Genomic DNA, 115343 nt, shown 5'->3' on the forward strand with positions numbered 1-115343 from the left:
AAAACACCGTACGGTATAATTAACTCAGATCCTAATAAGAAGGATAGTGACGGAGATGGATTAACCGATGGGCAAGAAATGGGGCAATTAAAATCATTAACGGTAGAAATTTTTGGAGTTGAAATTCATTTTGAAGGTTTCTTTCCAACCAGTTTCCCTGACCGAAAAGATAGTGACGGAGATGGAAAGTTTGATAATGAGGATTTGAGACCGTTGTACTCTGATTTTACCGATACAGAAATTTATCAATCAGATAGACCAGAAGGCTATGATGAAAATGGAAATGTAGCGAATGATATGAAAACAAATGATTATACAGAAGATGAAATAAAAGACATTAGCTGGATGTTCAGGTTCCAATTACTTGAATCTTATTTCCCAAGTATTCTCTTTTATGAGTTCGAGGATATGACAACAAGCTTGTTTTCCATGGGAGATATGGAAGATGTTATTTTAGATATGATTAATCATTTTAAAGAGGGAACTGGTAAAGAGTACAAAAACCAAACTTTAACTAAAGAAGCGAGTGAGCATGAAACAACAAAAGCCTATGTTGAATTTGTCAAAAATGCCTTAGTTGATGAGCTAAAGAAAAATGGAGGTAATTTGGCAGCACTTAAGTTGGATAAAAGTACAAAGAATACAAATGAATTTTATAATTTGATACAGAGAAATGCTAGTTATCCGACGTTTAGCACTTGGAGTGATCGAGTAGGTGGTCTTACAATTACAGTAAATGATACTTGGGGGAATACGGTATCCGTAAAAGATTTTTCTGTAGAGAATAATCATTTTAAAGGAGTCATGCGTGTTCGTTTATATGATCATTTTGGGTTGGATCGGCCAGATGTTGAGAAGGAGTATGTCAACTTAGCAGGATTCCGTTCCTGGTTTGTCTTACAGCATTATGATGAATATAATGGCAAATATAAGCCCTTTGTTACTGTAATGGAAATGGATGTACCATTTGAGGGGAAATTGAGTGATTAAAGTTAATTTAAAAATTATAGTTTTAATGATTTGTATATTCTTAATTCCATTAAACTTAATTGGATGTAAAAAGAATGAGGAATCAAGTGGGGAAACAAAGATTTTCGAAATTGAAAATACAGAAGAGATCTTTGGTAAAAAGGATGAAGAAGATGTGACTGTTAAAAAGCATTATATGATTCTAAATCCACCAAAAGATTTAATTGAATTGAAAGAAATAGTAGAAAAATACAGTAAGGAACATTCGGTTGAAGAAGAAATGAAAGTAATAGAAGGAAAAAACAGGATTTTTGATATATCCTTTTATAGGGAAAGTGAAGATTTGCCAAGAGACTGGCAGCTTGATGAAAGTTACATGAATACAGATCGGCTAGAACATCATAAGAATGATCTAATTGCATATATCATTTGGTCAGATGCTGAAACACAAAAAGAATACAATGTTTATGATAAAAATAAGGAAGGAAAGGTTATCAAGAGTAAGCATTTTATTGAGGATCAGCTTGTTGAGTGATACTCTATCCATACCCTGGAAAGTAATAAAATGGAAATTGCCTTTCTAAATGAACTAATGGTTGGCTTTATCTGAAGATCGGAGCTGTCTTTAAGGCAGCTCTTATCTTATGCAACTAAAGGAAGAAGGATTTAATACAGTTTCATACTTAGATAATGTATTTTAAAAAAAGAGGCGGAATGGAAGGGCTTATTTATGCACTCAGAATTACAATATTAAGGGGTCCGGATAGCTTAGCCGGAATAGTACGCATTATTCCTCAAAACAGTATGGTTATTTATAGATTTACAAAAATACATTATGAATTAAAAACAAAGGTGCCTCTACTGAGTGCACCTTTGTTTTTAATTTCTCTGGTATTGGGGTAACGTTTGTCTTAATTAATCAACTTGCTCTCCAAACTTCCTCCCGAATTCTTCCATCAAATCAATAATAGGAATGAATTCCTCTCCTTTTGTGGTCAATGAATATTCAACTCGAGGAGGAACCTCTGGATATATCTTGCGATTAATTAAGCCATCTGTTTCTAGTTCTCGAAGTTGCTTTTTATGAGAACATTGGGGAATATCGCCTAAAAAAGCTTTAATTTCACTATAACGACGCTCTTTAGACTTTATAAACCAAAGAATAAGATATTTCCAACGGCCGGTTGGTATAGCTATTTCAGTTATTATACCAACGATCGGAGTTCTTTTAGTTTCAGCTCTTTTGGTCTTGCCAGCTGCATTTGCGATAAGAAAAGAATCACAAATAAATATTTGATTATTTTGAAAATTCGTGATAGTATTTACAAATAAAAGAATCAATCGGCAATGGCGCCTGTTTCAATAGCTAATAACGAGCTATTGGGCAGGCGTCTTTTGCATTTTTCAGGGGGGATAATATGAATAATAGAACCAAATTAAAGGCTTTATTTGGCATGATCGTTATTTGCTTGTTTTTGTCTGCTTCCTTAGGAGCGGCTGCAAGCGGAAAAGCAGTTTCGACTCCGCAAAAAAGGGAGGGCCATTGTATTCAAGTGTTGGATAAAGGAAAATGGGCTCCTGACACCTATAAGTCTGTTCAAAACCTAATTGATAAGCATGGTGCTGGAAGTACAGGATACGATCCAAAACGAAAACCTTATGTTGTTTTTGATTGGGATCATACGAGCATCATGAATGATACGGAGGAGGCCCTCTTTCTTTATCAAATTGATCACTTGGCATATAACATGCAACCGGAAGAGTTTTATGAAGTGATCAAAAAGAATGTGCCGAATGGACCCTTTTCACACGAGTTTAAAAACCTTCAAGGAGATGCAGTCACTCTCAAGCAAATCGCCGAGGATCTGAAGCGCGATTACGAATTTCTTTATTCCAACTATAATGGGATGAATGGAAAAGAGCGGTTAGAAACGCTACATTCAACTGATCAATTTAAAGATTTTAAAGCGAAAATGTACTTTCTGTATGAAGCCATTGGGGAAACATACGGTGTTGAAATCGGATATCCATGGGTGCTTTATTTATTTGCCAACATGTCGACCGAAGAAGTTCAGCAGCTTGCAGAGGCTTCAAATGATTATAATTTAGGGGCGCAAATGGCATCGGTGACGCTTATAAGTCCTGCGTCCATGTTAGGAAAAGCCGGTACTGTTGAAGTTACCTATACAACAGGACTGCGTCTGGCCTCGGAAATCGCAAACTTAATGCATACTTTTATGGAGAATGGGATTGACGTTTATGTTATTTCGGCTTCGATGGAAGAGGTGGTGGAGGTATTTTCGTCAAATCCAAAATACGGCTACAACCTTCCAAAGGAAAATGTCTTTGGGATGAGATTAAAAAAGAAGGAAGGAATTATTCAAGCAGAATATGAAGACAATTGGCCTATCACTGCTCGAGAAGGTAAGGTGGAAGTGATCGAACAGGCCATCTCCAAAAAGCGGGGCGGATACGGTCCGATATTCGTAGCTGGAGACAGCAGTACAGATTATGAAATGCTGACAATTAACAGTTTGAAACTAGGTTTAATTATCAACCGCCTCAAAACAGGTGATATCGGCAAGCTTGCGAAAGCAGCTGCAGAACGTATGGGCAAAAACAACACGAAATATGTTCTCCAAGGAAGAAATGAGAATACAGGCTTATGGATATCGACTGAATACACGATCAAGCTTGGGTCAAATGAAGAAAAATTGTTGGCGAATCCATAAAAAGATTCGTCCCAGTAGATTCAGTCAAACTCGGAGAATAAAATAAAGATTGATGATGACATCTTAGCTCGCTTTTATACATTCAAGTTTCCGAAACATATCCAAAATCAGTGTAAATCATGCACCCTATTCCTATTAAGCCATATTAAATGAAGATAAATCTTCTACTCTCATTTCGTAAACATAAAGTATTTTTGGTTTTACATCTTGAAGAATTTAATCAAATTCGGTAGCAAACAAGCGTATTTATATAAAAGTAATTGAACAAGAAAAGGGCGCTTTCCTGTATGAAGGATCGCGCTCATTTTTACATTTAAGGGCCATTTAATGGAATAAAACTTACAAACAAAACTGGATATTTATATTAATAGTGGTGTGAGAATGTGTTTAGTTTATTGAGGGAGGTTAGTGTAATAGCTGCTTATTTATAATGGAAATCAGAAGTGGAATACTAAAAGAAATTTGATTTTTGAGATGAACTCTTTATGTTGAAGAAAACCACATTTTTATTAATCCCTTCAAGAGTATGTGCTACTTTAAAGCTTTTTAGAAAGGCTGATTTTTATCCAAGAAAGCTTGGACTTGACTTTTCCCTTTTGAAATATCCAGACCAACGACTGTATTCATTCTAAATATCCTCCTAATCTAGTGGATTGCCGGTTACCCTATTTCTCCTTGTAGTGTCACAGCTTCGCTAGTTATATGAGATCTACGTCCCAACCAGCCTAGTCATTCCCACGATGGCGGTGTCTAAACGGTTTATTCGTTTAAGTTCTTTGATCGAACTTAGAAATTTGTAAACCCCTCATCGTTATTTTCAAAGGTTAGAGGATGACCGACCAAAATTCCTCGATAGTTAACAGCTCGAGCAACGTGAAATTGTTGTGCAATATCAATTCCTACAACAAGATGATGATTCGTGATTCTTTCAATTAGTTGATTTTGTTTGTTTTGCATTTTAAAATTCATAGAGCTTTCTCCTTAAGATGAGTTTTTGTTTGTGTGTACTCTCATCATACTGAGGGGCTTTGTTTTTTTCAAAGCCGATATTTAACGCTCTACAGGAATGCTAACGGTTGATTTAGAACTAAAATGATCACTAGTAATCAAACTACTATTAAAAATTGTATACTAAATCTCTAGAAAATAACCCTTTTTGATCAATCTCTATTCATAATGGATTGTATTTATATATAAGGGCTTTTAGGGGCCATAATTAACTGTGTTCAATCCAACTAAGATAATTGTAGTTTCTTTTCCAAATATTTGATTAATGTATATCCAATTTTGTTAGCTTTTCTCAAAAATTTAGGTTACTACATCTAAACAGTGAAAAGTATTGAACCACACATTTAATATTGTACAATTTGTATATACTCCGATTCACCCAAATTCGAAGTTTTTACCTATTAACCTTCTAATATTTAGGCGGACTTTTTCATCTCCCTGAAATCCTCTTCACCGAAGATAAGCAATCATTTCATGCTTTCTACTATCAGTTCAGTAAAAACGAAGTCATATCTAGCCGATTGTGATAATTAAGGTATAATGATAGGGGAAAGATATTTTGTAACGGATTAGGTGAAGATGATCATGAAGCTAATCATTGCGGAGAAACCAGATCAAGGTTCAACGCTAGCGGCTCAATTTAAAACGAAAAAACAGCAAGGCTATATAGAAATCATGCCGAATGAACTTTTCCCCGATGGAGCTTATGTAACTTGGGCCGTCGGACATTTATGTCAACTTGTTTCGCCGGAAACCTATCATTCAAAATGGAAAAAATGGTCGATGGAAACGTTGCCGATGATTCCTGAGAAATTTCAATATGAAGTGACACGGCAAAAGGCAAAGCAATTCAATGTTGTGAAGACTTTGCTTAGGAAAACGGAAGTCGATGAAATCATTCATGCAGGTGATGCCGGGCGTGAAGGAGAATTGATTGTACGCAACATCGTTAACTTATGCAATGTCAATAAACCGATGAAACGTTTATGGATATCCTCTTTGACCCCGAAAGCGATTTATGAGGGATTTCAAAATCTGAAGAGCGAAGAAAAAACCAGGCCGCTTTATTATGAAGCGTATACGAGAGCTTGTGCGGACTGGGTTGTGGGAATGAATGCCTCGCGAGCGTATAGTATTTTATTGAAACAAAGGGGTGTTTCGGATGTGTTTTCAGCTGGAAGGGTTCAGACACCGACTCTTGCTTTGATAGTAAAGCGGGAAATGGAAATTGAGCAATTCAAGTCTGAACCGTTCTGGGAAGTGTTCGCAGATTTCAAGATGGACGGTAAGAAATATCAGGGTAAATGGCAGCTGAATAATGATCCGAGAATCAAGACAAAAGAAATGGCTGATAAAATTGCCGCTTTTTGTAAGGGTAAGGAAGCTGAAATAGCGGAAATGGATACTGAAAGGAAAGAATTTCAGCCGCCTTTGTTATTTAATCTATCGTCATTGCAAGCGACAGTGAACAAGATTTATAAATATTCACCGAAACAGACGCTTGATATAGTACAAAGTTTATATCAAAAAGGGATCGTTTCTTATCCACGTTCAGATTCCAATTACGTGACGGAAGGGGAAGCCGAAACATTTCCCGATATCTTGCAAAAACTAAGCGGATTTTCAGAATATGAATCCCTGTTTCCTTTGCCACAACCGAACATCATGAATAATAAAAGGTTTGTAAATGAAAAAAAAGTGACTGATCACTATGCAATTATCCCGACGGAGCAGGTAACCGACCCGAAGCGGCTTTCCGCCGAAGAACGGAATATTTATGACTTGGTGGTACGCCGGTTGATTGCGGCCCATTATGAGAAAGCGATTTTCGATTACACCACCATTAAAACGCTCGTTGATAAGCGTGCGGAATTCATTTCTAAAGGCAAGCAGCAGATTCAAGAGGGATGGCGCAAAGTGATTTTCCAAGATGACAAGGATGATGATATCATTTTACCGTCCGTTTCCAAAGGGGATACTGGAAATGTCGCCAATATAAAGGTGAAAGAAGGAAAAACCCAGCCCCCTAAGCGCTATACAGAAGGTCAGCTGATCACTTTGATGAAAACAGCCGGAAAGCATCTGGATAATGAAGAGTTAGAAAAAGTACTGATGAAAACCGAGGGCCTCGGAACCGAAGCAACTCGGGCTGGCATCATTACCATGCTCAAGGACCGTAAATACATCAATGTCAAAAAAAATCAGGTGTTTGCGACAGATAAAGGGAAAGTGCTGATTACGGCCATCGGGGAGAAAATCCTGGCTTCACCCGAGATGACAGCCAAATGGGAACAGCGTTTAAGGGAAATTGGTGAAGGAAAGGCTTCAGCTGGCGGCTTTATGGAGGCTGTTAAAAAGATGTCGGCAAAAATCATCAGTGATGCCATGGAATCATCGGAAAACTGGGATTTTCAAGGGCTGGATACCGAGTCGATTCAACGGAGCGGCTCTAAAAAAAGAAGCTCGGCATCTGTGGGCAGCTGTAAACTATGCGGTTCTAAGATTGTCGATAAAGGGGAATTCTATGGATGTGTAAGTTATCAAAAAACAAAGTGTAACTTCACCATCTCCAAAAAAATCCTTAATAAGAAAATCAGTCAAGCAAATATAAAAAAGCTGTTGGCGAGCGGTGAAACGGATCTGATAAGCGGTTTTAAAAAAGGGGAAAAGACCTTTGATGCCATTCTATCGTGGTCCGATGCTGAAAAGAAGATCAGTTTTACATTCCCAACAGAACAAAACATCAAGCAAACTTGAGATGAAACATCATTAAAGGCGCCCTGAGACTTATATCTTCTTGTTTCGGGGCCGTTAATATAGTAAAATTTTTAGATATGCGTTTGAATGGGAGGATTCCGAATGCCTACACCGAGCATGGAGGATTACATAGAACAAATTTATTTACTTATTGAAGAAAAAGGATATGCAAGAGTTTCCGATATTGCCGAAAATCTTTCCGTCCACCCATCTTCTGTTACAAAAATGGTACAAAAACTGGATCAGGAAAAATATTTGATATATGAAAAGTACCGGGGTCTCGTTTTAACCGCAAATGGGAAAAAAGTTGGTAAAAGGCTCGTATATCGTCATGAACTTTTAGAACAGATGCTAAGGTTGATTGGGGTCAAGGAAGAAAATATTTATCAAGATGTAGAGGGGATTGAACACCACCTTAGTTGGAATGCCATCGATAGGATTGGAGACCTGGTTGAATTCTTTGAAGAATCTTCTGACCGTGTCGAGGATTTACGTAAGATACAAAAAAGAAATGAAGAAAATTCAAAATAAGCTGCCGCTGGCAGTTTTTTTTATGTATTAATATCATCTCTCTTCTTGAATCGGGCATGGTTATTTTACAAATAAGGTGTAAAGGGGAGTGACGTTTTAAAAGAGGATTTTTTGATTATGAACAGAATAGCTATAAAGAGGCCCCGGTATTTTGATTCGGGAAAACGAAGTGATTTTGTGTTTTTCAGCAACTTATTGATTAGGGGTTAAATGGGAGGGTGAATTTCTTATGAATATACATACATGGCATAAAGAGTCGGAAAAGGAATGGGATGTTTTTGCACCTATGTGGGTGAAGAATTCGCAAGAAATGTGGGAAACGGGGAGTCGGAAAAACATCATTCCCTTCTTTTCTGAATATGTACCTTCGGGAGTGAAGGTGGCTGACATAGGCTGTGGAGATGGAGTTGGCTCCTTGAAATTGGCCGAAGCGGGATTTAGAGTAACTGGAGTTGATTTATCCAATGTGATGATTGAATTTGCAAAGGGGAAAACCGCTCAACAACCAGGACTTTCTTTCCTGCAAGGGGATTTTTATAACCTTCCCTTCGAAGATGAAGAAATGGATGCGGCAATGGTCATTAATTCTTTGGAATATACGGGTGAACCCTTAACGGTGTTGAAGGAAATCCAACGGGTAATAAAGCCTGGAGGTTATGTCTGTTTTGGAATACTTGGTCCAACAGCTGAGCCGCGAAAAAAATTCAGCTTCCACCGGTTATTGGGAGATGAAGTCATCATGAATACCATGCAGCCGTGGGAATTTGAAAAAATGGCTTTAGAAACGGGATGGAAGGCAGTGGCTGATACCGGCGTAGCAAAGAGAGGGGTGGACTATACAAAGCTCGGACATTTTTCAAAGGAATTAAAGCAAGCTGTATCGTTCATGTGGCTTTTCCTCTTTCAAAAAGAGGTGGGGCAGTGATGGAGAAGTATCAAATCGATCAATTCGTTGAAAAGACGAAACAGCAGGATAAGGGTCAAGGTTTATTTGAACTTGAAACGGAACGAATCCTGGAGATTAATTTGGAAAAGCAGATTTGGGCAAAAATGGGAACGATGGTTTCTTATCGCGGCCAAATTAAATTCGAGCGGGAAGGTATTTTGGAGCATGGTTTTGGTAAACTCTTTAAAAAAGCCTTAACCGGTGAGGGTGCATCCCTGATGAAAGCGACCGGAAGCGGCAAGCTATACGTCGCGGATCAAGGGAAGAAGATTTCCATTTTACAGTTAAATGGTGAATCGATCTGTGTTAACGGAAATGATTTACTCGCATTTGAGCCGGGGATTTCATGGGATATAAAAATGATGCGGCGCATTGCCGGGTTATTGGCGGGCGGATTGTTCAACGTAAGGCTCGAGGGGAGAGGCATGGTCGCATTCACTTCCCATTATGAGCCTCTTACTTTAATGGTGGAACCTGGGAATCCAGTTTATACCGACCCGAATGCCACAGTAGCATGGTCAGGGGAATTGCAGCCTGAATTCGTAACGGATGTTTCATTGAAGTCGTTTTTTGGAAGGGGAAGCGGCGAATCCGTTCAAATGAAATTCGAAGGACAAGGATTTGTGGTCGTCCAACCTTTTGAAGAGGTATATTTCGGTAATAAGGAATCATGAAACAAACAACCTGAGTCAGCTACTCAGGTTGTTTCCCATGATGATCGGATGTGTCTGCCATAAAAAAGCGATTCATTTCAAAGTGAAAGCTTCTTTTTTCTTACCCTTTCAATCCCACTCATAAGGGGTTGATTGGTAGACATAATAATTCAGCCAATTCGAGAACATCAGGCTGCAATGGCTCTTCCAGCGGTGAAGAGGTATCCTGGTCGGATCGTTATCAGGAAAGTAATTTTCAGGGAGTTGCGTATTGATCCCGCGTTCCCTATCGCGCTTGTATTCTTCACCAAGGGTATCGGCATCATACTCGAAATGGCCGGTAACCATAATTCTTTTTCCATCAACTGAAGCAGCCATCAATACACCAGCTTGATCGGACTGTGCGAGAACCTTCAATTCAGGATGGTTAACTAATTTTTGATAGTCAATATCCGTATAGCGTGAATGAGGGGCCATAAAATAATCATCGAATCCGCGGACTAGATTTTCATTCGGTTCAAGGACCTCATGAGTGTATACCCCGAAGCATTTCTCTGGAAGTTCGTACTTGCCTATTCCATAATGATGGTACAGGGCAGCTTGTGCCCCCCAACAGATATGTAGGGTGGATGTGACATTTTCACTTGACCAGTTCATGATGCTCTGCAGTTCTTCCCAATAATTAACGTCTGAAAACTCCAGCTTTTCCACTGGAGCGCCTGTAATGATCAAGCCGTCATATTTCTTTGTGCGAATATCATTGAATGATTTGTAAAACTGATCTAAATGAAATTTACTTGTGTTCTTTGATTCATGTGTGCTTAAGCGCAGGAATGATATATTTACTTGAATGGGAGTATTGCCAAGAAAGCGCAGTAACTGGGCCTCCGTTTTTTCTTTTTCTGGCATTAGGTTTAAAATTAATATATTCAATGGACGGATTTCCTGATTGGTAGCTCTTTGCTCATCCATTACGAAGATATTTTCCTGTTCTAAAATTTCCCTTGCTGGCAGTTGTTCCGGAATTCTAATTGGCATGATTAGCCTCCTTCTTCAAAAATCATAATATTTTAATTATATAGAAAATTATTGAATAGAAAAGCTATTTTAATAATTTCTTGTAAATCCCGAAGGAAATGGCCTGGGAATGGTAAAATGGGAAGATCGGAATACATTAACTATGAAGTTGGAGAGGTGTTTGGAGATTGTTTGATCCTACAGCATTTGAAAACATGAAAGTGGTATTGGAGGGAGCGGTTTACGATCGTGACTTCATTGGGGATATATTGGTCATAAACCGTGATGATATAGTGAATCTCTCAACCATGTCCAGATCATATAAGATCGAGATGGAATTGAAAAAAACAAACGCGCCCATTTCGATTAGCGGTGCCATTGAGCTACACGCTTCCCTACATAACCTAAGTTCGGAGTTACTCGATGCAGCTATTGATGATACGCATTCAGGCTGCACGGTCAATATATTCATTTCTTTTCCTAAAAAGCTTGATGAAGTGAATGCTGAACAATTGATGAGTGACCTGGAAAAAATCTGGGGAGATCAGAGAATCATATCAGTGACGACCAGCGAAACGGTCAGTAAAAAAGTGCAACCCATTACTTCTTCTATATATAAAATTTCATTTGGAAGGCTTGTAAGAGAAGAGCAAATGGATGATTTGGAAGACATGGTAGAGTATTTGATTCAATCCATTCAAGCAGTGAAGATTCCTGGATGATAGGAAAAGGATTAAAGTTGGTAAACCTACCTTTAAATACGGTAAAATGAATCATCATACTAAAGGGAGAGATCATTCATGTCCATTTACGAATTTGAAGTCAATAAAATCAATGGCGAAACAATCTCGCTTGAGGAATATAAAGGGAAAGTGATGATTATAGTGAATACCGCAAGCAAATGCGGTTTTTCGCCACAGTATGATGATTTGCAAAGTCTGTATGTGCAATATAAAGAGGATGGGGTAGTCGTGCTTGGTTTTCCATGTAATCAGTTTTTGAATCAGGAGCCTGGTGATGATCTGGAAATCGATTCATACTGCAAATTGAATCATGGTGTAACCTTCCCGATGTTCGCAAAAGTGAATGTCAAAGGAAAGGAAGCCCATCCCTTATTCAGATATCTGACTGAAAATGCTCCTGGAGTGATGGGGTCCAAATCGATAAAATGGAATTTTACAAAGTTCTTGATTGATCGTAATGGAAATATCGTCAGCCGGTTTGCACCTAAAACAAAACCTCTGGAAATGGAAGAAGATATAAAAAAATTAATATGAAGTATGAAATCGAGTCCAACGGAAAGTTTCTGTTGGGCTCTTTTCTTGAGGGAAGATATTTATTGCATGCATCCGTTTTTAAAAGGGGACAGATGGTTGGGATATTGAATATAATAGAAGACACAAATGAGGGGGGAAACCATGGAACGAATTGCATGGGTAACAGATAGTACGGGAACTTTAGATGAAGAATTATCATTGAATGAACATGTATACATCGTTCCGATGGTCGTCATCATCGATGGGAAGGAATATGAAGATGGCGTCGACCTATTACCTGAGGAATTATATCGGCGGATGAGTGAGGAAAAAATCACGGCCACCACGTCACAGCCCTCGGTCGGCCGATTCCAGGAATTATATAAGGAGCTTGAAAAACGCTATGATCGAATCATAGCCGTACATCTTTCCAGTGAATTGAGCGGGACGGTTTCTGCGAGCAGGCAAGCTGCACAAATGGTTACGATCCCTGTTGACGTTTTTGATACTTTACTTATTTCCTTTCCAATGCTATTAATCTTGAAACGGCTCATGCATTGTATTGAGAATGGCGATTCCATCAATGAAGCATTCGTCAAAACGAGAATGTATGCGGATAACCATGAGACCTATGTAATGATAGGCTCTTTAGATCAGCTGCATCGGAGCGGCAGGTTAACAAACGCACAGTATATTCTAGGAAGCCTGCTGAGCTTTAAACCCATCATTTCAATTGAAAATGGTGTGCTCCATACTAAATCTAAACCTCGGAACCTTAAAAAAGCGGAAAAACAGATCTTCACTGATTTTCGCAGATCAGTCGAAGCGGGAACAGTAAAGGAATGCACCATATTATATGGTGGAGTGTCGGAGCAGGCACAAAAATGGAAAAAGATGATTTCCGAAGAATTCCCTCATGTGTTGATCCATGTATCCCCACTGGGGAGCGCCATCGGGGTGCATACCGGTGAACAGACGATTGGGCTCAGTTGGTTCAATGAAGATTAAAGCACACCATTATTGAGAACCATGGTAAAATAGAAAGGACATGGAGTGGTGAAATGAAACAAACGATGATTGAGTTAACGGAGAAGTATGTATATGACCGATTGAATTCTGATGCCAGCGGCCATGATAGGTTCCATATCGATCGTGTTCGTAAGCTGGCTTTACATATTGCAAAAGAAGAACGAGTAGGAAATGAGTTCATCATTGAAATGGCGGCTCTGCTTCATGATATCCCTGATGATAAACTAAACCAGGAGGCCGATGGGGGCTGGAAAAAGCTTGATGCTTGGTTTGATCAAATAAAGTTGGATATTGATAGTGTTGATGCCATCAAACAGATCATCAATACAATTTCATTTAGTGCAGGGCAGATGAGGCTACCTTCGATAGAGGCTGAAATTGTTCAGGATGCGGACCGCTTGGATGCAATTGGTGCCATAGGCATAGCCAGGACATTTGCATTTGGCGGAAAGAAGGGACAGCTTATGTATGATCCTTCATTGCCCATTAGGGAAAACATGACCAAGAAGGAATACAGGAATGGCAAAAGCTCTTCCATTCATCACTTTCATGAAAAATTATTGCGCTTGCAAGACATGCTTAATACTTGTACAGCCAAGAAGATTGCTAGTGAAAGGCATGAGTATATGGTAGGATTTTTAGAGGAATTTAATAAGGAATGGGATGTACGATTATGAAAGTTTTTAGCATGGAACATGTAATGAAAACCCAAGGGGAAAAGCTGCTTTTTAAAGATGTCTCTTTTTCCATTACCGAAGGGGAAAAAATCGGGATCGTTGGGATAAACGGCACCGGTAAATCGACATTATTGAATATCATCGCAGGGCTGGAAGACAGTGATTTAGGAACGAAGGATCATCCGAATGATTATACGATTTCCTATCTGTCCCAAGATCCGCATTTTGATGAGAAATTGACGATCATGGAATATATGTATGAAAGTTCAACTCCTGTATTTTCGTTGATTAAAGAGTATGAAAAGACGCTCATTCAACTTCAAGTAGACCCGCAGAATAGCGCAATACAGGACCGTTTGTTAAAACAGCAGCAGGATATGGACACGCTAGGCGCCTGGGATACAAGTGCCAATGCCAGAACGATACTGACCAAGCTTGGACTTCCTGATCATTCAAGGAGACTGGGGGAACTGTCAGGCGGCCAAAAAAAACGTGCGGCCCTTGCAAAAACCTTGATTGAGACCCCTGATTTATTGATTTTGGATGAGCCTACGAACCATCTAGATTTTGAAAGCATCACTTGGCTTGAAGAATATTTAGGTAAATATCAAAAATCCGTTTTATTTGTAACCCATGATCGATATTTCCTTGATCGTGTGTCCAATAAGATTTGGGAAATTGCCCAGACCCAGCTTTTCGAATACAAAGGAAACTATGCGGATTATTTAGAATCAAAGGCCATTCGTGAAGAGAATGAATCGGCTGAAAGAACGAAAAAGGAAAGTCTATTCAAAAAAGAACTGGCCTGGATCCGTAAGGGTGCAAAGGCCCGGACAACGAAACAAAAGGCCAGGATCCAACGCTTCGAAACATTGGAATCAGGTGTAAAGGATAAGCAGAAAACCGAGAACCTGGAAATGGAATTAAGCGGTGCCCGTCTTGGGAAAAAAGTACTTGAGATGCAGGATGTATCTAAATCCTTCGGTGATCGAACCATCATCAACCATTTTTCCTTCCTCTTCAAACCAGGTGATCGAATTGGGATCGTCGGTAATAATGGCAGCGGAAAGTCAACCTTGTTGAATATCCTGGCAGGAAGGGAATCCATAGATGAAGGAAACCTGGAAAAAGGGCAAACCGTGAAAATAGGGTACTATACGCAAGAAAGTGTCGATATGGATGAGAATTTGCGCATGATAGAGTATATTCGGGAAACGGCGGATTCAATCGCCCTTAAAGATGGTAGTTTCATATCGGCTGCGCAGATGCTTGAAAGGTTCTTATTTCCAATGGGATCGCATGGGACACCAATTCGTAAGCTGTCCGGTGGGGAGAAAAGGCGATTATATCTCCTTAACATATTGATGTCGGCACCCAATGTCCTGCTTTTGGATGAACCGACGAATGATCTGGACACGCAAACCTTGACCGTTCTTGAGGATTATTTAGAAACGTTTTCAGGGGTAGTCATTACTGTCTCACATGATAGGTATTTCTTGGATAAAACGTGCCACCAGCTTCTTGTTTTCAAGAATAAAGGTGACATTGACTTTTATTACGGCTCATATTCAGAGTTCTTGGAAGACAAGACGGAAGAGGCTGTGCCAGTAAAAGCACCAGAGCCACAGATGAACCGGACCGAAAAGAAAAAGAAAAAACTGACCTATGCGGAAAGTAAGGAATGGGAAGAGATAGAAGGGAACATGGAGCGGGCCGAGCTGCGCTTGAAAGACATAACATCAGAAATGTCAGCAGCGGGAAGCGATTTTGAAAAAGTCCGCCTGCTTCTTGAAGAAGAAAAGGAACTAACGGATAAATTAGACCATTTGATGGAAAGATGGGCGTATTTAGCGGAAAAATTGGAAGAAGAATGAGCGTGGTGACTGGTCCAAGGAAGTAAACTTGGATCAGTCTTTTTTTTTGCCAATCTCAATTGCATGAGAATCTGTTGCCGATGTGATAATATCTAGTACATGAAAACGTCTTGTCAAAGGAGAGAAATGCATTGAAAATTAAGTCGATAGAACCTACACCAAGTCCGAATACAATGAAAATCAATTTAACAGAAGAGCTATTAGCTGGTAAAAGCAATAATTATAAGAAAGATCAAGCTGACCAAGCACCCAAGCTGATAAGGGATTTATTTACGATCGAGGGAGTGAAAGGGGTATATCATGTTGCGGACTTCTTAGCCGTTGAGCGAAACGCGAAATATGATTGGAAAGATATCTTGGTCCAAATCCGTCAGGTCTTTGGTGAAAAAACCGAGGAACAAAATCAACAAAGGGCATTAAATGAACATTACGGTGAAGTAACTGTTGCCATTCAACAATTCAAGGGCATTCCGATGCAAATTAAAGCAAGTGATAGTCAACACGAAAAACGTTTTGCCTTACCGGATTATTTCATAAAGGGCATTGCTGCTGCCCAAAAAGAAGATGATAATGTAGTCCTGCTTCGAAAATGGAAGGATTATGGCGTAAGATATGGTGATATGGAAGATATCGTGAAGGAAGTATCGGATGAACTGATTGCAGCTTATCCGGAAGATCGAATTAATCGGCTAGTTGCAGCTGCAAAAGAAATGGTCGATACGAAGGAAGCAATTTTGAAACGTCCAAAAATTAAACTGACCGCAGAAATGCTGAATGATGAAAGCTGGGAAAAGCGTTATCAGGCTTTAGAACAAATGGAAGATCCTACGGTTGATGATATTCCAGTATTGGATATGGCACTCTCCGACAGTAAAGTCTCCATTCGAAGGCTCGCGGTAGTATACTTGGGTATGATTGAAGATAGAAAAGTGCTTCCGAGCTTGTATAAAGCCTTGAAAGATAAAAGCGCGGCCGTAAGACGTACTGCTGGTGATTGTTTATCAGATCTTGGCTTTGAAGAAGCGATGGGAGAAATGTCTCAATCACTTTCGGATAAAAATAAATTGGTTAGATGGCGTGCCGCGATGTTTTTATACGAAGTGGGAAATGAAACGACCCTCCCTTATCTTAAACAAGCGGAACAGGATCCTGAATTCGAAGTGGCCCTGCAGGTCAAGATGGCTATAGACCGAATAGAAAATGGCGAAGAAGCAAAAGGTTCGGTTTGGAAGCAAATGACGGAATCAAGACAAGCGAATGACAAGTGATTTGAATTGACCCGGAAAAGGGCATGCGGCTGATATAATCCGCATGCCTTTTTATTTTTTTAGGATCATTTCCAATCGTTTGAAAGGGGTTCCCCTGAGGTCGAATCTATAAATTGGAACTCTATTATTTTAGTAAAATGATTTTTGTAGATATTTAGTGAAGAATGGTTGCATTTGTCTATAAATATGTTAGAATTTTTAGAGTATACTAAAAATTATATTATTCTGAATCATTAAACATTTAGCGGAAATTGGGGGTACAACAAATGTCTACATCAAATATGAGAAGTGACATGATTACAAAAGGGGTCGATCGAGCTCCACATAGAAGTCTGTTGCGGGCAGCAGGGGTTAAAGAAGAAGATTTCGGTAAACCGTTCATCGCGGTTTGTAATTCATACATCGATATCGTTCCAGGTCATGTCCACCTTCAGGAATTCGGAAAAATAGTGAAGGAAGCGATTCGCGAAGCGGGCGGTGTTCCTTTCGAATTTAATACGATCGGGGTAGACGATGGAATTGCAATGGGTCATATTGGTATGCGCTATTCCTTGCCAAGCCGTGAAATCATCGCAGATTCCGTGGAAACTGTTGTATCGGCACATTGGTTTGACGGTATGGTGTGCATTCCAAACTGTGACAAGATAACGCCGGGAATGATGATGGGAGCACTTCGTGTCAATATTCCTACAATATTCGTAAGCGGCGGACCCATGAAAGCAGGTAAAGATAAAAATGGTAAATCTCTTTCATTAACATCCGTTTTTGAAGGGGTGGGTGCTTATCAAGCAGGTAATATCAATGAAGAGGATTTGCAGGAGATCGAGCAAGTTGCATGCCCTACTTGCGGTTCTTGTTCAGGAATGTTCACAGCAAACTCCATGAACTGCCTGGCTGAAGGATTGGGACTTGCGCTACCGGGAAATGGAACGATTTTGGCAGTAGCCGAAGAACGTAAGGAATTCGTTAAGAAATCAGCTAAACAGTTGATGGAGATAATCAAACAGGATATCAAGCCTCGTGACATCGTGACGATTGATGCAATTGATAACGCTTTTGCCTTGGATATGGCGATGGGCGGTTCGACGAACACCGTGCTTCATACGCTTGCATTGGCACATGAAGCAGGTTTTGAATATCCGATGGAACGCATAAATGAAATAGCTAACCGCGTACCGCATCTAGCGAAAATTGCACCGGCATCCGATTACCATATTGAAGATGTACATAATGCCGGTGGTGTAAGTGCCGTCATTAATGAGTTACTCAAAAAACCAGGTGCGTTTAATGGAGATTGCCTTTCTGTCTCAGGTAAGACGCTCCGCGAAAATGTTGCCGGTTGTGAAATATTGGACAAGGATGTAATCCATCCATTGGATAATCCCCATTCTGAGCGTGGCGGGCTTGCGGTATTGTTCGGTAACCTTGCTCCTCAAGGCTCCATCGTAAAAGTGGGCGCCGTTGACGCATCAGTTGGTGGCTATCACAGGGGTCCGGCCATTTGTTTCGATTCCCAGGAAGATGCACTTTCCGGAATCATTACCGGAAAGGTTAAAGAAGGGGATGTAGTGGTCATTCGTTACGAAGGGCCTAAAGGTGGACCGGGAATGCCGGAAATGTTGGCACCCACTTCCCAAATCGTCGGGAGGGGACTTGGAGCGAAAGTCGGTTTGATCACTGATGGCCGCTTTTCAGGAGCATCGCGAGGCATCAGCATTGGACATATATCCCCCGAAGCAGCTGAGGGAGGCCCGATCGCCTTTGTTGAAGATGGAGATATCATCGAATTGGATTTGAATAATCGTAAAATCCAATTGGAAATTTCCGATGAAGAATTCGAAAAACGCAAAGCCAATTGGAAAGGCTTCGAGTCAAAAGTCAGGACAGGCTATTTAGCGCGTTATTCCAAACTTGTGACGAATGCCAGCTCAGGCGGAGTGATGAAAGTTTAAGTTTAAAGGGAAGACTAAAACATGGTGGCAGAATGAAACTGGATTCTGTCACCATGTTTCTTTGTGAAGAACAATGAAATTTTACAAAGCTTTAAGCGTCATTTTTGCATATGCACTGAAGAATATAGTATCATTATACTAATTGAAGAATTGTAACCAAGGAGGTTTTTTTATGTCGATGGCATATGATGAATATATGAAACAAATGGTGAAACCAATGCGTGCGGAACTGGTGCAGGCAGGTTTTGATGAGTTGGAATCCGCTGAAGCGGTTGAAAACTTTATGGAATCGGTGGAAGGTACGACACTTGTGGTCGTGAATTCAGTTTGCGGCTGTGCTGCCGGGTTAGCCCGTCCAGCTGCTACTCAAGCCGTACTCCAAGCGGACAATAAGCCAGATCATTTGGTAACTGTATTCGCAGGCCAAGATAAGGAAGCGACAGCTAAAATGCGCGAATACTTCGATGGAATAGAACCTTCTTCACCATCCATGGCTCTTTTAAAGGGCAAAGAGGTCGTACATTTCATTCCGCGCCATGATATAGAAGGACAGCCAATGGAAGCCATCATGGAAAATTTATTGGCAGCGTTCAGTAAGTAAATAAGTGATTAAGCGGAATGTCCTGGAAACAGGGCATTCTTTTCAAATTTTAAGAGAGTATGAAGGGGTAGGATTCATGTTTGTCACAACAGTAGGAAGAGCCGATAAAGAAACGATGATATTAGCCAAAAGGTTAGCTGAAGAATTGCAAATCCCCTTTATAGCAAGAAGAAAACGATCGGTGAGAGATATCCAAGCGGAACATAATGAAGATGATTGCCTTGTTTTTGGTAAAAAGAGGATGGAGTTATTTCGATACCAGGAAAAAGAACCATTCTTTTTTCATCCGAACCTGGCGATGATCCGTATAAAAAGAATAATGCGCGGAGAGAGTGATCCATTTCTCATTGCCGGAGATATAAATGAAGGGAACGCTGTGCTTGATTGTACCTTGGGATTGGGCTCTGATGCGATTGTCGCAAGTTTCGCGGTGGGTGAACATGGACGGGTTGTCGGATTGGAAGGAAATCAATATTTGGCCTTGCTCGTGGACCGTGGAATGAAAACATGGGAGGATGCAGAAGAAAAAATGATTTCTGCGATGAGAAGAATAGAGGTCAGGCAGGGTGACCATTACGAAATATTGAAAACATTGCCGGATAATCATTTTGATGTCGTATATTTCGATCCCATGTTTGAAGAAACGATTCAGGAATCGAATGGTATCAGGGGACTGACTCATTTTGCGGATGGTAAGGATCTATCGGTTGAAATAATGAAAGAAGCCAAGCGGGTTGCGCGCAAGAGAGTCGTGTTGAAAGACCATTACCGCAGCTCCCGCTTTGAGGAATTTGGATTTGAGGTACTAAAAAGAAAAACATCCAAATTCCATTTTGGCTTCATTTCCATCCAGTGATCACGATTTATAATCTGTTTCGTCCAGACCCATGGCACAGCCTTCCCGGCTTGAATCGGCAGCACCATAGTTCGAGCCATCAGGGTTGATTTGAATCGCTTGGACATTCCCTATTGAGTGGGGAACTTCATTAAAGGCGAAGCCCATTGCTTCCAAGTGGCCTTTGCTAGTCATATCCATTCCAGGCTCCCATTCAATATGAGGCCCCATCGGAGTGAAAATTCTAGGTTCTTCGATGGCTGCTTTCAAATCCATTTTTAAATCGAGTACATTAATGATCGTTTGGACGACTGAACTGATGATGGTTGGTCCTCCTGGTGACCCTAAAGTCAAGATCGGCTCGCCGTCTTTAAAGATGATGGTCGGGCTTTTACAGCTGACTGGGCGTTTATTGGGCTGCACTTCATTCATGCCGCCAGGAATGGAATCAAAATCAGTCAGTTCGTTATTCAGCATGAAACCATAGTCGGAAACCATGATGCCTGATCCGAATGGATGTTCCACTGTAGAAGTGCATGCTGCGATATTACCCCATCTGTCACGGACAGTGAAGTGCGTCGTTTCACTGATCTCTTCTTCATTAGGTTGCGGAATGACTTCCCTTTGTTGCACGGAATCATAAATCCAAGGGTTTCCGAAGTCAATGGCATTATTTCTTGACTTGAAATTAATGAATGAGCGGCGTTTAGCTATATACTCATCATGCATGAGACCTGCCAATGGCAATTCGGCAAATTCGGGATCAGCGAGAAATGCTTTTTTATCTGTAAATGCCAGACGCATCGCTTCTGCGATTAAATAATATTTTTCCCAGGAACGGGCGTCATATTGTTCGATTTGGAAGCTTTCCAAAATTTTCAGGATTTGAATGACCGTGAATCCGCCGGCACTTGGCGCATTTGATGAAGCAATTAAATAATCCTTATAAGTCCCATACATTGGTTCATCGATAGTAGCTTTATAGCCCTTTAAATCAGAAAGCTCCATGAACCCTCCAAGTTCTTGTATGCAGGAAATGATGCCCTCTCCGATTTCACCTTCATAAAAAGCGGAAATTCCTTCACGTTGTAATATCCGATAGGTATTCGCCAATTTTTCTTTAATCAGCAAATCGCCATCCTGATAGGGTTTTCCGTTTGGTATGAAGAACTTACGCGCTTCATCGCCCAATCGATATTCAAAGTTTTTAAGAGCATCGCATAGAACCCAATTGACGGGAACTCCTTTTTCAGCAAATTCAATGGATGGCTCGATAAGTTCTGCCAATGGCTTGCTGCCATTTTCGGCGAGTGCTTCATCCATAGCTTTCAGTATTCCAGGAATGCCAACCGCTGTTGCTTTGATGGATCTCTCTTTAAAAGGGATGACTTCCCCTTTTTCATCAAGAAACATGTTTCGATGTGCGGCTTTAGGTGCCCTTACATGGCCGTCGTATATTTTCGTTTCCTTATCTTTTGCATTATATACCATAAGAAAACCGCTTCCGCCGATACCAGTCATCATTGGTTCAACAACATTTAGGGCAAATTGGATGGCGACGGCCGCATCGACAGCATTTCCACCTTCACGTAATATTTTTTCCCCTATGGAAGTTGCGACAGGGTGAGCTGTAACGACCATTCCGGAGCTCCCTTTCGCAGTTTCCCTTTTGTAATCCTTATCTTTTATCTTCTCATTGTTGTTTTCCAAAATGATTCCTCCATTATTCAGTCCTTTTATCTGCCAAAAAGGTAAACTTATGTTTGGGTGAAAAGAAAACCTTGTCATTGTAGAAAAATGACAAGGAGATTTTTCGTAGGTATTCATTTATTCTTAATCAGCAAATGATAAATATACGAAAAATGCTAATGTTACAAGACATAAAGCCACCATGGCAGTCGAAGCCATATAAGACCCCTCCTTAAAAAGACTTGAATCTAATTAATTTCTCCAAAAATCGTCAAAATCCTTCATTTAAATGTAAATTTATTGATATTTATTAAAAAGTTCGAGTTCATTAAACTTTATATAGGTATTTATCCTTTTTTTTGATTTTTAAAACATGGGTAACTATATATTCGTAATTACCAAAAAATAAAAGTATACTAAATATAAAGACAATACAAAAAAGGAGGGGGAGTGTGAGTTGAAAGCAGCGGTATGGTTCAGGAAAAGTCTCGTCATTTTAGTATCCGTTTTGACGTTTGGTCTTGTTACTCCTTCAGATCTGGCGTGGTTAGCGGAAGCCGATTCGTTAAAGGATACTAAAAAAGGCTTAATGGAAGAAGAGGGATTAGCTTATCTTCCTTCGCAGGATTCGAATGAACTTGAAGAGGAATTCAACCGGGAGGAGTTTTTATCGGACATCCTGAATAAGGCAGAGGAAAACGCATTTATGAAATTTGGCGATAAGATCAATCCAAAAATTGGCGATGAATTCAAAATGGTCATAATACCAAAAATGGAAGAAGCCATTACAGAAATGGCTGCACAATTTCCGGATGAAAAATTACAGCAATTAACAATCACTGAGCAGCCGAGTGCCGGCAGGGCCGAGAAAATATTCCATATTTATGATTCAAACAGCGGCAAGGATATCATCAGATTCCATGTAAGGCAGGAAAATCCCCCATTGGAAGGACATTGGTTCGATTTTCACTATCATACCCATCATGATTCATTTGCCACCCATTATAATATAGGGAAAATATATTGGGATAAAAATACGCCGCCAGAGTGGACGAGTAAACAAAAGCTCTCATAGTGGTGGGTTTCGTTGATTTTATTTAAGTGGAAGAGTATGATGAAATGAAACTTAATAAACATCGAATGATACGTTGTCCTGCAACGTATTTATTTTGTGTTTAAACTTAAAGTAAAGTTTTTATCATAACTGGGAACAATGTTATTTTAAAAGGTTTTTTAAATTAGCTGTTATAGGAACAGAGGAGTCTTTATCATGTCAGAGTTGTTAAATAACATCGTGCAAACGTATGCTCAATTTTTTGACTGGCATATGTGGGTGGAGGTTTTATCCGATCCGGTTAGCTGGGGATTGATTGGAACGCTCGTCTTAATGGAAGGATTACTATCAGCGGATAATGCTCTGGTATTAGCTATAATGGTTAGGCACCTTCCTGAAAAACAACGGAAAAAAGCATTATTTTACGGTTTGTTAGGTGCTTATGCTTTTAGATTTATAGCGATTGGAATCGGTGTTTTCCTTATAAAGCTTTGGTGGGTGAAGGTGATTGGAGCTGCCTACCTTGGTTGGCTCTCGTTTAAATACTTTAGGGATAAAAGAAAAAAACAAGCTGGGATTGACGAAGAAATCAAGGGAATGAGTAAAAACAGCATACTGATCCGAATGTTTGGTACTTTATGGGGAACGGTTGCGGCAGTGGAATTGATGGATATAGCATTTTCCGTCGATAGTGTCTTGGCCGCTTTCGGAGTGAGTGAAAAAGTCTGGGTCCTTTTGACAGGCGGAATGATTGGTGTCTTGATGATGCGGGGAGTGGCCGGAGTATTTCTAAAATTGATAGATAAGGTTCCAGAATTGGAAACTGCCGCTTATGTCCTTATCGGATTCATTGCAATAAAAATGTTAATGGCAGTTGCAGGGATCGAAATCCCGCCTGCGATCTTTTTTGTCTTTATATTACTGATTTTCGGCACTACAATCGTGTATCATTTGAAGAAAGGGAAAAAGGTCAAGGAACATGGCTGAGCGTCATTTAAAAAGCTGTCATCAAAATATAGTAGAAAATTGTCTTTTCAAGACAGATGTTACTTATAAAGAGTTAAGATTATTATCCTTTAATAAATGAATACATTGGAACTACGGGGGCGGAAAATTGAATATAGAAGTTGGCTATTTCCCGAAGAGATATTTTGACTCAAATCCTGATGCTGGAGGTTTTTTCCCGTTTGCAATAGAAGGCACTACACCATATGTTTTCTCAATGGATGGCTTTTATCTACCAGAATGTAATCAAAATTTCCTGCCATTATGGATGAGAAATATTAAAGCATTTCCACTTTATTTTTGTGCTGAGGTTTCTTCTTATTGCAAAGATGAGTTTGAACATAATTGCAAGGAATTCAATATCAGTTATAGATACTTAACTAACCGATACGTTGTTACTGAAATCCAGAATGAAAAGCAGTTTCAGGAGATTTTCCCTTTCTATATTACTCTTGGTAGTGGGAATGATTTAGTTTTATGGTCCACAAACAAAGATGTATTTAGTGTAGAACAAAGAGAATGGAAAGGAAATTGGGAAGGGAAAATTGCAGGAACAGTAGTGGTTAAAGTAGAAGTCGATACAAGTATTTTTTGGATTGGCTATGATGGAGATAACATTGCGGTTATCTCAAGTCAATCGTATTTCGCAACATATAAAAAAATAATCAAGACTTTTCCCGATTTTGTAGTTCCAAAGCTATGTAAGTACGAGTAATTTCAAAAGTTAAAATGATTATGAGACCTCTGATAAGAGAAGGGCTCATTTATTTGACTAAAAACAACAATATTATTTAACATAACCAAAATTTAAAACAAAGTTGATTGAAGTGGAAGGTGCGAGACTCCTGCGGGAAAAGCGAGTCGAGGGTAGACCCCACAGGCGCAAAAGCGCCGAGGAGGCTACCGGACCGCCTGCGGAAAGCGAGTGCCTGGAGCGGAAATCAACGTCTAAATTGTGCACATATAAAAAAACTGTAGGCAAACTTGATTTTTCATCGAGGTTGCCTGCCCGTCTAAAGCTGACATCAAAAATGATGTCAGCTTTTTTTATGGAAAATATCAAGTATTTGAAGAAGAGCGGTAAATGTAGTGAAAAAAAGCAAAGGCAATAAAAAGTTAAGCCATAGAGAAGACAGTAGCGGATGCAGCAGTATGCCAAAGAAAATGGAGAACAGAAAAAGGTCGAGAATGATAAACACTTTTAAACTGTAAATATCAAGGACTTCTTCAGCAAGTTCATGTTGCTCATTCAAGATGGCTTTTTTATTATTGGTTTCCATGCGATCACCTTAAACCTTTTACGATTATATATATTTGATATATGAAAACCGCGGATCAATGGTTCTTCTCAGGGTGAATGTGCAACCAAAATTACCAAAAAAACATAGAACTTTTACATTCTGGCAATATGTTATACTAATATAATAGTATGAAAGATTTAGAGATTTTAAATAACATATATTTTCTTAACGGCATGAAGAATGAAGAAAGGGGAGAAGAGTATGAAAAGGAAGAAATGGTGGTTATCCATTTTTGCATTGTTTGTCTTTTTACTCTCAATGCTCTCCTATTCATTAGCGAAAGATGATGGGGTAAAATGGCGGAATTTACCCAAAGATAATCTTTTAAGACAAGCTGAACTTTTTAAGGGAAATAAAGAATTGCAAAAAATATTTTTATTTCCAGAAGAGGAGTACGATCAAGGGGAAGCACTGAAAATTGCTGGAACCATTAATAAACTGCCTCATTCACTTTTGTTGAAAACAGCGGATAGTGGTGTGAGGATTAAACTATTCGATGGCGATATAACGGAAAATCAATCCGCGGCCAAATTAAAGGGGAAAACTCCACGTGGTTATTTGAATAAAGAAACAACTTGGGATGATGTGCCTGGTATGGGCGGATCACATACGGTATTGGTTAAAATCGGGGCGAGTGACAAAGGCAATGGGCATGGCTCGGTTAATTTGGAACTGCATGAGCTGGGGCACTCCATTGATAATATAGTGTTTGATGGAATCCGTGAAGACATGGATTATTTGAAGATTTGGGGTAAGGAAGTGGATGGGCTGTTTCCTGGGATTACGTATTTTTCCAACTACCCTGAGGAATATTTTGCAGAAACGTTCGCCATGTTTTATGTGAACAATGAACAAAATCAATTGCTTAGACAAAAAGCACCCGAGACTTATAATTTTATTAAACAATTAGATTAAACATTGTGCAATAATACGTTAGAATAAGGTGAATGAAAGTAGAAAAGGTGGTTTATCATGAAGCAATATTTAGATTTATGTAAGCATGTACTCGAAAATGGAACGCAAAAAGGTGATCGTACGGGGACAGGAACGATCAGTACCTTTGGATATCAAATGAGATTCAATTTAAAAGATGGATTCCCTGTACTTACAACGAAAAAGGTTAGTTTAAAAGCGATTATCCATGAACTATTATGGTTTTTGAAGGGGGATACAAACGTTGGGTACCTTCAGGAAAACAGTGTGCGCATCTGGAATGAATGGGCGGATGAAAAGGGGGAATTAGGTCCGATTTATGGTCATCAATGGCGTTCCTGGGGAACGGCCGATGGAAGGCAAATCGACCAAATCAGTGAATTGATCGAACAAATCAAGACGAATCCAAATTCAAGAAGATTGATAGTCAGTGCTTGGAATGTTGGGGAACTGGATGAAATGGCCTTGCCGCCTTGCCATGCTTTCTTTCAATTCTATGTTGCTGATGGCAAGCTTTCATGTCAGCTATACCAACGTTCAGCGGACGTCTTCTTAGGTGTTCCTTTTAATATAGCTTCGTATGCGCTTTTAACGATGATGATCGCCCAGGTGTGTGATTTGGAAGTTGGCGAATTTGTACATACTTTCGGGGATGTCCACATCTACTCTAACCACCTTGAACAAGTGGAACTGCAGTTGACTCGCGACCCGAAACCATTGCCAATCATGAAAATCAATCCAGATGTGAAAAATATCTTTGATTTTAGCTTCGAGGACTTCGTTTTGGAAAATTACGAAGCCCATCCCCATATAAAAGGTGAGGTTAGCATATGATATCGTTGATAGTGGCTATGGATCAAAATCGTGTTATAGGTAAAAACAATAAACTGCCATGGCATTTACCAGCAGATCTGCAGTACTTTAAAAAAGTGACGATGGGCCATCCAATCGTCATGGGGCGAAAAACATTTGAATCGATCGGCAGGGTCCTGCCTGGCCGCGAAAATGTCATCGTCACCCGCAATCAAGAATTTAAAGCGGAAGGCTGCGTAGTATTACATGATATTGCACAAATCAAAATGTTCGCAGATAACCATGAAGAGGAAGTCTTCGTAATTGGCGGAGCCGAAATCTTCAAGGAAATCCTTCCTTTTACCGACCGCCTGTATATTACGGAAATTCATGAAACTTTCGAAGGGGATACTTTCTTTCCCGAGATTGATGAAAATGAATGGGATGAAATCTCCTCAAACCCAGGCAACATCGATGAAAAAAATCGATTTGCACATGATTTTATTATTCTACAAAAAAAATAAAGTGCTAATCCGATTATGGGGAAATGACCATAATCGGATTTTTTTGGTATGGGACACCCAAAAGAAAGAATTTTTAGAAAAATCAATTACATTAATAACAGTAAAGTGCTATAATGATTGAATTCATCAGAAAGGAAATGAGGGATTGTTATGAATCAGACTGCATCTAAGAATAGGGGGATTCAATTGGAAGATATTCTAATTGCCTATAGAGAACTGAAAGAAATCGTTTTACATACTCCTTTACAAAAAAATCAGAGGCTCTCTGAAAAATATGATTGTAATGTTTATTTAAAACGCGAGGACTTACAACACGTACGTTCCTTTAAATTAAGAGGGGCTTACTATAAAATGAAAAGCCTGACCGAGGAAGAGACGAAGAACGGAGTCGTTTGTGCCAGTGCAGGAAACCATGCACAGGGTGTTGCTTTTTCCTGCAGCCAATTGGGCATTCACGGGAAAATTTATATGCCTGCTACAACTCCAAGGCAAAAAGTCGATCAAGTTCAGCTATTCGGCAGGGATAATGTGGAGATCATCCTAATAGGGGATACATTCGATGATGCATTTGCCATGGCGATGGAATGCTGTGAAAAAGAAGAGCGTTCCTTTATCCATCCATTTGACGATGAAAAAGTAATCGCCGGACAAGGTACAACGGCTGTAGAAATCCTGAACGATTGTGAGGATGGAATCGATTATGTATTTGCAGCTATGGGCGGCGGCGGGTTAATGGCCGGAGTATCGAGTTATTTCAAATCGGTTTCCCCAAATACGAAATGCATTGGAGTTGAGCCGCAAGGTGCTGCTTCGATGGAATACTCCTTCAAGGAAGGAAAAGTTACTGAACTTGAAAAAATAGATACATTCGTTGACGGAGCAGCTGTCAAGTGTGTGGGACAGTTGACATATCAGCTTTGTAAGGAAAACCTGGAAGATATCGTTGTCGTACCTTCAGGCCAAATCTGTACGACGATTCTCGATTTGTATAATCAGCATGCGATAGTCGCTGAACCGGCAGGGGCAATATCTGTAGCCGCGTTGGATTCATATAAAGAACAAATCAAAGGAAAAACGGTTGTTTGCATGGTCAGCGGAGGGAATAACGACATTGGGCGCATGCAGGAAATTAAAGAGAAATCCTTATTATATGAAGGGCTGCTTTATTATTTTATCGTGAATTTTCCACAACGTGCTGGCGCTTTAAGGGAATTCCTTGATGAAGTGTTAGGACCGAATGATGATATAAGCCGTTTTGAATATACGAAGAAAAATAATAAAGAAAGCGGGCCGGCCCTGGTTGGTATAGAGCTAAAAGATAAAAATGATTATGAAGGGCTCATCCAAAGGATGAACAAGAAAGGATTCTCTTTCGTAGAAGTCAATAAAGACAGTAATTTATTTCACTTGTTGATTTAAACATGGATAAAATGTTAAATTAGGATAGAATAATACCTATGTTTTTACATTTTATTCTGCCGGCCCAGTCGTATATGGGCATACTGTCGATAATTGTTACCATTCTATGACGGATTGCCAGTTCCCTTTCAATTGGTTGGAAATGGTATTATAATCGGAGTAGGTCTAATTACAACACCAAAGGGGATGTATCCATGTCGAACATTGGAGTACCTGGTCTAATTCTCATCTTAATTTTAGCATTAATTATCTTTGGTCCGAAGAAACTTCCAGAAATTGGCCGTGCTTTTGGACAAACGCTTCGTGAGTTTAAAAAATCCACAAGTGATTTAACAAAAGGTGATTATGAAGAAGATAAGAAGCTACAACAAAAAAATCATGAATGATTGAATGCTGGGCGTAAGATGGAATCGTCTTGCGCCTTTACGCTGTAACAAAGATACGGATTTTCAGATGAAGGCGTGATCAACTGTGGAAGATAAGGAATTAAATATCATCGATCATCTCGATGAATTGAGAAAACGGCTCATCATTACAGCTGTTGCTTTTGTCATCTTTTTTATCGCCAGCTTTATTTATGTTGAGGAGATTTATAATTGGTTCGTGAAAGATCTCGATTTTGACCTGATGGTATTGGGACCGAGTGATATTATCTGGATTTACTTCATGCTTGCAGGTGTCGTAGCCATTGCGGCAACGATACCGGTAATAGCCCTGCAAATCTGGTTATTCGTTAAACCCGCTTTGATGCCAAATGAAGTGAGGGCGACCCTTGCCTATATTCCAGCACTTTTCCTGCTTTTTATCGGAGGGCTTGCTTTCGGTTATTTTGTCATCTTCCCGACCATTCTTCAATTTTTGATTGAATTGGGTGATGGGATGTTCATAACCAGTTTTACAGCTGATAAGTACTTTTCATTCGTATTTAATATGACGATACCTTTTGCTGTTTTATTCGAGCTTCCTGTCGTTACCATGTTTTTGACCTCCCTTGGCATAATAAATCCTTATGTGCTTCAAAAATTAAGGAAGTATGCATACTTTGTACTGGTTGTCATAGCGATATCGATTACGCCGCCTGACTTTATGTCAGACTTTATGGTGATGGTTCCATTGCTGTTATTATACGAAATCAGTATTTCATTATCAAAAGTCGTCTATAAACGAAGGGTAAGACGTGAAAGCTTGCGGGAAGACACCTACGAGGAAGGTTTATAAGAAGAAGCCCATAATGGCATTTTGCCCTTATGGGTCTTTTTTTTATGATTATCAATCTGATTTCTCTGTTTTTTTACACATTTGAATATTTATACTTTTGGATTTATTGTGTATAATATAAGCAATCGGTGAAAAATGAGGATTGATATTTTGATGTTCAAATGCTTGGAATTCAAAGATTGTTTTGGACATAAGGTCACAATTTCAGAAATACCTGTCTTACTGCCTAGTGATCCGAATTTTTTTATGTTGACCGTGCGTTTGGAAATATTTGTTAAGAAGGTTTTTGCCAATAAAGATCATAAAGAAAATTACTCATTTAAGCATTATTTAGCATCCGTACTCAAATGGCCCGTTTACAACAAGCTTTTTTTTGGAAGTTTACTCAATAATGCTTAATGCGGATTGTTCCATAGCTAACATCTCCGTTAAAAGAGATGACACGAATGCCAAGAAGTTACGAATAAATCGGCATGTGTTCAGGTTAGCTCATGGAACGATCTTTTTTTTTGTGTAATCATTTCAAAAGATAGGTATCACTTCAGTCGAAAAATGAAACCTTTGGTTTGAATGCTTACCTTGAATAGGTATAATACAATAGATATGTTAATTTAGGGATGTGTAATGATGAATAAAGTAAAGATAGTAACAGACTCGACAGTAGATATGACACCAGAGGAACTGGAATTTTATGATATTACAATGGTCCCTTTATCGATCTTTATAGATGGGGAGACTTTTTTGGATAAGGTTGAAATCGAACAAGAAGAATTCCTGAAAAGGATGAACCAGTCAAAAGAACTGCCAAAAAGCTCACAACCGGCCGTAGGTACCTTTGTGGAGGTATATGATGAACTCGGAAAAGACGGCAGCGAGATTATTTCCATACATATGACAGGTGGCATGAGCGGTACAGTTCGCTCAGCGGAAAGCGCAGCTAGCATGTCTGAAACGAAGGTTACCGTTCTTGACTCGAAATTCATTTCAAAAGCGATGTCATTTCAGGTGATCGAGGCAGCGAAGATGGCGAAGGAAGGGAAATCCGTAGCAGAGATAATTGAACGATTGGAACATATTAAAAAACAGTCAAGTTTAATCATTGTCATAGAAACACTTGATAACCTCGTTAAGGGTGGAAGGATTGGCAAAGTTTCTGCTTTTATCGGTTCATTGCTGCACATAAAGCCGATTGCAATTCTTGACGATGGTGTACTGAACCCTGTATCCAAAGCCAGGAGCCAGTCACAGGTCGTGAAGTTCATCATCAAGAAGTTCAAAGAAGATACTCAAGGCAAAAAGATTAGAGGCATCGGTTTTGTACATGCAAATGGCCTTGAATTAGCGGAAAAGGTCCGCCACGCCATTGCAGACTTAACAGGATATCAAGATATAAAGATAGAAGCAACGACTGCCGTTGTCAGTACCCATACAGGTGAAGGCGCCATGGCGATCATGTATTATTGGGACTGATAAGGATATACCATATGAAACTGCGTTTGGCGGCGGTTTCGTCCCTTTTACATTTGTCCTTAATTCGTAGAAATAGTTGCTGTCTTCATTCCGGATGGTCTGTTAGAATAAATGAAGTAACAGAATATTTTATACATAAAGGACGGGGTAGGGATGAGAAAGCTGCAATTGCTTATGGCAGCTATGGGAGCATCAATTTTATTGCTGTTGACAGCATGCGGTTCCAATGGTGTACCTGATGCTAAAAATTGGGACCTTGAAGATTTCAGTTATATCGATCAGGAGGGGAAGCCTTTCTCAAAAAGCGATCTTAAAGGAAAGGTTTGGGTAGCTGATTTTATATTCACAAGCTGTGAGACGGTTTGTCTCCCCATGACTTCGAATATGACGAAGCTGCAGCAGCAATTGAAGGATGAAGGGATTAAGGATGTAGAGTTCGTTTCATTTTCCGTGGATCCGGAAATTGACAAACCTGATGTTTTAAAAAAATTTGGTGACCAATTTAATGTGGATTACGGCAACTGGCACTTTCTGACCGGTTATGGACAGGAAGAAATCGAGCAGTTTGCATTGGATAACTTTAAAACGATCGTCAAAAAACCAGAAGCGGAAGATCAGGTGATTCATGGGACCAGTTTTTTTCTGATTGATCAAGAAGGAAAGATCATCATGGATTATACAGGTCTGCAGGATATTCCGTTTGATGAAATCATAAAGCATATTAAAATTTTACAGAATTATTGAACAGGTTGAATGACCTGTTCTTTCTGTTTTCATCCATCTTAATTACCAGGCTTTATCGATGGTGAAAATGAGCAATAAGTTTTTGAAGAAACAGCGGTAGTGAAGAATGATTTTACATGCTAAGTAACATGCTAATTTTTATAGGACTAGCTTTAATTCACAGCGTTTTTCATATTGTATAGTAAGGAATGCTCAATTCTGGAAGTACAATGAAGGTATATTGTTTGCAATCTTTCGTTTTCTGCATGATATAATATATGGGTAGGAAGGTGAGGGTCATGAGGTACAAAATCACCTGTCTTTTCATATGCCTAGTTTGGATTTCAGGCTGCAGTCAAAATGAAACAGCCTCAAATCAGCCATCTGTTCAGCAGAAAAGCATCGTTGAGCTGAGTAAAAAGGAAACCATTCCTGCCAGCTTTTTTCCGGACCCTGTGAAAATCGTGTCAATTGGCGACTCCTTGACTCAAGGTGTCGGTGATAGTAAAGATAATGGCGGGTATCTGCCTTATTTACAAAATAAGCTGGAAAAAGAACCATCGATTACTTCCGTTGAGATGATTAATCATGGCATACGTGGAAATAGGACCGACCAACTATTGAAAAGACTGGATAAGACTAGGATTAAAGAGGACATAAAGCAAGCTGACTCGATTGTCGTCACAATCGGTGGAAATGATATCATGAAGGTCTTTAAACAGAATTTCTCCAATCTGGAACTGAATCAGTTTGATTCGGCAAAAATAGGGTATGAAAAAAGATTAAGGCAGATACTTGATAAGGTTCGTTCCGAAAATGATTCTGCGCAAATATACCTTGTAGGCGTCTATAATCCATTTTCCAAATGGTTCGGAGATTTTTATGAACTTGATATGATCATGAATGATTGGAATGAAAGTGGAAAAGAAATCATTGAAGAATATGATTCAGCATATTTTATTGAAATAGCAGACATTTTCGAGAATCCCGAAGAAGATTTGCTTTATGCCGAGGATTATTTTCACCCAAATGACCGAGGATATGAATTAATCGCGACAAGAATCTATAATGATATGGATATTACCACTATAGGAAAGGACACATTGGAAGCGAGTGCCAAAGGAGATGATGACCAAGAATGACAAATGTCAAATGGAAGACTTTGTTTATTTCCCTATTAGCCTTAAACATCCTGGTCATCCTGTTTGTAACGATTTTAGTTAATCTGCCGACTAAAGATAAAGAGCTGATACCCAAAGTAAGCCGCGAAGAAGATATCCAATTTCAAATTCACACGAATCGGGAAGATTTGACAAGGTTAATCAACCAGTATCTGGATAAAGAGGGGTTAACGGGATCCATTCACTATGAAGTTTATTTAACGGATGAGGTGGAGCTATACGGAACAATGCCATTTTTCAACCGTGAAGTGGAAATGAAATTGACTTTTGAACCAATTGCCCAAAAGAATGGGGATTTGATTCTTAAGCAAAAATCAATTGCAGTCGGTAAAATGAACCTTCCTGTTTCATATGTAATGAATTTGATTAATGAGCGATATAATATGCCTGAATGGGTTAGCATAAGCCCCAATGACGAAAGTATTTATGTGTCCTTACAGGATATGGAACTGAAAAGCGATATAAGGGTGAAGGCGAAAGAATTCGATTTGAAAAATGATGACATTTCATTTTTATTGACCATCCCATCATCATTACAGTGATCATGAATTAATGGATAAAAACCAGGATCGATGCATCCTGGTTTTTTATTCATTTATGGGGAGAGCGTTAGGGTTTCTAGTGAGGATGATTCCCGATTCGATCCGATTATATAAATGGTTGAGGAAGTATTTTCTTGAAATGCTTTGTTTGGCAAAGGGAGTGCGATTTCTTTTGTTCCAGCTTTCCTCACTTCGAAGTCAACTATCATGGGATGAATAGTGAGATATTCGCTTGCTTTCCTGAAATGGAGTTGATCAAAGACGACATCTCCGCCTTTGACCGCAATGTCCACGGAGAGTAAATCATGTGAAAGCTGGATGAATCGGACCTTTGCTTCATTTGGAGGAACAGATGGGTTATCCTCGAAAGGTAAAATTTTCAACGATTCGTTAGCCACGGTAGGTGCTAGAACAATGGTATAGGAAGCTCCGATTTCGAGAGCCACTTTACAGCTTAATAGAGGTGAGGTGTTTTGCCCGCTGCGGTATATATCCAATTGGTACTTACCAGGGGGCAGTGGTGAATAACCATTGCACTCTTTATACGAGAAATTTTTGAGGATACGCATTTCATTTACATGAACATCAAATGGGTGAGCTGTTGGGACAGCATGTAAGAAGCGGACTTGTGCAGGCAGTAGGACAGTTATTTGTTCATTTCTGTATGTTGAATTTTCGAGACTTTTCAAATGTTTATGGTAATAATAATCATGAAATTTCGAATCGCTGTTTTTATAAGACGATAGTAAATCATATGTTTCCGATTTTTGTGGATATGATTGTTTATCGCTCATTTCCAACACCTCTCATTTTTCCATCATGTTTTTAACATATGTAATCATGCTTGGGCGTGTGTCTCCTTTCTAAAAAGAAAGGTAACATTTTCGTGAAAAGGCTCTCGGCATATTATTTTACAGGGGTTTATAAAAACGTTAAAATGCATTCAATGGATGGTTTGTAAAAAAGGAGGATTTTCATTGACAAAGCAATTAGAGAAAGCAACATTCGCAGGTGGATGTTTCTGGTGCATGGTGAAACCGTTCGATGAACAGCCCGGCATCGAATCCGTTATCTCCGGCTATACAGGCGGGAATACGGAAAATCCCACGTACAAAGAGGTTTGTTCTGAAACCACGGGACATTATGAAGCTGTTCAGATCACCTTTGATCCAAACGTATATCCATATGAGAAGATAATTGAGTTATTTTGGCAGCAAATTGATCCGACAGATCCTGGCGGGCAATTTTATGACCGGGGAAGTTCTTATCAAACGGCCATTTTTTATCATGACGAAAACCAACGTGAAATTGCAGAAGCATCCAAAGCGAAGCTGCAGGCGAGCGGGAAATTTTCCGGACCGATCGTAACCCCGATTATACCGGCCAAAACGTTTTATCCAGCCGAGACATACCACCAGCATTACTATAAAAAGCAACCTGAACATTATGAAAGATATTCGACTGGCTCAGGACGTAAAGCATTTATACAACATCACTGGGGGGAAAAAAATGAAAAGTAAAGAAGAATTAAAAAAGAAACTCACTCCGATTCAATATGAAGTCACGCAAAATAATGGAACGGAACCAGCTTTTAACAATGAATATTGGAATTTGAAGGAGGAAGGATTATATGTGGATATCGTTTCAGGTAATCCTCTTTTCACTTCAAAGGAAAAGTTCGATTCAGGCTGCGGTTGGCCAAGCTTCACTAAACCGCTTAAAGAAGAGGAAGTGGTGGAAAACCTCGATACGAGTTATGGCATGAGAAGGATCGAGGTCCGCTCAAAAACTGCCGATTCTCATCTGGGACATGTTTTCAATGACGGGCCGGGACCGTCAGGATTACGCTATTGCATCAATTCAGCATCATTAAGGTTCATCCCGCTCCAAGATCTTGAAAAAGAGGGATACGGGGAATATAAAAAGCTTTTTGATTGATTGGAAAACCCCCTATCAGATTACGATAGGGGGTTATTTATTGAGTAATATTCAATCTGTGATGATTGACGCGATCCGGACATATGGAATGTCGGTCAGGTCCATTGCTTTTGTCCTGCCAGTCACCTCAAAACGGACAGTATGTGAACCGGGGCGAAGCCCATTAGTGACAAATAAATATCTTTCACGGGCAAATGGCCACCATGTATTCAAAGTCGTGATTTCATTTCCGTCGATCCATACATTCACTTCCCCGCCATCAGGACTTCTAAGCAGTTTCACACCAAGCATACTCCCTTTGAAGGTATATTGAATCACACTGCCCTTTTCACTACTAGTGAAATAGCCGCCCATTGGCCGGAAACCGCTCATTTTTTCATAGTGGTCAATTTCCGATAATTCAAAACCGGAACGGGCATGCAGCTTAGTTGGAAGATCCGCTACAGCCTTCTCTTGTTTGATGTTATCCAGGAACCGTTCATAAATGGCATCGGCATATAATTTATACCCCAGCCCATTTGGATGTACCAAATCTTTGGTCAGCTGTTTTTCCGTATATCCTGAATTTTTGAATATCGGCCGCATATCCACATTTGTAGCACCATAATGTTTGGATAAAAGTCCAATGGCTGACGCAAATTCCTCATATTTCAAGGAACTCTCTGTTATTGTGAATAACTCAGCATTAGGGTGGAGCCGTTTTGCCTTTCTCATTAACGCTTCATATGTCATGGTAAAATCATCGACATTCATATATTTGCGGTCATTTTCTCCAAAAACGAAGAAAATCAGATCTTTATGATCATGCTTCCTTCTTTGGGAAAGCTTGAATAGGCCCTCAAAAGCAGTTGATCCGCTTTGGACCACGTAGTCACCGTGTAACGGAATATCATTGGCATCATTCATCTTATTTTCTAGCTGTTTGAACCATGTTAGATTAGGCTTTTCAGCTCCCGATCCTCTTCCGATACTGTCACCAATGACGAGATACTGAATGGGCTGGCCTGATTGGAATTTTTGATAAACATTTATCGAATCATCCGATCCATATGTTTTAGGAACTTTTTGAAGGATATAGCTGATTAGAAGGATCGTGGCGATTGCAGCGAAAGGGATGAAGGATTTTGCGTTCGTTTTCAATTATGTTCCCCCGTATTGCCTTTTATGTATCCATGTAGGTATGAGATAGCTTAAAGAGGCTAAGAATTGTTTTTTCCTTATTATATCCCAATTTTAAAGTAACACAATAAATTTGTGACAATTTTCATGGTTGCTCGTGGGATTTCAGCCATTGAATGAATAACGCTTAAGATGGTGTTGATTGAAGTTTTTTCTTAAATCCAAAAAAATGGGCAAATGCACAGACCAAGGCGGGCGTATCGACATATGGTAAGGTGTAAAGAGAAAACAGAATTCTAAAAGGAGTGAAACTTAATGTACGGATATGGTGGAAATGTTGCAGGACCAGGGTACGGATATGGTGGCGGTGGATACGGCGGCGGTAGCTGCGGATTTGGATCAGGCTTCGCATTAATCGTTGTCTTGTTCATTCTATTGATTATCATCGGTGCTTCATTCTGCTGCTAATTCAATAACCCAAAGACCAGTTGATAAAGCTGGTCTTTTCTTTATGTAAGGAAATTGGTGGTTTGACGGTGGACCTTTCTGATTCCATGGTTGCTGACTGAATCATCATGGATAAATCCAGGGGAACATGGGACAGGCGATACACAGCCATTCCTTTTTTAAATCCTGATTTCTGTGCATCGGGAATGACGTGAGAATTCAAAGAAACTAGCTCGGTGAATGACATACGATAAAGGACTTAGTTTTCTTTGTAAACCATTTCTGCTAAAATAACGACAGAATGTAATTAATTTAGGGGGATAAAGATATGAAACCTTCCCGTTTACAAGCAGGGGATGAAATTCGCGTAATTGCTCCTTCAAGAAGCTTGGCGATTGTCAAAGGGGAACAACGCAGATTGGCAGAAGAAAGATTGACTGAGCTAGGTTTTAAAGTGACATATGGTAAAACGGTTTTGTTCCATGATGACTTTTTCTCGAATTCGATCGAAGACCGGATCGAGGATTTGCATGATGCGTTCAGGGATCCGAATGTTAAGGGGATTTTCACTGCTATCGGGGGGTATAACGCTAACCAATTGTTACGGTATATCGACTATGATTTGATTAAGGAAAATCCAAAAGTGTTGATGGGGTATAGTGATATAACCGCAATTTTATTGGCCATTTATAATAAAACAGGCTTAACTACATATTCAGGTCCTCATTTCTCGACGTTCGGGATGAAGGCTGGTCTGGAATATACGATGGGATATTTTACAAAGGCTGTAATTGAAAGTGAAGGCTTTTATCTTGAACCAAGTGAAACGTGGAGTGATGATTCTTGGCATTTGGAACAGGATGACCGAACTTTCCACCCGAATGCTGGATATATGGTTATTCAGGAAGGTGAAGCTGCCGGGACAATCATTGGGGGAAATCTTTGTACACTCAATCTATTACAAGGTACAGAGTACATGCCATCTTTAAAGGACAGTATCCTTTTCATAGAAGATGACGAAGAAAGCCATCCATTCAGTTTTGACCGGGATTTACAATCCTTGCTCCATCAGCCAGGTGCAAGTGGGATTAAAGGAATCGTCATCGGCCGTTTCCAAAAGGATTCAGGAATGACTGAATATGCTTTGCAGGAAATCATCGCCTCCAAAAAGGAGATAAGTGGCATACCCGTGATCGCTAATGCCAACTTTGGTCATGTTCATCCTTTTGTAACTGTGCCGGTTGGTTCAAAAGCAGTAATGAAAGTGAAGAACGGAAAAGCGACGATCCAGATTCATCCATGAACAGTTTGAAGACGCCGTTCAAAAAATGGACGGTGTTTTAATCTGTTAGGGATATCTATGAATATGGTTTGCATTATGGTGTATATTAGGAGTCTTTCCTCTTGTCAGCCCTGGAAATTGTCCTATTTTACAAGCATTATTTAGGGAATATGAGTCTAATAGTTCAAATTCTTTATTTTTCTGATATAATACTAAGAGATTTAAAATAGAAAAGGTGATTATGTGTTATTAACAATTCCAGCATCCATTCGTTTAGAAGGGGCTTTGGCCGAATATAATAAAAAAGGCCGTGTGAGCCATACATGTTCCGTTTGTAACGAAGACACTTCTAACGGGGATGCAAGTAACTTGAACTACTATAAGTTAGGAACTAAAAAAGTTTGTCATTCCTGCATGAAAAATGTTTTGCGTCATCCGTCTTTAAAAGAGTATGAATATGTACATACTTCAAATATCGATAAAACGGCTTTTTATAAAAATGTGTTGGCTGTTTTAAAGGATGAAAGTTTTTTGGAATCCATTCGTGAAGAAAAACTAAATAGCGTATTGTAAGAAAAAAGTGTATCTCTCGCGGATACACTTTTTTTGTCGCCATTTTTGGACAATCACCCATGAAACCAAGAAATTATCCGTATACATGCTTAGGACAATTTCCTTAGCAAGATTGCCTTCATCTGGACATACACTTTACTATATGGCATTTGTTTTTAAAGAGAAGGAGTGTGTGGGCTTATGGAGCAGTCTTCATTGATCAAACCGGTCCTGGGAGGAGCCTACCCGACTATCAGTCATGGTCAGGGAGTGTTTTTATACGATAAAAATGGAAAGGATTACCTCGATGCTTCTTCCGGTGCCGTTACAGCCAATATTGGCCATGGAGTCCAGGAAATCATTGAGGCTATGGTAAAACAGGCTAAACAGGTTTCGTTTGTGTATCGTTCCCAATTTACCAGCGATGCTGCAGAGAAACTCGCCGGAAAAATTGCAGAATTGACCAAAGGGGAACTGACATACAGCTTTTTTGTAAACAGCGGCTCCGAGGCTACTGAAACGGCATTGAAAATTGCCATTCAGCATTGGCAGGAAAAAGGGAAGCCAAAGAAACAGAAAATCATATCGAGATGGATGAGCTACCATGGCATCACGATGGGAGCTCTTTCAATGTCTGGACATCCGATTCGCCGGGAACGCTTTACTCCTTTACTTGAATCATATCCTTCTGTATCTCCTCCATATTGTTACCGATGTCCACTTCAACTTGACCAACATACTTGCGGAATGGCCTGTGCTTCGGAATTGGAAGCATCAATCCGGCGCATTGGCAGTGAGAATATAGCGGCGTTCATTGCAGAACCTGTTATCGGCGCAGCCGGAGGGGCCATTGTTCCTCCTGACGGTTATTTTCAAAAACTCAAGAAAATCTGCGAAGAGAATGATATTTTATTCATTGCTGATGAAGTAATGACCGGTTTTGGACGTACCGGTAAGATGCTTGCTTCCGAATATTGGGATGTGGAACCTGACATCGTAACATTAGGAAAAGGTATGAGTGGGGGGTATACCCCAATAGCGGCAGCAGTAATGACCAAAAACGTGATGGAACCCATAATGAAAGGTTCGAAGTCAATTATAGGAGGTCATACTTTAAGTGCGAATCCGTTATCATGTGCGGTATCTTTGGCGGTTTTAGACTATGTCGAAAGGAATGAACTAGTCGAAAAATCAGCCGACAGGGGGAATTACCTGATTAGGGGCCTGAAAAAGTTGGCAGGGAAGTATTCCTTTATCGGTGATATACGCGGGAGAGGTTTATTGATTGGCATCGAATTTGTCCTGGATAAAGCAACGAAGTCCCCATTTCCGAAGGATGCAGATGTGACCAATGAAATCATTGAATTGGGAATGAGGAACGGAATCCTTCTTTATCCCGCAGCTGCAGGCCTTGACGGTGTAACCGGGGCAGCGCTCATCATCTCCCCGCCGCTAACGATATCGGAAGAGGAGTGTGCTGAATTGTTAATGAGGGTCGATATAACCTTTGGACAATTTAATGACTCGATAGGTAAACGATCATCACAACAAGGAAGTGAGTCATAGTGGTGGAAAATTCGTTCCAGAAGATTTGTCGTTTGGAAGATGTCCGCCATCACTTTAAAGATAAACAGTCCATCCTATTTGGGGGATTCGGTGGTATAGGGACGCCTCCGGGATTGATCAATGTGATTTTGGAATCAGGTATTAAGGATTTAACCTTGATTGGGAACGATACAGGTTTCCCAGATATCGGAATCGGAAAACTGGTCACCCAGCGCCGAGCGAAAAAAGTCATCGTTTCCCATATCGGTTCCAATCCCAATGCAGGACTATTAATGAACAATGGTGAACTCGAAGTGGAGTTCTGTCCGCAAGGGACACTTGTCGAACGCATCCGGGCCGGAGGGATGGGACTCGGCGGGATATTGACCGATATTGGAATGGAAGCCGATATCGTCCGGGAAGGGAAGCAAACCGTAAAGCTAGGTAAGAAAAATTATCTGGTGGAATCGGCATTAACTGCAGATATCGCCATTGTTTACGCAGAAATGGCTGATCCTTATGGAAATCTTCTATTCGATAAAAGTGCCAGGAATACGAATCCAATCGTTGCTGCGGCCGGACAGATCACTATAGTCGAAGTCAGGCAAATCGTTCCGCTGGGCACTTTGGATCCAGAGAACATCATTGTACCGGGTGCCTTTGTGGATTATATCATTCCTTCAAAAGGAGTCGATTGGAAATGGGTTTGGGAACAGGGGATAGAAACAGAATAGCGAAACGGGCAGTAGCAGAAATAAGCGATGGGATGCTGGTCAATTTGGGAATTGGCATTCCATCACTTGTACCGAATCATCTTTGGGATGATCATAAAGTTATGTTTCATGCAGAAAATGGCCTTGTGGGAATTGGCAGTACTCCTGAAACGGGGAAGGAAGATGCGCATCTTTGCAATGCTGGGGGATTGCCGATCACCATTAGAGCCGGGGCTTCTTACTGCGACAGTACTGTTGCATTTGGAATGATACGCCGCGGCAGGGTGGATATCACAATTCTAGGAGCCCTTCAAGTAAGTCAAGCGGGGGATCTCGCTAATTGGATTGTTCCGGGAAAGCGGGTGCCAGGCATGGGCGGTGCAATGGAACTGGCTGCAAAGGCAAAAAAGGTCATTGTCTTGATGGAACATAACGATAAAGCGGGCATGTCTAAATTAGTCAAAACATGTACGTTGCCGTTAACAGCCCCAAAATGCGTACATATGATCATCACCGAATTAGGCGTGTTTTCCGTAACTTCGGAGGGCCTTCTATTAACTGATGTATTTGATACGTCCAGCATTGAGGAAATCAGGAATCGGACCGAAGCCTTGTTTACCGTCTCTGAAAACATCCACAAATTAAAAGAATGAGAGAGGAGAATGGATATGTATGAGGAAAAAATAAGAACATGGCTGAATGAACATCGGATGAATGGGGTTCAGCTTTTGCAAAAACTGGTTCAGGAACCGAGCAAAAGGGGCCAAGAAGGAAGTGCACAAGCAATAGTGGTCGAAAAGTGCAGACAACTTGGTCTGGAAATAGACCTTTGGGAAATCGGGGATGAACAATTAAGAAAACATCCCCATTTTTATTGCGACCGCAGGGATTTTAAAGGAAATCCGAACCTTGTGGCCATTAAAAGAGGAACAGGCAAGGGAAAATCCCTTATTTTAAACGGACATATTGATGTAGTTCCTGAAGGAGATCATGCAGCTTGGCACGATGAACCCTATAGCGGCAAGTTGATGGACGGGAAAGTTTTCGGGCGGGGAACGACGGATATGAAAGGCGGCAATGTATCTTTATTGCTGGCCATTGAAGCGATCGTCGAATCTGGAATCCAATTGAAGGGGGATTTGATATTTCAGAGTGTGATTGAAGAGGAAAGCGGTGGTGCCGGCACACTTGCGGCAGTCATACGCGGATATAAAGCTGATGGTGCAATCATTCCGGAACCTACAAATATGAAACTATTCCCATTACAGCAAGGTTCGATGTGGTTTCGGCTGAGAATAAAAGGCAAGTCTGCACATGGAGGCACTAGGTATGAAGGAGTCAGTGCAATTGATAAAGCGGTTGTTGTAATGAAAGAAATCAAGATGCTTGAACAAGAACGGAATGAGTCACTCCGTCATTCACTCTATAAAAATGTCCCTATCCCCATTCCAATCAATATTGGTAGCATTCAAAGCGGGAATTGGCCTTCCTCCGTGCCGGATACAGCCGTCCTGGAAGGAAGATTCGGCATCGCCCCTACAGAAACCATGGAAGAGGCACAAAAATCGCTGAAGGAGCGAATAGATGCTTTAAACGAGAGTGATGCATGGTTCAAAGAAAGACCTATTGAATTAGAATGGTTTGGGGCCAGATGGCTGCCTGGCAATCTCGAAATCAATCACCCGCTCATGAAGACAATTGGCACATGCTATGAAAAAGTGGTCGGGGAAGAACCGCTTGTCGAAGCTTCACCATGGGCGACGGATGGAGGGTATCTTTCATCGGTTGGTTCTACCCCCGTCGTTGTGTTTGGACCAGGGGAAACGAAGATGGCCCATGATTCGAACGAATATATAGAGGTGGATAAAATGTTGGAAGTTGCGGAAATCATCGCTTTGACCATTATTGAATGGTGTGGGGTGGACCAGGAATAATCATTTTTCCAAGGTCTGATCCAGGAAGGGTCAGGCCTTTCGCAACAATTTTCGAAGATGTGAAAGGAGCGGGACAAATGGAGGTTGGAATCATCGAAAAAAGAATTCGAAAGCCAATGTGTACCATACATATTACGATCGACCATTTTAATAAGCGAATCAGGGTTGATGATTATCTAGGGCATTTTCAAGAATGCGTGGAGGAAACCTTGAAGGTGGCTAAAAGCATATCAGCAGAAAAAATCATCTTCAAGTCCCGCAAGGAAAACGTTATGGCATTGCTTGCTCAGGGCTTTCTATATGAAGGAAGCATCGATAAATTCTTTTTGGGAAGCGATTGTTTCTTCCTTGTTAAATATAACCGGAATGAAAGGCGCAACAGTGCTGAATGGGAAAGGGAAGATCAAATCCTTACCGATGTTCAGATGCTGCCGATTAAATCCGGACTGGATGAACCGCCGTCAGCCTATCAAGGCCGTAAAGCTGAAGTGGCAGATGCACTTCAGCTGGCCCAACTGTATGGGAAGGTTTTCGAGGTGTATCCCACACCGATGAATGATCCGGTATATGTGAAAAAGTGCATGGAAATGGGAACGGTTTTTTATATTTATGTCCATGAAGAGAGGATCGTCAGTGCTGCTTCCGCAGAAATTAATTCCTTTTACCATAATGCAGAAATCACTGATTGTGCGACATTGCCGGAACATCGGCAGCACGGCTTGATGAAACACTTGATTTCCGCGCTTGAAGACTATCTTATTTCACACGGCATTTATTGTATCTATTCGATTGCCCGGTCGCTCTCGTTCGGCATGAATGCTGCATTGCATCAGCATGGATACTCGTACCGCGGACGTTTGGCCAATAATTGTTATATCTTTGATAAACTGGAAGATATGAATCTTTGGGTGAAAAACTTTAGTTGAATGCTCATTTTTAGGCGGTTCATGACAAGTTTTTGGCATTTCCTCATATACATCTAGCAAGAGGGTATTGAGGAGGGATAGCTTGCCTAGTGAATTTTTTAATACAAGTGAAGTGTTGGAAGCGATATTAGAAACCATTGATGAAGGCATTCATGTGATAGATCCAAAAGGACAGACCATCTTTTATAACGAAGTGGCCGCCAATCATGATGGGATGAAAAGAAGTGAAGTGCTCGGGAAACCGTTGCTTGAAGCGTTCCCTTCTTTGAATCATAAATCATCGACGTTACTCCGGGTCATTAAATCTGAAAAACCAATCTATAACTATAGTCAATCGTATGTAAATGCTCATGGGCGTATCATTGAGACGCTAAATACTACACTACCCATATATGTAGATGGGTTTATGATAGGTGCAATAGAGATTGCAAAGGATTATTCAAGCTTGAAGCAATTATCGGAAAGGTTAGCTGATCTGGAAAGCTCGCTCAAGACAATCAAAAGCCCTCAAAGGAAAACGACTGGGAACGGCGGTTTGTATTCTTTCACTGAAATCCTGACAAGTGATAAGGGGTTTAAAGGTTTGATATCCCAAGGTAAAAAGGCTGCCCGCTCCACCTCATCGGTATTGGTTTATGGGGAAAGCGGTGTAGGAAAAGAGCTTTTTGTTCAAAGCATCCACCAGGAATCGAGCCGCAGTAATGAACCTTTCATCGCGCAAAATTGTGCGGCCTTACCCGAAAGTTTATTGGAATCGCTACTATTCGGTACGGCAAAAGGAAGCTACACTGGTGCTGTGGAGCGACAGGGATTGTTTGAATTGGCCAACGGCGGAACCTTGTTTTTGGATGAATTGCAATCAATGCCGATTGACTTGCAGGCAAAGCTTCTGCGCGTGCTTGAAGATGGGTTCATCAGGAGGATAGGTGGCACAAAAAGTGTACAGGTGAATGTCAGGATCATGGCAGCGATGAATATTGATCCGAAAAAGGCCGTATCGGAAAATAGGCTAAGGCCGGATTTATTTTACCGATTGAACGTATTGAGCTATGAGCTGCCTCCGCTAAGGGAGCGGATTGATGATATAGAGCTTCTTTCTGAACATTTCATATCAATATTTAACAGTAAATTAGCATTGTCCATAAAAGGCATGGATGAGAAGACTAAGGATTTTTTTCGGAAATATGACTGGCCTGGAAATGTAAGGGAACTTAAACATACGATAGAATTCATGATGAACCATACGGAGAATGATGTTTTGAATCTTGAAGATCTGCCCCAGTTTTTAAAGAAGCGCAACCCTTCCGAAAAAATACTTCCGCTTCGTGAGGCCATGATTGAGATAGAAACGAAATTGATTACCGAGGCCCTTCTTCAAACGAACGGTAACGTTTTCCAAGCATCGAAGCTATTGCAAATTCCAAGACAGACCTTGCAATATAAAATAAAAAAACATATTTGATGGAAAAAATCCGGATGCAGCCTGCAGTCCGGTTTTTTTTATGGGCATTCGAATTTTTGGGTCATTTTGGCATCCTTCTTGCATTTAATACTACTATCATAACTCAGGAGGTATAACCATGTTATTTGACTTATATAAGCCAGATCGCAATTGGAAAGATATAGAGCTATGGAAAGATGTAACCGAAGAACAATGGAACAACTGGCTGTGGCAGCTTACAAATACGATCCGAACAGTTGATGATTTGAAAAAAGTGATAAACCTGACTCCGGATGAAGAGGAAGGCGTGAGGATTTCCACGAAAACCATTCCATTGAATATCACCCCATACTATGCTTCGTTAATGAATAAAGATGACCCAAGGTGTCCAATCAGGATGCAATCGGTCCCAATCTCGGAAGAAATGCATAAAACCAAATATGACATGGAAGACCCCCTGCATGAGGATGAGGACTCCCCTGTACCGGGGTTGACCCATAGATATCCGGATCGCGTTCTTTTTTTGGTGACGAATCAATGTTCCATGTACTGCCGTTATTGTACGCGAAGACGTTTTTCAGGCCAAATTGGCATGGGCGTGCCAAAAAAACAATTGGATGCAGCAATCGGTTATATACGAGACACACCGGCAGTTCGGGATGTCCTTATTTCCGGCGGGGACGGATTATTGATCAATGACACGATCCTTGAATATATCCTCAAAAACTTAAGGGAAATTCCTCATGTTGAAATAATCAGGATAGGTACACGGGCACCGGTTGTTTTTCCTCAAAGAATCACTGAAAATTTATGTGCCATTTTAAAAAAATATCACCCGGTATGGCTGAATACTCATTTCAATACCTCGATAGAAATTACCGAAGAGTCAAAGAAAGCATGTGAGATGCTTGCCGATGCGGGTGTACCTGTAGGCAACCAGGCAGTTATTTTAGCGGGGATAAATGACAGTGTCGCAATCATGAAAAAGCTAATGCATGATCTTGTTAAGATCCGTGTCCGCCCTTACTATATCTATCAGTGCGACCTCTCGGAAGGGATCGGTCATTTCAGGGCACCCATTTCAAAAGGTATCGAAATCATCGAAGGGCTCCGGGGCCATACATCCGGGTATGCAGTGCCTACTGAATAAATTATTAAACGTGTGATATAATCCTCTTAAATAAACGTTTTGTTACATAAGAGTCACAAGAAGCTGGAGACTTCGTTGGACGTTATAAGAGGAGGAGTCGGAGTTATGAAGACAATAAATCACGTTGGAATTTACTTGAGAATTTCACAAGAGAAGAAGGGCAACCAGAAAGCTGAAGGAGCTGAAACGCTCGACAACCACAAGCAAATGTTGACCGAGTTCGCAAACAAGCATGCTTGGACATATGAAATTTACGGAGAAGTCCTGTCTGGTGGAGCTTCAGACATGGAAAGGAGACCAGAGCTTCAGCGTTTACTCCAAGACCTTGAGAAGTTTGACGCTCTGTTAGTTGTAGAGCTATCACGTTTAAGTCGTAACGGAAAGATAAGTCAAACGGTGAAGCAAGAGTGTATTGATTACGACGTTCCAATCATTACTCCATTTCAAACTTATGACCTTGCAAACAGCGAGAACGATAGGCTAATGTTCGACTTTGGAAGCTTAATTTCCGCTCACGAACACGGAACTATTGGAAAGCGTTCAAAGGCTAACAAAATTCAAATGACCAAAGCTGGTCTTCATGTCTCTGGTGGAGTTCCTTACGGTTATCGTAGAAACCCACAGACCAAGAAACTTGAAATTTACGAACCAGAAGCGAAAGCTGTTCGTTACATTTTTCAACTTCACGGTCAAGGACTTGGTTCCAGAAGAATTGTTGACCAGCTCAACGCTGAAGGTTATCTCCCACAACGTTCAAACGCTTGGAACTCACCTTCAGTGAGACGTATTATGAAGAACCCAACTTACAAAGGAACCGTCTTCTTTAGCGATAGGAAACGAGTCAAGGAAGCTGGGAAGTACGTTTACAAGATTTTAGAAACCATTGTCATTGAGAACGCACATGAGCCAATTATTGAACCGTCAGTATGGGAAAGAACTAACCTAGAAAGAACAGACCGAGTTGAACGCTTCAAAGGAGTAAGAGAGAAACCGTCAGCTCAATTTCACACCATTCTCAAGGACTTGTTGTTTTGTGGTGTTTGTTCAAGAAAAATCTCTTTCAAAACGGAGCAGAATGGAAAAGTTTCAATCAGACCATGTCAATACCTGTTACCAAATTCAGCAGAGAAGTGTAATAACTGTGGATTACTGGTCGAGTATCTTGAGCAAGACGTTGTGGACGACTTGAAGCAATACCGTGAAGACTTACTCCAAGAATTGAACCAGCTTCAAGACAATGACACAAGTTCTGTTGAACGAGACCTTATTGACCGAGTGAAGCACATTGAAGGTCAGCTGATGAACGTCAAGAAACAACAAGCAAACCTCATTGACCTTGCATTGTCTGGAGTCTTCTCTCACGACGAAATAAAGTACAAGAAGCAACAGCTCATTGACAAACAACACGACCTTGAGAAGACGCTGGAAGGTCTTACAGCTCAATTAGGGTCATTAGATATTGAACCATTAACGGATAGAATTGAGCATGTCGTTGAGCTTCTGGAAAGCTTTGAAACGTTGTCTGTTGAAAACCAGAACAATGTTTTGAAACAAGTCATTAAACGAATTAATTACACCAGAGACATTCCAGAGGACTTGAGGGAGTTGTCAACGAGGAATGAAGAACGAAGAAATTATCCTTATGAATATGAAATAATTTATTTCTAGGAGAATCAAAATGACCGTTGTTATTGCAATTCATTGTATCGTGGTTGAGATTGACACAAAGGTTTTGCGACAAGGAGAGTTCAAGCTCAAAGGCAAGAAACCAGAAGAAGTAGCTTTCACTTTTTGGAAGCAAATCAAAAGAGAGTCGTCTCTGGAATTACAGCTTCAAAAGGTCTTGTGTGAAGGTGAGGAAATAACTGGATTGGTAAGGAAACTGGAGGAGCTATGAAGCTTCTCTTTTGTTTTCGTACTAGGACATATTTGAATTAAATATATTGAATAACGTAATATCGAAATTTGGATGGAGTGAAAACAAATGAAGCTGTATTTCCACTTTAAGCTGAAGCAAGTGATAGAGAGCAAAGGTATTCAACAGAAGGAACTTGCGAAAATGACTGGTAATAGAGAAGCGACTATTTCAGAGTTAGTTAATGACACGAGGGGAGCTTACAATAAAAAGCATTTACTCAAGATAATGGACGCTCTACAAATTACTGACCTCCAAGATTTATTAGAGGTGAGAAGTTCAGATACTTAAATACGTAATTCATGGAAAAAGACTTCTCATGAGAGGGGTCGTTTTTTTTTCTGTGTGTAAAGAGACTTTGGAACACATTTGTTATAAAATAATCAATTGGGAGGTGTGAAATAATGGTAGCTCCAAAAGACGAACACTTGGCATTAAGCTCTGGAATTGGTTTGGCTGGATTAGCAATTGGTTATTTTGGTGAATTTGGACTAGGTGCTTTTGAAACTTTCAGAGAAGAAATAATTGAAGTTCTTCTCAAACCGAATAAAACAACAGCAGTTCATTGGTATTTGTCTTACTTCCAAGATGTTTCAGAAGAAATTCATAAGATAAAAGGCAATGTGGACGAGTTAGATTATCTGTTTAACTTTATTTCTAATACACTGGACGAGGTAAATTTGAAACCAGACCTTATAAGACCAGACTTTGAAAACTGTTCTGATAAATGGCATGAGGAATGTTCTTGCAATGAAATAGTTGAACAGTGGGTAAAATATGTTAGCAAAAACGCTGAAATGATAAACGAACTAATCATACATTCAGCGTTTCAAGTAATTTTCTTAGATAGAAAGTTTCTACATGATTTTCATTTGGAACTTTCCGATTTTGTTGAGAGTTACATTGACGAAATTCGAGAAGCTTACCCAGAAAATGTGACTGTTAAGGGAAGGATAAAGCGAACTCATTTCCCTAAATGGTTGACTGACGCAGTATTTTACCGAGATAAGGGAACATGTTCAATTTGTCGTTGTGACCTATCTAAATTAATTAGAACACAGAACACTATACATATTGACCACATAGTCCCTCTCGATATTTACGGAAGCAATGACGCTTCAAACTTTCAGTTGTTGTGTGAGACTTGCAATACTTCAAAGGGAGCAAGGTCAACAGCTACAAGTTCAATAAATGTTCCTTTTTGGAATTTATAAAAGGAGCCTCCATTGTGGAAGCTCCTTTGTTTCTTAGAATTGGATTTTATCAATCAAGAACATAAGACCAGAAGCAGCGAGGTTTCCTCCAGCTCCTTCTAACATTGTTCTAATTGACTGTAAGGATTTTTGGATTACAGTTGGTTGAGGTTGTGCTGTCACCAATTCAGCTGAAATGGTTTCAACTTCTGATTGAACAACGGCTTGCTGTTCTGCTGGAAGTCCAATTTGGTTAATGTTTTCTTTAAGCTTTGTAATCAACTCCGAAATTTGCCCAACGTCCACTCCATTAGTCATTGTTTGAGTCGAGTTAGGTGAATTTTGTTGGAATTGTATTCCAGAAGCATTTCCGTAGAAATTATTAATGTTGTAATTCTGCTTGCTTGCTTCTTGTTTTTCTTTATCGCTAAAGCTTAAACCTTCTCCCATAATACCGTCCTCCTCTAGTTTCAATGCCCATTCCAGAATAATGTTTCTAACAGTGTCTATAATTCTTTGAGCTTGAGATTTTCCGAAACTAACTTGAAAATGAGCTACTTCTCCTGTCATTTCAGCTAAAAAGTTTTGTTTTGCTTGTGGTAATTGTAATGTTAAATAACTGCCGTCACTGTTAACTAAATCTACTATTTCTGTAATAGGTTGACCTATTTTCCCTCTTTGTAGCATATCTAACACTTCTTGGTGTTCAATAATTACTGGTATCCAACCTCTGTATGGGTTAAACCATTGGATTTTCCCAACAACCTCTCGGTATTCTGGGATTTCCTGTGAGTTTTTGTAACCATTCAATTCTTGTGTGACCCATTGCTCAAATTCCTTGATTTTTAGTTTTCTTGCAACAACTAATGATTTTCTTAACAAATCGGAAACATTTGAGCTTGAATCCATGGCTTCTCTTTGAAGTTCCAAAACGATTGACTCCAAAACTTCCCCTCCCACAACTTATGTAATTCTATTATCCTACAAGTTTTTACAAAAAATCAAATTTTAGTTCTAAAGGGAGAGTTTAACAGTTTGTTCTATTCAAAGTTACCAGGGAGGTTACACATGTAATTACATATCTAACTTTGAATTAATTAAATAAATATATCTATTTTGAATAAAAAAGGAGCGTAGCGACAATATTTATCTTGTTCTTTATCTTTATTTAGTTCTATATACTGTGTCAAATTTGGTTCACGGTGACCAGTTTTTGCATTAATGTCTGCAATAGTTGGTTCATGGAGACCAGATTTGACACTTCGGTTAAAGTAGTTGTAAAAGTTGGTCAGTACAAACCAAATATGGCACTTCGGTTCAGAGTCCAAAGTTTACAAGTCTTCTGTCCATTTCGTCTTGGTCAAGTCCGAGATATTTCATTGTGACCATTTGAGAGCTATGATTTAAGAGCTTCTGAACAGTGGCAATGTCTCCAGTCGCTTTGTAATAGTGATAGCTCCAAGTCTTCCTCAATGAATGAGTTGAAATGTCCTCCAGACCAATACTTTGACCAGCTTCAGAAAGGACTCGGTGAGCTTGAACTCTGGAAATTGGAGCTGTTCCTTTACGAGAAGGGAATAAGAACTCGGAATCAGCTTTTCCTTTAATGTATCTGTCAATTTCCTTCCTCAAGCTGTTTGAAATGATTTGCTTTCTAGTCTTACCAGTCTTTTGCTCACGAACGATTAAATGACTCCCTTTGAGGTCTCCCACGGTTAGTTTAAGGAGGTCAGAGACACGGAGAGCTGTGTTAATACCAAGAACGAAAAGGAAGCTGTCACGGTCTGTTTTGAAGGCTTTCTTCATGAGTTCGATTTTCTCTTTATCTTTGATTGGATTAACAAATTCCATATTGAACCGCTCCTTTGAATGTAACTTAATTTCAATTTTAGAGAGTTTTATTACATTCGTCAATTGAAGGTTTAAAAAAATTCTGTAAAAATTTATTTCAGTTTTTGTTCTAAAACAATGGGGAGGGTTCTGTAGAGAGAGACTAGTAGTCAGCCAAGAAAGATTCATTGAGTTGACCCCGAACTTTAAAAATTTTGTACGGAAATAGTAGGACTCGGTTGCTGGACATTCTTGACCCTGTTCCACCAGTATAGGGGGTCTACTAGATTGGAATGATTATAAATAACTTTACCCAAACAGGTAGGGAAACGTGTCGAATATATCATTCTCAATAGGTTTTTTAATACGTTTCAGCAAGAACGTTGATATAACAGCATTTGTTGTTGATTTGAATGTAACTCTTTTCATATTGTGTTACATTGCATTATCAATTAGCTTTATTCTAATAGTTCTCTCTCCATATCAATAACCTCTTGCTCTAAGTCCTTCAGTGTATTAGTATGCTTAACTTCTATCCTTATAATGACCAGCTTCATAGACCTCACTGGAGAGCCAACAGAGGGTCAACACCGTCTGGAATAGGGCAATGTAAGGGAGTCATTGTGGAGAGCAAAGGGAGGTCATTGTGTCAAACGAGGAAGGGTCTTTATTTGAAGGAAGGAAGGGAGTTTTGTTTGTAGTGGAGGTTTGAGAGGATAGCATACTCTGGAATGGTTCAGCGGATAAATAGGGTGTAATAATACACTCGTACTACATGGACAACAACCTTGTAACTAAGACCTAGTCATAATACAAATAAAGTCAAACATGATAAGGACTCTGGAATACATATGTCGTTTGATATGTCGTTCTACATGGAAAAAGGACTAGGTTACACTACAAGAAAAAGAGGAGTTTCCTTTAATGGAAGCTCCATTTTTTAACCATATTTCTTTTAATATTGCTAACCTCTGAAGTTTGTTGGTAAACCAAGCTAATGAGGAATACAGTCCCTTTGTCAAAATTTGTTCTTTTAAGCCGAAATTGGGTGTATAATTAGTAAATGATGGATTGTCTGCAAGGAGGAATAGAACGGTGCAAATAGCATTAGAAGAAAGAATTACCGCTCAAGCTTCATATATTAACATGGAAAATGCTATTCAAGTTTTAAATGAAATTGATTCCTCTAATAGTTCCACTATTACAACAAGAGAACTGGAAATGTTGGGACGTATAAACTCAACCTTTGGCTTTCTAAAGGAAGCTCTAGATAAGGTAGACCCTTGGTTAGTGTCTACCAGCACAATGGAGAGTATAAACAGTCCAATATCACAAGTTTTAAATGAAATAACTTATTACAAGAATAATAGAAACGAAGGTCATTTGAACAACTGCTTGACTTACATTGAATCGTTATTACCGTATTTCCCTCAAATATTGGTTACAAAGACACCTGAGGAAATTGAAGGCTTAAGAAGTTCAATAATAAAATTCAGACAATCTGCTGGACAACATTTGTCACACCTTGAAAAGGACGTAACGGAAACCTCAACAGCTTTTACAAAGAACAATGAAAAGCTGAATGAACTTACTTCTGCAATAAATGACCAAAAGACTAGAATTGACTCCATTGTTAATGAATTTCAGAATCAATTTTTACAAACGCAAACTCAAAGAGGGCAAGAATTTGATAACTTCATAAGCAAAGGAGAAGCAGACCTTAAGGATGTTATAGAAGTCTTTGGAGAAAATTATGAACGGCATAAATCAGCCGAGATGGCAATCTTTAATAAAATGAAGAATAGCTACGAACAACAAATTGCATCTCAACAGAATACCTTTGGTTCATTAATTGAAGACTTTAAGACCAATGTTCAAACTGAATTTGACCAAATTCATGCAATGAATAAAGAAGCTGAAAAGATTGTTGGTATTATAAGCATGAAAGGTCTTGCTCAAGGTTATCAAAAAATTGCAAATGACGAAGGTAAAAAAGCTTTTTGGTGGAATATAGGCTCCATAATCTCAATGGTTGCAGTAATTGTATTTGGAGTAATCTTCCTGCTAATGCACAAAGGAACTTTAGAGTGGACTGCACTAGTCAGTAGAATTGTACTAACTGGTGTTGGAATAACATTGTTTACCTATTGTGCAAAACAAGCTACAAACCACAGAAATGAAGAACGACGGAATAGAAAAATAGAGTTAGAACTTGCTTCGCTCGACCCATATTTAAAAGATTTAGAGGAACAGGAGCAAAAGAAGGTTAAACAAGAGCTTGTTTCTAAATACTTCGGTGTAGAGCTTCCTAATTCAACAACACAACAAGCTCCAGTACAGCAACCTGTTGCTATTGAAACAATTACGAATAACCCTCAATTATTACAGTTACTTGCAGAAAAATTATTACAACAACCACCAAAGTAAAGAGAAGGGGAGCTGTCCCTTCTCTTCTTTTTTACTGGTAAAGAGGAGCATTATCACTCCTAAACGTACTGACCAAGTAAACGAACTTTCACTGTTTCTGGATAAGCGTTTCTGACATTGAACAAACAAAGGAAATTCTTTCATTAAGTCGGAAAGTTTTTTTCAAATGTTTGTTCATTTGTCCATTTACATGTTTCATGTCCTTATTATCGAAACCGATTAAAGGAATGGTGGAGTGTTCTCGGTCAACTTGAAACATTCTCAACATTAAAGGTATGTCAACCTTCAACTCAATCATTTTCCTTTCACCAGCTCCAATAACAAACTCAAACTCAATAATCTCTTGACTAAACTTCATTATTCATTCCTCCATTAATAGAATTTCAGTTCTCCGTTATCGTCCTCAATTACTCCAACATTGTCTGGAACTGGTTGAACTTCAATTTCCTCCTCTTGAATTTCCTTGAATTTAGTAACTGTTTCAGCTTCAATTCGTTGTACTGGTTGAGGACTTTGTTTTTCCTTCTTCTCCTTGACAACTGGAACCAAGTATTTGTTCATGTACTGACGAACTTTTCCTTTCTCGTCTCGGTAATGCTGACCGTGAATGACCTTGAGTTTTCCTTCTTTCTCGTAACCTTGAATAAGTCGTTTAACAGTCCGTTCACTCATTGCCAACACGTTCTCCCATTCCCTGAATGAAATTGCATAGTCGATATTAAACCTCCAGACAACGTAAATAAGGACTTTAAACAACTTGCTGTCATTATCAGCAATGTTGAACAAGTCCTCTGTTACTTTTATAAAACCAGAGTATTTCGTGTTGCCCGAAACCGACTCCGAGAAGTCTTCAAGGAGCGTAATTTCAAGGAGAGGGGAGTCTTGAAGTTTCTCTCCTTCATGTTTAATTTGAACGTAACCTTGAAGCTCCAGCGTCTTCAGAGCGTCAATAATTCTTTGAGTTGACCGTGACTTTCTGTTGTCGAGAGTCACCATTGCTCCTAACATTTGAACATTACACAAAACCTTTGTTCTATCTTGAAATGTTGATAATTTACCAAGGACAAAATACAGTAAAAAAGCGTCAGAGTTCTCAATAAAAAAGCTCTCGTCATTATACGAGAACATTTTCACTGGAAACATTACGTAAAATTCATTTGTTTTCATTCCGAATATTACTCCTTTGAAGATTATTTTTTGTTTTTCATTTCCTTCAAGTTCTCCCAACGAGGAGACTTCATTTTTCGATATTCTTTGAGAGCTGCTTCAAGTTGTTCAGTTCTCTCGAACAAGTAAAATTTCTTACTGTCAGAAGTTCTCAAAGCTTCAGTTATGAAAGTTATACCTTTGACCTCAATGAGAAAGTAAGCTTGTTTCTCCGAGTAACAGAAATAGAATCTTTCTTTCTTTTTAACGAACCAGTCATTTTTCATATTCATTCAAATTCCTCCCAAATTAAAAAGGACTCCGTTTTAGAGTCCTTGTTTTCTCGAATTGTGCGTTTCAATTAATTTATTTTCTCTTTTATTCAAGTCATTGTGGTTCCATACAACAGCTCCGAAACAGAACATTACAAGTATTAGACTCACGACACTTCCTCCTTTCCTTGAGTTGTCCCAAGTTTTTCGAGAATAGTATCAAAGTCCATGAATTTCTCCAGCTCTGGAAAATGCTCTTTATTAGCAAAGACTGATTGAATAAGAGCTTCTTGTTTGGTTTCAAATTCTCCAACAATCTCTCCTCGAACCAAGACTCTCCAGCTAGAACCTTTCCTTCTTACTTGAGCTTTCTCTCGGTTCGTTCTTACAAGGTTTCTTTTAGAACTCATTGCTTTAAGATTGCTTCGAGTATTGTCCAATGTGTTGAAACTACAATGGTCAACAACAAAGTCTTTATCGTATTCCAATCCCATGATTACACGGTGCAAGTAAAAGCATTTCCTTTTTCCTTTAACTCGTCTATCCATGAAAACGTAAACTTTCCCAGTCCCATCAGTTACCATTCCAGACCAAGTTCCTTCAAATTTATTGACCTTCTCAAAATCAATCTCGTCAATTATTGCTGTTACCGTTTTCCCTTTACAGTAAACCTCAATAAAAACTTTACCTTCTTTGATTACAAAAGCATTTTTCATTTTTACATTCCTCCGAATTTTATTATTTTTGAATTAAAAAAGGAGACCAACAGTTTTATTCGTTGTGGTCTCCGTCAATGAATTTGATTTCCTTCTCCATTTCCAAAACTTCAGCTTCAAGGTCTTTGAGTGTTGTTTCTTTCTTTATTTCATGAGTGTGTTCGTGAGTCTCTTTGAGCTTTCCAGTCATTTGGAGATAAATTTTAATTCCCTCAAGAACCATTTTGTCCGAGCGACTATTTTCAATAATTCCTTGCAACCTTGAGTAAACAACTCCCATGAAAGCTCTGTTTCGTGAGTCAAGAATTTCCTCAACGTAGGCTTGAAACTCCGGTTTCCGTAAAGCTTTATACCCAGAATTTCGAGCAATGCCAACCAACTCACATTGTTCAGTGAAGGTCATGTTATGGTAAGGAGCTGTTGCTTGAAGGAGAGCGAGTTTCCTGTGATTGTCGTTTAGCTGTTTCGTTCCTTTTGTCTTTGGCATTGGTAAATTCTCAAAGTCAATCTCCTTTCCTCCATGAGTGACAAGAAGAAGTTCTTTTATTTCTTCTCCTTTTGAGTCCTTATTTCTCTCCATGATACATTCCTCTTTCCTTTAAAACTTTTCGACCAGCGTCCTCGTAAACTATTAGGAACATTCTTTGGAAGTCAATGTAACCTTTTTTTAATTCCTTCAATGAGTCGAACTCTTTTAATTCAGCTGTCATTAAAACATTTCCAGACAACCTTGAACCAACAAGAACTTCACCAAGATATTGACCGTTTTCGTCCAGTTGGAACTCATGCTCAAAGAACAATTTTTGATATTTTTTCATTATGATTTCCTCCTACAAGGTCTTATTTCGATAAGTCTTTCAAATTGACAAACTTCAATTTTAAGGAGCTGGTATTCTTCAACAAGGTCGTCAAGTTCCTTTGGACTCATTGGTTCTGCTGTATGAATACAACACATAATTTCTTCTTCTGATAAAAACAGATAAGTTTTAAAACTAGGAAATGGGACAACGTTTGAACTCATTCTGATTCCTCCTTTTTGTTTTTCCATTCAAAATACATTGGTAAAAACTCACCAATAACGTCCAGTTTCTCCTCTGTTGTTGAGTTTGGATTGTCTAGTATTTCTTTAATCTCTAACACTCTTAATATGTTTGTCATTTTTATTCCTCCTCGTTCTGTTCCTCGGTTTTGTATGCTTGACGGAACAGCTCTTGAGGACTGTTCAAGTCTTTTTCAGCTTCTTTCACTTCAATAGTGGATTCTTGTTGTTCCTGTTTCTGTTCTGCTTTCTCCTTTAAGATTTTCAAATAACCTAGTCTCATTTTGAGAGCTGGTGGCATTTTATCAAGTTGTTCAGCGGTCAAGTTCTCAAGTTGTTTATCTTTCATTGTTATTTTCCTCCTTGAGCTTTTAGCTCTCTGTATTTTTGTTCAGCTTTGCTTTCGTCTGATTCAACAATGTTGTACTCCATGAACAGCTTCAGACTAATTGATTGAGTGTTTCTTACCAATGCTTTGTCAATTTCATATGAACGAATGAAAGGGCTGTTTCCGTAAGGATTTGTTGGAGCGTAAAATTGATTAATTTGCATTGCTCCTAAAACTCTTGGATAGCCAAACCTAGAACCGTCACCATTTCTTTGAATAATGTCGTTTAGTTCAGTAAGTTCTTCTTGAAGCTCATTGAATGGAACAGTATAAAGCTCATGAACTTTCTTCATGTATTCAAACTTTGCTTCATTTAGCTTTTGTTCGATTGACTTCATTTCAGTGTTCATTTCATTTGCTCTTTCTGTTCGATATTCCAGTAAGCTTTTAACGAGTTCGTGTTTGTCGTCAGCAATGCTTTCCTTAGTGATTTCAAGTTGGTCACGACAGAATTGAATTTCTTCAGCAACCTTTTTCAGTTCCTCGTTTACTTTTAGAACTTCAGCTTTTTTCCCTCCAGCTTTTATAAGTTCATACCGTTTCTGGTTGAGTGGACGTTGGCTTTCAATTGCTTCGTGAAGTTGTTTCTCCATTTCTGCAACCATGTCTTGCATTTTTTGAAGTTCCTTCATTGCTTCCATTACCTTTTTGTTTTTCATTGTTCATTCTCCTTTTGTTTGTGTTTTTTAATAATTTCTTTCAGCTCCGTTACTTGCTCTTGAAGCTGTTCCAATGACTTCCCCAATGTTCTTAAATCTCTTAAAATTGACTGTTGATTCATAGTTGAATTTCTCCGTCGAGAATTTTGTAAAGCGTTTCTCGGTCAATGTACTTTTCAACTCCTTCATGAATTTTCTCATTGACCTTTTTTGTGACTGGTTTCACTCCGTTTTCAATGAATGAAACCATTTGTTGAGAAATTCCAATAGCAAGAGCGAACTCATCTTGACTTTGAATAAGAATATATTTCCTAATGTTTCTCACGTCTTTTCCGTTTAGTTGTTTCATGTCTTACACTCCTTTCAAAAAGTAATAATTTCACTACTCATTCCCTAAAAAAAAAGAGAGAGCTTGCTAGGGACGCTCACTCTGTTCAAAGGAATGTAGGAATGAAAAATGTATTTCGCTTTACTACCTTTCTAACTTATAGTTGGGCTGAGAGCACTTTTTACAACTGTTTTTCCGAAATTAGTTTAAAGTTTTTATCCTACTCTTTACAACGGATTGTTTCTCTGTTTGTGACATGTCACATTTCAATTTGAAAGTCGTTGGAAGAACTAAAAACTGTTTTTAAACCGTGTTATCTTGCTTCGCAAGGTTTTACCAATTCAAATAAAAAAGTCTCCTAACGAGAGGAGACCGTGAGTTCTAACATTATTCATATTTCCAAAGGTCTTCAATTCTGCAATCCAGTATTTTCGCCAACTTGAAAGCCAACTCCAATCGAGGGAAACTTGTTCCAACAACGTAATTAGAAAACTGTTGAGAAGTGACTCCTAATTCCTTATAAACCTCTGTTTGCTTTAATGATAATTCCGCTAATCTCACCCTTATTTTTGGCTCCAGCATTATAACAAGTCCTCCAATGACAAGCTTTTCCAATATCTTATAACGTTGTACAAGTTTCAGCAAATTATCCAAATTAATTTGTATTTTTATAAGTTAATTTGGAATACTGACAGACTGCTTTCAGTATGCTTTATTAGATACCAAATTTAATGCACAGTGACCAGCAAGTCTTAGCACATACCAGATTCAGTCGTACTAAGGGAAGGACAGCTGAAATGAAAATACTCTTTACTCACAAGTCTTCTTACAGAAGAACAAAGAGTGTGGCGTTGGTCACTTGAAAGGAGGAATTGAAATTGATTTTTGAAATCGTGACAACAACAATCATGGGAGGTTTAGCTCTCAAAGCTCACTTGTCCAAAACTGGAGCTTCAAATGATTCTCAAAAGCTCAACAAAATATTCTCTATTTCTGGACTCAATGTGAAGGACGGAAAACAAACAATCACAACACAGCTTCTCAAGAAGACTCATTACAGCTGGGGAACAGAATACAAGTACCGAATACCACTTGGAAAGAACTTTGACGATTACAAAGCAAAGTTCAGAACCATTGAGGACGGTTTAAACAACAAGCGTCAAATGATACAGCTCAAAGACCTTAAAGGACTCCAGCTCGACAAAACGCTTCCAGACCAACTCAAGGAGCTTAATAGGAAGAAGCTTGGAGCAAGGAAGGAAGTTGAACTCTCTTTTGACGGTCTGCTTTGTGTCCGTGTCTACAATGAACCTTTACCAAAGGAAGTTCCCTTTGAAGTCGGAACTGGTTGGAAAGTTGTTGCTGGTCAGACTCGTGAGAAGAACAAGAAAGCTTTTCTCGACTTTGAAGTATATCCTCACTTAGCTCTCGGTGGAGCGACTCGTTACGGAAAGAGTAATTTCTTAAATGCACTCATTGTGAGCTTACTTGAAAACAATCCAGAACATGTTCGACTCCATTTAATCGACTTAAAAGGAGGAGTTGAGCTTTGTGACTACGAGAGACTTAACCAGACAGTCTCCATTGCTTATGAAACTGAAGAAGCTCTTGAAGTTCTCAAGGGAGCTTACGAGCATATGAGAGCTGTTCAGCAACGTTTAAAGAAGCTCGGAAAGAAGAAGGTTCAAGACGCTGGAATTAAAGAACGTCACTTCATAATCATTGACGAGGTCGGAGAACTAAATCCAGAGGAAGCAATTGGGAAGGAAGACAAGAAGCTGAAAGAAGCTTGTCAATTATACATGTCCAAAATTGCAAGACTTGGAGCTGGACTTGGTTTCCGTCAAATTCTAGCAACACAGTACCCAACAGGAGATGTGATACCTCGACAATGTAAACAGAACTCTGACGCTAAAATCTGTTTCCGTGTTCAGAATGGAACAGCTTCTCGTGTTGTTTTAGATAGTGACGGAGCTGAACTTCTTCCACAAGTGAAGGGAAGGGCAATATTCCAGACAGCTGACAAGAGAACTATCATTCAAACTCCATTGTTGACCTCTGAAGCAATAGCAAAAGTCATTGAGCAACATGACAGCGGAACAAGTAAAAGGAAGGACGTGTCCACTATTGAAAACGAGCAAACCACTAACACAGCGACAAGAGGAAATTCTGCTATCGTTGAAAAAACTAGATTTTCTTAACAGAGACCAGATTATTAAACTTCATAGGCTTGGTAAGGTTCGTAATGCAAACAGAGTCCTTGGAGAGCTTTCTGATTACCTTTGTAAGTATCGTGAGGAATACATGACCGTTTACTACCTTAACAGAGCTGGAAGGGACTATGTGGATTGTGACAAGGTTAGGAAGAAGGGTAATAAAGTCAGTCACAGTCTAGCTCGTAATGACTTTTACATTCATGCTAAATGTCCTTTTGATTGGACTAATGAAATGAAGATTGGTGACAGTGTTGAGTATTGTGTTTGTGACGCTCTGTTCAAGTCTAATGGTAAGTATTTCGCTTTGGAAGTTGACCTTCAACAAAGCATTAGTGAGAACAGATTGAAAGCTAAAAAGTACAAAGGCATTTTTGAGCGAAAAGTTTTAGAGAAGGAACTCGGTAACTTTCCAACTGTTATTTGGTTGACCAATTCGGAGCTTCGTCGGAAACAGCTTACGGAAATTTCAAAGGGTTTTCCATACATGGTTTTAACTCTGAACGACATTCGATAAAAGGGAGCTGGTTGGAATGAGAACGCAAACAATCAAATTTAGTGAGTTTATGACTGGAGAATACAAGGTCAAAGCGAAAGCAAAGAAAGAGCGTGTTGTCCGAAATACTGTGAAAGTTGCTTCTTCAGCTATTCTTCCAATTGTAAGTGGAGGAACTGTTGGGACTCTTGGTCTTGTGTTTGCAACTGGTTCTGTTTTAGCTTGTGGAACTTCAGCTGGAGGAGGAGAAGCAATTGCTGTTGCTGGTGTTTCTCAAGCTGTTGGTGAGTCTGCAATGAGAACTCTTGGTCACGCATTAGACCCACTCATTGACATTTTAGTAGCTATTTCGCTTCCAGTTGCTTCAGTCATAATGGTTGGAGGTTGCTTCTTCTTCATGTTAGGTAACTCGGAGAAAGCTTGGAGTATGATTCAAAACGCTGGACTTGGATTTTGTCTAATACAACTGTCTCCCTTGTTCATTAAAATGTTGGAGCAAGTCGGCAAAGCAATCTAAGTTTCTACTATTATATTGTCACAGCTCGTTCAATGGCTCGTTGGTTGGAATAGAGACAAACAAACGTCTCATATTCTGATAATGGGAGAGTGGTCAACATGAGCAGACCTCAAGGTATAAAGAAAGAAGGGAACAAACCAGACATGAAGCTGTTAGCTGAAGCATTGAAGAACCTTTATTTAACAAGGAGTTAGCGTTCCGAGAGATTGGGACACTAGCTCCTTTTTTCTTTATTTATCATACTTACAATAAAAAATGACATACCTACCTTCGTCGTCGATGCTCCAGGAGGGGGAGGGAAAATCACCCTGCAGCCGAATTATATCCTTTCACAATCTCCAACAAAAACGGTACTGCGCAATTTTGAAGGTGTGATAACCACATATCCTGAACCTGAGCAATATACACCAGGACTTGCAGATGATTATTTCAAAGGGGTATATCCTGATATGGAAGAAAAACAGTCAGATATAGGTGTATCTGGTTTAATGAACGACAAGCAATTCAATTTAGTGCCTGAAGGGCTGAAGCGAATGAACCGACGGGAAAATTACGTGACCAACCCAGAGCATGCTTCATTGAAGAACAAACGTGAAAAGCGAGATTTGTTAAAAGAAAAGAAATTCCAGGCACAGCAAAAAAAGAGCACTCCTAAGGGGGATGAATAGCATGGAGATGTGTCCATGGTGTGAGAAAGGGAAGCTTGCATCAGTAAAGGGGACTGTGTATTGGGAACTGCCGGATGGTTCGAGGGCGGTGGAAATTACGGAAACCCCTTCATCTCATTGTGAGAGTTGCGATGCTTTTTTTCAAAGTGATGAAATAGTGAAGGAAATTGAAGATCAATTATTTTTAATTGATTCGAAAAAGCTTGAAAGACAAACGAAGTACAGTGAGCTAATGAACATGAAAAGGCTGTTGAAACGTAATTACTTTGACTTTTAGCTGCAGGTGTATTACTTTTCCATAAATGAATTAATCCCCTCATTTTAGACGGAACAGTGTAAACCACTATTTCTATCTTAGGTGAAGGGGATTTTCCATTTCAGAAAGTGATGGCCAGCGTGTAAATCGGCTAATAAGTTTTTGATGAAGTTCTGCCAGCGTAATCAATATGGAATGATTACGATATGTTACTATTGCTTCGTAATTTAACGGTATGCATTTTGTGTTGAAAAATCGTGGATTTCATAAAATGAGGAAGAAAAAACCAAATTGTTTTTTAAAAAAGTGGACGGAAGCGAAAGTTTCCGATATATTAAAGCAGAAATCATAGTTATTTTAGGGGGGGGCTCGACATCATGAGACCATTTTATTTATATTTAATGAAATTTCGACAACCAAAGGAGATTGATGCAATCACTAAATTTGCCAATTATGCCTATGAGGATCATGGCTTCCCAAAACAATCGACTGATTATAATGAACTGAGCAGTTATTTAGAATTGAATGCAGACTATCTCGAAAGTATGTCAGTATTCGATCAAGCGTGGGAACAGTATGTCCAAATAGAAGAAGGGCTCATATTGGGAGATCAGGAATAGGGAGGATCGGAAGGATGTTAAAAAGCCTTCAAACCCGAATTTTGCTTTATTCTTTACTTATTGCAAGTGTTCCTCTTCTGATTTTGGGAATCATATCCTATGGATCACAACGCTCCCTTTTGGAGAAGGAAGCAAAAAATGCCCTGAATGCAGGTTCACTGAATATTGTAAATGAAACATACAGCTATTTGAACGAACGGATCAGTGATGTGAAGTTAATGAGTGCAAATTCTGCAATCATCAATCCTGGCCACTCAAAAGAAGAGAAGTCAGATGAACTAAAAAAGTTTATCGATGCCAAAGGAAATTATTACGGTGTCTTGCATTTGGATATGGAAGGCAATGTCATTGCAGATACATCCAATAAAATGATCGGGGATAACCTTGAGAAGAGAATATGGTTCAAAGAGGCAATAGAAGGTCATGAATTCCTTTCAGACGTATATAAAACTCGGGCTTTCTCAGAACCGATTATAGCTCTGAGTTCTCCGGTATATGATAATTCAGGGGAAATGATCGGAGTCGTATCCACAGCTTTCCGATTGGAAGGGCTTTGGGAGATGATGGAGAAAAAGGCTAATGAAATTAGCGATAAATACCCAGTCAACTTTTACATGATCAACCAAGAAGGCATCATGATTTCGAAAAAAGACCCACACGGCATGATGCAGGATTCTGCCCTGAAAGAAATGGGATTAACGAAAGATAAGCTGATGGAAGCTTCGTTATCGGATGATTTGTACAGTGCAGAGTATGGGGAAAAAATATATTCCATCAAGCCTGTCCATACGATAGCACAAACAGAGAATAAATGGTTTGTTGTTGTGGGTGCTGATAAGAAGCAGGTGTTTCAGCCTTTGAATGACCTATTGACACGGTACCTGACCATCTACAGCATCGTTTTTGTTTCTATCATTCTGGCTGTCTATTTACTAACAAAGACCCTCGTTCGGCCAGTTCAAGAACTTGTCGAAGCGACAGAGGATTTCATAGGAGGAAAGGAATTCATCATTTCCGATAAAAGAAGCTTCGAGGAAATGGAAAAATTGAACCTTGCCTTTCTAAGAATGATGGAAACGATAGAAGATCGTGAGAAGGAAATCGTCCGTACGGAAAAATTGAAGTATGTTGGCCAGCTTGCTGCCGGTGTCGCCCATGAAATCAGGAACCCATTGACGACAATAAAGGGTTTTTTCCAATTATTGAAGAGCCAGGATCATGATAAATCATTGATAGAAAAATATAGCGATGTCATGCTTCATGAAGTGGATCGGGTCAATGTATTTGTAACACAACTTCTTGATTTGGCAAAACCGCATCAACTGGAATGGGAGAAAATCGATTTAAAGGATTTCCTTGATGAAATTATGGATACCTATACTCCCTCAATTCCGAGTTCTCATGTAAGAATAATTAATGGTATGACACAATCCGTCCTTGTTTATTCAGACAGGAACCGGCTAAGGCAGGTTCTCTTGAATGTCCTGAATAATGCATGTGAAGCCATCGAAGCAAGGGGGCAGATTGAACTGCATCACGATTCCATCTCCCAATATATAAGATTAGTGATCAGCGATGATGGAAAAGGCATAAGTCCCGAGAATTTAAAAAATATCGGTATGCCCTTTTATACCACCAAACCGGATGGAAACGGATTAGGTGTGGCGACATGCATTCAGATAATGGAGGAATTAAAAGGGAAATTCCAAATTGAGAGCGTCCCCGACGAAGGAACGAAAGTGACGCTCACTATCCCCACTACGAACCGTCTCATTAAATGAGGCGGTTTTTGGTTGTAGTGCCCTTAAATAAATGGGCCGATTAATTAGCTAAATGAGCAAAATGCCCGCTTAATTCCATTAACCTCCATGTTTGTTTGTGCATATAATTTACTAATCAAACGATAAGGACCATATTGGGGGATGTCTCTTATGGGCAAAAAAAAACAGCCGAAATTTAAATTAGGCGATACAGTCGTAATAACAATGTATGGGACAGTCGGGAATATAACCGATGTGAAATTTCTCGATGGTGCTTATGTGTATGAAGTGAACTATAGTGAAGGTCTTTATATCGAAAAAACATTGCAATCGATAAATGAATATGAAGGAGAAATCCTTTATCCGAAAGAACAAATCGATATTGAATATAAATTTTTATTAGGTGACTTGGTCCAAGTGGATGGATATGAACAGGATTATTTCAAGATTATCGGCTATCGAACGGAAATTTGGCGCTATAAGGAAAATGCCTGGGAGGATGTAATCTATGAGTTATCAAGAATCTCTGATGGTGAATGGCTTGAAGCGCATGAAGAAGAACTGACTTTAATTGCCGATGCTAAACGTGCAGATGGAATCATTAAAAAGTTGGGTCTGCTCCTTCCTCAAAAGAAAAATGAGCTTGCTATCATTGCTAAACAAAACAACCCTGGTAAAGGTGAGCGAGAAATGACAATGACAAAAGATGAAAAAAAGGAAATGATTGATGGCCTGTTGGATTTATATAATGATTATTGTAAGCTCTACGAACATTTTGGCGATGATGAATATCGTCACATCATGAAGATCGCCCTCGCTAAAATAGAAAAGGCGGCAGAGGAAATTTATCCAGATCATAAAAAGAAGCAAACGAAGTGAAAGACACCTATAAAGGGCAATTTCCAGATTCCCTATAGAAGTATCCATTCAAATTGATCCCGAATGGAACTTGATAACGATAGACCCTTCATATGTTTTTCCATTAAGGGATGCCTTACTGGTATATTTGTCTCTACACATTCATAGACCTTTAAATAAGGGGGCGATGATTTGCGAGAAATTGAGGTTTTTATTGATACAGAAGAGATAGCGGAATTCTTTTTTCAAGAATTGATAAGACGGGGCTATCTTCCAACAGAAGCTGAAGTTGAAGATCTTGCTGACATCACATTCGAATATCTTCTTGAAAAATGCATAATTGATGAAGAAGTCGATGAGTAACCTGTCATAAGACGGTTAGCAGCTTCCTTTCCCTTAATTTAACTATTAAAAAAAGACGGCGGACCTCCGCCGTTTTGTTTGCAATTTAGGAAGGGTGGCAAAAGTCGTTTCGTGATTTCCATTTTTCAAGTTCCAGATAAGGTTCGATTTTCCTAACTTGTGGTTGATATGGTATAGTAGTTTTTGAATATCATTTCAATCACAAGTTAAGGAGGACATAGTCGTATGAGCGTACATATTGGTGCAAAAGAGAATGAAATTGCGGAAACGGTCTTACTTCCTGGGGACCCGTTGCGTGCAAAATATATTGCTGAAACATTTTTAGAGGATGCTAAACTTTATAATGAAGTTCGTAACATGTTTGGATATACAGGGACATATAAAGGAAAACGAATTTCTGTACAAGGTACAGGCATGGGTGTCCCATCCATTTCGATTTACGTGAATGAATTGATGAATAGTTATAATGTCCAGAAGTTGATCCGTGTGGGAACTGCAGGAGCGATTCAAAAAGATGTAAAAGTCAGGGATGTGATCCTTGCCATGAGTGCTTCCACCGATTCACAAATGAACCGTATGACTTTCGGCGGGGTGGACTTTGCCCCGACCGCAGATTTCGAATTACTAAGAAAAGCTTATGACGCCGGCACGGCAAAGGGCTTGCAATTGAAGGTCGGTAATGTATTTACGGCCGATCAGTTTTATAATGATAATAGTGAATTGGAAAAATGGGCAAAATACCAAATACTTGCAATAGAAATGGAATCAGCAGCCCTATACACGCTTGCTGCTAAATTTGGCCGCCAAGCTTTATCTGTATTGACCATTTCCGATCACATTTTAACTGGTGAGGAAACGTCGGCGGATGAGCGCCAGTCAACTTTTAACGAAATGGTTGAAGTGGCATTGGAAGCAGCAATCCAGGACTGATAATTGTATGTAAATGACAGGCGGGTGACCAGGAATAAGTGATCTGTATAATGGCGTTTGGATACAGGCTCATTTGTTCCAGGTATCCGCATTTTTGTAATATCAGGAGATGCCTGTTGTCCTTGGAGCATTCTCCATGATTTGAAGTTTTAAAAAAATACATATGGCTATAAGTTGTTATTTTTGATAACTATTATTTTTCGATTGGCATGAAAGCTGATAAAATAGGAATGAAATCGTTTATATCGTCATGAAGAATGAAAGTGGTGAGGCTTCAGTGGAAGAAGAAAATCAAAAACAGCCAAAAGAGGCAGGGAAATTCATTAAAATAAAGAAGTTTACGTTCATTATGGGGATTTTCTTAGTCATATTTCTAACTGCAGGGATTACTACAATAGCCTTGACCTTTGGAGATGAAAAAGTAGAGTCATTAGCACCGGATAAGCATGCGGAATTTGAAAAGCTGTATTCTACATACGATAAGATAAAAGATGACTATTATGAAGAGGTTGATGAAGAAAAGCTGGTTGACGGCGCAATTAATGGAATGATCAAATCATTGGATGATCCCTATTCCGCTTATATGGATAAAAAGGAAGCATCGAGTTTCCATGAGAGCATCTCTTCATCTTTTGAAGGAATCGGTGCTGAGATTCAGGAGCAGGATGGACAAATCATGGTCGTCTCACCGATAAAAGGGTCCCCAGCAGAAAAGGCAGGGGTAAAGCCAAATGATATCATATTAAGTGTGGACGGTAAAAGTGTTGAAGGACTCAGCTCTTCTGAAGCTGTCCTGAAAATTAGGGGCGAAAAGGGAACGAAAGTTGATCTATCCATTTCAAGAGCTGGTGAGTCGGAACCGATTAAGCTCACCATTAAACGGGACACAATTCCGATTGAGACGGTTTATGCGGAAATGCTTGATGATGGAGTTGCCAAGATTCAAGTGACCAGTTTTTCCGAACATACAGTCCAAGAGCTGAAAACGGCGCTTGAGGAAATGTCGAAGAAGGACATGAAGGGTCTCGTATTGGATCTGCGGGGAAACCCAGGAGGACTTCTTGATCAAGCAATAGAAATGGCAAGCCTGTTCATACCTAATGGGGAAGTGGTCCTTCAAGTTGAGGAGCGCAGCGGGAATAAAGAAGTCTATAAATCGGAGAATGATGGAGAACTGAAAATCCCGGTAGTCGTGTTGATTGATGACGGAAGTGCCAGTGCTTCTGAAATCGTTGCAGCGGCTGTCAGTGAATCAGCGGACATTCCATTGATCGGTGTCAAGTCATTTGGGAAAGGGACAGTGCAGACTGCCCAAGACTTTAAAGATGGTTCTAACTTCAAATATACGGCAGCTAAATGGTTGACTCCTGAAGGCAATTGGATTCATAAAAAAGGGATCAAGCCGGATATTACTGTGAAGCTTCCTGATTATGCGAGCCTTCCGTACATTTCGCCTGATAAGGAATTGAAAGCATCCGATTCTTCGAGTGAAGTGAAAGCGGCTGAAGAGATGCTGAAGGTAGCAGGACATGATCCAGGTAAAATAGATGGATTCTTCGATGAAGCAACCAAGAATGCGGTCACAGCATTCCAAAGGGAACAAAAAATTAAAGAAACCGGCACCATTAAGGATGATACTACCGTGAAATTGATGCAGGTCATCCAGGAGAAAATCCTTAAGAATGACACACAAGTGAAAAAGGCAGTAGAAGTATTAAAGAAAGAAATCAATAAATGATGTTGATCGAAAAGCCTGTCAGCGGATATCGTTGGCAGGCTTTTTTTTTCGTTTCATGCATAATATTCCAAAATTAGGCAGAAAATAGGGGTAATTTTCCGATGAGGTGAGGTAATGAAAGAAAAGGTATTGTTCATATATCTATTGGTCTTGATTCTGGCAGGCTGTACCTATGCCCCTTTACCCAAACAAAATGGAAATGAAGGTACGGAAAAAAAACTAACCAATGAAGATAACCAGGAAAACGATAAAACCTTTCTGTTAATTGGTGTTGACACAAGGGGAGAGCAAAAATCTCGATCAGATGCGATTATCCTTGCAAAATACTTTCCTGAGCAGGAGAAACTGAAGCTGGCTTCCATTATGCGTGATAGTTATGTGAAAATCCCCGGGAATAAATCAGGATATAACAAAATAAATGCTGCTTATTATTATGGTGGGAGGGAATTGCTCAAGAAAACCATACAGGAAAACTTCGATGTCAAGATCGACCATGTAGCGGTAATCGACTTTAAGGGATTTGTGAAGATGGTGGATTTACTTGCCCCTGAGGGGGTGGCGGTGAATGTGGATCAGGAAATCATAGATGATATGAGCATCCAAGCAAGCGTCGGTAAAAATGTTTTACATGGTGAGGAAATATTGAAATATGTCCGTTTTAGACATGACGATGAAAGTGATTTTGGAAGGGTTGAACGACAACAAGAAGTAATGGTTCAATTAAAAACAGCGTTTATAAATCAAATCTCATCCTTCGAAGGGATGGCGGCCCTTCCTAGTATAATCGAACAAGGACTCTCGTACTTGGATACGGATATTGGACTGAAAACAATAATGGAAATGGGTCCCAAAGCAGTCTTCCATACACCGGACACGGTCGAGACCTTAAGGGTTCCAGTGAAAGGAAGCTTTAAAGATGAAATATATCCCCAGTCCGGTGCCGTTTTGGAAATAGACTACACTAAAAATAAGAAGGCACTTCAGGAGTTCTTTTCAAAATAATAAGAATGTCCTATTCTCTTTTATTATCGAAGACATCCTAATATTAACTGAAGATGTTCATATTTAAATATTGTATTATAGACCTCGCAAGAATAATCTTAATTCAATCACCTTTAAAAAACGAGAGGGATAAAAAATCCTTCTCGTTTTTTAACACCATAAAAGGAACCAGGATCAATTAACAAAATGCGGAATGTTTTTGAAGAAATCCGGTGTTATGATGCCGTTTTCGGTAATGATGCTTGTAATTAGATGATTCGGTGTAACGTCGAAGGCTGGATTGAAAGTCTTCACGTTTTCCGGAGCGATCCTTACATCCTGAATGAAGGTGATTTCCGTTCCATTCCGTTCTTCAATCGGGATGGATGTGCCGGATTCGATAGAAAGGTCGAATGTGCTTGATGGTGCGGCTACATAAAAGGGGATACCAAAGTGCTTGGCTAATATGGCCAATCCCAACGTCCCGATTTTATTGGCAGTATCTCCATTTGCCGCAATCCTGTCGGCCCCGACTATAATTCCCTTTATTTCTTTCTGGTGAATCGTATGGGCAGCCATATTATCAGAAATTAAGGTGACGTCAACTCCCGCTTGCATCAATTCCCAAGCCGTCAAACGCGCCCCTTGCAGGACAGGCCTTGTTTCACATGCGTACACTTTTAGCGGAAAGTCCCTTTCTTTAGCCAGGTGGAAGGGAGCCAAGGCAGTACCATACCGGGCTGTGGCGATTCCCCCAGCGTTGCAATGAGTAAGAATGGAATCTCCTCTATTGAATAGGGATAAACCATGTTCCCCGATTTTCCTGCACATTTCTTCATCTTCAGCAAAGATGGCTTTAGCCTCCGATATAAGTGCTTCCTTGGCAGTTGAAATGCTTTGAGCAGCCTGCAAGGTGTTCTCCATCCTCCTTAACGCCCAAAAAAGGTTGACTGCAGTAGGCCGTGAAGAGGCGAGCTTTTCAATATGCCTCGTTACATTTTTCTTGAATTCCCCTAATTCAGCGGTTGTTTCCTGCTTGGCGCCAAGTGCAACACCAAATGCTGCCGTCAGCCCAATTGCTGGGGCACCGCGAACTTTTAATGTCAAAATGCTGTCATATACATCATCAACAGAATGAAGTTCAATAAATTCAGTTATGGAAGGAAGGGCTTGTTGATTTAATAATGTAATATGGGTATCATCCCAATGTACCGAATATGGTAAGGGTGCAATTGTAGTCATGTTCAGGTCTCCTTTTAAATGGTTGAGTAAGATGGCAGTGTCCGTTGCTTCAACGCTTCAATGACGGCTGGAACATCCAATTCATCCCGTTTTTTAATTAATAAAGTACCGATTTCCAATGTTGCCGTTTTGGCTGCGATCCTTCTTTCTTTATCTTCAATGACGTTTAAATCGGCTACATGGGAAAGGCCAATGGTTCGCCGAATCAGTTCGCAGCCGGCAAAGCCGAATGCATCTTTTTTGAATTTTGTCAGTAAATAAGGCAGATAACCCTTCACATGGCGGAATGGACTTTTATTTTGGACCTCCCATAATTTGGTGTAAGTTTCTTCAAAGGCATTCCAAAATTCATGAAGGAGCGTGAAAATCTCTTCCTTTCCAGCGCCATTTCGTGTAATTGCCTGAAAGAGAAGGTTGGCGGTGTATTGACCAAGGTCAAAACCAACTGGCCCATAAAAAGCGAATTCCGGGTCAATAACCTTTGTTTCAGTTTTACTTGCAAATATACTTCCAGTATGTAAATCTCCATGAAGCAAGGCTTCCTGCTCGGTTTCAAAGCTTTGCTTCAGCTTGGCGACCTCAAGTATCACTTCTTGATCATTCCATATTTTTTGGGCGGCATCTTTCAATTCCACCTCGAAATCTCCAGGGAGTTCCTCAAAAAATGGATCCGTGAAAATAAAGACCTCAGTGATTTTGCAGAGTTCGGGATTCGTGAAATGTCGGGCCACTTCCTTTTTCGAAGAGGGTTCTAAATGATAATCGGATGTATAAAATGCCGTCTTCGCAACATACTCACCAATATGCTGTGAAAGCAATGGATATGAATCGCCATCGATCAATCCTGTTCTAACGATTTTTAAGTGCGATAAATCCTCCATGACTGTGATGGCAAGCTGTTCATCCGAATAGTAGACTTGCGGTACGAATTCGGGGCAATAACTTCTGAAATGAATCAACGCATTCGCTTCAATGGCTGCCCTTTTCAATGTCAGCGGCCAGCTTTCACCAAGTACCTTGGCATAAGGGACCGCTTGTTTGATTATTAGACCTTTGTTTGTGACCGTGTTTGTAATTTGAAAAACATAATTTAAGTTTCCATCGCCGATTTCATTACATTTCAAACTTGCATCCGCATTGACCAACCCAAGTTTTTTTGCAAGAGTTATAGCTGTTTCGTTTGTCAATCTCTTAAAATTTGAATGGTTTTGAGTCATTCTTTTCCCCTCCAGATTCAAAATAAGAATAAAAAAGCCTCTTTCATATAGAAAGAGGCAGAAGTTTTGGCTTCGGACCTCTTATCTTCCAGAAAATGAATTCTGGTGGAATTAGCACCGTGCTCTGTGGATTCAATAATCCGGCGGAAGATCCGCCCCATTTCACAATGGTATTACAGTCGGTTGCTGGGCTTCATAGGGCCTTTATCCCTCAGCCTGCTCTTGATAAGAGTAAATGTTTTCTGAAATTTTAATCTTCGGGAAAATAATATCAACTTTTTAAATAGTTTGTCAATGGGTAAATTAATAAAAGTCAGGACGGCGATCTTCGAATACAGGTATTTTGTTACGTGCTTCCGTAACTTTGTTGAAGTCCAAGGTGCCTGTCAATAGTTCGTTTCCTTCTCCGGCTTCACTTATGATATTGCCCCATGGATCAATAATCAAGGAATGGCCCGCAAATATATTATTGACATCCGAACCTGTACGATTAACGGCTACAACATAGGCTTGGTTCTCGATGGCACGGCTTATCAATAAGGCTCTCCAGTGATCGAGTCTCGGCTTTGGCCATTCAGCCGTAACGAAAAGAACTTCCGCGCCTTGAACGGTATGGGCTCGCTGCCATTCAGGGAAACGAATGTCATAACAAACGAACCCGGCACATATTTTTTCATCAAGGGTAAATAAACCATCTTTTTCACCTGGCTGCAGGAAATGATGTTCATCCATTAATTGAAATAAGTGAAGCTTATCATATTCTTTAATGAGCTTTCCGTGTTTATCGATGATGATCATGGTGTTATAGATTCCCTTGCTTGTTTTTTTCGCAATGGAACCGCCGATGATGTGAATCTGGTGTTTCTGTGCCTGTGTTTTAAGAAATTCAATCGTTTTTTCTGCCTCTTGATCAGCAATCTCATTCAGCCTGGTCAAGTCGTATCCGGTTGTCCAAAGCTCTGGTAATATGACGATATCGGGTTGGGACCGAGCTGCTTTTTCCATCCATTGTTCTGCAACCTGAAAATTGATATCTGGTTGCCCGAAAGCTATATCCATTTGAATACAAGCTATTTTCCACTTCATCGTTTAAAACCCCCACATGTAAAAAATGCTTTACAAGACTACGATAAACATATATCATTTGTGACTAGAATTTCAAGAAATTTCAGAGAAGGTGTATAAATGGTGCAATTCGAAAAATCCGGACTGCTTCAGGACCTGCCCAAGCAGTTTTTTGCTTCACTGGTCGCAAAAGTCAATGCAATCACGGAGCAAGGACATGATGTCATTAATTTAGGCCAGGGAAACCCTGATCAGCCGACGCCGGAACATATCGTCAAAAGTTTGCAAACTGCCGCTGAAAAAACGATTAATCATAAATATTCGCCATTCCGGGGACATCAATATTTAAAAGATGCTGCTGCCGTCTTTTATGAGCGGGAATACGGTGTCAAGCTGGATCCGAATAGTGAAGTGGCAATTCTCTTCGGGGGAAAGGCAGGTCTTGTCGAACTTCCGCAGTGTTTATTGAATCCAGGTGATACGATCCTTGTTCCAGATCCCGGCTATCCGGATTATCTTTCCGGTGTTGTTTTAGCCCAGGCAAAGACCGAACTGATGCCCTTGACAGAAGAAAATGATTTTCTTCCGAAATACGATGACATACATAAAGAAGTTCTTGATAAAGCCAAAATGATGTTCTTGAATTATCCGAATAATCCCACAGGCGCTTCTGCAACTGAAAGTTTCTTTGATGAAACCGTCTCCTTTGCAAAAGAACATTCAATTTGTGTGGTCCATGATTTCGCCTATGGGGCGATAGGATTCGACGGAAAAAAACCGATAAGCTTTCTCCAGGCGGAGGGAGCGAAGGATGTAGGAGTTGAAATATACACTCTATCGAAAACATACAATATGGCAGGGTGGAGAGTCGGCTTCGCAGTGGGCAATAAGAGTGTAATAGAAGCTCTTGAACTATTACAAGACCATCTTTATGTGAGTCTCTTCCCGGCGATACAAGAAGCTGCGGCAAGCGCTTTGCTTGACTCACAGACCTGTGTAGGGCAGTTAGTGCAGATGTACGAGGGGCGAAGGAATGTTTTCATTGAGGGATTGAGGGCCATCGGCTGGGATGTCAAAGCTCCAGCGGCATCGTTTTTTGCCTGGCTCAAAGTACCTGAAGGTTTTACGTCCGAGAGTTTTGCTGACTATTTATTAACGCATGCCCATGTAGCTGTTGCTGCAGGGAATGGGTTCGGTGAATTTGGCGAAGGTTATGTCAGGGTAGGGCTACTGACTTCGGAAGAACGGCTGCAAGAGGCTGTGGAACGAATACGGACATTAAACTTGTTTTAATGCAATAAGGCTCACCTTTAAATAGTTAAAACTTATTGACAAAGTAGGAATTACCTGTCAGAATACAAAATAAATTCTTAATCTTTCGATACTTGGATGCAACTTATATATCAGCGTTTTCTTATTTTGAGCAGGTGGAGGGACTAGCCCGATGAAGCCCAGCAACCGACCGTAATTCCATTGTAAAATGGGGCGGAATCCTTCCGCCGGATTTTTTTGAAATCCGCAAGGCACGGTGCTAATTCTTGCAGCCGAGGGCTGGGAGATAAGAAGATGGCTTTTTAAAGCCTCTTCTTTATGAAGGGGCTTTTGCCATTTTGAGACCATCTCAGGTTATTAATGACATCGAGAGTTTACTAACGTGTTATAGGAGTGATCAGATGAGCGAGATAGTCGCTACTTATTTAATTCATGACTTTAATGGAAATCATGAGAAAAAAGCAGAGAGCATTGCCTTGGGTCTGACTGTGGGGACATGGACGGAATTGCCACATTTGGTACAGAAACAACTGGAAAAACATAAGGGGCGCGTCGTATCGGTGATACCCCTACCTGAAGAAGAGAGGGCAAACAGCTACTTTAATCGGAAAGTATACCGTTCGCAGATTAAAATTGCCTATCCGGCAAGGAATTTCTCCAATGATTTACCCGCAATCCTTACGACGGTCTTCGGCAAGCTTTCCTTGGACGGTGAAATAAAACTTATTGACTTGGATTTTGTCGGTGATATTCAAAAAGCTTTTCCCGGGCCGCAATTTGGCATTAAAGGCATAAGGGAAAAAGTTGGCGTATCTAACAGGCCCTTGGTGATGAGCATCTTTAAAGGCGTATTGGGAAGAGACCTAACATTTCATAATGAGCAACTGAGGCAACAAGCATTGGGAGGTGTCGACCTAGTTAAGGATGATGAAATCCTCTTCGACCAGGAACTGACTCCATTTTTCGATAGAATAAAAACGGGAAAAAGAATCTTGAATGAAGTCTATGAAACCGCTGGCCACCGGACTTTATATGCTGTCAATCTATCAGGGAAAACATTTGAATTATTGGATAAGGCAGAGCAAGCGGCTGAAGCAGGGGCAGATGCTTTATTGTTCAACGTTCATACATATGGTTTGGATGTATTGCAGGCCTTGAGTGAACATGATCGTATCAAGCTGCCGATCATGGCGCACCCCGCATATAGCGGGGCATTGGCATCTTCATCATTTTATGGTATCGGCTATCCATTATTGCTTGGTAAATTAGTAAGATTATCAGGTGCGGATTTATCCTTGTTCCCTTCTCCTTATGGAAATGTCGCACTTGAAAAAACGGAGACCTTAGCGATTGCTGAAGCTCTGACAAGAGATGAACTTTCATGGAAAAAAGCCTTCCCTGTTCCTTCTGCAGGCATTCATCCGGGCATGGTTCCAGACCTGATCAAGGATTTCGGGCTTGATAGTGTGATTAATGCCGGAGGCGGAATTCACGGGCACCCTGACGGAGCAGAGGGCGGTGCCAAGGCTTTTCGTTCTGCCGTGGAAGCGGTTCTGGCAGGAAAGGAACTTTCTGAAGCGGCGGCTGAGGAAGAAACCCTAAAAAAAGCTCTTGTGTTGTGGGGAGGCCTATAAGAAATAATGAAACCGATCATCTTTTGTGATTTTGACGGAACGATCACCAACACAGATAATATCATTTCAATTATGAAGAAATTTGCGCCACCGGAATGGGAAGCGTTGAAAGACGGTGTCCTTCAGCAAAAAATCAGTATATCTTCAGGAGTTGGGGATATGTTTTCCCTGCTTGATAGTGGCTTGAAGGATGACATAATCCAATATGTAAGAAAAACGGCCGGCATTCGTCCAGGGTTTTATGAATTCGTTGAGTATACGAAACAAGCCAATATCCCTTTATATATTGTAAGCGGGGGCATGGATTTTTTCATTTCACCCCTTTTGAATGATATCTTGCCAACAGAGTCCGTTTATTGCAACCATGCATTTTTTGATAAGGAAAAGATTTATATTGAGTGGCCACATGCTTGTGATGAGCAATGTAGTAATGATTGCGGTTGCTGCAAGCCGTCCATTATGAGGGAAATTGCGGGTCCGGAAGATTTTAAACTCGTTATTGGAGATTCAGTTACGGATTTTGAAGCGGCAAAACAGGCCGATTTTGTCATAGCCCGTGACATATTGCTTGAAAAATGCGGTAGGGAAGGAATTCCACATCAAGGATTCGAAACATTTTTTGATGTAATTGACATCATAAAGCAGCAGGAGGTGGTTAAAGCGTGAACACTCATTCTAAAGAATGGCTTGAGTTGGCAGATATTAAAGCTGAACTGGCCGAAAGGGATTGGTTTATGGGAACTAGCGGGAATTTGTCCATCCGCGAACCCAAAAGCCCTTTCTTTTATATTACCGCAAGCGGTAAGGATAAAAGGAAGCAATCGGATTCGGACTTTTTACTGGTGGATTTAAAAGGAAAACCGGTTGAAGAAACGAACCTAAGACCATCGGCCGAAACTTTACTTCATACAGACATTTACCGAAAAACCAATGCGAACTGTGTACTCCATGTCCATACAGTTGAAAATAATGTGATATCGGAATTGTACGGAGATGAAGGCCAAGTTTCCTTTCGTAATCATGAAATCATTAAAGCGACCGGTCGGTGGGATGAAGATTCGGAGCTTCGGATTCCAATCATATATAATCACGCTGACATTCCGCTGCTATCCGATAAGTTCAAGCCGCATGTCGAAGAAGACTCTGGCGCTGTGCTGATACGCAATCATGGCATTACGGTTTGGGGCAAAAGCGGATTCGAAGCAAAAAGAATACTTGAAGCTTGCGAGTTTTTATTTCAATATCAACTGTTGCTTAATCAACAAAAGGCGTTTGCAGGTTCTATAAGATAAATACTCATAGAGGAGGAATGAATGATGGCGACGATCAGATTCCATGAAACAAACGAGGTTATTGAAAACGGTGAACAGGTAAAAGGTTTTTTAGAAACACAAGGGGTTATTTATGAGCAATGGGACATTTCTAAATTACCTGCCCATCTTGTGGAAAAATACGATCTAACTGATGCTGACAAGGAGGAAATCCTTGTAACATTCCAATCAGAGATAGCGGAAATCTCTGAAAGAAGAGGCTATAAAGCCCATGATATCATCACATTATCCGATGCAAACCCGAACTTGGATCAAATGCTTGAAAACTTTAAGCAGGAACACCATCACGAAGATGATGAAGTGCGATTCATAGCAGGCGGAACGAGTATCTTTGCCATTGAAGGCAATGATAAACAGTGGTTTGATGTACGGCTTAATCCAGGAGATCTTATTAGTGTACCAGAATCAACAAGACATTATTTCACGCTCGCGGAAGATAGGAAAACTGTTGCTGTCCGGATTTTCGTAACAGCTGCAGGATGGGTGCCGATTTACGAAAAAGACGAAGTTCAAGCATGAATCAATGTTGAAAAACCAGCTTACGGGCTGGTTTTTATTTGTAAAAAAAAGGGAAGTCGGAATGATCTCACCTAACCATGATTTTTAAAAAAAACATTAATCCCTTTGTTTTTTTTCTATTTTATAGAAAGGAAATCTCGCATGATTGAAGAAATTTGCGACACTCCTGCCGAAAAACTGGCTAGCCGAGAACCCACAGGCGCTTGCGCCTAGGAGGCTTGGCAGACAGTCGACGGAAAGGGAGCGGATTTCTGAAATCGACTGGATGTTTTTAAATAAAAAACTGCAGTCGAACTCGTTTCTTCGAGTTTATCTTCAGTCTGAAACAAGCCATCCGGCTTGTTTCATTTTGCAGTCAAAAAGGGTTCGGAATGGTCTCATCTCGAACCATGATTTTAAAACAAGACTAGATTATCCTTAATGGTTTTTTCCTGTAACCCCATTGGATTGAAGAAATTTGCGACACTCCTGCCAAATAACTGGCTAGCCGAGACCCCACAGACGCTTGCGTCGAGGAGGCTCGGGAGACAGTCGGCGGAAAGGGAGCGGATTTCTGAAATCGACTGGAGGTTTTTAAATAAAAACTGCAGTCGAACTCGCTTTTCTTCGAATATGTCTAGTCTGAAACCAGCTTACGGGCTGGTTTTTTTATGTGAATCCTGCAAGTGCTTTAGTAAGCTAATTATGATAAAATTTAACGGAATCGAATTTAACCGGATTTAGGAGCAGATAAGAATGAAGACGACCGAAGTGTACATATTGGGCGGCTTTCTCGGCAGCGGGAAAACGACGCTTCTTCGAAAAATTTTAAAACAGGAAAGTGAAGCGGGCAGAAAAGTGGCAGTGCTTTTAAATGAGCTCGGCAGTGTATCGGTTGACAGCGGACTCATTGGTGATGGAGTGCCTCTGAAGGAGTTGTTTGACGGGTGCATTTGCTGCACAATTCAAGATAAACTGGAGGTTCAGCTTCATGAGTTACTAACCGAAAATGAACTGGATGCGGTTTATATTGAAACGACGGGTGCAGCTCATCCAGTTGAAGTATTGGATGGCATCATGTCGCCGATTTTCGCCAAAAAGCTGGAGTATAAAGGGATCATCACGGTCGTCGATTTATTAAGGTGGCGCGATCGGGAGGAACTGTCCCCGCAGCTTCGACAGTTGCTTGCAGAGCAAATCCATCATGCCGATTTCATTTTATTGAATAAAGCGGATATGGTAAGTGAGATGGAGGCCGCACAGCTAATATATACGATACAGGCGCTGAATGCGGATGCTGTATGTTTATTGACGGAGTATGCAGCCGTTTCCTTGGCATCATTGCAGCAAATGCAAAGAAAAAGGCATAATGGACATCAAAAGCTTGATGTACATGACCATTTGCATTTAACTGCAATCGTTCATACATTTGAAGGTGCTGTTGCACAAACCGACTTTGAAGAGTGGCTTAGGGCCCTGCCGGAAACGGTCTATCGAATGAAAGGATATATTTCCTTTACACATTCACAATACCCCCATTTATTCCAATACTCCTACGGAATGCCGATGTATATGAATGAAATGATGAAAATGCCATTGAATATCGTCATGATCGGGGAAAAGTTGGATAAGGAAATGTTGATCGGTCAGTTGAAAGCTTTGGAAGCGAAAGCAACCCGATAAACGTTTACCGCCCATTAAAGAAGGGAAACATGAAAAGAAGTCTTTCTTATTAAGGAGGCGGTATTAGTGCCATGGAATAAGAACGATTACCCAAACTCGATGAAAAATCTAGATAAAGATGTTAGGGAAAAGGCTATAGAAATCGCGAATGCATTATTGGATGAAGGATATGAGGATGGAAAAGCCATTCCAATTGCCATTGACCGGGCTAAGATGTCAGTAGGAAATGATTGAGAAAATGGTCAGACCCACATAGGGGTCTGACCATTTTTATTGTTGCATTCCAAAGGCGGCAAATGTCTTTTCGTCTTCTATCAATCCGCAGGCAGCACATTGAACCCGAACTTCAGGACCATTATATGCTAGATGGAATGGCAGAAGGGAGTCGTTCGAATATTGTTCAACAATCTCACCGGATTGGGGATCCTTTTTAATGGGTGTTGCTACTTGCTGAATGAGATTGAAGCGAGATTTATTTGTCCGGCAATTCGGACAGCGGTATACTTGAGACATTGTACTCACTCCTTTTTTGGATTTTAAAAAGCATGATATCTTATATTAAGATAGTCTTTACAAACTTGAACATTAATATGTATAAATTAGTAATGGATGGAAGGGATACTATGAATGAAAATGTCAGGCAAGAAGAATTACTGGTGGCTTATTTAAGCATATGGAACAATCGTAAGGTGAGCGATGGAGGGGGAAGGGAAGTTCTGCCGGAACTCATCCGACGGGAGCTTTTGGATGAAAATGCCCATCCCCGTGCCCGAAAACCAGTATTGGAGAAATTTTACCTTTCTATTAAACGAGTGATGGAATCTTCGCTTTCGGAAGAAATGAAAAATGCGATTGTAATGGCCTATATCACTGAATTGGAAAGATTATGATTTTTCGAGTGTGTACGGATGCTTGTTAGCAAATATTCTTTTATGTTTCATACTTTTTTCACAAATCATTGTTAAAATCTTTAAAAAATAGATATTTAATGAATAAGGAGCTTAAAATTATGAAGTGGGGCATTGGGCTTTTTCTTGCCATCGTACTGCTTACGGGGTGTAATGGCGGTAATGCATTTACTAAAATCAATAAAAGTCAATCTTTCCTGGCGACTGTCAACATCAAGGATACCTCACTGACTTTCATAGACGAAAACTATCATGCTTTTGCAAAATGGGATATTTCAGAACCATTTACCGGAGCACTGCTCCTGGCAGACAAAGATACTATCCTGCTTTATGGAAAAGAGATGGAGAAAGTCCAAGTGTACTCTTTATCTGCAGGAAAACTGATAAACAGTTGGGAAATTGGGAAAGGGATCGTCAATATGCAGTTGTTACGTGATGGAAAAAGCATCGTGGCGGTCAATCAATCGAATCACTCCATTTATTTTTTAAATGCTGATGGGGGGGAACAGGATATTGTCAAGGTTGGTAAAAGCCCCTTGACCGTTCTTCAAGGAGAGCAAGCGAATCGATTGTATGTTATTAATTTTGGTGATACCAAATGTTCAGTGATAAATCTTGAAACGAAAAAGGTCGATTTCGAATTTCCCGTACATAGTTCCAGCACAGGCACATTATTAAGGGAAGAAAAGGATGAAATATGGATTGGAGGACACGGTGATGGGGATCAAGTGGAAGAAGATCTATATATTTATTCAGCAAAAACGGGAGTGTTGAAGAAAAAGCTTAAGGCCCCAACCATGCCGATAAAGTTCCTGGAAAATGATGAAGGAATATTTGTCCTTAGTCATGGGACTAGCTCCTTATATAAATTGAATGATCAATATGAGGAAGTCAAAAGCAAAGTGGTCGGCGTCAACCCCTTTGAAATGGCGAACTTTAACGAAGATGTGGTCGTGGCGGGATATGATAGTGATGAAGTGTATGTAATGGATGCTGAAACAGTCGATGTTAAAAAAACGATCAAAGTCGGCGAAGGTCCATTCCAATTGATGTTGAGGGAGTAGATGACATGCATGCTTACACCATTTTAGTCGTGGATGATGAAGAAGATATGCGTAATCTAGTTGAAATGTATTTGCTGAACTCAGGTTATCGATGCCTTCAAGCTGCGAATGGAAAAGAAGCTATAAGTATGGTTGAAACAGAGGAAGTGGATTTAATCCTATTGGATATCATGATGCCAGGTATGGACGGTTTCTCCGTTTGTGAAGAAATTCGTGAAATTGGGGAGATCCCTGTGATATTTGTCAGTGCGAAAGGTGAAGAATGGGATAAGGTGAAAGGGCTGAAGCTTGGCGGCGACGATTATATCGTCAAACCGTTCAATCCAGGAGAATTGGTCGCAAGGGTCGAAGCGGTATTGCGAAGGACAGGGAAATTATCATTGAATGAAGAGAATCAAAACCACGTCCGATTCGGTAAAATTAGCTTGAACTTGCAATCCAGAACGGTTTTAGTGGAAGGGAAGCCAATCAATTTAACCTTGAAAGAATTCGAATTGCTGTTATTCCTCATTCGTCATAAAAGCCAGGCACTCAGCCGTGAACAACTGCTTGAAAATGTATGGAGCGGTGAGTATGGAGGATCTTTACGTACAGTGGATACCCATATTAAAACGTTACGAATGAAATTAAGAGCGGCCGATTACATTCAAACCGTCTGGGGAATCGGTTATAAGATAGAGGAAAAGAAATGATCTATAAATGGCGAACCCTTTCTTTTAAATTATGGCTCACCATTATCTCCGCCATCATCCTATCCGTGCTGTTCGCTTACTCCCTTTCTCAATATTATTATAAAAATCTATATGTGGAGAAGCTTAAAACGGATTTAGTCAATGAAGCATCATTGCTAGGGGCGGATTATTCCGGCGGTGAAATCAGCGAAGACTTTAAGCAAAAAGTTGAATGGTTTAACAGTAAGAACGACAGCGAAGTCTTTGTCGTCAATAATCCCAGGGAATTGAGTGCTTGTCTGCCTTTTGAAATCAATTACGATACCCTTATTTCTGAAGAAGAACGGCAAATGCTTTTAGATGGGAAAGCCGTTGAAAAAGAAGGATATGAGAAAAGGTTTGAAAAGAACATCGTAGCGGCGATCATACCCCTGATTGACGAAAATCGCCTCGAAGGTATCATTTATACATATATTCCTGTAGATTCCATTACGGTCTTATTTAAGGAATTTGCTGCAAAATGGTTGGCGGCGGTTCTATTATTTTTGATTGTCGCGATTTTGTTTACTACTAAATGGTTGAAAAAGCTAGTCAGTCCGATTAAGGAAATCGAGACTGCGGCCCATCGTGTCTCAGAGGGGGATTATGACATACAGGTCGAGGTAAGGAGTCATGATGAGATAGGTAAACTGGCAATAGCCTTTAATGATATGGCCAATTCCATCCATTTGGAAGAAGAAAGAAAAAAAGAATTTCTAGAAAATGTTGCACATGAGCTCAGAACCCCCCTTAGTTACGTAAAGGGATATACGCAGGCCATATTGGATGGTGTCGTGAAAAATGATGAAGAGCAACGGAGATACCTTCAACTCATTTCAAGGGAGGCTCTTAGGCTGCAGCGGCTTGTGGGAGATCTTATGGACTTATCAAAAATGGAAAGTGCTCCATTCCTGTTAAATAAAACCCCGATTGCCTATGCGCAATTCATTGAAGACGTACTTGTGAAATATGAACCGATAATAAAGGAAAAACAATTGGGCTTGAAGCTAGACCTGGATCCAGACCCGATTATTTTTGGGGATGAAGGAAGGATGGAACAGATCCTGCATAACATTTTTGATAATGCCATTCAGTATACGGATTCCGGAGGGGCGATTCATATTACCCTAATTCAGCATAAAGATGATTGCGAACTGCTGGTAACTGACACGGGCAACGGGATTCCGGAAGCGGATCTGCCGTATATCATGAATCGTTTTTACCGTGTGAACAAAGCACGCAGCCGTTTTGATGGCGGTTCAGGGCTTGGACTGTCCATTGTCAAAAAATTGGTGGAATTACAAAATGGTAAAATCGAAATAGAAAGCAAGGAAAAAAGGGGAACAACAGTCAGGGTCATCCTGCCGAATATAAAAGAAGAATGGAATTCATAAAAAGGGGATACGTTCAAAAATGAAAAAAATCATGTTATTTTGCATGGCGTTAATTGTTTTGGCTGGATGCGGCAAGAAAGAGGAAATTCCAAAAATGTTAAATGTCGATTTAGCTGTCGATCCAATTCAGGGTAAAGTGAATGAGCCTGTGAAATTTCAGGCAAAAGTAACATATGGGGACGAAGTCGTGACAGATGCGGATGATGTCAGTTTTGAAATTTGGCTTGCGAATAGCGATGACCATGACAAGATAGCAGTAAAACATAAAGGGAATGGTATATATGAACTGGAAAAGGCTTTTGATGAAGAAGGAACCTATTATGTATATGCCCACGTAACGGCAAGGGACATGCACAACATGCCAAAGAAAGAATTCGTCATAGGCAAACCAAGCACTCCCGAACAAAATGGCGGAAAAAAAGAAATGGACGAGATGAATGATGAAGAAATGAAATGAGTACCATCAAAATCAAAACAATTCGGGCTTTAATCCGGATTGTTTTTTTATTTGGAAAAATATTCAAGACGATAGGGGGAAATGACGAAATGTCGAAGTGAAACCGAAAAATTTGTAACATAAAAGTAAAGAAAGTCATAATAATTCGGTTAGTAACGATATGTCAACTAAAAGTTATTAGTATTCCATGGAAATGGTTCTATGTAACTACCATTGACAAATAATTACTGGAAAAATGTGAGTATTTATACTGATGGCAGAAACATAGATAGTTAAAGCATTTATGCCTGTTTTCTCTGAAACTTGGATCATAAATATATTTTCATTCGCATCCTGTGAATTTGATGGAAATTGATGGTGCCTTTATTACAAAAAGTGCATGTTATGATAATTCCAGAAGCAAAGCACAACAAAAAATGAACATCACAGGAGGAAATACGAATGAAAAAGAAAATGATTATGTCAGCAGCAGCGGCTGCAGCTATTATATTCACAGGAGTAGGAGCTAACCAAGCTGAAGCAGCCAACTGTGATACAGTGAAACAAGTAACTTATAAAACTACGAATAAAGAGGATATGCAAAAAGTCCTTAACCAATACCTAGCTAAATACAATATCACTATACCTGCAGCGCAGGCACAACAAAAACCAGTTCAAAAACCAGTTCAACAACCAGCTCAAAAACCAGTTCAAAAACCAGTTCAACAACCAGCTCAACAAGAAGCTGGAACAACGAACCAATCAAAACCAGCAGCAAAACCAGCAGCACCAGAAGTAACACCTGATAAATCAACTGATAAAAAACCAGAGACAAGCTCTGAATTAAGTGCTTTTGAACAAGAAGTTGTTAAATTAACGAATGCAGAACGTGAAAAACAAGGTTTGGCAGCTCTTAAAATCGACACTGAGTTGAGCAAAGTTGCACGTATCAAGTCTCAAGACATGAAAGATAAAAACTACTTTGACCACAATAGCCCGACTTACGGCTCACCTTTCGATATGATGAAACAATTCGGAATCAGCTATAAAACAGCTGGTGAAAACATCGCACAAGGTCAACAAACACCAGAAGAAGTGGTACAAGCTTGGATGAATAGCCAAGGACACCGTGAAAACATCATGAATTCTAGCTTTACTCATATTGGAGTAGGTTACGTAGAATCTGGTAACTACTGGACTCAACAATTCATCGGAAAATAATAGATTAATAGAAAAGTGCATCCCATTAAATTGGGGTGCGCTTTTTTTTGCGGGAATGGATCATTCCATTCCATTCCATGAAAAAAAATCAATTGTGACATCGATTGGTTCTCTATAATGTACCCAAATCTAAAAAAAATTGAACCAAGAAATAACTGGAACCGCACCTTAACATCAGTGAGGTCCCGGTGAAGCCACTTAAATTTCCGATACATCGATTTCTGAATACTGTGTATTGAAACTTTTTTGAAGCCGTATTTCCAATGTTGATTCTTTATATTGGGCTGATGCCCCTTTTTTCTTTACAGGTGCGGGGAGTGTTATGACATGCCGATCTGACTCTTCGGGAATCCCCTCGATGATGGATTGGTTAGATGTATGGTAAAGTTTCATTTTCTTTAGCCAAGATTCATCTTGTATTGGAATTCTTACGAAGACATATAAGTGGGTGTCAAATACTTCGGCATGTAAAGGATGTTCAGATCTGGCATTTACTTTTTGTGAGCCGCCATCATTTTGGTTCATCATACCTTGCATATTGTCAGGGATCACTTGTGAAAATACCTTTTCAATGAACGATTGAACATCACTTTGCTGCATATTTTTCATGAATTCCTTTTGGTTCGGGTTATTCTTAAAAGAAAAAAGTGAATTCCAGGGAAACATATTGAATTCCTCTCTCCTGTTTATGGTCTGACAGGTTTATTTGTTATATTTTATGCAGCTAAAGCCCAGAGGTTCTTTTTTATAATTACTAAATTATAGAAAATGGAATAAACTTATGTATAATTAAGTAAAATCCATTAGATAAAGAGGGTAAGCCTGTGGATGAAAAAGTAGCTTTTATTACTGGTGGAGCAACGGGTATCGGCAAAAGGATGGCATTTTCACTCGCGGATAATGGAATGTCCATTATCATTACTTATCGAAAAAGTAAAAAGGCAGCTTTAGCATTAGTGGATGAATTACAGGAAATGTACCATGTTAAGGCAATTGCGATTCAAGGTGACTCGTCAAGTGAGGAAGATTGCCGGAATATATTGCAAAAGATTTCGGAGACATTTGGCCATGTTGATATCTTCATTCATAACGCAGGGCCATATATGCATGATCGTAAACTGATGACTGATTATGGCAGCGATGAATGGAAGTACATCATGGACGGGAATTTAAATGGTTTTTTCTATTTTGCGAAGGAACTTATTCCACAAATGCGCAGCAGAAACTGGGGCAGAGTCATTACCTTAGGGTTTGAACGGTGTGAAACTGCACCAGGTTGGATTTATCGTTCTGCTTTTGCCGCTGCAAAGAGCGGCTTGACCTCCTTGACAAGAACTTTGGCTGCGGAAGAAGCTACTCATGGAATCACCGTGAATATGGTTTGTCCTGGTGATATCATAGGGGGTTGGAAAGAGGAGGAAATAAGGGTCGCGAGAGCAGAAAAGGATGATACGGTTCCAGTCGGCAGACCGGGTACGGGGGAAGATATAGCGAGGGTCATCACGTTCCTTTGTGATGAAAAATCAGATTTCATTACCGGGAGCATCATACCGGTAACAGGCGGTAAGGATGTTCTTGGGAAAATATATAAAGCCTAGTGATTTAGAATTTGAATTCGGTATGAAAAAAAGTGAGGCCGGTGTTATCCAGCCCCACTTTTTTTATGCCATTTTTTTATATTTTACTTGCTGAATGTACCGTAAGCGAGCAGCCAAGCCTATAGCCCCAAGAGCCAAGCCGGAAATTAAGCCGATCCAATACCCAAAGGCTCCCATATCCGTAAACTTTGCAAAGAAATAGCCAATTGGAAGCCCGAGAATCCAGTAGGAGACCAGTGACATGGCAAATGTGACATTTACATCCTTATATCCACGCAAAATGCCCTGAATAGGTGCCTGCAGGGCGTCCGATATCTGAAAGAAGATGGCATATATTAAAAAATGTGATGTCAGCATCATTACTTCGTGATCTTTAGTGTATAAAGAGGCCACAGGTTCACGAAAGAGGAAGAGGATGGTCGACAAAACGAGTGACATCGTCAAGGCCATTGAAATGCCAATCCAGCTATACTCTTTGGCATCTTTATAACGGGCTGCCCCAATTTCAAATCCAATGACGATCGTCAATGCCATGGATATACTTAGCGGTATCATATAAAGCAGTGACGCAAAATTCATGGCAATCTGGTGTGACGCAATCGTAACGGTATCATACTTACTCATCAAAAGGGTGACAGCCGAAAAAATGCTTGTTTCAAAGAAAATAGCGAGCCCGATGGGTACCCCAATCAATAATAAGGCCCTCCATTCTTTCCATGAAACCCGGAAAAATTCAGTGAAAACCTGATATGTCGAAAATGGGTTTATTTTTATCACGACCAGTATGGCCACCAGGGCAATTAACCAATAGGTAATGGCAGTGGCGTACCCGGAACCGACACCGCCAAGTTCAGGGAATCCAAACTTCCCGTATATTAACAAGTAATTAAAAAGGACGTTTACCGGGAGCGCACATAAGGTGATGATCATGGAAATCCTAGTTTGCCCCAGAGCATCGATGAAAGCCCTCAACGCATTATAAATGAATAAAGGAATGATACCGAGTGAAAGGGCGATCAAATAATCATGAGCCACCATGTGGACACTATCTTCAAGGTCCATGGCATTCAATACGGGGTTCAAAGAAAAAGCTCCAATGATTAAAATGAACAAGGCTAAAGCCACAGCTAAATAAATGGCCTGCATCACGGAATAGGAAACGGATTTGGACTGCCTGGAACCCACCAGCTGTGAAACCACCGGTGTTAAGGCAATCAATATCCCGCTCAGCCCCGTATACACGGGTGTCCATAGCGAACTGCCGATGGAGACGCCAGCAACGTCCTGAGTGCTGTATTGCCCCGACATCATCACATCAAAAAAAGTCATGGCATACATGCTGATTTGGGTGATCAGGATAGGTATCAATATATAAAATAACAGGCGGATCTTTTGTGATTTAGTATAAGTCTGATTCATCAAAGTACCTCAATATCAATATTTGGAATTTTCAACACAATGAAAGAATTATATCACATAAGCATGTGATATTTTAAGAATTTTTATTTGATGCAAAAAAGACTTGCCGTTTAGGGCAAGTCTCAGTTTGTAGACAAATTCGATATTTAATTAAGATTGCCTACATTTTTTTTAGGCAGTGTAAAATATGAACGTTGATTTCCACCACAGGCACTCGCTTTCCGCGGGCGTTCCCGCAGGAGTCTCGAACACCCGCTCCAATCAACTTTGTTTAAAAATTCAAATGGAACCCCTTTTGTCAGTCACGGCATGGATTCAAAATCATTCATGGCTTCCGTATCTGAGTCTTTTTGAAGAATGAATGCCTGTGAAGGAATGGCAATTTGTACTCCTTCCTGTTCCAATATCTCCATTATTTTAAAGTTCACATCTTCTTTGATTGATAAATATCCTCCAAAGTCCGTGGCTTTCGTAAAGAAATATAGGTAAAGGTTGAAACCGGAATGACTGAACTCATCAAATTTAACCAAAATCGTTTCTGGATGTACTTCAGGATGATCAATAAGCATTCTTTCAATGTCTTTAATGACATTTTCCAATTTTTCTTTTGGTGTTGTGACATTAACACCCAAATGGAAGGCAATCTGTCTTTTTCCCATCTTGGACCAGTTGATGATCGGTTCATTCGAAAGAGTCGCATTTGGGACTGTAACTAAAGCTTGGGCAAAAGTCCGAACTTTAGTGCTTCGGAATGTGATGTCTTCAATGGTTCCCTCCACGCTTGGAGTTTTGACCCAATCTCCTATGGTAAAAGGTTTTTCGGTAACGATTACGATACCCCCGAAGAAATTGCTGACGGTATCTTTAGCGGCAAGTGCGAAAGCCAATCCACCCAAACCAAGCCCAGCAACAAATCCATCGACATTGAATCCCCATTCTTCCGCGATGATGGAGGCACCAAAAGCAATGATGATTATGTTTGTGATTTTCGTAAAGAACGGCATGACGATTTGATCGACTTCAAGTCCGAATTTACTTACTAATTTCGGAAATAAAATGGTTAAGATCGAACTGATGTTGAAAATCGTCCAAAAGAATAAGAAGACAAAAAACGATCTGTATATTTTCGATCTGAGTTCAACTGAAGGTGAGTCGATCGGAAAATAGTGCAGTGAAATGATAACCCCAATCAAAACGATAAGCCATCTTACTGGCTGTTCTATTGCGAGCATTAAGTTGGCGGCAAATTCAACTTTACGTTTTTCTGCAATCCGTAGAAAGAACTTGAATATATATGTAGTAAATACTTTCCGAAGCAAAAGGAAGATTAGAAAAATGCCTATGGAAATTCCTAATTTGGTCCAGGCTTCGATTCCATCAAATTGATTGAGTGATTCAGAAACTTCTTGCAATGTATTACTCCTCCATTGTATCTTGTAGTATTGTAGAATACTAAGATTATAATATATTCATGCTGAAAAAGGAAAAATAATCGATGATTACATACATAATGGGGGATTTCGGTTCACTGAATACTTTTTCAAGTTATTAATGGCAAGGATATATGGTAATATGGATGCAAAGTGATTTTTTAAGTTTGGAAGGTGGAAATATTGACTAAGAAAATAGTATTTACCGGAGGCGGTTCTGCCGGTCATGTATCTGTTAATGCAGCAATCATCCCGGAATTTTTAAAGAATGATTGGGATGTTACTTATATTGGTTCAAAAAAAGGCATTGAAAAAAATATCATCGAAACGGAATTTCCCGAGGTCCGTTATGAAACGATTTCCGTTGGAAAATTCCGGCGTTACCTTTCTGTTGAAAATATGAAAGACCCTTTCCGGGTCATAAAAGGGATTTTTGATGCACGAAAAATATTAAAAAAGACCAAGCCTGATTTCATTTTTTCTAAAGGTGGTTTCGTTTCGGTTCCAGTCGTTTTGGCAGGCAGGATGCTTAGGATTCCGATTGCCATACATGAATCGGATTATACGCCTGGTCTGGCTAATAAGATCGCGATGCCACTTGCATCGAAAATTTTCACTACCTTCCAAGAAACGGAAAAAGAACTTCCGAAAGAGAAGGCCATGTATCTTGGCGCTGTATTGCGCGATGGCATTTTTACGGGAAACGCTTCTGCTGGTAAAACATTTTGTGGATTCACGAATAACAAACCGGTGTTACTCGTTATGGGCGGAAGCCTTGGGGCCGTTAAAATCAATAATTTAATTACAGATAACCTTGATGCCTTATTAAAGGATTATCAGATTATTCACATTTGCGGGAAGGGAAATGTGAAAACCGAATTGAAACAAAGGGGATATGCTCCTTTTGAATTCGTGCACGAAGAATTATTCGATCTTTTGGCGGCTGCCGATGTCGTTGTGTCAAGGGCTGGTTCAAATTCTATCTTTGAATTCCTTGGTTTGCAAAAGCCGATGCTGCTTATACCTCTAAGTGCCAATGCATCCCGGGGAGATCAAATCCTGAATGCGTCAAGTTTTGAAAAACAGGGTTTTTGTAAAGTCCTCCAAGAAGAAGAGCTGAATGATCGGATTTTTAATGCTACATTAGCGGATTTATTGAAAAAATCGGATGAATATCAAGAGAAGATGCGTCAAAAACGCCCATTCAAAACGGCAGCTGAAATGTATGAATTACTGCTTAAAGTAATGGCTGCAAAAAAATAAGTATCATTCCCCTCTATGCAGCATATCTTTTTCGAACAGAGGAGGGGGTAGAATGGCTTATGAGTATTCCAAAGGATGGTTCATTCAGCAGCTAAAAGCCGCAGGGATTAGCTATCATCCAATTGAAAAAAGAAAGCTGGAGCTGTATAAGACTTATATTCTAAGGCGTTTATATGAGGATCTTCAAAAAAAATAATCATAAAAAGAACCGCAACGCGTTGACGTTGCGGTTCTTTTTATAGGAAATTACTTATAAAAGGAAAGAAACAGGAAATGAGGATACCTGCGATAGCCATTGCCGCACCTGCGACAGCCCCGGTAAACTCACTTTCCTGGGCAGCTTGAGCCGTTCCAAGTCCATGAGCGATCGTACCATAGGCGATACCACGTGCGAAGGGCATTGTAATGTTTAGTTTATCCATCATTTTTGGTGCGATCATCGTACCCAGCACCCCTGTCAAAATGACGAAGGCAGCTGAAATATTGGAATTCCCGCCATAAAGTTCCGTGATTTCAACCGCGATTGGCACTGTAATGGATTTAACCGCCAATCCTTGAAATATGAATGGTGGAAGTGAAAATGCTTTAGCGATGGCGAAGGCAATGATCAATGTGACAAGGAGACCAAAAATCATCCCGCTAATAGCCGGCATTGCATATTTAACGATTATTTTTCTGTTTTTATAAAGTGGTACGGCCAAAGCAACGGTAGCTGGTCCCAGGAAATAGGTAATGATGTCTTTTCCAGGTGAATAATCCTCGAAGTCCAAACCGCTGATCAGCAGTACGAGAATAATTGTAACCGTACTGAAAAATACGGGCGTCGTAAAAGGTGATGGGTGTTTAGTATATATTTTCCTTCCGGTGAAATAGGCAAGGATGGTTATCAAGATGCTATATGTTGTGATGAACGCTGTCATGCTGTTTAACCTCTCCTCTATTGGATAGCTTCTGAACGGTCCATGCTGAAACGATGAATCCAAATATCAGGCTGATACCTAAGGTAAGTGCCAAAGGCAAACCGAATTCAATGAAAAGCCATCCCATGGTCATTAAGCTGATTGAAATGGGAATGAAGAAAAAGGCTAGGTGCTTTACCAAAAATCCTGAAGTAAGTTCAATCCATTCGACTTTTATGACCTTCGTCTGTAATAAACCGAATAACAGAATCATGCCGATGACGTTGCCTGGTATAGGTAAGTGAAGTAAATTGGCTAAATAATAGCCAAGTTTGCAAATGATGAGCAGGAAGATAAGCTGCACGATAAAAGCAAATATTTTTTTCATGATTAAGTCCTTTCAATGACGCTTTGAATATATTATTGAATTGGTCAATTGTATTCATTATAAAAAAATATCCCTAAAAAGAATAGGGATTTACAGCAATCTATGTTTAACATCCTGTGAAACTGGAAAAAGAGCTTTCCAGGTATGGAAGCTCCGGCCATTATATGAAAGGATAAACAAAGCCATATTGAAATGTTCTTCGCTCTATGCTTCAAGTAACTGCTGTTCATCATCATTATGCTGTCTAAGGATATGAAAGGTGTATAAATCTTTAGGGATTTCATACAGATCGTAGATATCTCCTTCATGATTGATCTGATCATAAAGGGATTTTCTTGTTTCGTTGGCAATGACGGCATAGGGAAGCTTTTCTGCGGCTTTTATGGAGCGGATATTTTTTTTGCGAATTCGCATGAAGACCGTTTCCAAACCAAGCTCGAAAAAAAGCTCTTTGAAGAAAGCGTCTTTTGCGATGGCATTATACCCTTTTCCATGATAAGGCTTGCCAAGCCATGTGCCTAAGAAACCTGCACCATTTTCAATATCGTATAAAGAAATACAACCGATGGGATTTTCCCATTCATCCAAGATTGTTCGTGATATGAGTTGCCCAGCATCTTCGGCTTCGATCGTTTGCTTAGTAATGAATACATATTCTTCATATGAATCTACCTTATGGCGCACGAAAGGGAAGACATCTGGATGCGTCATTTGTTCATAAAGAGAAAAACAATCTGTGAAATCTCTCTTTTTTAACATTTCCGTCCCTCCGTTTGAGGGCAGTTCTTATGCGTAGTCGCTGCCCACCCTCGAAATTTTTTAAGTCGTTCATCAAAAAATTTCGGGGTGGGAATCGAACCCACTAGAACCGGAAACCGGTGGCGCACCATTTGCCTTCCCTATTTTTATTGTCAGAAAGTATGCAAATCTAAAGAACCTTACGAAGGTATAATACTAAAAAAAAAACGGTTTGGGAATAGGTTTTTTGCCTTTTTTTTTCGTCAAATTTCAACTTTTTCTTGAAGGGTGAAATCTTTAGGCAAACGTCTGCATTCTTCCATGAAAAACTGATTGTTTCGCCCGTTTTTTTCTTTAAAATTTACCTGTAAATTGCATGAATAAAATGATTGCGCCTAGGGCCCATACATAGATGGAGAATATTTTGAGTGAACGCTTTTTTAAGAAATCGATCATCCATACTACAGCTATATAACCAAAGATTGCTGCTGACAGGGTCCCGACGAAAAGCGCAGTGAGTGGAAGCCGTTCAACTTCTCCTGTAAAAATCGGTTTCATCTGAAATACGATCCCCCCCGTAATGGCAGGAATGGAAAGCAAAAAGGAAAAATAGGCTGCAGTGGCCCTATCCAGCCTGCAGAAGAGGCCAGCTGCTATCGTTAAGCCGGAGCGCGAAAGAGCGGGCATGATGGCAGCTGCTTGGAAAGTACCGATGATCAGCGCGTCTTTAATCGAAATTTCATTAAGGGATTTGCCGCCTTTTCTTACACCGTCGGCTACCCATAAAATCAGTCCGGTCGCTAAAAATTCCCAGCCTATGGTCACACCAGTTTTTGAAAGGCCGTCAAACCAATCACCAAGTAAAATGCCGGCAATCACGGCAGGAATCGTCCCAGCAATGAGAAGCAGAGTCATTTTGGAGAAAGGATTTTTCAAAATGGCAATTATGTCCTTCTTATAAACGACCAATAATGCCAGCAAGGTTCCGATGTGGAGCATGGTATCCAGAAAAATTCCCGCCTCGTCAAGGTGGAAAATATGCCGGCCTAAATATAAATGTCCAGTGCTTGAAATAGGTAAAAACTCAGTCAAGCCTTGAATGATCCCAAGGATGAAGGCTTGAAATTCATTCAGCAAAAAAACATCACTCCATTCTAGAAGGTATAGGACAATCCATTATTTAAACTGTATGCACAAGACGGATGAACATGTCCGGATTTTATTGTTGATATCAAGAAAAGGCAGTCCAGATTTACCTTCTTTCGAATATAATGAGAGGAAAAATGAAACTATTTTTCATCTGATTCGTAAATATTTATATGAGAAAGGAGGAGAAGACACTATGCCTACTAAAGATGAAAGAGTGTTTGCTGCCCTTATTTATGTGATCAGCTTTTTTACAGCATTTATCGGTCCTTTGGTGATTTGGTTATTGAAGAAGGACTCGTCACAATTTGTGGATTACCACGGAAGGGAATATTTGAATTTTTTCATTTCCTACACCGTGTATTCAATAGTCGCAGGGATACTCACTATAGTATTGGTTGGATTCTTGCTATTGCCGGTAATCGGGATAGCTTTAGTCGTATTCACCATCATTGCTGCTGTTAGGGCCTACGAAGGAACGGATTATCGATTCCCGTTGATCTTCAGGATATTATAGAATGATGTAAAAGGATTCCGTTCATTCGAAGTCCTTTTAGACTGCAGGCAAACTCGAAGTAAAGCGAGTTTGTCTGCAGTTTTTTATTTGAAAAACGTTCCAGTGGATTTCAGAAATCCGCTCCCTTTCCGCCGACTGCCTGCCAAGCCTCCTCGCCTAGCGGCTGCGGTGTCTCGGCTAGCCAGTAATTCGGCAGGAGTGTCGCAAATTTCTTCAATCCAATAAGGAAAACAGTAAAAAGACATTAAGAAAAATCTAGTCTTGTTTTAAAATTGGATAGGACCTCATTTTGTCTACAATAGGATTCCGTTCGATGCGGAGTCCTTTGAGACTCGAGGAAAAGGAGGTTTGTCTGCAGTTTTTTATTTGAAAAACGTTCCAGTGGATTTCAGAAATCCGCTCCCTTTCCGCCGACTGCCTGCCAAGCCTCCTCGCCTAGCGGCTGAGGTGTCTCGGCTAGCCAGTAATTCGGCAGGAGTGTCGCAAATTTCTTCAATCCAATAAGGAAAACAGTAAAAAGACATTAAGAAAAATCTAGTCTTGTTATAAAATTGGATAGGACCCCATTTTGACTGCTTTAGGATTCCGTTCGATACGGAGACCTTTTTTATTTGGACCGTGTTGGGAATTGCCCTTCATTAAAAAGGGAATAGATCACATTAAAGCGAATAAAGTATTATGATAACTGCTTCCCTGTACATTTAGGAAGCGGATCCGGGCGGATTGTGGTACTGCTAATCAATGGCCGCCCTAAAGGCGGTAATCTTTCTTGTAAGGAGTGAGGAGCAGAGCGGGATATGAATATACGTGAATATTATCAGAAAACGAGCAATTCAAACTTTCATGCATCTTGGGTATCTCTTGTTTTGGCCGTTGTCTTTTTCATTTGCCATATTTTTGCGATGATTCCGGGCAATATATTATTGATAACTTCTCCTTTTATTTTCTTTAGCATTGCTCAATTTGTCAGTCATCGTATATATGAAAATAGAATGAAGGAATTGCCTGAAGAACAAATCGGGACGAATGCCGGGTTATTAAAAAATGAACATGTTTTATTGACTTTTATGCCAGCACCGACTTTGCGACTGCTTCTCTTTGCGCCCGATGGGTCACTAATGGGCGAGGTACGTGATTTGAATATGAAGTGGTTCATGTGGATGATTCCCAATTTCTTGTCGATGCTAATGGCCAAGCGATATGAACTGGTGGACCATGAGGGGCGTTTGCTGGCTAAGTACCATATCAACAGGGGGCTTTTCAACAAAATGACGATCCTGGATGATCAGGGCGGCATTATTGGATCGTATCAAGAAGATCGGTCATTCGTAAAGGTAAATGGAATGATCTATAAGGAAGATGGTACGGAATGGATGCCAATTGAAACGCCGGGAAGTGTAAATTCTTTCGAGATTGCCACAAAAGACGGGGAAAAGATCGCTTCATACCAAGAAGGCTGGATGCCTTTGGAGTGGGGGAAACGATTCAAGACTAATACACCCATACTTTCTTTTTCATCGAATGTTGCTGAAATTCCTAAAATCATTGTCTTTGGGTTCTGTGCAGCCACGCTGAATCATCGTTCAAATTGACTACGGTTCCCCTTTAGCAAATCTTTTAAATACCTGATATAATAATAGGAGATACATAGATTAAATACATAATAAAAAGGTGGTAAATATGAGTTTACTTAATGAGATTATGGATTATAATGAACAGTTTGTAGAAAAAGGTGAATATGTTAAGTATAGGACGGATAAGTTTCCTGAGAAACGTATGGTCATCATAAGCTGTATGGACACTCGGCTCGTTGAACTATTGCCAAAATCCTTGAATGTCAAAAATGGTGATGTCAAAATCCTGAAGACTGCCGGGGCAATCGTCTCCCACCCATTCGGAAGTGTCATGCGGAGTATCCTTGTTGCTATTTATGAGCTAAAGGCAGATGAAGTATTGGTCATACCTCACCATGACTGCGGGATGGCATCAGTCGATGCCGATGCTGTAATGGACAAGATGATCGAACGTGATATACCAAAGAGCACCATCGATACACTGGGAGCTGCAGGAATCGATATCCGCAGTTGGCTTCGCGGATTTGATGATGTTTATGAAAGTTGTAAGAACAGCGTCGAAGTGATTAAAGGACATCCTTTGATTCCTAAAAATATTCCTGTGCATGGTCTAATCATTTCGCCTGATACAGGGAAGCTGGAATGGGTAGTAGATGGGTATTCGCAAGAACAAAAATAATATATTCGTCGAGGCTGTCGGGAGCATTTCCGACAGTTTTTTTCAAATTTTTATCATTGCTATTTATTTTTATCCTTTTTTTTGTTAAAATCGCCAAGTGTAGTTTGTCACTAATACAAACGGGTGGGCGAGGGATAAATTTAATAAGGATACAACATGAAGAAATTAAACTTGGAAACGTTTTTTCATTTTTCCGACTATGGAACGAATGGGAAACGTGAAATCCTTGCTGGAGTGGTCAGCTATTTTACGATAGTCTATATTCTCATCGTGAATTCCCTGATTTTATCGGAAGCGGGCATACCGATTAATGCTGCAGTGATTGCCACGATTCTTTTATCTGCTTTTAGCTGTATCATGATAGGGCTTTGGGCGAATGTCCCAATCCTTCTCGTTCCAGGAATGGGCGTCAATGCCCTATTTGCTTATACCATGGTTCAAGGAATGGGTCTATCTTGGCAATCGGCTCTTGGTGCTGTGTTTATCTCGGGGGTAATTTTTGTAATCATCGCTTTTACAAAATACTCGAAGATCATCAGTGATTCGATTCCAAGTTCGATAAAAGAAGCCATATCTGTTGGTCTTGGCTTATTCTTGATGCTGATCGGACTTGAAAAGGGCGGGATAATCACAAGAGGTTCATCATCAATCGTCGCACTGGGAGATTTAAGCGATCCGGCGGTGTTTGCAACGGTGTTGACCTTTTTACTGGCAATCACGCTTTTCATCAAGAATATCCCCGGTAATTTCATGATAACCATCCTGGCAGGCAGCCTCATTGCCTTTTGGTTCGGGACGGTTCAACTATCGGAAATCCATTTTTCAGGCGTAAATACAGCTTCATACGGAGATCTCTTCTTTTCATTATCGTTCTTGGAAGCGAACCGGATTGAATTCTGGATAAGTGTATTTGCGATGACGATGGTTCTTGTTTTTGAAAATATTGGTCTTGTACACGGGCATGTAGACAGTATCAACCGCCAGGATGCCTATAAAAAGTCGCTACAGGCGACTAGTGTATCCGTTCTGTTTTCAGGTTTATTCGGTTCGAGTCCTACTGTTGCTACAGTTGAAACGGCAGCAGGAATCGCATCAGGAGGCAGGACTGGTTTTACTTCAGTGGTGACGGGCGTGCTATTCATTCTATCACTGCTATTTATACCGGTGATTAAAGTAATCCCTGATAGCGCCATTGCCCCCATCTTGATTATCATTGGCATTTTGATGCTCGGAAATATAAAAAAGCTGGATTTCAGCGATTTAACCGAGAGCATACCTGCAATCATGATCATCACGATCATTCCTTTCACATACAGTATTGCCGATGGAATGGCATTCGGTTTCATCCTGTACCCATTCTTGAAGCTTGTAACCGGAAAAGCGAGAGAAGTGTCAGCCCCGATGTATGTGAGTGCCGGAATGTTTATCGTCTATTTCATCATTGGTATGATCGGTTAAAATTCAAAAGAGCGGTTGGAATGAGTTAATTCTTATTCCAACCGCTCTTCTTATTGTTTTTTTCGTCGAAAAAAATGGATTTAATGTGATTTACGCGATGACACATCCATCTTGAAAATGCTATGATATAGAATATTAAAAAATGATAAATGACAAGCAGCATATTAGAGGATGTGACAGGATGATTATTGAAGGTTTAAAAAGCCATGGTTCAGGAAATGATTTCTTGATAATTGATGAATTGACTACGACCCTGACGTTTACGGAAGAAGAGCGGAAAAATTTCGCGAAGGCCCTATGCAATCGGGAGAGGCTCGGAGCGGATGGTATTTTGTTCGTAATGAAAAGTGAACATGCTGATTGCCGGATGCGTGTCTTTAATGCGGATGGATCGGAAGCCTCGATGTGCGGCAACGGACTTCGCTGTGTTGCACGTTACGCGAACGACGTTCTGGGGCTAGATAAAATGATCGTGGAAACCATGAAGGCAAATTTACTAGTCGAAAAAACGGAAGATATTTATGAGGGCATTCCGACTTTCAAGGTGGAAATTTCACCAGTAAGTTTTAATGTGAAGGATCTACCTCTTGTATTGGCTAAAGATCAGCTGCAAAACGAAACATTGCCGGAACTGCATGATACCCTGCTATTTTCGGCATTGGCGGTTCCTAATCCACATTTGATCACACTCGTCGATAGTGATGTTTTACAAAGTGATTTGCAGGAAGAACTTTCAACAAAGGTCAATCAACCGAATGAACTATTCCCTGATGGTGTCAATGTCAGCTTTGTGAAAGAGTTGGAACCAGGGAGCATTTATGTGCGGACATTCGAACGTGGAGTAGGCTTCACGAACGCATGTGGAACGGCGATGTCGGCTTCTAGCCTAGTAACATGCTCTGTTGGGTTAAACGCGTTGGAAAGTGAAATATCTGTCTACAATAACGGCGGAAAAGTTAAATGTGTGGTCCACCATGATGTAGAAAGCCAAACGTATTCAATTGATTTAATCGGGAATGCAACCTATGAATTCAAAGTATCGATTGAAATCGACTTAGATCAGCCTGAAAAATTTGAAATGCTTGAAAAAGAGGATTTTGAATTGGAAACAAGCTTATATGCCAAGCTGCAGGATGAAGTGCAAAGTTATTTGAGAACAAAATTATTATGAAATTTTTAAACTGCAGGCGAACTCGAAAAAAACGAGTTTACCTGCAGTTTTCTTATTTGAAAAAAGTTGCAGTTGATTTCAGAGATCCGCTCGCTTTCCGCCGACTGTCTGCCAAGCCTCCTCGGCTAAAAGAGTCTGTGGGGTCTCGACTAGCCAGTTATTCGGCAGGAGTGTCGCAAATTTCTTCCATCCATTAAGGATTACAGGAAAAAAACTGAAGGATAAACTAGTCTTAAATAGGATTCGGAATAAGACGAACCAGCAGTTTTTTCTTTTAATACACAAAGTTGATAGGAACGGAAGGCGCGAGACTCCTGCGGGAAAAGCGAGTCCAAGGGAGACCCCACAGGCGCAAGAGCGCCGAGGGCGGACCGCCCGCGGAAAGCGAGTGCCCTACGTTCCAATCAACAATCAGAATTACTAACCTTCAAAAAAATGTTCGAGTTAACTTCAGAAGTCCGCTCCCTAACCGCTCGACTGTCTGCAAGCTGCATCAAAGCAAAAACCGCCCGCGGAAAGCGCGTTTCTGGGGAAAATTTCCATCTTACCAATTAGTTATTGGTCTTTTTTTGTTTTAGGAACGACAATACTTCCAAAAAGGCTGGTCCATTATCCACCAGTCGGTAATCCATAAACGCACACCCGTCCCTTTTTATTCTGTTTGGTATGGTTTCAATCGTAAAGTCCTTTAACTGGAGACTTTCGTTCACTTCCTCCCAAAACAAAGGTGTAGCCACACCAGCGAAAGAATTTCCCCGTGGGGAATAAGGAAGAATGATGGTTTTTCCTTCACTATGCTGCACAAAGTCCAAGTAAAGTCGATTATGCCGATTTATTTTCATTCTTTCCGTTGTAAAATCATTCGGGTGGGAACTTGTTAAATAATCACCGAGAAAGTCAGTGAATATGCGTGTCTCCTGATAAGTAAATGTGTCTTCAGGCAGAGGGATGTGAATCTGCAGTCCTTTGTTACCTGAGGTTTTTACAAAAGCTTTTATCCTTAATGATTCCATCACCTTTTTTATTTCCTGTGCAGCCTTTACCGCAAAGGAGAAATATTCGATGGAAGGAGGATCCAAGTCCAGGACGATTTCGTCGGGTCTTGTTTTACCGGCTTTCTGAAATGGGGCATGAAATTCCAATGCAAGTTGATTACCAAACCAAAGTAGAGTTTCAATGTCGTTACACAGCATATACTCGATATCCTCATCCATGAACGTTTTAATAAAGTCCGGCGCATAATCAGGTTTGTTTTTTTGGAAAAATCTTTCTTTATCCAAAGTTCCATGAGGATAGCGGATCGTTGTAAGAAGCTTATCCTTCAAGAATGGTAAGAAGAAAGCTGAAACCTCCCGTAAATAATGAAGATATTCTACTTTTACCACCTGTTTACCTTCTGTTTTCCAAAGCGGTTTATCCCTGGAAGTTATTTGTACAGTCTCTGGAAATGTATATTGCCCTAGCACGAATTTCTCCCAGGTACATTCGTCGGGGGAAGTTTGTAAAAGCCACTGCGAAAACTGAGGTTCACGCAATTCATTTTCCTCATATACGTGTAAAAATTGAACTTCAATGCAAATGGATGGATGGATATAATAAAATTGTGCGTCTTCGTCTGATGCATTTTGCTTGATCAATTGATGCAATATACTTTTATCTCTAGCACTCAGTCCATTTTTGACACTTCCGATTTTCGTTACGGCACCTTCTTTGAATACTGCAAGGGAAACGTAGCCATTTTCTTTGTGCAATGCTGTGATGAAACAAGAAACGGTTTTCCAATTTTTCACCTTAATCCAAGATGTTGTACGTCTTCCTTCTTGCCAAGCACCCCGAATTTCCTTGGCGACAATCCCTTCGCCATCTAACAAGGTGACCTTATTCAAGGCAATATCCAAAACGTCAAAACTCTCTATTAATTGTATCAAAGCCTTATCGTTGGGATCAGGAGTAGGAAGACCGAGTTTTTCCCCCATATTCAACATCAATTCCCTTCGTTCCACCATAGGTTTATCTGCTACGTCTTTTCCGCTGATGCGAAGCAGGTCAAACGCTATAAACCGACATGGGGAAAAACGGGCATTTTCTGAAATTAAGGATTGTTTCCCAAGGCGTCCTCGCCACTGTATTTGAAAAAAGTCCGCTTTCGCCTGATTCGTAAGCCAGACCAATTCTCCATCTAACTGAAGCGGGAGATAATCTTCCAGGTCCAGGTCTTTGATGTAAGCTATGATTTCTGGGAATTGAGGTGATAATTCCTTTTCATTCCGACTCGAAATGCTTATGGTATCGGAGTCTATCGTTAAAATAGCCCTAAAGCCGTCATATTTGACTTCATAACGCCAATCCTTGGAGTTGGGGGCTTCAGGGTAATAGGTAGGCAGCATCGGTTTCATTTTTGTATTTACCTCCGCAAATAATTGATAACATTATTTTGCCAAAAAAACGAAGTGTTAGAGTTGGCAATTGTTTTTTTCGGTTTTTTTTGAACAAAGGGGAATAATAAAATTGTTCTTCTCATCAAAAATAAGTTATGAGGTGACGAATATGCATACGATGTGGAAGGGGAGCATATCATTCGGTTTGGTGAACATTCCGATCAAACTTCATGCTGCAACGGAGGATAAGGATATATCTTTAAGGACGTTGCATAAGGAATGTCATACACCGATTAAATACGAGAAGGTTTGTCCAGTATGCGAGAAAGAAGTGGGGAAGGATGATATAGTCCGCGCTTTTGAGTATACAAAGGGAAAGTTTGTTGTATTGGAAGACAATGAACTAGAACAACTGAAAAAACAAAACGAAGAAAAAGCCGTGGAAATCGTGGATTTCGTTAAAATTGAAGAAATAGATCCCATTTATTTTAACCGGAGTTATTACATGTCCCCAAATGACGGGGGGATAAAAGCTTATTCCCTTTTGAGGCAGGCCCTCAAGGAATCGAATAAGGTTGGGTTGGCAAAAATCATCATTCGCTCCAAAGAACAAATGGCGGTAATTCGAGTCGTTGATAATACCTTGGTCATGGAAACGATTCATTATCCGGATGAAGTCCGCTCCACAGCGGATGTTCCGAATATCCCTGCCAATGATACCATTGTAAAAAAAGAAATCGATACTGCCGTATTATTGATAGATCAATTAACGACCACATTCGATCCGACGAAATACACCGATGACTATCGAACCGCGTTACTAGAATTGATTGAATCGAAGAAAACGGGACAGACGACGGTTACAGCGAAAACAAAAGAACCAGTTTCCAACAATGTAACCGATTTAATGGAGGCATTACAAGCATCCATAGACCGTACAAAACATGATGAACCGGAAAAGAAAAAGACGACCCGAAAGAAAGCGGCACCGAAAAAAAAGAAACAAGCGTAAACAGGAAGCTGAGCGGAAGACGAATGATGTCGCTCGGCTTTCTGCTTGTTTTTGCAAGGAATCAGGCTTCTAATAAGATGAAAAGGTCTTGATAAAGAGGGGAGGAAAGTACAAATAGGTGAGTCGATCACAATGCAAGAAACTGAATGGAATTACAGGAAATTAGTGGATATTAACGAACGCAAAAAAAATTCGCTCCCTAAAGAGCGACAATGAGGAATTCAATCGTGAAAATCAACATATAGGCGAACGGTTGTAGTTTTCGACTATATATTGTGTTCATATTCTACCATATTTAATTCTGAAATAGCAACTAAATTACTGAAACTAACCTATGAATTTTTCTGGAAATCAATGATATTTCGCCCATTAACGCCACATATGGCTTTTTCATTTCAAATACATATAAAAAGGTACTGAATAAAATGGATTTTTAGTATAATTTATACATATAGGACGATATAAATTTAATATGAATGGAAGATGCAAAATGGAAAATGGAAAAATCAAATCACTACATGCGGGGAAGCCGAAACATGAAATTTTTTCGAATATCGATATCTTTTCAGCCATGGATAAACAAGCACAGGATAATTTGAAAGTTACTAAAGCTGGCATAATCGGTGATGGTGTCGGTAATGTAAAGTTCCATGGAGGTCCTGATCGGGCCTTGTGCTTTTATCCATTTGAGCATTATTCATTATGGAATGAAAAATTCTCTAAAAAGCTGGATATCCCTGCATTTGGTGAAAATTTAACTATAGCGGGGATGAAGGAAGAAACAACGTATATCGGCGATATTTATCAAATAGGCGATGTGATTGTTCAAATTAACCAAGGGAGGATACCTTGTTCGACCATTTCCCTCTTCAATCAAGAACCTAAGTTTTTGGAACACGTGCTGAAAACGAGTTTCACTGGTTATTTTGCAAGAGTACTTCAAGAAGGAACGATAAATAAACAAAACGAGATTGTGTTGATAGATCGTCTACAAGAAAAAATTTCTGTCCATTACGCAGCAGAGGTCATCCTTCATAAACGGGATGGGCTGGATGGTGCTAAGGCGTTACTTACACTAGACTGGTTAGCGGAAGACTGGAAACAAAGGATCTTGAAGAGGGTTCAAGCAGCAAAAGATTGAATGATTTTTGCAAAAGTGAAAAAAATGTCGATCAGGTATTGAAATTGACAGACTATTATTGTAAATTAAATATAATCAAATTTTGAAATCTTATGAAAATTATATAAATGGATCTTATCGAGAGAGGTGGAGGGACTGGCCCGAAGAAACCTCAGCAACCAGCTTAGGCAAAGGTGCTAAATCCAGCAAGCAGAGCTTGATAGATGAGGAGAATGTTTCAAAAACCTTCTTCTTTGAGAAGGTTTTTTTCCTTTTCTCTCATACTCATAGAATACGACAAAAACAGGATTGTTTTTGAGAGAGGGTGTAATGATGAATTTTCGTAAAGAATTAAAAGAAAGAATGCTGGTTGGGGAAGGGGCAATGGGGACCTTGCTTTACTCTAATGGCATTGATCAATGTTATGAGGAATTAAACTGCACGAACCCAGATCAAATAGAGTCCATCCATCGAGCCTATCTGGAAGCTGGTGCAGATATCCTTCAATCGAATACATACGGAGCCAATTTCAATAAATTGAAGCGGTATGGACTTGAAGATGAAGTGAGCAGAATCAATCGCCAGGGAGTCATTCTAGCTAAAAAAGCGGCAAAAGGGAAGGCATACGTCTTCGGTACCATAGGGGCACAGCGGAGCATCAGGAAATCGGATTTAAGCATGGAAGAGATAAAACGGGGTTTTCGTGAACAGCTATACAGTCTGTTGATGGAAAATCCTGATGGGATTCTCCTGGAAACATTTTATGACCTGGAAGAACTGGAAACCGTCCTGCAAATCGTTAAAAATGAAACCGGACTGCCGATTATCGCAAATGTCTCGATGCATGAACTGGGTAATCTTCAAAATGGAATCCATTTAAATGAAGCCTTTCAAAAACTCGAGCAATTGGGTGCCGATGTGGTTGGTGTGAATTGCCGCCTCGGACCACATCATATGATTCGGGCCTTGGAAGAAGTGAGTTTGCCAAAGCAAGCATCGATTGCCATTTACCCTAACGCCAGCCTGCCGGATTATGTCGATGGGAGGCTCGTTTATAAAGCTGTACCGGAATATTTCGGTTCTAGTGCCCTGGAACTTCGAGAGCAAGGCGCCGCGATCATAGGAGGGTGCTGTGGAACGACTCCACTGCATATTCAAGCTGTAAAGCATGCAATTGGAAGTTTGGCTCCCGTGAAAGAGAAATTCACGAAATCCCGTGAAATAGAAGTAATTGAGGTGAACGATAGGGAATTGGAACTTCCCCTTTACGAAAAGGCTAAAACGGAACGGACGATTCTTGTTGAGCTTGATCCACCGAAAAAGCTAGGGATAGAGAGCTTCATGACTGGTGCTGAGGTTTTGAAAAAAGCAGGGGTCGATTCCATTACATTAGCGGATAATTCACTTGCCTCACCAAGGATATCCAATGATGCACTTGCTAATTTACTGAAGAACCAATTGAATATAAATCCGATGGTGCATATAACATGCCGTGATCGAAATTTGATTGGCCTGCAGTCACATTTAATGGGTCTGCAGACGGTAGGGCTGAACGAAATATTGATCATCACCGGAGACCCTTCAAAAATTGGGGACTTCCCGGGTGCCACTTCGGTTTATGATTTATCTTCCTTTGACCTGATAAGCATGGTCAAACAATTTAATGAAGGTCTTTCCTATTCCGGTCAAAGTTTGGGTCAACGGGCAAATTTTAAAATTGCGGCAGCTTTTAATCCCAATGTGAAATATCTGGATAAAGCCGTACTGAGAATGGAAAAGAAGATTGCCTGCGGTGCTCAATCCTTTTTGACACAGCCAATTTATTCCGTAGAGCAAATCGAAGAAGTATATCAAGCGACAAAACATCTAGAAACCCCGATTTTCATCGGTATCATGCCCTTAACAAGCACCCGGAACGCCGAATTCATCCATAATGAGATCCCAGGCATCAAATTGCCTGATAATGTTAGAAGGGCCATGGCTCTAGCGGGGGATGACCCTGTAAAGTCAAGGATTGAAGGGGTGAATATCGCGCGGGAATTGGTGGACGCGGCTAGGGAAAAATTCAAGGGCATATATTTAATCACTCCATTCCTTCGCTATGAAATGACGGCGGAACTAACGAAATATATTAGAAAAGTCGATAGTAAACAGACATCAGAGGTGGCAGTACATGAATAAAAAAGCGATTCAAGATCAGTTAAATTCTAAGATTCTCCTACTTGATGGGGCGATGGGAACGATGCTTCAAGCGGAGAATTTGACAGCAGACGATTTTGGCGGGGAACAATTCGAGGGCTGCAATGAATATTTATCACTGACGCAACCGGAAATCATCCAATCCATTCATGAAAAATATTTAGCAGCGGGCGCAGATATCATAGAAACAAATACCTTTGGAGCGACCAGCATCGTCCTTGAGGAATACCAAATAAGTACGATTGCCTACAAGCTAAATAAAATTTCAGCTGAGCTTGCCGTTAAAGCTTGTGAAAAGTATTCCAATGATGAATGGCCAAGATATGTAGCTGGCTCGATGGGCCCCACTACAAAAACGCTTTCCGTAACGGGCGGAACGACTTTTGATGTTTTAACAGATTCTTATGAAGAGCAGGCACTGGGTCTCTTGGATGGCGGGGTAGACTTGCTGTTGGTGGAAACCTGTCAGGATATGCTTAATGTCAAGGCTGCCTTTTCTGGAATCAAAGCAGCATTCGCTAAAACGGGAAAAAATGTGCCTGTCATCATATCAGGAACAATCGAACCGATGGGCACGACACTTGCCGGCCAGTCCATAGAAGCTTTTTATTTATCGGTTGAACATATGAAGCCCGTAGCTGTCGGCCTTAATTGTGCAACAGGGCCGGAATTCATGATTGACCATATCAGGACACTTGCAGATATATCAAATAGCGCCATCAGCTGTTATCCGAATGCCGGGCTCCCTGATGAAGAAGGCCACTATCATGAATCACCTACATCGCTGGCAGAGAAAATGAAGCAATTTGCCGAAAAGGGATGGGTCAATATCATTGGCGGATGTTGTGGCACGACACCAGAACATATTAAAGAACTTTCCAGGGTACTCGAAGGCATGAAGCCCCGTACGATTATGGAAGCTGCCCATGGTCATGCCGTATCAGGGATAGAGCCGCTAATTTATGATGATTCAATGCGTCCTTTATTCGTAGGGGAGAGAACGAATGTTATCGGTTCCCGAAAATTCAAGGAGCTGATACGTGGAAAGCATTACGAGCCAGCTGCCGAAATTGCACGTAACCAGGTAAAGAAAGGTGCCCATGTCATTGATATCTGTCTTGCCGATCCTGATGGGGATGAGCTTGGCGACATGAAGGAATTTGTAGAAGAGGTCGTCAAAAAAGTGAAAGTCCCATTGGTCATCGACACTACGGATGAAATCGTACTTGAACAAGCATTAAAACATTCACAAGGAAAATCGATCATAAATTCCATAAACCTTGAAGATGGTGAAGAGCGCTTTGAAAAAATAGTACCCTTAGTCCATCAATATGGTGCAGCCGTTGTCGTAGGAACCATTGATGAAATTGGGATGGCCGTCGATGCTGAACGGAAATTGGAAGTGGCTACGCGGTCTGTGGATTTGCTCGTCAATAAGTACGGTCTAAACAAAAATGACATCATTTTTGATCCGCTGGTATTTCCTGTAGGCACCGGGGATGAACAATATATTGGATCTGCATTGGAGACGGTGAATGGAATAAAGGCGATTAAAGAAAAGTTTCCGGAATGCCTAACGATACTTGGAATTTCCAACGTTTCTTTCGGTCTGCCGGCGAGGGGAAGGGAAATATTAAATGCCGTTTTCCTTTACCATTGTACAAAAGCGGGTCTCGATTATGCTATCGTGAATACAGAAAAACTTGAACGTTTCGCCTTGATACCGGAAGAGGAAGTGAAATTGGCGGAGGCACTCCTGTTTGAGACTTCAACTGAAACTTTAGCGATTTTCACCGAATTTTATCGTGGAAAAAAAGCGGAGAAGAAGGATAACGGTGTGATCCTGCCATTGGACGAACGTCTAGGTAACTATATTATCGAAGGAACGAAAGAAGGATTGATTGATGATTTAAATGAAGCGATAGAGCGTGGTGATACCCCATTGGAAATCATCAATGGACCATTGATGGATGGGATGAGTGAAGTGGGGCGGCTGTTCAATGACAACCAACTTATTGTCGCAGAGGTGCTCCAGAGTGCTGAAGCGATGAAGGCGGCTGTAGCTCACCTTGAACCACTTATGGAAAACTCTGAAGATAGTGCTAAGAAAGGGAAAATCCTGTTGGCGACCGTCAAGGGAGATGTGCATGATATCGGGAAAAACCTAGTGGATATCATCCTTTCCAATAACGGCTATGAAGTCATTGATTTGGGAATAAAGGTCGCACCGCAACAAATCATTGAAGAGGTTCGAAAACATGAGCCAACCATCATTGGCCTATCTGGATTACTTGTCAAATCTGCACAGCAAATGGTTTTAACCGCGCAGGATTTAAGGCAAGCGGGAATAGATACCCCAATTTTAGTTGGAGGGGCAGCATTATCCCGTAAATTCACCGATTTTAAAATTTCACCTGAATATGAAGGGCCGGTTTTATATTCCAAAGATGCGATGGATGGTTTGGCGGTAACGAATATTTTACATGACGCCGACAAAAAAGTGGTGTACTTGGAAGAGTTGATCGAGAAACGAGAAAGATCGAAAGCGAATGCCGCCATTGCTGCCACATTGGAAAAACCTGTTCGTAAGCAGTCCACAGCGGCTCCTTTAAGCGATGTTCCTGTTCAAACACCGCGTGACATTAAACGACACGTCCTGAAAAACTATCCATTGGATGTCGTCCAGCCATATATAAATAGGCAAATGCTGATTGGTCATCATTTGGGGTTAAAAGGCAAAGTTACCGAATTGCTTAAGCAAGGGAATGAAAAAGCAGTGCAGCTCAATGATCTCGTTGACGAATTGATCGAATTCCTAAAGACGGAACCGGATTACGGTTTGAATGCAGTTTATCAATTTTTCCCTGCTCAAAGCGAAGGAGATAAGCTATTTATATACAACCCGGACAATCATCATGAGGTTTTGGAAACTTTCGATTTCCCCCGGCAAGATACGAATCCGCATCTTTGTTTAGCGGACTTCGCAAAACCGATTTCCTCCGGGCAAATGGATTATGTTGGTTTCTTCCTGGTCACTGCCGGAAAAGGAATCAGAAAATGGGCAGAAAAACTGAAGCTTGAAGGTGATTTCTTGAAAAATCATGCCCTTCAATCACTTGCTCTTGAAACAGCTGAAGGGTTCGCGGAAAGAATTCATCAATTAATGCGGGATGATTTAGGTATAAGCGATCCGATTGATATGTCCATGAAAGAGCGGTTTGCAGCTAAGTACACCGGGCAAAGGTTTTCATTTGGTTATCCTGCTTGTCCTAATCTGGAAGACCAGGAGAAGCTATTCCGCCTGTTGCAACCTCAAGATATCGGCGTGGAATTGACTGAAGGATGCATGATGGAACCAGAGGCTTCCGTTTCAGCCATTGTTTTTGCACATCCTGAAGCTCGTTACTTTAATGTCGATCGATAACTTCATTTAATAAAGGCAGCGGTATTTTTTACCGCTGCCTTATTGCGCATGAAACCCCTTAACTGGTACACCTTAATGGTCAAAAGGAAGGGGATGCAGCACCTATGAAGAAGATGCTAAAATTAATTCTTGTCATGGCGAGTTCTCTCATTATTATTTTTTCTGATGTGGATGTGCAAAACATTCAAGTACATGCAGTGGTTCCTGAAGAGATGACACCGTTGCTAAAAAGTAAGGCGAATCAGAAAATCGCCTATTTGACCTTCGATGACGGACCATCCTTGAATACCATGGAGATATTGAATATTTTGGACCGCTATCATGTTAAGGCCACATTTTTCGTTAAGGGTAACGAAGAACCATACGCAAAGAGATGTTATCAGGAAATGATATCCCGCGGTCATTCGATAGCCCTTCATTCTTATACACATGATTATTCCATCGTTTATCGGTCGACTGAGAGTTTCTTTCAAGATTTGAATAGGCTTGAAACCATGCTGCAAGAGGAGTATGGGATAAAAAGCCGTATTGTGCGCCTTCCTGGCGGCTCGAATAATCGGCTGCGGCATCAGACGTCAACGAAACCAATCATCAATGGAATCCTTCAACAACTAAAGGAAAAAGGGTATATTTATTTTGATTGGTCCATTGACTCGACAGATGGCTTCAGTCCGTCAATAAGTGAACAACAAATCATTTCTGCTGTACAAAAAGGGACGAAAAATCAAAAGCATGTTAATATCTTATTGCATGATATCAATAGTATGAAAAATACAGTGAAAGCGTTGCCCGATATAATTGAATTCCTTAAAAAAGAAGGATATACCTTTGATACTATTGATGAGACTACACCGAAAATGCAATTTAATTGATGAACACATTGTTTAACTATAGTAAATTAAGGTATAGGATATTGAGATTACATGCGAAAGGATTTATCGTCTCTATGATGCCATCATTGTTTTTATCACATGGAACACCGCTATTAGCTTTGGAAAAGAATAGCTATACTCTTTTTTTGAAGGAGTATATGCAAACTATGAAGAAACCTGCTGCCATCGTCATTTTGTCAGCACATTGGGAAAATGAAGATCAAATGATTTCTGCAGTGGGGAAGCATGAAGTCATTTACGATTTTGCTGGATTTCCTGAAGAAATATTTCAAATAACTTATCCTGCGAGGGGATGCCTGGAGCTGTCAGATCGAATTTTAACCTTATTGTCCAGGATAGATGTATTGGGGGAACTTGATGAAAGGCGCCCCCTGGATCATGGGGCATGGGGGCTTTTGCATATCATGTACCCAGAAGCTGATATCCCGACCGTATCTATGTCCATTAGTCCTTCGCTGCCATTGGACAAGCAGTATGAAATTGGGAAAGCATTGAGGGAATTAAAGGAAAATAATGTCCTGATCATAGGAAGCGGTGGAATTGTCCATAATTTCACACATATTCAGGAAGATATGCATGTTGCAGAGGGATGGGCAATCGAGTTTGAGAACTGGGTCGAAGAAAAAATCATGAAATGGGATTTGCAATCTTTGTTCAATTATGAAAATATCGCCCCTTACAGTACAGAGGCTGTGCCTTCCAAAGAGCATTTCATTCCATTGGTCATCGCAATGGGCTCAGGGGATGACAATAAAAAAGCGGCTCTTCTGCACAGAAGCTTTCAATATGGCAATCTAAGTTTAACAGCTTGGAAGTTTGAGTGAGGTGAAAGGGTTTTCAAACTAGTTAAATTTACCTGAAAAATAATCATTATACAAAAATACAAAAATCTTTTTTTAGCGAAAAAAAGACTTAAATGAGCAAAAAAGACAGTTAAAAGCGATTTTTGACGAATTAAGCAGAAATATAGTTGAAAAAAGGTTGTATAAAGTGGTTTAACCTTTGGATATTTCGACAAAAACATGTTAATATAACATCTGAAAACGTTTTATCCTTTAAAATTTTATTATTCAATAACCAAAGTTATTTATTATATATCTTATATATATCATATATTTGGGGAAAATTAGAAGAAAGAAATTGGGGATGGATAAAACGGAATGAAAAAAATTATGAGAAAAATTTGGGGGTTTACAAAATGACCATCAATGATTCTAAGGTATTAGACCACTGGAAAGCTTTTTCGGGTCCAAACCTTGGGTATGTCATGGAGCAATACGATTTATTTCTAGCCAACCCGGAAGAAGTGGATCCGGAACTGAAAAACTTTTTTGAAGTAGCAGGTCCTCCTTCATTCGATGTATCGGCAGAAACAACGACTGTAAGTGCATCAACTGTACAAACTGGAGAAGTTCTTCCAATGAAGAAAATTATGTCTGCAGTGAAGTTAGCTGAAAATATCCGTGCATACGGGCATCTTGCTGCAAATATTTATCCTTTAAAAGAAGAAGCTCTGGACACTGAACAAATTCACTTTGAAAAATATGGCTTGACTGCAGATGATTTAAGGAAAATACCGGCTGACTTTATTTGTCCGGAATCACCTGAAGACGTGAAAGACGGATACGAAGCCGTACAATACCTAAAACAACTCTATACAAAAACGATAGCCTTTGAATTTCATCATGTTAATGACTTGGATGAAAAGCAATGGCTTACTGATATGGTCGAATCTGGAAACATGTTCCCGGAAGTGGGAAAAGAGAAAAGAGAACTATTACTTAAACGATTGAATGAAGTTGAAGGTTTCGAGAAATTCCTTCACCGCACATATGTAGGGCAAAAACGTTTCTCAATTGAAGGACTGGATGCTATGGTTCCGATTTTAGATGAAATGATTTCACAAACTGTCCAAAACGGAACGGGTAATGTGAATATTGCCATGGCTCACCGTGGACGTTTGAATGTGCTTGCACATGTATTAGGAAAGCCTTATGAGGTCATTTTCTCTGAATTCCAACATTCACCGAATAAAGATTTGGTTCCTTCCGAAGGTTCGACAGGCATTAACAATGGATGGACAGGTGATGTTAAATACCATTTAGGTCTGGATAAACAGATTACTAAAGCTAATATACAAAAAGCAAGGATTACACTTGCAAATAACCCAAGTCACTTGGAAGTAGTCGGTCCAATCGTGGAAGGGTATTCTCGTGCGGCTCAAGAAGACCGTACAGAAAAAGGATTCCCGGTGCAAGACATTTCCAAATCTCTTGCAATCCTGATTCATGGTGATGCTGCATTCCCAGGTGAAGGAATTGTACCTGAAACGTTTAACTTAAGCCGTTTACGCGGTTATCAAGTTGGCGGCGCAATCCATATCATCGCCAATAACATGATCGGTTTTACAACGGAAAGTGAAGATTCACGTTCAACCTTATATGCTAGTGATTTGGCAAAAGGCTTTGAAGTGCCGATCGTGCATGTAAATGCAGATGATCCAGAAGCATGTATGGCTGCTGTGAACCTTGCTAACCTATATCGTGAAAAATACAACAAGGATTTCTTGATCGACCTGATCGGTTACAGACGTTTCGGCCATAACGAAATGGATGAGCCATTGGTGACTCAACCTGAAATGTATGCATTAATCCATAAGCATCCAACCGTAAAAGAGCTTTATGGGAAAAAACTTATTGAATCAGGCGAGTTTACTGAAGCTGAAGTTAAAGCGATTGCTGAGCAAGTGGATACAAGGCTTGCAGATGCATATGCGAAAATTTCCGGAAATAAACCGGAAGCTTCCAAAGAGTGTAATCCTCCTGGGATTATTGAAAAAGGACTTCCAGCCATTGAAACGGCAGTTCCGAAACAAGAACTTGTTACAATTAACGAAGAGCTTGTTAAGTGGCCGGAAGGATTCACCCCTAATAAAAAATTAGGAAAGATCTTATCACGTCGCTTGGATTCCTTTGGTCCTGACGGAAAAATCGATTGGGCACATGCCGAGACATTGGCTTTTGCATCGATTTTAAGTGACGGCACGCCAATCCGTTTGACTGGACAAGATTCAGAGCGTGGAACATTCGCACAACGTAATATCATGTTACATGATAGTGTTAATGGAAAAACATATTCACCACTTCACACACTTGAAACTGCAAAAGCTTCATTCGCTGTTCATAACAGCCCGCTTACGGAAACGGCAGTTCTGGCTTATGAATATGGTTATAATGTTTTTGCACCTGAGACACTTGTATTATGGGAAGGCCAATTCGGTGACTTCGCTAATACAGCACAAGTAATCTTTGACCAATTCATCGCTGCTGGCCGTGCAAAATGGGGTCAAAAATCAGGTCTTGTCATGCTGCTTCCACACGGTTATGAAGGACAAGGGCCAGAGCACTCAAGTGCACGATTGGAACGCTTCCTTCAATTAGCAGCTGAAAACAACTGGACAGTTGCTAACTTAAGTTCGGCAGCTCAATACTTCCATATCCTTAGAAGACAAGCTAAGATTTTGGATCAAGAACAAGTACGTCCGCTTGTCATCATGACACCGAAGAGTATGCTTCGTAATCAGGTGATGGCTTCTACAACAGAAGAATTCAGTGAAGGCGCGTTTGAATCATTCGTAGAAACCAAAGCTTTGGGCAAAAAACCTAAATCGGTTGAACGCATTGTTTTTGCAACAGGTAAATTGGCGGTTGAACTTCGTGAAAAAGCGGCAACTGAAAAAAATACAGATTGGTTGCAAATCATCAGTATCGAAGAAATTTATCCATTCCCATTCACTGGAGTTCAAGAAGCCCTGAAAAAATATACAAATCTTAAAGAAATCTTCTGGGCTCAAGAAGAACCTAAAAACATGGGTGCTTGGACATTTGTTGAACCTCGCCTAAATGCAGCGGCTCCTGGCAACCTTTCAGTAACATATTTAGGAAGGAAGCGCAGATCAAGCCCGGCTGAGGGAGATCCACTTGTCCATAAAAATGAACAACAACGGATTATGACTCAAGCAATTACACGCAATAATGAGGGGGAGA

118 protein-coding genes, 5 pseudogenes and 3 riboswitches (2 of these 126 running past the window's edge) are annotated in these 115343 nt (G+C 40.1%); of the genes and pseudogenes, 89 read left to right on the forward strand and 34 right to left on the reverse strand.

What is annotated here, in order from left to right; genetic code table 11:
* Together ACFX4H_RS03425 and ACFX4H_RS03430 are read left to right on the forward strand one after the other, a co-directional pair.
* A protein-coding gene (locus ACFX4H_RS03425; RefSeq protein ID WP_249598801.1) for a DUF3289 family protein crosses the window boundary here: on the forward strand, positions 1 to 990 show its 3' portion. 1755 nt of this gene lie to the left of the window's left edge; only the last 990 of its 2745 coding nucleotides appear in the window; the start codon falls outside the window, past its left edge; the stop codon is at positions 988 to 990.
* Entirely contained in the window at positions 983 to 1504 is a 522-nt protein-coding gene (locus tag ACFX4H_RS03430) for a hypothetical protein (protein ID WP_053535452.1), read from the forward strand. The genes ACFX4H_RS03425 and ACFX4H_RS03430 overlap by 8 nt, the downstream gene beginning before the upstream one ends.
* Positions 1505 to 1884: 380 nt before the next feature.
* On the opposite strand, the gene ACFX4H_RS03435 is transcribed toward ACFX4H_RS03430, so the two are convergent.
* Positions 1885 to 2187 (reverse strand): winged helix-turn-helix transcriptional regulator, encoded by a 303-nt coding sequence (locus tag ACFX4H_RS03435; RefSeq protein ID WP_377434716.1) that lies wholly within the window; start codon positions 2185 to 2187, stop codon positions 1885 to 1887.
* Between ACFX4H_RS03435 and ACFX4H_RS03440 the strand changes: the two are divergent.
* Positions 2156 to 2263 (forward strand): annotated as a pseudogene (locus ACFX4H_RS03440) (metal ABC transporter permease); the annotation flags it as partial. The gene ACFX4H_RS03435 and the pseudogene ACFX4H_RS03440 overlap by 32 nt on opposite strands.
* A gap of 124 nt (positions 2264 to 2387) precedes the next feature.
* Positions 2388 to 3701 carry an HAD family hydrolase gene (locus tag ACFX4H_RS03445; RefSeq protein WP_377433935.1) on the forward strand — a complete coding sequence of 438 codons (1314 nt, stop codon included), beginning with the start codon at positions 2388 to 2390 and terminating at the stop codon, positions 3699 to 3701.
* Positions 3702 to 4431: 730 nt separating this feature from the next.
* Here ACFX4H_RS03445 and ACFX4H_RS03450 read toward each other — a convergent pair.
* Positions 4432 to 4670, reverse strand: a pseudogene (locus ACFX4H_RS03450) (IS110 family RNA-guided transposase); the annotation flags it as partial.
* A gap of 624 nt (positions 4671 to 5294) precedes the next feature.
* Between ACFX4H_RS03450 and ACFX4H_RS03455 the strand changes: the two are divergent.
* From ACFX4H_RS03455 to ACFX4H_RS03470, 4 genes are all read left to right on the forward strand, one after another.
* Positions 5295 to 7466 carry a DNA topoisomerase III gene (locus tag ACFX4H_RS03455; protein ID WP_283865946.1) on the forward strand — a complete coding sequence of 724 codons (2172 nt, stop codon included), beginning with the start codon at positions 5295 to 5297 and terminating at the stop codon, positions 7464 to 7466.
* A gap of 102 nt (positions 7467 to 7568) precedes the next feature.
* Positions 7569 to 7997, forward strand: coding sequence for a transcriptional regulator MntR (gene mntR, locus ACFX4H_RS03460; RefSeq protein WP_034307593.1), 429 nt, complete (start codon positions 7569 to 7571; stop codon positions 7995 to 7997).
* A 229-nt stretch (positions 7998 to 8226) separates the two neighbouring features.
* Positions 8227 to 8922 (forward strand): class I SAM-dependent methyltransferase, encoded by a 696-nt coding sequence (locus tag ACFX4H_RS03465; protein ID WP_241634211.1) that lies wholly within the window; start codon positions 8227 to 8229, stop codon positions 8920 to 8922.
* Positions 8922 to 9617 carry an AIM24 family protein gene (locus tag ACFX4H_RS03470; protein WP_241634210.1) on the forward strand — a complete coding sequence of 232 codons (696 nt, stop codon included), beginning with the start codon at positions 8922 to 8924 and terminating at the stop codon, positions 9615 to 9617. Before ACFX4H_RS03465 ends, ACFX4H_RS03470 begins: the two co-directional genes overlap by 1 nt.
* A gap of 108 nt (positions 9618 to 9725) precedes the next feature.
* Here the strand turns inward: ACFX4H_RS03470 and metA are convergent, their stop codons facing one another.
* Entirely contained in the window at positions 9726 to 10634 is a 909-nt protein-coding gene (gene metA / locus ACFX4H_RS03475; protein ID WP_057277307.1) for a homoserine O-acetyltransferase MetA, read from the reverse strand.
* A 167-nt stretch (positions 10635 to 10801) separates the two neighbouring features.
* Between metA and ACFX4H_RS03480 the strand changes: the two genes are divergently transcribed.
* The 9 genes from ACFX4H_RS03480 to ACFX4H_RS03520 all read left to right on the forward strand — a co-directional run bounded on the left by ACFX4H_RS03480 (position 10802) and on the right by ACFX4H_RS03520 (position 20126).
* Entirely contained in the window at positions 10802 to 11335 is a 534-nt protein-coding gene (locus ACFX4H_RS03480; protein WP_377433940.1) for a hypothetical protein, read from the forward strand.
* Positions 11336 to 11413: 78 nt separating this feature from the next.
* Complete coding sequence (locus ACFX4H_RS03485) at positions 11414 to 11890, forward strand: glutathione peroxidase (protein WP_249598180.1); 477 nt, start codon at positions 11414 to 11416, stop codon at positions 11888 to 11890.
* A gap of 141 nt (positions 11891 to 12031) precedes the next feature.
* Positions 12032 to 12877 (forward strand): DegV family protein, encoded by an 846-nt coding sequence (locus ACFX4H_RS03490; protein WP_249598179.1) that lies wholly within the window; start codon positions 12032 to 12034, stop codon positions 12875 to 12877.
* Positions 12878 to 12930: 53 nt separating this feature from the next.
* Complete coding sequence (locus ACFX4H_RS03495) at positions 12931 to 13575, forward strand: HD domain-containing protein (RefSeq protein ID WP_377433943.1); 645 nt, start codon at positions 12931 to 12933, stop codon at positions 13573 to 13575.
* The gene (locus ACFX4H_RS03500; protein WP_054400375.1) at positions 13572 to 15449 is read left to right on the forward strand and encodes an ABC-F family ATP-binding cassette domain-containing protein; all 1878 of its coding nucleotides are present in this window, start codon (positions 13572 to 13574) and stop codon (positions 15447 to 15449) included. The genes ACFX4H_RS03495 and ACFX4H_RS03500 overlap by 4 nt, the downstream gene beginning before the upstream one ends.
* Before the next feature lie 131 nt (positions 15450 to 15580).
* Complete coding sequence (locus ACFX4H_RS03505; RefSeq protein WP_034307581.1) at positions 15581 to 16717, forward strand: conserved virulence factor C family protein; 1137 nt, start codon at positions 15581 to 15583, stop codon at positions 16715 to 16717.
* Between the two features lie 281 nt (positions 16718 to 16998).
* Positions 16999 to 18669, forward strand: coding sequence for a dihydroxy-acid dehydratase (gene ilvD / locus ACFX4H_RS03510; RefSeq protein ID WP_034311212.1), 1671 nt, complete (start codon positions 16999 to 17001; stop codon positions 18667 to 18669).
* Positions 18670 to 18841: 172 nt separating this feature from the next.
* Positions 18842 to 19270, forward strand: coding sequence for a BrxA/BrxB family bacilliredoxin (locus ACFX4H_RS03515; RefSeq protein WP_057277313.1), 429 nt, complete (start codon positions 18842 to 18844; stop codon positions 19268 to 19270).
* A 76-nt stretch (positions 19271 to 19346) separates the two neighbouring features.
* Entirely contained in the window at positions 19347 to 20126 is a 780-nt protein-coding gene (locus tag ACFX4H_RS03520; protein ID WP_241634205.1) for a class I SAM-dependent methyltransferase, read from the forward strand.
* On the opposite strand, the gene ggt is transcribed toward ACFX4H_RS03520, so the two are convergent.
* Positions 20127 to 21815: a gamma-glutamyltransferase gene (ggt, locus tag ACFX4H_RS03525; RefSeq protein ID WP_237752060.1), complete on the reverse strand. Its 1689-nt coding sequence runs from the start codon at positions 21813 to 21815 to the stop codon at positions 20127 to 20129.
* Positions 21816 to 22251: 436 nt separating this feature from the next.
* Between ggt and ACFX4H_RS03530 the strand changes: the two genes are divergently transcribed.
* The 3 genes from ACFX4H_RS03530 to ACFX4H_RS03540 all read left to right on the forward strand — a co-directional run bounded on the left by ACFX4H_RS03530 (position 22252) and on the right by ACFX4H_RS03540 (position 24568).
* A complete protein-coding gene (locus ACFX4H_RS03530; protein WP_377433948.1) occupies positions 22252 to 22869 on the forward strand; it encodes a YpjP family protein in 618 nt (205 codons plus the stop codon).
* A 195-nt stretch (positions 22870 to 23064) separates the two neighbouring features.
* Positions 23065 to 23835, forward strand: coding sequence for a TerC family protein (locus ACFX4H_RS03535; protein WP_034307571.1), 771 nt, complete (start codon positions 23065 to 23067; stop codon positions 23833 to 23835).
* A 127-nt stretch (positions 23836 to 23962) separates the two neighbouring features.
* Positions 23963 to 24568 carry a hypothetical protein gene (locus ACFX4H_RS03540; RefSeq protein WP_377433951.1) on the forward strand — a complete coding sequence of 202 codons (606 nt, stop codon included), beginning with the start codon at positions 23963 to 23965 and terminating at the stop codon, positions 24566 to 24568.
* Positions 24569 to 24890: 322 nt separating this feature from the next.
* Here ACFX4H_RS03540 and ACFX4H_RS03545 read toward each other — a convergent pair whose 3' ends face one another.
* Positions 24891 to 25133 (reverse strand): hypothetical protein, encoded by a 243-nt coding sequence (locus ACFX4H_RS03545; RefSeq protein WP_048686776.1) that lies wholly within the window; start codon positions 25131 to 25133, stop codon positions 24891 to 24893.
* A gap of 222 nt (positions 25134 to 25355) precedes the next feature.
* Between ACFX4H_RS03545 and ACFX4H_RS03550 the strand changes: the two genes are divergently transcribed.
* The 11 genes from ACFX4H_RS03550 (at position 25356) to ACFX4H_RS03600 (ending at position 33956) form a co-directional block, all read left to right on the forward strand.
* Entirely contained in the window at positions 25356 to 26069 is a 714-nt protein-coding gene (locus tag ACFX4H_RS03550) for an anthrax toxin lethal factor-related metalloendopeptidase (RefSeq protein ID WP_377433954.1), read from the forward strand.
* Positions 26070 to 26126: 57 nt separating this feature from the next.
* On the forward strand, positions 26127 to 26921 hold the full coding sequence (locus tag ACFX4H_RS03555; protein WP_048686772.1) for a thymidylate synthase: 795 nt from the start codon (positions 26127 to 26129) through the stop codon (positions 26919 to 26921).
* Positions 26918 to 27403: a dihydrofolate reductase gene (locus ACFX4H_RS03560; protein ID WP_034307562.1), complete on the forward strand. Its 486-nt coding sequence runs from the start codon at positions 26918 to 26920 to the stop codon at positions 27401 to 27403. The genes ACFX4H_RS03555 and ACFX4H_RS03560 overlap by 4 nt, the downstream gene beginning before the upstream one ends.
* 150 nt (positions 27404 to 27553) lie before the next feature.
* Positions 27554 to 28822 (forward strand): threonine ammonia-lyase IlvA, encoded by a 1269-nt coding sequence (gene ilvA / locus ACFX4H_RS03565; protein ID WP_249598174.1) that lies wholly within the window; start codon positions 27554 to 27556, stop codon positions 28820 to 28822.
* A gap of 194 nt (positions 28823 to 29016) precedes the next feature.
* On the forward strand, positions 29017 to 29208 hold the full coding sequence (tatA, locus tag ACFX4H_RS03570; RefSeq protein WP_034307557.1) for a twin-arginine translocase TatA/TatE family subunit: 192 nt from the start codon (positions 29017 to 29019) through the stop codon (positions 29206 to 29208).
* Positions 29209 to 29293: 85 nt separating this feature from the next.
* Positions 29294 to 30040 (forward strand): twin-arginine translocase subunit TatC, encoded by a 747-nt coding sequence (tatC, locus tag ACFX4H_RS03575; RefSeq protein ID WP_034307555.1) that lies wholly within the window; start codon positions 29294 to 29296, stop codon positions 30038 to 30040.
* A gap of 153 nt (positions 30041 to 30193) precedes the next feature.
* A complete protein-coding gene (locus tag ACFX4H_RS03580) occupies positions 30194 to 30439 on the forward strand; it encodes a DUF2535 family protein (RefSeq protein ID WP_225988704.1) in 246 nt (81 codons plus the stop codon).
* A gap of 228 nt (positions 30440 to 30667) precedes the next feature.
* Entirely contained in the window at positions 30668 to 31510 is an 843-nt protein-coding gene (locus tag ACFX4H_RS03585; protein ID WP_063590833.1) for a DegV family protein, read from the forward strand.
* Positions 31511 to 31663: 153 nt separating this feature from the next.
* Entirely contained in the window at positions 31664 to 32254 is a 591-nt protein-coding gene (locus ACFX4H_RS03590) for an SCO family protein (protein ID WP_048686762.1), read from the forward strand.
* 278 nt (positions 32255 to 32532) lie between these two features.
* Positions 32533 to 33375 carry an SGNH/GDSL hydrolase family protein gene (locus tag ACFX4H_RS03595; RefSeq protein ID WP_063590834.1) on the forward strand — a complete coding sequence of 281 codons (843 nt, stop codon included), beginning with the start codon at positions 32533 to 32535 and terminating at the stop codon, positions 33373 to 33375.
* On the forward strand, positions 33372 to 33956 hold the full coding sequence (locus ACFX4H_RS03600; RefSeq protein ID WP_063590835.1) for a YpmS family protein: 585 nt from the start codon (positions 33372 to 33374) through the stop codon (positions 33954 to 33956). The genes ACFX4H_RS03595 and ACFX4H_RS03600 overlap by 4 nt, the downstream gene beginning before the upstream one ends.
* Before the next feature lie 53 nt (positions 33957 to 34009).
* On the opposite strand, the gene ACFX4H_RS03605 is transcribed toward ACFX4H_RS03600, so the two are convergent.
* Positions 34010 to 34750, reverse strand: coding sequence for a DUF4397 domain-containing protein (locus tag ACFX4H_RS03605; protein WP_328137954.1), 741 nt, complete (start codon positions 34748 to 34750; stop codon positions 34010 to 34012).
* Positions 34751 to 34906: 156 nt separating this feature from the next.
* Here ACFX4H_RS03605 and msrA point away from each other — a divergent pair, with 156 nt between their 5' ends.
* Together msrA and msrB are read left to right on the forward strand one after the other, a co-directional pair.
* Entirely contained in the window at positions 34907 to 35476 is a 570-nt protein-coding gene (msrA, locus tag ACFX4H_RS03610) for a peptide-methionine (S)-S-oxide reductase MsrA (RefSeq protein WP_376708697.1), read from the forward strand.
* On the forward strand, positions 35466 to 35894 hold the full coding sequence (gene msrB / locus ACFX4H_RS03615) for a peptide-methionine (R)-S-oxide reductase MsrB (RefSeq protein ID WP_034307536.1): 429 nt from the start codon (positions 35466 to 35468) through the stop codon (positions 35892 to 35894). Before msrA ends, msrB begins: the two co-directional genes overlap by 11 nt.
* Positions 35895 to 35945: 51 nt before the next feature.
* On the opposite strand, the gene ACFX4H_RS03620 is transcribed toward msrB, so the two are convergent.
* On the reverse strand, positions 35946 to 37034 hold the full coding sequence (locus ACFX4H_RS03620; protein ID WP_084737686.1) for an SGNH/GDSL hydrolase family protein: 1089 nt from the start codon (positions 37032 to 37034) through the stop codon (positions 35946 to 35948).
* A gap of 294 nt (positions 37035 to 37328) precedes the next feature.
* Here ACFX4H_RS03620 and ACFX4H_RS03625 point away from each other — a divergent pair, with 294 nt between their 5' ends.
* The 14 genes and pseudogenes from ACFX4H_RS03625 (at position 37329) to ACFX4H_RS03690 (ending at position 50132) form a co-directional block, all read left to right on the forward strand.
* On the forward strand, positions 37329 to 37481 hold the full coding sequence (locus ACFX4H_RS03625; protein ID WP_072273171.1) for a YjcZ family sporulation protein: 153 nt from the start codon (positions 37329 to 37331) through the stop codon (positions 37479 to 37481).
* A gap of 307 nt (positions 37482 to 37788) precedes the next feature.
* Positions 37789 to 38763 carry a S66 peptidase family protein gene (locus tag ACFX4H_RS03630; protein WP_034307532.1) on the forward strand — a complete coding sequence of 325 codons (975 nt, stop codon included), beginning with the start codon at positions 37789 to 37791 and terminating at the stop codon, positions 38761 to 38763.
* A gap of 222 nt (positions 38764 to 38985) precedes the next feature.
* Entirely contained in the window at positions 38986 to 39315 is a 330-nt protein-coding gene (locus tag ACFX4H_RS03635; RefSeq protein WP_034307530.1) for a hypothetical protein, read from the forward strand.
* A gap of 180 nt (positions 39316 to 39495) precedes the next feature.
* The gene (locus ACFX4H_RS03640) at positions 39496 to 40860 is read left to right on the forward strand and encodes an aspartate aminotransferase family protein (RefSeq protein ID WP_377433958.1); all 1365 of its coding nucleotides are present in this window, start codon (positions 39496 to 39498) and stop codon (positions 40858 to 40860) included.
* A gap of 2 nt (positions 40861 to 40862) precedes the next feature.
* Positions 40863 to 41573: a 3-oxoacid CoA-transferase subunit A gene (locus ACFX4H_RS03645; protein WP_034311204.1), complete on the forward strand. Its 711-nt coding sequence runs from the start codon at positions 40863 to 40865 to the stop codon at positions 41571 to 41573.
* Positions 41540 to 42205, forward strand: a complete 666-nt coding sequence (locus ACFX4H_RS03650; protein ID WP_377433961.1) for a 3-oxoacid CoA-transferase subunit B — start codon at positions 41540 to 41542, stop codon at positions 42203 to 42205. The genes ACFX4H_RS03645 and ACFX4H_RS03650 overlap by 34 nt, the downstream gene beginning before the upstream one ends.
* Positions 42206 to 42214: 9 nt before the next feature.
* Positions 42215 to 43486 (forward strand): peptidase, encoded by a 1272-nt coding sequence (locus ACFX4H_RS03655; RefSeq protein ID WP_241634183.1) that lies wholly within the window; start codon positions 42215 to 42217, stop codon positions 43484 to 43486.
* A gap of 77 nt (positions 43487 to 43563) precedes the next feature.
* Positions 43564 to 44412, forward strand: a complete 849-nt coding sequence (ablB, locus tag ACFX4H_RS03660) for a putative beta-lysine N-acetyltransferase (RefSeq protein ID WP_377433963.1) — start codon at positions 43564 to 43566, stop codon at positions 44410 to 44412.
* 82 nt (positions 44413 to 44494) lie between these two features.
* Entirely contained in the window at positions 44495 to 45874 is a 1380-nt protein-coding gene (locus ACFX4H_RS03665; RefSeq protein WP_377433966.1) for a sigma-54 interaction domain-containing protein, read from the forward strand.
* Between the two features lie 118 nt (positions 45875 to 45992).
* Positions 45993 to 46997, forward strand: a pseudogene (kamA, locus tag ACFX4H_RS03670) (lysine 2,3-aminomutase); the annotation flags it as partial.
* 111 nt (positions 46998 to 47108) lie between these two features.
* Positions 47109 to 48671: a recombinase family protein gene (locus tag ACFX4H_RS03675; RefSeq protein WP_377433968.1), complete on the forward strand. Its 1563-nt coding sequence runs from the start codon at positions 47109 to 47111 to the stop codon at positions 48669 to 48671.
* Positions 48672 to 48681: 10 nt separating this feature from the next.
* Positions 48682 to 48900 carry a hypothetical protein gene (locus ACFX4H_RS03680; protein ID WP_377433971.1) on the forward strand — a complete coding sequence of 73 codons (219 nt, stop codon included), beginning with the start codon at positions 48682 to 48684 and terminating at the stop codon, positions 48898 to 48900.
* An 87-nt stretch (positions 48901 to 48987) separates the two neighbouring features.
* Complete coding sequence (locus ACFX4H_RS03685) at positions 48988 to 49209, forward strand: helix-turn-helix domain-containing protein (RefSeq protein ID WP_377433974.1); 222 nt, start codon at positions 48988 to 48990, stop codon at positions 49207 to 49209.
* Between the two features lie 113 nt (positions 49210 to 49322).
* A complete protein-coding gene (locus tag ACFX4H_RS03690; RefSeq protein ID WP_377433976.1) occupies positions 49323 to 50132 on the forward strand; it encodes an HNH endonuclease in 810 nt (269 codons plus the stop codon).
* A 33-nt stretch (positions 50133 to 50165) separates the two neighbouring features.
* Here the strand turns inward: ACFX4H_RS03690 and ACFX4H_RS03695 are convergent, their stop codons facing one another.
* Together ACFX4H_RS03695 and ACFX4H_RS03700 are read right to left on the reverse strand one after the other, a co-directional pair.
* Positions 50166 to 51056: an AbiTii domain-containing protein gene (locus tag ACFX4H_RS03695; RefSeq protein ID WP_377433978.1), complete on the reverse strand. Its 891-nt coding sequence runs from the start codon at positions 51054 to 51056 to the stop codon at positions 50166 to 50168.
* 372 nt (positions 51057 to 51428) lie between these two features.
* The gene (locus ACFX4H_RS03700) at positions 51429 to 51962 is read right to left on the reverse strand and encodes a tyrosine-type recombinase/integrase (protein ID WP_377433981.1); all 534 of its coding nucleotides are present in this window, start codon (positions 51960 to 51962) and stop codon (positions 51429 to 51431) included.
* 1074 nt (positions 51963 to 53036) lie between these two features.
* On the opposite strand from ACFX4H_RS03700, the gene ACFX4H_RS03705 reads away from it, so the two are divergent.
* Positions 53037 to 54368: a hypothetical protein gene (locus tag ACFX4H_RS03705; protein WP_377433983.1), complete on the forward strand. Its 1332-nt coding sequence runs from the start codon at positions 53037 to 53039 to the stop codon at positions 54366 to 54368.
* An 88-nt stretch (positions 54369 to 54456) separates the two neighbouring features.
* Here ACFX4H_RS03705 and ACFX4H_RS03710 read toward each other — a convergent pair whose 3' ends face one another.
* The 13 genes from ACFX4H_RS03710 to ACFX4H_RS03770 form a co-directional block, all read right to left on the reverse strand.
* Entirely contained in the window at positions 54457 to 54726 is a 270-nt protein-coding gene (locus ACFX4H_RS03710) for a hypothetical protein (RefSeq protein ID WP_377433985.1), read from the reverse strand.
* Between the two features lie 14 nt (positions 54727 to 54740).
* A complete protein-coding gene (locus ACFX4H_RS03715; RefSeq protein ID WP_377433988.1) occupies positions 54741 to 55535 on the reverse strand; it encodes a hypothetical protein in 795 nt (264 codons plus the stop codon).
* A 23-nt stretch (positions 55536 to 55558) separates the two neighbouring features.
* Positions 55559 to 55807: a hypothetical protein gene (locus tag ACFX4H_RS03720; protein WP_377433991.1), complete on the reverse strand. Its 249-nt coding sequence runs from the start codon at positions 55805 to 55807 to the stop codon at positions 55559 to 55561.
* Between the two features lie 146 nt (positions 55808 to 55953).
* The gene (locus ACFX4H_RS03725; RefSeq protein ID WP_377433994.1) at positions 55954 to 56502 is read right to left on the reverse strand and encodes a hypothetical protein; all 549 of its coding nucleotides are present in this window, start codon (positions 56500 to 56502) and stop codon (positions 55954 to 55956) included.
* A 55-nt stretch (positions 56503 to 56557) separates the two neighbouring features.
* Entirely contained in the window at positions 56558 to 57082 is a 525-nt protein-coding gene (locus tag ACFX4H_RS03730; RefSeq protein WP_377433997.1) for a phBC6A51 family helix-turn-helix protein, read from the reverse strand.
* The gene (locus ACFX4H_RS03735; RefSeq protein ID WP_377433999.1) at positions 57069 to 57320 is read right to left on the reverse strand and encodes a hypothetical protein; all 252 of its coding nucleotides are present in this window, start codon (positions 57318 to 57320) and stop codon (positions 57069 to 57071) included. The genes ACFX4H_RS03730 and ACFX4H_RS03735 overlap by 14 nt, the downstream gene beginning before the upstream one ends.
* Positions 57320 to 57523, reverse strand: a complete 204-nt coding sequence (locus tag ACFX4H_RS03740) for a hypothetical protein (RefSeq protein ID WP_377434002.1) — start codon at positions 57521 to 57523, stop codon at positions 57320 to 57322. Before ACFX4H_RS03740 ends, ACFX4H_RS03735 begins: the two co-directional genes overlap by 1 nt.
* On the reverse strand, positions 57520 to 57660 hold the full coding sequence (locus tag ACFX4H_RS03745) for a hypothetical protein (RefSeq protein WP_377434005.1): 141 nt from the start codon (positions 57658 to 57660) through the stop codon (positions 57520 to 57522). The genes ACFX4H_RS03740 and ACFX4H_RS03745 overlap by 4 nt, the downstream gene beginning before the upstream one ends.
* A 2-nt stretch (positions 57661 to 57662) precedes the next feature.
* Complete coding sequence (locus ACFX4H_RS03750) at positions 57663 to 57890, reverse strand: hypothetical protein (protein WP_377434007.1); 228 nt, start codon at positions 57888 to 57890, stop codon at positions 57663 to 57665.
* 2 nt (positions 57891 to 57892) lie between these two features.
* Positions 57893 to 58588 (reverse strand): hypothetical protein, encoded by a 696-nt coding sequence (locus tag ACFX4H_RS03755; RefSeq protein WP_377434009.1) that lies wholly within the window; start codon positions 58586 to 58588, stop codon positions 57893 to 57895.
* Complete coding sequence (locus ACFX4H_RS03760; RefSeq protein WP_377434011.1) at positions 58585 to 58710, reverse strand: hypothetical protein; 126 nt, start codon at positions 58708 to 58710, stop codon at positions 58585 to 58587. The genes ACFX4H_RS03755 and ACFX4H_RS03760 overlap by 4 nt, the downstream gene beginning before the upstream one ends.
* Entirely contained in the window at positions 58707 to 58937 is a 231-nt protein-coding gene (locus tag ACFX4H_RS03765) for a helix-turn-helix domain-containing protein (protein ID WP_377434013.1), read from the reverse strand. Before ACFX4H_RS03765 ends, ACFX4H_RS03760 begins: the two co-directional genes overlap by 4 nt.
* A gap of 366 nt (positions 58938 to 59303) precedes the next feature.
* On the reverse strand, positions 59304 to 59498 hold the full coding sequence (locus ACFX4H_RS03770; RefSeq protein ID WP_377434015.1) for a helix-turn-helix transcriptional regulator: 195 nt from the start codon (positions 59496 to 59498) through the stop codon (positions 59304 to 59306).
* A gap of 296 nt (positions 59499 to 59794) precedes the next feature.
* Here ACFX4H_RS03770 and ACFX4H_RS03775 point away from each other — a divergent pair, with 296 nt between their 5' ends.
* From ACFX4H_RS03775 to ACFX4H_RS03830, 12 genes and pseudogenes are all read left to right on the forward strand, one after another.
* Positions 59795 to 61117, forward strand: coding sequence for an FtsK/SpoIIIE domain-containing protein (locus ACFX4H_RS03775; RefSeq protein ID WP_377434018.1), 1323 nt, complete (start codon positions 59795 to 59797; stop codon positions 61115 to 61117).
* Positions 61095 to 61646 carry a replication-relaxation family protein gene (locus ACFX4H_RS03780; protein WP_377434021.1) on the forward strand — a complete coding sequence of 184 codons (552 nt, stop codon included), beginning with the start codon at positions 61095 to 61097 and terminating at the stop codon, positions 61644 to 61646. The genes ACFX4H_RS03775 and ACFX4H_RS03780 overlap by 23 nt, the downstream gene beginning before the upstream one ends.
* A gap of 16 nt (positions 61647 to 61662) precedes the next feature.
* Positions 61663 to 62142: a hypothetical protein gene (locus ACFX4H_RS03785; RefSeq protein ID WP_377434024.1), complete on the forward strand. Its 480-nt coding sequence runs from the start codon at positions 61663 to 61665 to the stop codon at positions 62140 to 62142.
* 260 nt (positions 62143 to 62402) lie between these two features.
* Positions 62403 to 62810: pseudogene (locus tag ACFX4H_RS03790) on the forward strand (lysine 2,3-aminomutase); the annotation flags it as partial.
* Between the two features lies 1 nt (position 62811).
* Positions 62812 to 63087: a YokU family protein gene (locus tag ACFX4H_RS03795; RefSeq protein ID WP_377434026.1), complete on the forward strand. Its 276-nt coding sequence runs from the start codon at positions 62812 to 62814 to the stop codon at positions 63085 to 63087.
* 356 nt (positions 63088 to 63443) lie between these two features.
* Positions 63444 to 63686 carry a YozE family protein gene (locus ACFX4H_RS03800; RefSeq protein WP_034307512.1) on the forward strand — a complete coding sequence of 81 codons (243 nt, stop codon included), beginning with the start codon at positions 63444 to 63446 and terminating at the stop codon, positions 63684 to 63686.
* Positions 63687 to 63700: 14 nt separating this feature from the next.
* Positions 63701 to 65467 carry an ATP-binding protein gene (locus ACFX4H_RS03805; protein WP_377434029.1) on the forward strand — a complete coding sequence of 589 codons (1767 nt, stop codon included), beginning with the start codon at positions 63701 to 63703 and terminating at the stop codon, positions 65465 to 65467.
* Between the two features lie 150 nt (positions 65468 to 65617).
* Entirely contained in the window at positions 65618 to 66325 is a 708-nt protein-coding gene (locus ACFX4H_RS03810) for a hypothetical protein (RefSeq protein ID WP_034307510.1), read from the forward strand.
* 171 nt (positions 66326 to 66496) lie between these two features.
* A complete protein-coding gene (locus ACFX4H_RS03815; RefSeq protein ID WP_064505166.1) occupies positions 66497 to 66667 on the forward strand; it encodes a YozD family protein in 171 nt (56 codons plus the stop codon).
* 225 nt (positions 66668 to 66892) lie between these two features.
* Entirely contained in the window at positions 66893 to 67597 is a 705-nt protein-coding gene (gene deoD / locus ACFX4H_RS03820) for a purine-nucleoside phosphorylase (RefSeq protein ID WP_034307509.1), read from the forward strand.
* Positions 67598 to 67874: 277 nt separating this feature from the next.
* Positions 67875 to 69335 carry a lmo1851 family serine protease gene (locus tag ACFX4H_RS03825; RefSeq protein WP_377434031.1) on the forward strand — a complete coding sequence of 487 codons (1461 nt, stop codon included), beginning with the start codon at positions 67875 to 67877 and terminating at the stop codon, positions 69333 to 69335.
* Between the two features lie 114 nt (positions 69336 to 69449).
* Positions 69450 to 70337 carry an LCP family protein gene (locus tag ACFX4H_RS03830; protein WP_063590845.1) on the forward strand — a complete coding sequence of 296 codons (888 nt, stop codon included), beginning with the start codon at positions 69450 to 69452 and terminating at the stop codon, positions 70335 to 70337.
* A gap of 174 nt (positions 70338 to 70511) precedes the next feature.
* Here ACFX4H_RS03830 and mtnA read toward each other — a convergent pair whose 3' ends face one another.
* From mtnA to ACFX4H_RS03845, 3 genes are all read right to left on the reverse strand, one after another.
* Positions 70512 to 71558, reverse strand: coding sequence for an S-methyl-5-thioribose-1-phosphate isomerase (gene mtnA, locus ACFX4H_RS03835; RefSeq protein ID WP_249598164.1), 1047 nt, complete (start codon positions 71556 to 71558; stop codon positions 70512 to 70514).
* 14 nt (positions 71559 to 71572) lie between these two features.
* Positions 71573 to 72775, reverse strand: coding sequence for an S-methyl-5-thioribose kinase (gene mtnK, locus ACFX4H_RS03840; RefSeq protein ID WP_377434034.1), 1203 nt, complete (start codon positions 72773 to 72775; stop codon positions 71573 to 71575).
* Between the two features lie 78 nt (positions 72776 to 72853).
* A riboswitch (SAM riboswitch) is annotated at positions 72854 to 73007 on the reverse strand.
* Between the two features lie 71 nt (positions 73008 to 73078).
* Complete coding sequence (locus ACFX4H_RS03845; RefSeq protein ID WP_034307495.1) at positions 73079 to 73861, reverse strand: carbon-nitrogen family hydrolase; 783 nt, start codon at positions 73859 to 73861, stop codon at positions 73079 to 73081.
* A 99-nt stretch (positions 73862 to 73960) separates the two neighbouring features.
* Between ACFX4H_RS03845 and ACFX4H_RS03850 the strand changes: the two genes are divergently transcribed.
* The 8 genes and pseudogenes from ACFX4H_RS03850 to ACFX4H_RS03885 all read left to right on the forward strand — a co-directional run.
* Positions 73961 to 75133, forward strand: a complete 1173-nt coding sequence (locus tag ACFX4H_RS03850) for a pyridoxal phosphate-dependent aminotransferase (protein WP_275729403.1) — start codon at positions 73961 to 73963, stop codon at positions 75131 to 75133.
* A 118-nt stretch (positions 75134 to 75251) separates the two neighbouring features.
* A riboswitch (SAM riboswitch) is annotated at positions 75252 to 75405 on the forward strand.
* Positions 75406 to 75513: 108 nt separating this feature from the next.
* Positions 75514 to 76746 (forward strand): 2,3-diketo-5-methylthiopentyl-1-phosphate enolase, encoded by a 1233-nt coding sequence (gene mtnW / locus ACFX4H_RS03855; RefSeq protein WP_377434038.1) that lies wholly within the window; start codon positions 75514 to 75516, stop codon positions 76744 to 76746.
* 6 nt (positions 76747 to 76752) lie between these two features.
* Entirely contained in the window at positions 76753 to 77412 is a 660-nt protein-coding gene (locus ACFX4H_RS03860) for a 2-hydroxy-3-keto-5-methylthiopentenyl-1-phosphate phosphatase (protein ID WP_063590849.1), read from the forward strand.
* On the forward strand, positions 77409 to 78038 hold the full coding sequence (locus tag ACFX4H_RS03865; protein ID WP_034307486.1) for a methylthioribulose 1-phosphate dehydratase: 630 nt from the start codon (positions 77409 to 77411) through the stop codon (positions 78036 to 78038). Before ACFX4H_RS03860 ends, ACFX4H_RS03865 begins: the two co-directional genes overlap by 4 nt.
* A gap of 24 nt (positions 78039 to 78062) precedes the next feature.
* Positions 78063 to 78596 carry a cupin domain-containing protein gene (locus ACFX4H_RS03870; RefSeq protein WP_048686713.1) on the forward strand — a complete coding sequence of 178 codons (534 nt, stop codon included), beginning with the start codon at positions 78063 to 78065 and terminating at the stop codon, positions 78594 to 78596.
* 145 nt (positions 78597 to 78741) lie between these two features.
* Positions 78742 to 79017 (forward strand): hypothetical protein, encoded by a 276-nt coding sequence (locus ACFX4H_RS03875; protein WP_377434041.1) that lies wholly within the window; start codon positions 78742 to 78744, stop codon positions 79015 to 79017.
* Between the two features lie 314 nt (positions 79018 to 79331).
* A complete protein-coding gene (locus tag ACFX4H_RS03880) occupies positions 79332 to 80258 on the forward strand; it encodes a CobW family GTP-binding protein (protein WP_377434044.1) in 927 nt (308 codons plus the stop codon).
* Between the two features lie 66 nt (positions 80259 to 80324).
* Positions 80325 to 80471 (forward strand): annotated as a pseudogene (locus ACFX4H_RS03885) (DUF2188 domain-containing protein); the annotation flags it as partial.
* A 57-nt stretch (positions 80472 to 80528) separates the two neighbouring features.
* Here ACFX4H_RS03885 and ACFX4H_RS03890 read toward each other — a convergent pair.
* Positions 80529 to 80771: a hypothetical protein gene (locus tag ACFX4H_RS03890; protein WP_034307479.1), complete on the reverse strand. Its 243-nt coding sequence runs from the start codon at positions 80769 to 80771 to the stop codon at positions 80529 to 80531.
* A 110-nt stretch (positions 80772 to 80881) separates the two neighbouring features.
* Here ACFX4H_RS03890 and ACFX4H_RS03895 point away from each other — a divergent pair, with 110 nt between their 5' ends.
* The 6 genes from ACFX4H_RS03895 to ACFX4H_RS03920 all read left to right on the forward strand — a co-directional run bounded on the left by ACFX4H_RS03895 (position 80882) and on the right by ACFX4H_RS03920 (position 85991).
* Positions 80882 to 81148, forward strand: coding sequence for a hypothetical protein (locus ACFX4H_RS03895; RefSeq protein ID WP_095394708.1), 267 nt, complete (start codon positions 80882 to 80884; stop codon positions 81146 to 81148).
* A gap of 119 nt (positions 81149 to 81267) precedes the next feature.
* Complete coding sequence (locus ACFX4H_RS03900) at positions 81268 to 82230, forward strand: YncE family protein (protein WP_249598159.1); 963 nt, start codon at positions 81268 to 81270, stop codon at positions 82228 to 82230.
* A gap of 5 nt (positions 82231 to 82235) precedes the next feature.
* Positions 82236 to 82922, forward strand: a complete 687-nt coding sequence (locus ACFX4H_RS03905) for a response regulator transcription factor (protein ID WP_063590853.1) — start codon at positions 82236 to 82238, stop codon at positions 82920 to 82922.
* Positions 82919 to 84334, forward strand: coding sequence for a sensor histidine kinase (locus ACFX4H_RS03910; protein ID WP_241634162.1), 1416 nt, complete (start codon positions 82919 to 82921; stop codon positions 84332 to 84334). Before ACFX4H_RS03905 ends, ACFX4H_RS03910 begins: the two co-directional genes overlap by 4 nt.
* Positions 84335 to 84353: 19 nt before the next feature.
* Entirely contained in the window at positions 84354 to 84791 is a 438-nt protein-coding gene (locus ACFX4H_RS03915) for a FixH family protein (protein WP_377434048.1), read from the forward strand.
* Positions 84792 to 85232: 441 nt separating this feature from the next.
* On the forward strand, positions 85233 to 85991 hold the full coding sequence (locus ACFX4H_RS03920; protein ID WP_249598157.1) for a CAP domain-containing protein: 759 nt from the start codon (positions 85233 to 85235) through the stop codon (positions 85989 to 85991).
* A gap of 198 nt (positions 85992 to 86189) precedes the next feature.
* Here the strand turns inward: ACFX4H_RS03920 and ACFX4H_RS03925 are convergent, their stop codons facing one another.
* Positions 86190 to 86657: an Hsp20/alpha crystallin family protein gene (locus ACFX4H_RS03925; protein ID WP_249598156.1), complete on the reverse strand. Its 468-nt coding sequence runs from the start codon at positions 86655 to 86657 to the stop codon at positions 86190 to 86192.
* Between the two features lie 158 nt (positions 86658 to 86815).
* On the opposite strand from ACFX4H_RS03925, the gene ACFX4H_RS03930 reads away from it, so the two are divergent.
* A complete protein-coding gene (locus ACFX4H_RS03930; RefSeq protein WP_249598155.1) occupies positions 86816 to 87589 on the forward strand; it encodes an SDR family oxidoreductase in 774 nt (257 codons plus the stop codon).
* Between the two features lie 63 nt (positions 87590 to 87652).
* Here the strand turns inward: ACFX4H_RS03930 and ACFX4H_RS03935 are convergent, their stop codons facing one another.
* Together ACFX4H_RS03935 and ACFX4H_RS03940 are read right to left on the reverse strand one after the other, a co-directional pair.
* Positions 87653 to 89008, reverse strand: coding sequence for an MATE family efflux transporter (locus ACFX4H_RS03935; protein WP_249598154.1), 1356 nt, complete (start codon positions 89006 to 89008; stop codon positions 87653 to 87655).
* A 302-nt stretch (positions 89009 to 89310) separates the two neighbouring features.
* Positions 89311 to 90420 carry a mechanosensitive ion channel family protein gene (locus ACFX4H_RS03940; RefSeq protein WP_377434052.1) on the reverse strand — a complete coding sequence of 370 codons (1110 nt, stop codon included), beginning with the start codon at positions 90418 to 90420 and terminating at the stop codon, positions 89311 to 89313.
* A gap of 192 nt (positions 90421 to 90612) precedes the next feature.
* Here ACFX4H_RS03940 and ACFX4H_RS03945 point away from each other — a divergent pair, with 192 nt between their 5' ends.
* On the forward strand, positions 90613 to 91701 hold the full coding sequence (locus tag ACFX4H_RS03945; RefSeq protein WP_312008951.1) for an undecaprenyldiphospho-muramoylpentapeptide beta-N-acetylglucosaminyltransferase: 1089 nt from the start codon (positions 90613 to 90615) through the stop codon (positions 91699 to 91701).
* 52 nt (positions 91702 to 91753) lie between these two features.
* Positions 91754 to 91897 carry a DUF2639 domain-containing protein gene (locus tag ACFX4H_RS03950; RefSeq protein WP_082609322.1) on the forward strand — a complete coding sequence of 48 codons (144 nt, stop codon included), beginning with the start codon at positions 91754 to 91756 and terminating at the stop codon, positions 91895 to 91897.
* A gap of 40 nt (positions 91898 to 91937) precedes the next feature.
* Here the strand turns inward: ACFX4H_RS03950 and ACFX4H_RS03955 are convergent, their stop codons facing one another.
* From ACFX4H_RS03955 to ACFX4H_RS03970, 4 genes are all read right to left on the reverse strand, one after another.
* Positions 91938 to 92621, reverse strand: a complete 684-nt coding sequence (locus tag ACFX4H_RS03955; protein ID WP_328138392.1) for an LrgB family protein — start codon at positions 92619 to 92621, stop codon at positions 91938 to 91940.
* Complete coding sequence (locus ACFX4H_RS03960; RefSeq protein ID WP_057277356.1) at positions 92596 to 92988, reverse strand: CidA/LrgA family protein; 393 nt, start codon at positions 92986 to 92988, stop codon at positions 92596 to 92598. The genes ACFX4H_RS03955 and ACFX4H_RS03960 overlap by 26 nt, the downstream gene beginning before the upstream one ends.
* Positions 92989 to 93192: 204 nt before the next feature.
* A complete protein-coding gene (locus tag ACFX4H_RS03965) occupies positions 93193 to 93747 on the reverse strand; it encodes a GNAT family N-acetyltransferase (RefSeq protein ID WP_328138393.1) in 555 nt (184 codons plus the stop codon).
* Between the two features lie 333 nt (positions 93748 to 94080).
* A complete protein-coding gene (locus tag ACFX4H_RS03970) occupies positions 94081 to 94860 on the reverse strand; it encodes an undecaprenyl-diphosphate phosphatase (protein ID WP_098864283.1) in 780 nt (259 codons plus the stop codon).
* Positions 94861 to 95068: 208 nt separating this feature from the next.
* Here ACFX4H_RS03970 and ACFX4H_RS03975 point away from each other — a divergent pair, with 208 nt between their 5' ends.
* The 5 genes from ACFX4H_RS03975 (at position 95069) to dapF (ending at position 100271) form a co-directional block, all read left to right on the forward strand.
* Positions 95069 to 95389 carry a DUF4870 domain-containing protein gene (locus tag ACFX4H_RS03975; protein WP_034311189.1) on the forward strand — a complete coding sequence of 107 codons (321 nt, stop codon included), beginning with the start codon at positions 95069 to 95071 and terminating at the stop codon, positions 95387 to 95389.
* A 797-nt stretch (positions 95390 to 96186) separates the two neighbouring features.
* Positions 96187 to 96981 (forward strand): hypothetical protein, encoded by a 795-nt coding sequence (locus ACFX4H_RS03980; RefSeq protein WP_328138394.1) that lies wholly within the window; start codon positions 96187 to 96189, stop codon positions 96979 to 96981.
* Positions 96982 to 97069: 88 nt separating this feature from the next.
* Positions 97070 to 97642 (forward strand): beta-class carbonic anhydrase, encoded by a 573-nt coding sequence (locus tag ACFX4H_RS03985; protein WP_241634146.1) that lies wholly within the window; start codon positions 97070 to 97072, stop codon positions 97640 to 97642.
* 156 nt (positions 97643 to 97798) lie between these two features.
* The gene (locus ACFX4H_RS03990; protein ID WP_377434057.1) at positions 97799 to 99100 is read left to right on the forward strand and encodes an NCS2 family permease; all 1302 of its coding nucleotides are present in this window, start codon (positions 97799 to 97801) and stop codon (positions 99098 to 99100) included.
* Between the two features lie 181 nt (positions 99101 to 99281).
* Positions 99282 to 100271: a diaminopimelate epimerase gene (gene dapF, locus ACFX4H_RS03995; protein WP_377434060.1), complete on the forward strand. Its 990-nt coding sequence runs from the start codon at positions 99282 to 99284 to the stop codon at positions 100269 to 100271.
* 551 nt (positions 100272 to 100822) lie between these two features.
* Here dapF and ligD read toward each other — a convergent pair.
* On the reverse strand, positions 100823 to 102667 hold the full coding sequence (gene ligD / locus ACFX4H_RS04000) for a DNA ligase D (protein WP_377434063.1): 1845 nt from the start codon (positions 102665 to 102667) through the stop codon (positions 100823 to 100825).
* 151 nt (positions 102668 to 102818) lie between these two features.
* Here ligD and ku point away from each other — a divergent pair, with 151 nt between their 5' ends.
* The 7 genes from ku to ACFX4H_RS04035 form a co-directional block, all read left to right on the forward strand.
* Positions 102819 to 103661, forward strand: a complete 843-nt coding sequence (ku, locus tag ACFX4H_RS04005; RefSeq protein WP_034307432.1) for a non-homologous end joining protein Ku — start codon at positions 102819 to 102821, stop codon at positions 103659 to 103661.
* Positions 103662 to 104151: 490 nt separating this feature from the next.
* The gene (locus ACFX4H_RS04010; protein ID WP_249598149.1) at positions 104152 to 104802 is read left to right on the forward strand and encodes an MOSC domain-containing protein; all 651 of its coding nucleotides are present in this window, start codon (positions 104152 to 104154) and stop codon (positions 104800 to 104802) included.
* A gap of 111 nt (positions 104803 to 104913) precedes the next feature.
* Positions 104914 to 105012: riboswitch (SAM riboswitch) on the forward strand.
* A 102-nt stretch (positions 105013 to 105114) separates the two neighbouring features.
* Positions 105115 to 106962, forward strand: coding sequence for a bifunctional homocysteine S-methyltransferase/methylenetetrahydrofolate reductase (locus tag ACFX4H_RS04015; protein WP_249598229.1), 1848 nt, complete (start codon positions 105115 to 105117; stop codon positions 106960 to 106962).
* Complete coding sequence (gene metH / locus ACFX4H_RS04020) at positions 106955 to 110404, forward strand: methionine synthase (protein WP_377434065.1); 3450 nt, start codon at positions 106955 to 106957, stop codon at positions 110402 to 110404. Before ACFX4H_RS04015 ends, metH begins: the two co-directional genes overlap by 8 nt.
* A 104-nt stretch (positions 110405 to 110508) precedes the next feature.
* Entirely contained in the window at positions 110509 to 111276 is a 768-nt protein-coding gene (locus tag ACFX4H_RS04025) for a polysaccharide deacetylase family protein (RefSeq protein ID WP_328138400.1), read from the forward strand.
* 77 nt (positions 111277 to 111353) lie between these two features.
* Positions 111354 to 112121 (forward strand): dioxygenase family protein, encoded by a 768-nt coding sequence (locus ACFX4H_RS04030; RefSeq protein ID WP_235568327.1) that lies wholly within the window; start codon positions 111354 to 111356, stop codon positions 112119 to 112121.
* Between the two features lie 374 nt (positions 112122 to 112495).
* Positions 112496 to 115343: the 5' portion of a 2-oxoglutarate dehydrogenase E1 component gene (locus ACFX4H_RS04035; RefSeq protein ID WP_241634136.1), read on the forward strand. Its footprint extends 5 nt past the window's final position; 2848 of the gene's 2853 nt are visible here — the first part of the coding sequence; the start codon lies at positions 112496 to 112498; its stop codon lies off the right edge, out of view.

Origin of the sequence: Peribacillus sp. YIM B13477 (genome assembly GCF_042787955.1) — a bacterium.
GTDB classification, from domain to species: Bacteria; Bacillota; Bacilli; order Bacillales; family DSM-1321; genus Peribacillus; species Peribacillus frigoritolerans.

Coding starts and splice junctions, on each gene's coding strand:
- ACFX4H_RS03585 (WP_063590833.1), top strand. CDS start 30,668: ATGAATAAAGTAAAGATAGTAACAGACTCGACAGTAGATATGACACCA.
- dapF (WP_377434060.1), top strand. CDS start 99,282: ATGATTATTGAAGGTTTAAAAAGCCATGGTTCAGGAAATGATTTCTTG.
- ACFX4H_RS03520 (WP_241634205.1), top strand. CDS start 19,347: ATGTTTGTCACAACAGTAGGAAGAGCCGATAAAGAAACGATGATATTA.
- ACFX4H_RS03495 (WP_377433943.1), top strand. CDS start 12,931: ATGAAACAAACGATGATTGAGTTAACGGAGAAGTATGTATATGACCGA.
- ACFX4H_RS03975 (WP_034311189.1), top strand. CDS start 95,069: ATGCCTACTAAAGATGAAAGAGTGTTTGCTGCCCTTATTTATGTGATC.
- ACFX4H_RS03895 (WP_095394708.1), top strand. CDS start 80,882: ATGAATGAAAATGTCAGGCAAGAAGAATTACTGGTGGCTTATTTAAGC.
- ACFX4H_RS03600 (WP_063590835.1), top strand. CDS start 33,372: ATGACAAATGTCAAATGGAAGACTTTGTTTATTTCCCTATTAGCCTTA.
- ACFX4H_RS03740 (WP_377434002.1), bottom strand. CDS start 57,523: ATGAGTTCAAACGTTGTCCCATTTCCTAGTTTTAAAACTTATCTGTTT.
- ACFX4H_RS03830 (WP_063590845.1), top strand. CDS start 69,450: ATGAAAGAAAAGGTATTGTTCATATATCTATTGGTCTTGATTCTGGCA.
- ACFX4H_RS03920 (WP_249598157.1), top strand. CDS start 85,233: ATGAAAAAGAAAATGATTATGTCAGCAGCAGCGGCTGCAGCTATTATA.
- ACFX4H_RS03800 (WP_034307512.1), top strand. CDS start 63,444: ATGAGACCATTTTATTTATATTTAATGAAATTTCGACAACCAAAGGAG.
- ACFX4H_RS04030 (WP_235568327.1), top strand. CDS start 111,354: ATGCCATCATTGTTTTTATCACATGGAACACCGCTATTAGCTTTGGAA.
- ACFX4H_RS03955 (WP_328138392.1), bottom strand. CDS start 92,621: ATGACAGCGTTCATCACAACATATAGCATCTTGATAACCATCCTTGCC.
- ACFX4H_RS03810 (WP_034307510.1), top strand. CDS start 65,618: ATGGGCAAAAAAAAACAGCCGAAATTTAAATTAGGCGATACAGTCGTA.
- ACFX4H_RS03915 (WP_377434048.1), top strand. CDS start 84,354: ATGAAAAAAATCATGTTATTTTGCATGGCGTTAATTGTTTTGGCTGGA.
- ACFX4H_RS03590 (WP_048686762.1), top strand. CDS start 31,664: ATGAGAAAGCTGCAATTGCTTATGGCAGCTATGGGAGCATCAATTTTA.
- ACFX4H_RS03455 (WP_283865946.1), top strand. CDS start 5,295: ATGAAGCTAATCATTGCGGAGAAACCAGATCAAGGTTCAACGCTAGCG.
- ACFX4H_RS03675 (WP_377433968.1), top strand. CDS start 47,109: ATGAAGACAATAAATCACGTTGGAATTTACTTGAGAATTTCACAAGAG.
- ACFX4H_RS03640 (WP_377433958.1), top strand. CDS start 39,496: ATGGAGCAGTCTTCATTGATCAAACCGGTCCTGGGAGGAGCCTACCCG.
- ACFX4H_RS03685 (WP_377433974.1), top strand. CDS start 48,988: ATGAAGCTGTATTTCCACTTTAAGCTGAAGCAAGTGATAGAGAGCAAA.
- ACFX4H_RS03560 (WP_034307562.1), top strand. CDS start 26,918: ATGATATCGTTGATAGTGGCTATGGATCAAAATCGTGTTATAGGTAAA.
- ACFX4H_RS03845 (WP_034307495.1), bottom strand. CDS start 73,861: ATGAAGTGGAAAATAGCTTGTATTCAAATGGATATAGCTTTCGGGCAA.
- ACFX4H_RS03690 (WP_377433976.1), top strand. CDS start 49,323: ATGGTAGCTCCAAAAGACGAACACTTGGCATTAAGCTCTGGAATTGGT.
- ACFX4H_RS03625 (WP_072273171.1), top strand. CDS start 37,329: ATGTACGGATATGGTGGAAATGTTGCAGGACCAGGGTACGGATATGGT.
- ACFX4H_RS03710 (WP_377433985.1), bottom strand. CDS start 54,726: ATGAAGTTTAGTCAAGAGATTATTGAGTTTGAGTTTGTTATTGGAGCT.
- ACFX4H_RS03630 (WP_034307532.1), top strand. CDS start 37,789: ATGAAACCTTCCCGTTTACAAGCAGGGGATGAAATTCGCGTAATTGCT.
- ACFX4H_RS03550 (WP_377433954.1), top strand. CDS start 25,356: ATGAAAAGGAAGAAATGGTGGTTATCCATTTTTGCATTGTTTGTCTTT.
- ACFX4H_RS03805 (WP_377434029.1), top strand. CDS start 63,701: ATGTTAAAAAGCCTTCAAACCCGAATTTTGCTTTATTCTTTACTTATT.
- ACFX4H_RS03760 (WP_377434011.1), bottom strand. CDS start 58,710: ATGAATCAACAGTCAATTTTAAGAGATTTAAGAACATTGGGGAAGTCA.
- ilvD (WP_034311212.1), top strand. CDS start 16,999: ATGAGAAGTGACATGATTACAAAAGGGGTCGATCGAGCTCCACATAGA.
- mtnK (WP_377434034.1), bottom strand. CDS start 72,775: ATGACTCAAAACCATTCAAATTTTAAGAGATTGACAAACGAAACAGCT.
- ACFX4H_RS03755 (WP_377434009.1), bottom strand. CDS start 58,588: ATGAAAAACAAAAAGGTAATGGAAGCAATGAAGGAACTTCAAAAAATG.
- ACFX4H_RS03715 (WP_377433988.1), bottom strand. CDS start 55,535: ATGAAAACAAATGAATTTTACGTAATGTTTCCAGTGAAAATGTTCTCG.
- ACFX4H_RS03880 (WP_377434044.1), top strand. CDS start 79,332: ATGAAGACGACCGAAGTGTACATATTGGGCGGCTTTCTCGGCAGCGGG.
- ACFX4H_RS03990 (WP_377434057.1), top strand. CDS start 97,799: ATGAAGAAATTAAACTTGGAAACGTTTTTTCATTTTTCCGACTATGGA.
- ACFX4H_RS03950 (WP_082609322.1), top strand. CDS start 91,754: ATGGCTTATGAGTATTCCAAAGGATGGTTCATTCAGCAGCTAAAAGCC.
- ACFX4H_RS04025 (WP_328138400.1), top strand. CDS start 110,509: ATGAAGAAGATGCTAAAATTAATTCTTGTCATGGCGAGTTCTCTCATT.
- ACFX4H_RS03650 (WP_377433961.1), top strand. CDS start 41,540: ATGGGTTTGGGAACAGGGGATAGAAACAGAATAGCGAAACGGGCAGTA.
- mntR (WP_034307593.1), top strand. CDS start 7,569: ATGCCTACACCGAGCATGGAGGATTACATAGAACAAATTTATTTACTT.
- metH (WP_377434065.1), top strand. CDS start 106,955: ATGAATAAAAAAGCGATTCAAGATCAGTTAAATTCTAAGATTCTCCTA.
- ablB (WP_377433963.1), top strand. CDS start 43,564: ATGGAGGTTGGAATCATCGAAAAAAGAATTCGAAAGCCAATGTGTACC.
- ACFX4H_RS03870 (WP_048686713.1), top strand. CDS start 78,063: ATGGCGACGATCAGATTCCATGAAACAAACGAGGTTATTGAAAACGGT.
- ACFX4H_RS03960 (WP_057277356.1), bottom strand. CDS start 92,988: ATGAAAAAAATATTTGCTTTTATCGTGCAGCTTATCTTCCTGCTCATC.
- ACFX4H_RS03605 (WP_328137954.1), bottom strand. CDS start 34,750: ATGAGCGATAAACAATCATATCCACAAAAATCGGAAACATATGATTTA.
- tatA (WP_034307557.1), top strand. CDS start 29,017: ATGTCGAACATTGGAGTACCTGGTCTAATTCTCATCTTAATTTTAGCA.
- ACFX4H_RS03595 (WP_063590834.1), top strand. CDS start 32,533: ATGAGGTACAAAATCACCTGTCTTTTCATATGCCTAGTTTGGATTTCA.
- ACFX4H_RS03850 (WP_275729403.1), top strand. CDS start 73,961: ATGGTGCAATTCGAAAAATCCGGACTGCTTCAGGACCTGCCCAAGCAG.
- ACFX4H_RS03985 (WP_241634146.1), top strand. CDS start 97,070: ATGAGTTTACTTAATGAGATTATGGATTATAATGAACAGTTTGTAGAA.
- ACFX4H_RS03925 (WP_249598156.1), bottom strand. CDS start 86,657: ATGTTTCCCTGGAATTCACTTTTTTCTTTTAAGAATAACCCGAACCAA.
- ilvA (WP_249598174.1), top strand. CDS start 27,554: ATGAATCAGACTGCATCTAAGAATAGGGGGATTCAATTGGAAGATATT.
- ACFX4H_RS03735 (WP_377433999.1), bottom strand. CDS start 57,320: ATGAAAAAATATCAAAAATTGTTCTTTGAGCATGAGTTCCAACTGGAC.
- ACFX4H_RS03680 (WP_377433971.1), top strand. CDS start 48,682: ATGACCGTTGTTATTGCAATTCATTGTATCGTGGTTGAGATTGACACA.
- ACFX4H_RS03485 (WP_249598180.1), top strand. CDS start 11,414: ATGTCCATTTACGAATTTGAAGTCAATAAAATCAATGGCGAAACAATC.
- mtnW (WP_377434038.1), top strand. CDS start 75,514: ATGAGCGAGATAGTCGCTACTTATTTAATTCATGACTTTAATGGAAAT.
- ACFX4H_RS03905 (WP_063590853.1), top strand. CDS start 82,236: ATGCATGCTTACACCATTTTAGTCGTGGATGATGAAGAAGATATGCGT.
- ACFX4H_RS03890 (WP_034307479.1), bottom strand. CDS start 80,771: ATGTCTCAAGTATACCGCTGTCCGAATTGCCGGACAAATAAATCTCGC.
- ACFX4H_RS03980 (WP_328138394.1), top strand. CDS start 96,187: ATGAATATACGTGAATATTATCAGAAAACGAGCAATTCAAACTTTCAT.
- ACFX4H_RS03765 (WP_377434013.1), bottom strand. CDS start 58,937: ATGAAACAACTAAACGGAAAAGACGTGAGAAACATTAGGAAATATATT.
- ACFX4H_RS03785 (WP_377434024.1), top strand. CDS start 61,663: ATGAGAACGCAAACAATCAAATTTAGTGAGTTTATGACTGGAGAATAC.
- ACFX4H_RS04015 (WP_249598229.1), top strand. CDS start 105,115: ATGAATTTTCGTAAAGAATTAAAAGAAAGAATGCTGGTTGGGGAAGGG.
- ACFX4H_RS03500 (WP_054400375.1), top strand. CDS start 13,572: ATGAAAGTTTTTAGCATGGAACATGTAATGAAAACCCAAGGGGAAAAG.
- ACFX4H_RS03555 (WP_048686772.1), top strand. CDS start 26,127: ATGAAGCAATATTTAGATTTATGTAAGCATGTACTCGAAAATGGAACG.
- ACFX4H_RS03725 (WP_377433994.1), bottom strand. CDS start 56,502: ATGAAAAATGCTTTTGTAATCAAAGAAGGTAAAGTTTTTATTGAGGTT.
- ku (WP_034307432.1), top strand. CDS start 102,819: ATGCATACGATGTGGAAGGGGAGCATATCATTCGGTTTGGTGAACATT.
- ACFX4H_RS03730 (WP_377433997.1), bottom strand. CDS start 57,082: ATGGAGAGAAATAAGGACTCAAAAGGAGAAGAAATAAAAGAACTTCTT.
- ligD (WP_377434063.1), bottom strand. CDS start 102,667: ATGAAACCGATGCTGCCTACCTATTACCCTGAAGCCCCCAACTCCAAG.
- ACFX4H_RS03515 (WP_057277313.1), top strand. CDS start 18,842: ATGTCGATGGCATATGATGAATATATGAAACAAATGGTGAAACCAATG.
- ACFX4H_RS03580 (WP_225988704.1), top strand. CDS start 30,194: ATGTTCAAATGCTTGGAATTCAAAGATTGTTTTGGACATAAGGTCACA.
- ACFX4H_RS03535 (WP_034307571.1), top strand. CDS start 23,065: ATGTCAGAGTTGTTAAATAACATCGTGCAAACGTATGCTCAATTTTTT.
- ACFX4H_RS04010 (WP_249598149.1), top strand. CDS start 104,152: ATGGAAAATGGAAAAATCAAATCACTACATGCGGGGAAGCCGAAACAT.
- ACFX4H_RS03860 (WP_063590849.1), top strand. CDS start 76,753: ATGAAACCGATCATCTTTTGTGATTTTGACGGAACGATCACCAACACA.
- ACFX4H_RS03700 (WP_377433981.1), bottom strand. CDS start 51,962: ATGGAATTTGTTAATCCAATCAAAGATAAAGAGAAAATCGAACTCATG.
- mtnA (WP_249598164.1), bottom strand. CDS start 71,558: ATGACTACAATTGCACCCTTACCATATTCGGTACATTGGGATGATACC.
- ACFX4H_RS03470 (WP_241634210.1), top strand. CDS start 8,922: ATGGAGAAGTATCAAATCGATCAATTCGTTGAAAAGACGAAACAGCAG.
- deoD (WP_034307509.1), top strand. CDS start 66,893: ATGAGCGTACATATTGGTGCAAAAGAGAATGAAATTGCGGAAACGGTC.
- ACFX4H_RS03900 (WP_249598159.1), top strand. CDS start 81,268: ATGAAGTGGGGCATTGGGCTTTTTCTTGCCATCGTACTGCTTACGGGG.
- metA (WP_057277307.1), bottom strand. CDS start 10,634: ATGCCAATTAGAATTCCGGAACAACTGCCAGCAAGGGAAATTTTAGAA.
- ACFX4H_RS03770 (WP_377434015.1), bottom strand. CDS start 59,498: ATGCTGGAGCCAAAAATAAGGGTGAGATTAGCGGAATTATCATTAAAG.
- msrA (WP_376708697.1), top strand. CDS start 34,907: ATGGTTTGTAAAAAAGGAGGATTTTCATTGACAAAGCAATTAGAGAAA.
- ACFX4H_RS03720 (WP_377433991.1), bottom strand. CDS start 55,807: ATGAATATGAAAAATGACTGGTTCGTTAAAAAGAAAGAAAGATTCTAT.
- msrB (WP_034307536.1), top strand. CDS start 35,466: ATGAAAAGTAAAGAAGAATTAAAAAAGAAACTCACTCCGATTCAATAT.
- ACFX4H_RS03545 (WP_048686776.1), bottom strand. CDS start 25,133: ATGGAAACCAATAATAAAAAAGCCATCTTGAATGAGCAACATGAACTT.
- ACFX4H_RS03965 (WP_328138393.1), bottom strand. CDS start 93,747: ATGTTAAAAAAGAGAGATTTCACAGATTGTTTTTCTCTTTATGAACAA.
- ACFX4H_RS03445 (WP_377433935.1), top strand. CDS start 2,388: ATGAATAATAGAACCAAATTAAAGGCTTTATTTGGCATGATCGTTATT.
- ACFX4H_RS03655 (WP_241634183.1), top strand. CDS start 42,215: ATGGATATGTATGAGGAAAAAATAAGAACATGGCTGAATGAACATCGG.
- ACFX4H_RS03935 (WP_249598154.1), bottom strand. CDS start 89,008: ATGAATCAGACTTATACTAAATCACAAAAGATCCGCCTGTTATTTTAT.
- ACFX4H_RS03795 (WP_377434026.1), top strand. CDS start 62,812: ATGGAGATGTGTCCATGGTGTGAGAAAGGGAAGCTTGCATCAGTAAAG.
- ACFX4H_RS03745 (WP_377434005.1), bottom strand. CDS start 57,660: ATGACAAACATATTAAGAGTGTTAGAGATTAAAGAAATACTAGACAAT.
- ACFX4H_RS03750 (WP_377434007.1), bottom strand. CDS start 57,890: ATGAAAGATAAACAACTTGAGAACTTGACCGCTGAACAACTTGATAAA.
- ACFX4H_RS03465 (WP_241634211.1), top strand. CDS start 8,227: ATGAATATACATACATGGCATAAAGAGTCGGAAAAGGAATGGGATGTT.
- ACFX4H_RS03910 (WP_241634162.1), top strand. CDS start 82,919: ATGATCTATAAATGGCGAACCCTTTCTTTTAAATTATGGCTCACCATT.
- ACFX4H_RS03490 (WP_249598179.1), top strand. CDS start 12,032: ATGGAACGAATTGCATGGGTAACAGATAGTACGGGAACTTTAGATGAA.